This is a genomic window from Shimazuella soli, from assembly GCF_022511585.1.
Classification (GTDB): Bacteria; Bacillota; Bacilli; order Thermoactinomycetales; family Thermoactinomycetaceae; genus Shimazuella; species Shimazuella soli.
On record NZ_JAKWBN010000006.1, the window covers coordinates 1 to 115,343 of the forward strand.

The 115,343-nt window shown below is 40.7% G+C and carries 121 protein-coding genes, 3 tRNA genes and 3 other annotated features (1 of these 127 running past the window's edge); of the genes, 112 read left to right on the plus strand and 12 right to left on the minus strand.

The features are described from left to right. The first annotated feature begins 182 nt into the window (after positions 1-182). Positions 183-587 (plus strand): hypothetical protein, encoded by a 405-nt coding sequence (locus MK805_RS12895; RefSeq protein WP_240876306.1) that lies wholly within the window; start codon positions 183-185, stop codon positions 585-587. 77 nt (positions 588-664) lie between these two features. On the opposite strand, the gene MK805_RS12900 is transcribed toward MK805_RS12895, so the two are convergent. Further along, positions 665-1,552 carry an AraC family transcriptional regulator gene (locus MK805_RS12900; RefSeq protein ID WP_240876307.1) on the minus strand — a complete coding sequence of 296 codons (888 nt, stop codon included), beginning with the start codon at positions 1,550-1,552 and terminating at the stop codon, positions 665-667. A gap of 157 nt (positions 1,553-1,709) precedes the next feature. Here MK805_RS12900 and pnuC point away from each other — a divergent pair, with 157 nt between their 5' ends. The 11 genes from pnuC (at position 1,710) to MK805_RS12950 (ending at position 10,196) form a co-directional block, all read left to right on the plus strand. After that, the gene (pnuC, locus tag MK805_RS12905) at positions 1,710-2,345 is read left to right on the plus strand and encodes a nicotinamide riboside transporter PnuC (protein ID WP_240876308.1); all 636 of its coding nucleotides are present in this window, start codon (positions 1,710-1,712) and stop codon (positions 2,343-2,345) included. Then, a complete protein-coding gene (locus tag MK805_RS12910; RefSeq protein ID WP_240876309.1) occupies positions 2,346-3,374 on the plus strand; it encodes an AAA family ATPase in 1,029 nt (342 codons plus the stop codon). A gap of 315 nt (positions 3,375-3,689) precedes the next feature. Next, entirely contained in the window at positions 3,690-4,469 is a 780-nt protein-coding gene (locus tag MK805_RS12915; protein ID WP_240876310.1) for an SDR family NAD(P)-dependent oxidoreductase, read from the plus strand. A gap of 313 nt (positions 4,470-4,782) precedes the next feature. Continuing rightward, entirely contained in the window at positions 4,783-4,956 is a 174-nt protein-coding gene (locus tag MK805_RS18170) for a sigma factor G inhibitor Gin (RefSeq protein WP_420833078.1), read from the plus strand. A gap of 116 nt (positions 4,957-5,072) precedes the next feature. Then, a complete protein-coding gene (locus MK805_RS12920; RefSeq protein ID WP_240876311.1) occupies positions 5,073-6,494 on the plus strand; it encodes an aminotransferase class I/II-fold pyridoxal phosphate-dependent enzyme in 1,422 nt (473 codons plus the stop codon). Between the two features lie 18 nt (positions 6,495-6,512). Beyond that, positions 6,513-7,133, plus strand: a complete 621-nt coding sequence (gene tmk, locus MK805_RS12925; RefSeq protein ID WP_240876312.1) for a dTMP kinase — start codon at positions 6,513-6,515, stop codon at positions 7,131-7,133. 127 nt (positions 7,134-7,260) lie between these two features. After that, entirely contained in the window at positions 7,261-8,064 is an 804-nt protein-coding gene (locus MK805_RS12930; protein ID WP_240876313.1) for a PSP1 domain-containing protein, read from the plus strand. A gap of 83 nt (positions 8,065-8,147) precedes the next feature. Next, positions 8,148-8,504 carry an initiation-control protein YabA gene (locus MK805_RS12935; protein ID WP_420833081.1) on the plus strand — a complete coding sequence of 119 codons (357 nt, stop codon included), beginning with the start codon at positions 8,148-8,150 and terminating at the stop codon, positions 8,502-8,504. A gap of 43 nt (positions 8,505-8,547) precedes the next feature. After that, complete coding sequence (locus MK805_RS12940) at positions 8,548-8,808, plus strand: GIY-YIG nuclease family protein (protein ID WP_240876315.1); 261 nt, start codon at positions 8,548-8,550, stop codon at positions 8,806-8,808. Beyond that, positions 8,805-9,680 carry a 16S rRNA (cytidine(1402)-2'-O)-methyltransferase gene (gene rsmI, locus MK805_RS12945; protein ID WP_240876316.1) on the plus strand — a complete coding sequence of 292 codons (876 nt, stop codon included), beginning with the start codon at positions 8,805-8,807 and terminating at the stop codon, positions 9,678-9,680. Before MK805_RS12940 ends, rsmI begins: the two co-directional genes overlap by 4 nt. Before the next feature lie 102 nt (positions 9,681-9,782). Further along, a complete protein-coding gene (locus MK805_RS12950; RefSeq protein WP_240876317.1) occupies positions 9,783-10,196 on the plus strand; it encodes a hypothetical protein in 414 nt (137 codons plus the stop codon). 152 nt (positions 10,197-10,348) lie between these two features. On the opposite strand, the gene MK805_RS12955 is transcribed toward MK805_RS12950, so the two are convergent. After that, a complete protein-coding gene (locus MK805_RS12955; RefSeq protein ID WP_240876473.1) occupies positions 10,349-10,621 on the minus strand; it encodes an AbrB/MazE/SpoVT family DNA-binding domain-containing protein in 273 nt (90 codons plus the stop codon). A gap of 190 nt (positions 10,622-10,811) precedes the next feature. Between MK805_RS12955 and MK805_RS12960 the strand changes: the two genes are divergently transcribed. From MK805_RS12960 to spoVG, 18 genes are all read left to right on the plus strand, one after another. Beyond that, the gene (locus MK805_RS12960; RefSeq protein ID WP_240876318.1) at positions 10,812-11,762 is read left to right on the plus strand and encodes a DNA double-strand break repair nuclease NurA; all 951 of its coding nucleotides are present in this window, start codon (positions 10,812-10,814) and stop codon (positions 11,760-11,762) included. Between the two features lie 14 nt (positions 11,763-11,776). Then, positions 11,777-13,615 carry an ATP-binding protein gene (locus tag MK805_RS12965; RefSeq protein WP_240876319.1) on the plus strand — a complete coding sequence of 613 codons (1,839 nt, stop codon included), beginning with the start codon at positions 11,777-11,779 and terminating at the stop codon, positions 13,613-13,615. A 191-nt stretch (positions 13,616-13,806) separates the two neighbouring features. After that, positions 13,807-14,505 (plus strand): hypothetical protein, encoded by a 699-nt coding sequence (locus MK805_RS12970; RefSeq protein ID WP_240876320.1) that lies wholly within the window; start codon positions 13,807-13,809, stop codon positions 14,503-14,505. Between the two features lie 306 nt (positions 14,506-14,811). Beyond that, positions 14,812-15,789, plus strand: a complete 978-nt coding sequence (locus MK805_RS12975; protein ID WP_240876321.1) for a GDP-mannose 4,6-dehydratase — start codon at positions 14,812-14,814, stop codon at positions 15,787-15,789. A gap of 171 nt (positions 15,790-15,960) precedes the next feature. Next, a complete protein-coding gene (locus MK805_RS12980; RefSeq protein WP_240876322.1) occupies positions 15,961-16,266 on the plus strand; it encodes a winged helix-turn-helix transcriptional regulator in 306 nt (101 codons plus the stop codon). A gap of 86 nt (positions 16,267-16,352) precedes the next feature. Then, positions 16,353-16,581: a binding site (T-box leader), on the plus strand. A gap of 39 nt (positions 16,582-16,620) precedes the next feature. Next, on the plus strand, positions 16,621-18,588 hold the full coding sequence (metG, locus tag MK805_RS12985) for a methionine--tRNA ligase (protein ID WP_240876323.1): 1,968 nt from the start codon (positions 16,621-16,623) through the stop codon (positions 18,586-18,588). Between the two features lie 315 nt (positions 18,589-18,903). Further along, positions 18,904-19,428, plus strand: a complete 525-nt coding sequence (lepB, locus tag MK805_RS12990; RefSeq protein ID WP_240876324.1) for a signal peptidase I — start codon at positions 18,904-18,906, stop codon at positions 19,426-19,428. Between the two features lie 27 nt (positions 19,429-19,455). Beyond that, complete coding sequence (locus tag MK805_RS12995; RefSeq protein ID WP_240876325.1) at positions 19,456-20,223, plus strand: TatD family hydrolase; 768 nt, start codon at positions 19,456-19,458, stop codon at positions 20,221-20,223. A gap of 14 nt (positions 20,224-20,237) precedes the next feature. Continuing rightward, entirely contained in the window at positions 20,238-20,789 is a 552-nt protein-coding gene (gene rnmV / locus MK805_RS13000) for a ribonuclease M5 (RefSeq protein WP_240876326.1), read from the plus strand. Next, positions 20,786-21,661 (plus strand): 16S rRNA (adenine(1518)-N(6)/adenine(1519)-N(6))-dimethyltransferase RsmA, encoded by an 876-nt coding sequence (rsmA, locus tag MK805_RS13005; protein WP_240876327.1) that lies wholly within the window; start codon positions 20,786-20,788, stop codon positions 21,659-21,661. Before rnmV ends, rsmA begins: the two co-directional genes overlap by 4 nt. 82 nt (positions 21,662-21,743) lie before the next feature. Beyond that, positions 21,744-22,217 (plus strand): ribonuclease H-like YkuK family protein, encoded by a 474-nt coding sequence (locus MK805_RS13010; protein WP_240876328.1) that lies wholly within the window; start codon positions 21,744-21,746, stop codon positions 22,215-22,217. Between the two features lie 105 nt (positions 22,218-22,322). Beyond that, positions 22,323-22,604 carry a biofilm formation stimulator Veg gene (gene veg / locus MK805_RS13015; RefSeq protein ID WP_240876329.1) on the plus strand — a complete coding sequence of 94 codons (282 nt, stop codon included), beginning with the start codon at positions 22,323-22,325 and terminating at the stop codon, positions 22,602-22,604. A gap of 94 nt (positions 22,605-22,698) precedes the next feature. Then, positions 22,699-23,430: a hypothetical protein gene (locus tag MK805_RS13020; RefSeq protein WP_240876330.1), complete on the plus strand. Its 732-nt coding sequence runs from the start codon at positions 22,699-22,701 to the stop codon at positions 23,428-23,430. Between the two features lie 65 nt (positions 23,431-23,495). Further along, entirely contained in the window at positions 23,496-23,684 is a 189-nt protein-coding gene (locus MK805_RS13025) for a small, acid-soluble spore protein, alpha/beta type (RefSeq protein ID WP_240876331.1), read from the plus strand. Between the two features lie 223 nt (positions 23,685-23,907). Then, positions 23,908-24,801 (plus strand): 4-(cytidine 5'-diphospho)-2-C-methyl-D-erythritol kinase, encoded by an 894-nt coding sequence (gene ispE / locus MK805_RS13030; protein ID WP_240876332.1) that lies wholly within the window; start codon positions 23,908-23,910, stop codon positions 24,799-24,801. Positions 24,802-24,825: 24 nt separating this feature from the next. Beyond that, positions 24,826-25,677, plus strand: a complete 852-nt coding sequence (purR, locus tag MK805_RS13035; RefSeq protein WP_240876333.1) for a pur operon repressor — start codon at positions 24,826-24,828, stop codon at positions 25,675-25,677. Then, positions 25,655-26,029 carry a RidA family protein gene (locus MK805_RS13040; protein WP_240876334.1) on the plus strand — a complete coding sequence of 125 codons (375 nt, stop codon included), beginning with the start codon at positions 25,655-25,657 and terminating at the stop codon, positions 26,027-26,029. The genes purR and MK805_RS13040 overlap by 23 nt, the downstream gene beginning before the upstream one ends. Positions 26,030-26,123: 94 nt before the next feature. Continuing rightward, positions 26,124-26,417 (plus strand): septation regulator SpoVG, encoded by a 294-nt coding sequence (gene spoVG / locus MK805_RS13045; RefSeq protein WP_028777589.1) that lies wholly within the window; start codon positions 26,124-26,126, stop codon positions 26,415-26,417. A gap of 140 nt (positions 26,418-26,557) precedes the next feature. Here spoVG and MK805_RS13050 read toward each other — a convergent pair whose 3' ends face one another. Next, positions 26,558-26,893 carry a VOC family protein gene (locus MK805_RS13050; protein WP_240876335.1) on the minus strand — a complete coding sequence of 112 codons (336 nt, stop codon included), beginning with the start codon at positions 26,891-26,893 and terminating at the stop codon, positions 26,558-26,560. A gap of 271 nt (positions 26,894-27,164) precedes the next feature. On the opposite strand from MK805_RS13050, the gene glmU reads away from it, so the two are divergent. The 10 genes from glmU (at position 27,165) to MK805_RS13100 (ending at position 39,204) form a co-directional block, all read left to right on the plus strand. Continuing rightward, complete coding sequence (glmU, locus tag MK805_RS13055) at positions 27,165-28,559, plus strand: bifunctional UDP-N-acetylglucosamine diphosphorylase/glucosamine-1-phosphate N-acetyltransferase GlmU (RefSeq protein ID WP_338057507.1); 1,395 nt, start codon at positions 27,165-27,167, stop codon at positions 28,557-28,559. Positions 28,560-28,575: 16 nt separating this feature from the next. After that, a complete protein-coding gene (locus MK805_RS13060; RefSeq protein ID WP_240876336.1) occupies positions 28,576-29,523 on the plus strand; it encodes a ribose-phosphate diphosphokinase in 948 nt (315 codons plus the stop codon). A gap of 42 nt (positions 29,524-29,565) precedes the next feature. Beyond that, positions 29,566-30,141 (plus strand): aminoacyl-tRNA hydrolase, encoded by a 576-nt coding sequence (gene pth / locus MK805_RS13065; RefSeq protein ID WP_240876337.1) that lies wholly within the window; start codon positions 29,566-29,568, stop codon positions 30,139-30,141. Between the two features lie 33 nt (positions 30,142-30,174). After that, positions 30,175-30,402 (plus strand): anti-sigma-F factor Fin, encoded by a 228-nt coding sequence (locus MK805_RS13070; RefSeq protein WP_240876338.1) that lies wholly within the window; start codon positions 30,175-30,177, stop codon positions 30,400-30,402. Between the two features lie 76 nt (positions 30,403-30,478). Then, positions 30,479-34,024, plus strand: coding sequence for a transcription-repair coupling factor (mfd, locus tag MK805_RS13075; RefSeq protein ID WP_240876339.1), 3,546 nt, complete (start codon positions 30,479-30,481; stop codon positions 34,022-34,024). After that, on the plus strand, positions 34,008-35,033 hold the full coding sequence (locus tag MK805_RS13080; RefSeq protein ID WP_240876340.1) for a peptidylprolyl isomerase: 1,026 nt from the start codon (positions 34,008-34,010) through the stop codon (positions 35,031-35,033). Before mfd ends, MK805_RS13080 begins: the two co-directional genes overlap by 17 nt. 141 nt (positions 35,034-35,174) lie before the next feature. Next, the gene (gene spoVT, locus MK805_RS13085; RefSeq protein WP_275092336.1) at positions 35,175-35,717 is read left to right on the plus strand and encodes a stage V sporulation protein T; all 543 of its coding nucleotides are present in this window, start codon (positions 35,175-35,177) and stop codon (positions 35,715-35,717) included. Between the two features lie 386 nt (positions 35,718-36,103). Further along, positions 36,104-37,687 carry a putative polysaccharide biosynthesis protein gene (locus MK805_RS13090; protein ID WP_240876342.1) on the plus strand — a complete coding sequence of 528 codons (1,584 nt, stop codon included), beginning with the start codon at positions 36,104-36,106 and terminating at the stop codon, positions 37,685-37,687. Between the two features lie 324 nt (positions 37,688-38,011). Further along, positions 38,012-38,191: a hypothetical protein gene (locus MK805_RS13095; RefSeq protein ID WP_240876343.1), complete on the plus strand. Its 180-nt coding sequence runs from the start codon at positions 38,012-38,014 to the stop codon at positions 38,189-38,191. Positions 38,192-38,946: 755 nt separating this feature from the next. Continuing rightward, positions 38,947-39,204, plus strand: a complete 258-nt coding sequence (locus MK805_RS13100) for a hypothetical protein (protein ID WP_240876344.1) — start codon at positions 38,947-38,949, stop codon at positions 39,202-39,204. A gap of 251 nt (positions 39,205-39,455) precedes the next feature. Here the strand turns inward: MK805_RS13100 and MK805_RS13105 are convergent, their stop codons facing one another. Beyond that, positions 39,456-39,644: a hypothetical protein gene (locus tag MK805_RS13105; RefSeq protein ID WP_240876345.1), complete on the minus strand. Its 189-nt coding sequence runs from the start codon at positions 39,642-39,644 to the stop codon at positions 39,456-39,458. A gap of 133 nt (positions 39,645-39,777) precedes the next feature. Between MK805_RS13105 and yabN the strand changes: the two genes are divergently transcribed. The 28 genes from yabN to MK805_RS13245 all read left to right on the plus strand — a co-directional run bounded on the left by yabN (position 39,778) and on the right by MK805_RS13245 (position 64,622). Further along, complete coding sequence (gene yabN, locus MK805_RS13110) at positions 39,778-41,256, plus strand: bifunctional methyltransferase/pyrophosphohydrolase YabN (protein WP_240876346.1); 1,479 nt, start codon at positions 39,778-39,780, stop codon at positions 41,254-41,256. Then, positions 41,243-41,500, plus strand: coding sequence for an RNA-binding S4 domain-containing protein (locus tag MK805_RS13115; RefSeq protein WP_240876347.1), 258 nt, complete (start codon positions 41,243-41,245; stop codon positions 41,498-41,500). Before yabN ends, MK805_RS13115 begins: the two co-directional genes overlap by 14 nt. A 65-nt stretch (positions 41,501-41,565) precedes the next feature. Further along, entirely contained in the window at positions 41,566-41,853 is a 288-nt protein-coding gene (gene yabP, locus MK805_RS13120) for a sporulation protein YabP (protein WP_420833079.1), read from the plus strand. Next, positions 41,850-42,386 carry a spore cortex biosynthesis protein YabQ gene (gene yabQ, locus MK805_RS13125; protein ID WP_240876349.1) on the plus strand — a complete coding sequence of 179 codons (537 nt, stop codon included), beginning with the start codon at positions 41,850-41,852 and terminating at the stop codon, positions 42,384-42,386. The genes yabP and yabQ overlap by 4 nt, the downstream gene beginning before the upstream one ends. 61 nt (positions 42,387-42,447) lie before the next feature. Further along, on the plus strand, positions 42,448-42,816 hold the full coding sequence (locus MK805_RS13130) for a septum formation initiator family protein (RefSeq protein ID WP_240876350.1): 369 nt from the start codon (positions 42,448-42,450) through the stop codon (positions 42,814-42,816). Between the two features lie 123 nt (positions 42,817-42,939). Then, positions 42,940-43,016: transfer RNA gene (locus tag MK805_RS13135), tRNA-Met, on the plus strand. 6 nt (positions 43,017-43,022) lie between these two features. After that, positions 43,023-43,099: transfer RNA gene (locus tag MK805_RS13140), tRNA-Met, on the plus strand. A 13-nt stretch (positions 43,100-43,112) separates the two neighbouring features. Continuing rightward, positions 43,113-43,189, plus strand: a tRNA-Met gene (locus MK805_RS13145). A gap of 89 nt (positions 43,190-43,278) precedes the next feature. Further along, positions 43,279-43,767, plus strand: coding sequence for a ribonuclease FAU-1 family protein (locus MK805_RS13150; RefSeq protein WP_240876351.1), 489 nt, complete (start codon positions 43,279-43,281; stop codon positions 43,765-43,767). A gap of 265 nt (positions 43,768-44,032) precedes the next feature. After that, entirely contained in the window at positions 44,033-46,474 is a 2,442-nt protein-coding gene (gene spoIIE, locus MK805_RS13155) for a stage II sporulation protein E (protein WP_240876352.1), read from the plus strand. 98 nt (positions 46,475-46,572) lie between these two features. Continuing rightward, on the plus strand, positions 46,573-47,973 hold the full coding sequence (tilS, locus tag MK805_RS13160) for a tRNA lysidine(34) synthetase TilS (RefSeq protein WP_240876353.1): 1,401 nt from the start codon (positions 46,573-46,575) through the stop codon (positions 47,971-47,973). A 68-nt stretch (positions 47,974-48,041) separates the two neighbouring features. Continuing rightward, positions 48,042-48,590: a hypoxanthine phosphoribosyltransferase gene (hpt, locus tag MK805_RS13165; protein ID WP_240876354.1), complete on the plus strand. Its 549-nt coding sequence runs from the start codon at positions 48,042-48,044 to the stop codon at positions 48,588-48,590. A 130-nt stretch (positions 48,591-48,720) separates the two neighbouring features. Then, on the plus strand, positions 48,721-50,646 hold the full coding sequence (gene ftsH, locus MK805_RS13170; RefSeq protein WP_240876355.1) for an ATP-dependent zinc metalloprotease FtsH: 1,926 nt from the start codon (positions 48,721-48,723) through the stop codon (positions 50,644-50,646). A 132-nt stretch (positions 50,647-50,778) separates the two neighbouring features. Continuing rightward, the gene (locus tag MK805_RS13175; RefSeq protein WP_240876356.1) at positions 50,779-51,543 is read left to right on the plus strand and encodes a type III pantothenate kinase; all 765 of its coding nucleotides are present in this window, start codon (positions 50,779-50,781) and stop codon (positions 51,541-51,543) included. A gap of 14 nt (positions 51,544-51,557) precedes the next feature. Then, a complete protein-coding gene (gene hslO, locus MK805_RS13180) occupies positions 51,558-52,427 on the plus strand; it encodes an Hsp33 family molecular chaperone HslO (RefSeq protein WP_240876357.1) in 870 nt (289 codons plus the stop codon). 72 nt (positions 52,428-52,499) lie between these two features. Next, entirely contained in the window at positions 52,500-53,429 is a 930-nt protein-coding gene (gene cysK, locus MK805_RS13185; protein ID WP_240876358.1) for a cysteine synthase A, read from the plus strand. Between the two features lie 306 nt (positions 53,430-53,735). Beyond that, a complete protein-coding gene (locus tag MK805_RS13190) occupies positions 53,736-54,308 on the plus strand; it encodes an anthranilate synthase component II (RefSeq protein WP_240876359.1) in 573 nt (190 codons plus the stop codon). A 62-nt stretch (positions 54,309-54,370) separates the two neighbouring features. Then, entirely contained in the window at positions 54,371-55,141 is a 771-nt protein-coding gene (gene folP, locus MK805_RS13195; protein WP_240876475.1) for a dihydropteroate synthase, read from the plus strand. Continuing rightward, positions 55,134-55,490: a dihydroneopterin aldolase gene (folB, locus tag MK805_RS13200; protein ID WP_240876360.1), complete on the plus strand. Its 357-nt coding sequence runs from the start codon at positions 55,134-55,136 to the stop codon at positions 55,488-55,490. The genes folP and folB overlap by 8 nt, the downstream gene beginning before the upstream one ends. Beyond that, positions 55,487-55,987: a 2-amino-4-hydroxy-6-hydroxymethyldihydropteridine diphosphokinase gene (gene folK / locus MK805_RS13205; RefSeq protein WP_240876361.1), complete on the plus strand. Its 501-nt coding sequence runs from the start codon at positions 55,487-55,489 to the stop codon at positions 55,985-55,987. Before folB ends, folK begins: the two co-directional genes overlap by 4 nt. Positions 55,988-56,036: 49 nt before the next feature. Further along, positions 56,037-57,020, plus strand: coding sequence for a tRNA dihydrouridine synthase DusB (gene dusB / locus MK805_RS13210; protein ID WP_240876476.1), 984 nt, complete (start codon positions 56,037-56,039; stop codon positions 57,018-57,020). A 33-nt stretch (positions 57,021-57,053) separates the two neighbouring features. Beyond that, positions 57,054-58,541, plus strand: coding sequence for a lysine--tRNA ligase (gene lysS / locus MK805_RS13215; protein WP_240876477.1), 1,488 nt, complete (start codon positions 57,054-57,056; stop codon positions 58,539-58,541). Between the two features lie 167 nt (positions 58,542-58,708). Further along, positions 58,709-58,873, plus strand: coding sequence for a hypothetical protein (locus MK805_RS13220; protein WP_240876362.1), 165 nt, complete (start codon positions 58,709-58,711; stop codon positions 58,871-58,873). Positions 58,874-59,539: 666 nt separating this feature from the next. Further along, positions 59,540-60,190, plus strand: a complete 651-nt coding sequence (locus tag MK805_RS13225) for a nucleotide exchange factor GrpE (RefSeq protein ID WP_240876363.1) — start codon at positions 59,540-59,542, stop codon at positions 60,188-60,190. Positions 60,191-60,608: 418 nt separating this feature from the next. Continuing rightward, on the plus strand, positions 60,609-62,132 hold the full coding sequence (locus MK805_RS13230; RefSeq protein WP_240876364.1) for an Hsp70 family protein: 1,524 nt from the start codon (positions 60,609-60,611) through the stop codon (positions 62,130-62,132). 26 nt (positions 62,133-62,158) lie between these two features. Further along, on the plus strand, positions 62,159-63,466 hold the full coding sequence (locus tag MK805_RS13235) for a tetratricopeptide repeat protein (protein ID WP_240876365.1): 1,308 nt from the start codon (positions 62,159-62,161) through the stop codon (positions 63,464-63,466). A 339-nt stretch (positions 63,467-63,805) separates the two neighbouring features. After that, positions 63,806-64,189, plus strand: coding sequence for a hypothetical protein (locus tag MK805_RS13240; RefSeq protein ID WP_240876366.1), 384 nt, complete (start codon positions 63,806-63,808; stop codon positions 64,187-64,189). A 244-nt stretch (positions 64,190-64,433) separates the two neighbouring features. Beyond that, positions 64,434-64,622, plus strand: a complete 189-nt coding sequence (locus MK805_RS13245) for a hypothetical protein (protein ID WP_240876367.1) — start codon at positions 64,434-64,436, stop codon at positions 64,620-64,622. A 31-nt stretch (positions 64,623-64,653) separates the two neighbouring features. Here the strand turns inward: MK805_RS13245 and MK805_RS13250 are convergent, their stop codons facing one another. Next, a complete protein-coding gene (locus MK805_RS13250; protein ID WP_240876368.1) occupies positions 64,654-65,925 on the minus strand; it encodes an MFS transporter in 1,272 nt (423 codons plus the stop codon). Between the two features lie 359 nt (positions 65,926-66,284). Between MK805_RS13250 and MK805_RS13255 the strand changes: the two genes are divergently transcribed. Beyond that, complete coding sequence (locus MK805_RS13255; RefSeq protein WP_240876369.1) at positions 66,285-68,231, plus strand: tetratricopeptide repeat protein; 1,947 nt, start codon at positions 66,285-66,287, stop codon at positions 68,229-68,231. Positions 68,232-68,466: 235 nt separating this feature from the next. Then, positions 68,467-69,375 carry an aspartate carbamoyltransferase gene (gene pyrB, locus MK805_RS13260; protein WP_240876370.1) on the plus strand — a complete coding sequence of 303 codons (909 nt, stop codon included), beginning with the start codon at positions 68,467-68,469 and terminating at the stop codon, positions 69,373-69,375. Positions 69,376-69,398: 23 nt separating this feature from the next. Here the strand turns inward: pyrB and MK805_RS13265 are convergent, their stop codons facing one another. The 4 genes from MK805_RS13265 to MK805_RS13280 form a co-directional block, all read right to left on the minus strand. Beyond that, positions 69,399-70,112, minus strand: a complete 714-nt coding sequence (locus MK805_RS13265; RefSeq protein WP_240876371.1) for a FixH family protein — start codon at positions 70,110-70,112, stop codon at positions 69,399-69,401. Positions 70,113-70,238: 126 nt separating this feature from the next. Further along, the gene (locus MK805_RS13270; RefSeq protein WP_240876372.1) at positions 70,239-70,880 is read right to left on the minus strand and encodes a response regulator; all 642 of its coding nucleotides are present in this window, start codon (positions 70,878-70,880) and stop codon (positions 70,239-70,241) included. 3 nt (positions 70,881-70,883) lie between these two features. Next, complete coding sequence (locus MK805_RS13275) at positions 70,884-71,693, minus strand: sensor histidine kinase (protein WP_240876373.1); 810 nt, start codon at positions 71,691-71,693, stop codon at positions 70,884-70,886. 112 nt (positions 71,694-71,805) lie between these two features. Beyond that, positions 71,806-72,174, minus strand: coding sequence for a hypothetical protein (locus MK805_RS13280; RefSeq protein ID WP_240876374.1), 369 nt, complete (start codon positions 72,172-72,174; stop codon positions 71,806-71,808). Between the two features lie 152 nt (positions 72,175-72,326). On the opposite strand from MK805_RS13280, the gene MK805_RS13285 reads away from it, so the two are divergent. From MK805_RS13285 to MK805_RS13310, 6 genes are all read left to right on the plus strand, one after another. Beyond that, positions 72,327-73,016, plus strand: coding sequence for an MgtC/SapB family protein (locus MK805_RS13285; RefSeq protein ID WP_240876375.1), 690 nt, complete (start codon positions 72,327-72,329; stop codon positions 73,014-73,016). Positions 73,017-73,150: 134 nt separating this feature from the next. Further along, positions 73,151-74,872 (plus strand): hypothetical protein, encoded by a 1,722-nt coding sequence (locus tag MK805_RS13290; protein WP_240876376.1) that lies wholly within the window; start codon positions 73,151-73,153, stop codon positions 74,870-74,872. A gap of 282 nt (positions 74,873-75,154) precedes the next feature. Beyond that, entirely contained in the window at positions 75,155-75,625 is a 471-nt protein-coding gene (locus MK805_RS13295; protein ID WP_240876377.1) for a CtsR family transcriptional regulator, read from the plus strand. A gap of 5 nt (positions 75,626-75,630) precedes the next feature. Continuing rightward, positions 75,631-76,149, plus strand: coding sequence for a protein-arginine kinase activator protein McsA (locus tag MK805_RS13300; RefSeq protein ID WP_240876478.1), 519 nt, complete (start codon positions 75,631-75,633; stop codon positions 76,147-76,149). Positions 76,150-76,162: 13 nt separating this feature from the next. Further along, positions 76,163-77,233: a protein-arginine kinase McsB gene (locus MK805_RS13305; protein WP_240876378.1), complete on the plus strand. Its 1,071-nt coding sequence runs from the start codon at positions 76,163-76,165 to the stop codon at positions 77,231-77,233. A 28-nt stretch (positions 77,234-77,261) separates the two neighbouring features. Then, positions 77,262-79,703: an ATP-dependent Clp protease ATP-binding subunit gene (locus MK805_RS13310; RefSeq protein WP_240876379.1), complete on the plus strand. Its 2,442-nt coding sequence runs from the start codon at positions 77,262-77,264 to the stop codon at positions 79,701-79,703. A 111-nt stretch (positions 79,704-79,814) separates the two neighbouring features. On the opposite strand, the gene MK805_RS13315 is transcribed toward MK805_RS13310, so the two are convergent. Then, positions 79,815-80,102, minus strand: coding sequence for a YciI family protein (locus tag MK805_RS13315; protein WP_240876380.1), 288 nt, complete (start codon positions 80,100-80,102; stop codon positions 79,815-79,817). A 117-nt stretch (positions 80,103-80,219) separates the two neighbouring features. On the opposite strand from MK805_RS13315, the gene radA reads away from it, so the two are divergent. The 29 genes from radA to tuf all read left to right on the plus strand — a co-directional run bounded on the left by radA (position 80,220) and on the right by tuf (position 109,363). Next, positions 80,220-81,593, plus strand: coding sequence for a DNA repair protein RadA (gene radA / locus MK805_RS13320; RefSeq protein WP_240876381.1), 1,374 nt, complete (start codon positions 80,220-80,222; stop codon positions 81,591-81,593). A 5-nt stretch (positions 81,594-81,598) separates the two neighbouring features. Then, positions 81,599-82,672: a DNA integrity scanning diadenylate cyclase DisA gene (gene disA, locus MK805_RS13325; RefSeq protein ID WP_255724646.1), complete on the plus strand. Its 1,074-nt coding sequence runs from the start codon at positions 81,599-81,601 to the stop codon at positions 82,670-82,672. Between the two features lie 401 nt (positions 82,673-83,073). After that, positions 83,074-83,778: a CDP-diacylglycerol--serine O-phosphatidyltransferase gene (pssA, locus tag MK805_RS13330; protein WP_240876382.1), complete on the plus strand. Its 705-nt coding sequence runs from the start codon at positions 83,074-83,076 to the stop codon at positions 83,776-83,778. A 387-nt stretch (positions 83,779-84,165) separates the two neighbouring features. Beyond that, a complete protein-coding gene (locus tag MK805_RS13335) occupies positions 84,166-84,666 on the plus strand; it encodes a CarD family transcriptional regulator (RefSeq protein WP_338057508.1) in 501 nt (166 codons plus the stop codon). A 196-nt stretch (positions 84,667-84,862) separates the two neighbouring features. After that, positions 84,863-85,963 (plus strand): PIN/TRAM domain-containing protein, encoded by a 1,101-nt coding sequence (locus MK805_RS13340; RefSeq protein WP_240876384.1) that lies wholly within the window; start codon positions 84,863-84,865, stop codon positions 85,961-85,963. A gap of 163 nt (positions 85,964-86,126) precedes the next feature. Then, positions 86,127-86,834 (plus strand): 2-C-methyl-D-erythritol 4-phosphate cytidylyltransferase, encoded by a 708-nt coding sequence (gene ispD, locus MK805_RS13345; protein WP_240876385.1) that lies wholly within the window; start codon positions 86,127-86,129, stop codon positions 86,832-86,834. Beyond that, positions 86,831-87,310, plus strand: coding sequence for a 2-C-methyl-D-erythritol 2,4-cyclodiphosphate synthase (gene ispF, locus MK805_RS13350; protein ID WP_240876386.1), 480 nt, complete (start codon positions 86,831-86,833; stop codon positions 87,308-87,310). The genes ispD and ispF overlap by 4 nt, the downstream gene beginning before the upstream one ends. A gap of 33 nt (positions 87,311-87,343) precedes the next feature. Beyond that, positions 87,344-87,553, plus strand: a binding site (T-box leader). A 45-nt stretch (positions 87,554-87,598) separates the two neighbouring features. Further along, positions 87,599-88,312, plus strand: a complete 714-nt coding sequence (cysE, locus tag MK805_RS13355; RefSeq protein WP_240876387.1) for a serine O-acetyltransferase — start codon at positions 87,599-87,601, stop codon at positions 88,310-88,312. Further along, positions 88,281-89,678 (plus strand): cysteine--tRNA ligase, encoded by a 1,398-nt coding sequence (gene cysS, locus MK805_RS13360; RefSeq protein ID WP_240876388.1) that lies wholly within the window; start codon positions 88,281-88,283, stop codon positions 89,676-89,678. The genes cysE and cysS overlap by 32 nt, the downstream gene beginning before the upstream one ends. Continuing rightward, positions 89,675-90,112, plus strand: a complete 438-nt coding sequence (locus MK805_RS13365) for a Mini-ribonuclease 3 (protein WP_338057509.1) — start codon at positions 89,675-89,677, stop codon at positions 90,110-90,112. Before cysS ends, MK805_RS13365 begins: the two co-directional genes overlap by 4 nt. After that, on the plus strand, positions 90,112-90,855 hold the full coding sequence (rlmB, locus tag MK805_RS13370; RefSeq protein ID WP_240876389.1) for a 23S rRNA (guanosine(2251)-2'-O)-methyltransferase RlmB: 744 nt from the start codon (positions 90,112-90,114) through the stop codon (positions 90,853-90,855). Before MK805_RS13365 ends, rlmB begins: the two co-directional genes overlap by 1 nt. 2 nt (positions 90,856-90,857) lie before the next feature. Next, positions 90,858-91,364 (plus strand): NYN domain-containing protein, encoded by a 507-nt coding sequence (locus MK805_RS13375; RefSeq protein ID WP_240876390.1) that lies wholly within the window; start codon positions 90,858-90,860, stop codon positions 91,362-91,364. 81 nt (positions 91,365-91,445) lie between these two features. Then, on the plus strand, positions 91,446-92,108 hold the full coding sequence (sigH, locus tag MK805_RS13380) for an RNA polymerase sporulation sigma factor SigH (protein WP_202404907.1): 663 nt from the start codon (positions 91,446-91,448) through the stop codon (positions 92,106-92,108). 248 nt (positions 92,109-92,356) lie between these two features. After that, positions 92,357-92,506, plus strand: coding sequence for a hypothetical protein (locus tag MK805_RS13385; RefSeq protein ID WP_240876391.1), 150 nt, complete (start codon positions 92,357-92,359; stop codon positions 92,504-92,506). A 433-nt stretch (positions 92,507-92,939) separates the two neighbouring features. Next, the gene (gene rpmG / locus MK805_RS13390) at positions 92,940-93,089 is read left to right on the plus strand and encodes a 50S ribosomal protein L33 (protein ID WP_083964250.1); all 150 of its coding nucleotides are present in this window, start codon (positions 92,940-92,942) and stop codon (positions 93,087-93,089) included. Positions 93,090-93,107: 18 nt separating this feature from the next. After that, entirely contained in the window at positions 93,108-93,335 is a 228-nt protein-coding gene (gene secE, locus MK805_RS13395) for a preprotein translocase subunit SecE (protein WP_240876392.1), read from the plus strand. A gap of 44 nt (positions 93,336-93,379) precedes the next feature. After that, on the plus strand, positions 93,380-93,913 hold the full coding sequence (gene nusG, locus MK805_RS13400; protein WP_240876393.1) for a transcription termination/antitermination protein NusG: 534 nt from the start codon (positions 93,380-93,382) through the stop codon (positions 93,911-93,913). 154 nt (positions 93,914-94,067) lie between these two features. After that, entirely contained in the window at positions 94,068-94,493 is a 426-nt protein-coding gene (gene rplK, locus MK805_RS13405; RefSeq protein ID WP_240876394.1) for a 50S ribosomal protein L11, read from the plus strand. A 69-nt stretch (positions 94,494-94,562) separates the two neighbouring features. Continuing rightward, positions 94,563-95,261, plus strand: a complete 699-nt coding sequence (gene rplA, locus MK805_RS13410) for a 50S ribosomal protein L1 (RefSeq protein ID WP_240876395.1) — start codon at positions 94,563-94,565, stop codon at positions 95,259-95,261. 33 nt (positions 95,262-95,294) lie between these two features. Beyond that, positions 95,295-95,405, plus strand: a sequence feature (ribosomal protein L10 leader region). 46 nt (positions 95,406-95,451) lie between these two features. Further along, positions 95,452-95,964 carry a 50S ribosomal protein L10 gene (gene rplJ / locus MK805_RS13415; RefSeq protein ID WP_240876396.1) on the plus strand — a complete coding sequence of 171 codons (513 nt, stop codon included), beginning with the start codon at positions 95,452-95,454 and terminating at the stop codon, positions 95,962-95,964. Positions 95,965-96,047: 83 nt separating this feature from the next. Further along, positions 96,048-96,413, plus strand: coding sequence for a 50S ribosomal protein L7/L12 (rplL, locus tag MK805_RS13420; RefSeq protein WP_240876397.1), 366 nt, complete (start codon positions 96,048-96,050; stop codon positions 96,411-96,413). 54 nt (positions 96,414-96,467) lie between these two features. Then, complete coding sequence (locus MK805_RS13425; protein ID WP_240876398.1) at positions 96,468-97,070, plus strand: class I SAM-dependent methyltransferase; 603 nt, start codon at positions 96,468-96,470, stop codon at positions 97,068-97,070. A gap of 175 nt (positions 97,071-97,245) precedes the next feature. Beyond that, entirely contained in the window at positions 97,246-100,830 is a 3,585-nt protein-coding gene (gene rpoB, locus MK805_RS13430; RefSeq protein WP_240876399.1) for a DNA-directed RNA polymerase subunit beta, read from the plus strand. 15 nt (positions 100,831-100,845) lie between these two features. Continuing rightward, a complete protein-coding gene (gene rpoC, locus MK805_RS13435) occupies positions 100,846-104,457 on the plus strand; it encodes a DNA-directed RNA polymerase subunit beta' (protein WP_240876400.1) in 3,612 nt (1,203 codons plus the stop codon). Positions 104,458-104,606: 149 nt separating this feature from the next. Beyond that, positions 104,607-104,858: a ribosomal L7Ae/L30e/S12e/Gadd45 family protein gene (locus MK805_RS13440; RefSeq protein WP_240876401.1), complete on the plus strand. Its 252-nt coding sequence runs from the start codon at positions 104,607-104,609 to the stop codon at positions 104,856-104,858. A gap of 142 nt (positions 104,859-105,000) precedes the next feature. Next, positions 105,001-105,417 (plus strand): 30S ribosomal protein S12, encoded by a 417-nt coding sequence (rpsL, locus tag MK805_RS13445; protein WP_240876402.1) that lies wholly within the window; start codon positions 105,001-105,003, stop codon positions 105,415-105,417. A 44-nt stretch (positions 105,418-105,461) separates the two neighbouring features. Continuing rightward, positions 105,462-105,932, plus strand: a complete 471-nt coding sequence (rpsG, locus tag MK805_RS13450; protein ID WP_240876403.1) for a 30S ribosomal protein S7 — start codon at positions 105,462-105,464, stop codon at positions 105,930-105,932. A gap of 66 nt (positions 105,933-105,998) precedes the next feature. Then, on the plus strand, positions 105,999-108,074 hold the full coding sequence (gene fusA, locus MK805_RS13455; protein WP_240876404.1) for an elongation factor G: 2,076 nt from the start codon (positions 105,999-106,001) through the stop codon (positions 108,072-108,074). Between the two features lie 98 nt (positions 108,075-108,172). Continuing rightward, complete coding sequence (gene tuf / locus MK805_RS13460; RefSeq protein WP_240876405.1) at positions 108,173-109,363, plus strand: elongation factor Tu; 1,191 nt, start codon at positions 108,173-108,175, stop codon at positions 109,361-109,363. 195 nt (positions 109,364-109,558) lie between these two features. On the opposite strand, the gene MK805_RS13465 is transcribed toward tuf, so the two are convergent. Further along, on the minus strand, positions 109,559-109,792 hold the full coding sequence (locus tag MK805_RS13465; RefSeq protein ID WP_240876406.1) for a hypothetical protein: 234 nt from the start codon (positions 109,790-109,792) through the stop codon (positions 109,559-109,561). Positions 109,793-109,993: 201 nt separating this feature from the next. On the opposite strand from MK805_RS13465, the gene MK805_RS13470 reads away from it, so the two are divergent. Together MK805_RS13470 and MK805_RS17875 are read left to right on the plus strand one after the other, a co-directional pair. Beyond that, positions 109,994-111,307, plus strand: coding sequence for an RNA-binding domain-containing protein (locus MK805_RS13470; RefSeq protein WP_240876407.1), 1,314 nt, complete (start codon positions 109,994-109,996; stop codon positions 111,305-111,307). After that, positions 111,294-111,428, plus strand: coding sequence for a hypothetical protein (locus MK805_RS17875; RefSeq protein ID WP_255724650.1), 135 nt, complete (start codon positions 111,294-111,296; stop codon positions 111,426-111,428). Before MK805_RS13470 ends, MK805_RS17875 begins: the two co-directional genes overlap by 14 nt. Before the next feature lie 161 nt (positions 111,429-111,589). Here MK805_RS17875 and MK805_RS13475 read toward each other — a convergent pair whose 3' ends face one another. Then, positions 111,590-111,811, minus strand: a complete 222-nt coding sequence (locus tag MK805_RS13475) for a hypothetical protein (protein ID WP_240876408.1) — start codon at positions 111,809-111,811, stop codon at positions 111,590-111,592. Positions 111,812-112,007: 196 nt separating this feature from the next. Between MK805_RS13475 and MK805_RS13480 the strand changes: the two genes are divergently transcribed. The 5 genes from MK805_RS13480 to rplD all read left to right on the plus strand — a co-directional run. Further along, a complete protein-coding gene (locus tag MK805_RS13480; protein ID WP_240876409.1) occupies positions 112,008-112,157 on the plus strand; it encodes a hypothetical protein in 150 nt (49 codons plus the stop codon). A 203-nt stretch (positions 112,158-112,360) separates the two neighbouring features. Further along, positions 112,361-113,608 (plus strand): RNA-guided endonuclease InsQ/TnpB family protein, encoded by a 1,248-nt coding sequence (locus MK805_RS13485; protein ID WP_240876410.1) that lies wholly within the window; start codon positions 112,361-112,363, stop codon positions 113,606-113,608. A gap of 452 nt (positions 113,609-114,060) precedes the next feature. Continuing rightward, a complete protein-coding gene (rpsJ, locus tag MK805_RS13490; protein ID WP_028777698.1) occupies positions 114,061-114,369 on the plus strand; it encodes a 30S ribosomal protein S10 in 309 nt (102 codons plus the stop codon). Between the two features lie 34 nt (positions 114,370-114,403). Then, positions 114,404-115,033 carry a 50S ribosomal protein L3 gene (gene rplC, locus MK805_RS13495; protein WP_255724651.1) on the plus strand — a complete coding sequence of 210 codons (630 nt, stop codon included), beginning with the start codon at positions 114,404-114,406 and terminating at the stop codon, positions 115,031-115,033. Positions 115,034-115,054: 21 nt separating this feature from the next. Then, on the plus strand, positions 115,055-115,343 hold the start of the coding sequence (rplD, locus tag MK805_RS13500) for a 50S ribosomal protein L4 (RefSeq protein ID WP_240876411.1). The gene runs 338 nt beyond the window's last position; only the first 289 of its 627 coding nucleotides appear in the window; the start codon lies at positions 115,055-115,057; its stop codon lies beyond the right edge, outside the window.

The following is a 115,343-nucleotide window of genomic DNA, read 5'->3' on the forward strand; positions in this document are numbered from 1 at the left end:
ACAAGGTATCCCTACCGGAAGGTGGGGATGGATCACCTCCTTTCTATGGAGTACCTTTTGGTACAAATTCGGTTACCAAACAGCAGACGTGTTACTCACTCTTCGGTTTTCAGGGAATAATATTCAACCTCTTGTATAAAAGTACAAGGGGTTTTTTAATTTATTTTTTAGAAGGTGGAGCTATGTTGAATGGGATAAAATTACCAGAAGAGTATGAGTTGATATCTGTATTTTGTGCCTTGCCTACCTATGATTTTGATGATCCGAGTATTGATTCCTTTTACAAAGAAAATATTTATGAGTTTTGTACCCCATATGAAAAAGTGAAAATTTCTTTTTCACCTGTTGCAAATGATTTTTCGTTCTATACCTATGATCTTGAGACAGATGAAGTAATAATAAGTTTGCAATTACAGGATCGTGTTAAGTCTTTGCAAATCTTAAAAGATACAAAAGAACAGGCTATCATACAATTGGATTGTGGATATCCGCTCGAACATGAAAGAGAATATCAGGTTCATAAGATCGCAATATATATAAAACCAAGAGTAAAAATGAGACAAGTGTATTATATTTCCTATGTGTGAAAATGAGAATATATTGTGGGCGGTAGATCAACGATCACCGCCCAAAGGTTCTATTCTAATGAAAAGAGTGTATTTGCTTATTCCTTTACGCCTGTTTTTCTGACAGGAATCCAGATTTCACTGCGAAACGTTTTGGAAGAAAAATCTTTGCTCTCATTCCAGAGAATTTCTGGTCCATTTACGGCTTCATATTGGGTTGAGGGGAACCATTCCGAATAGATGCGTCCCCATACATTTTGCAATGTTTCAGGAAATGGACCAATTGATTCGAATACAGCCCATGTAGCAGTCGGCACTTCAAGCGCTACCCAATTTGGTGGACAGACATGATTGGTTGCTACTCCAATAAAGTGATCTAATTCCCCTTTTTCCTCCATTCTCCCCTCTGAAAAATTGATGGAAGCGCTGATGATTCCTTTTGGATCGATGTTAGATAGTTGCTTTAGTGCTTTTATATCCTTTTGGCTTAAACTAGCTGCCATAGAAGCGATTTCTGGGTTTATCCCTTGGAATACAATCGGTACTCTTTTTTTGATTCCTACAATACGAAAAGCTTCTTTTTCTACAATTTTATAATTCATCTCTACTCCCCCTCGGATTGTTAGTTGGAAGGTCATCCGTGGGTACGCTTTTACGTTTTTTTGTTTCATGCGTACTTCTGATGGAAGAATACCATGAAATTTTTGAAATGCCCGAGTAAACGCATCTGCTGACGAATAGCCATATTTCACGGCAATATCCAGTATTCTTTGGTTCTCCTCGATCATCAAATCAAATGCAGCAAGTGTAAGTCTTCTGTTGCGAATGTATTCGGATAGGGAAACCCCTGCTAAATGAGAAAACATCCGTCTAAAGTGATATTCAGAACATAAGCTCCGCTTAGCTACTTCTTGAAAATCGATCTCCCCTGTCAGATTTTGTTCGATATACTCGATAGCGTGGTTTAACGACTGTAGTACATTCATGGAATGACCCTCCTCATTTATAAGCCTAACAAATGTGATTTTCCCCCATCCGACAATTGGTGCACCAATTATGTATGTTCTTGTTCGGTGTTTTGTCATATATGGTAATCTATTTATTATAGAAATACATATTAGTCGGATTGGATGGGTTTTATTTATGAAAAAAAGCTTAGGTGAAGGCTTGATTTATGTATGTATGTTAGTTTGTGCGTACCTATCCGCTTCTTCATTAGAAATGGTTGCTACTTTAACTGGCTTGTTGTGTGTTTGGTTGACAACAAAAGAAAATATTTGGTGCTGGCCTATTGGACTTATTAATGTAGGTTGTTTTTTCTTTATGTTTTACGAGGCAAAACTGTATGCAGATATGACACTTCAAGTGGTCTTTTTTATCCTGAGCATCCAAGGTTGGATTGTTTGGCTGACGAAGAGACAAAGTGCGGATGTAAGGCCTACAAAAAAATTGACTGCTATGATGATGTTTGTACTATGTATTGTTCTTGTCGTAGTAACAATAGCATGGGGTTATGTACTAACTCATTATACCGATGCGTCCATCCCTTACTTAGATGCTTTTATAGCTACACTCAGCGTGATCGCTCAGTATTTGCTATCGAGCAAAATATTAGAGAATTGGCATGTTTGGATAGCAGTGGATGTTTTATCTGTAGGGATGTACCTATATAAAGGGCTGTATTCGGTTGCTTTTCTATACACGGTATTTTTAGTTATCGCCATATTAGGTTTGATATCATGGCGAAAAACATATTTATTGGCGAAAGGACATCATTAGGTGAAAAATACAGCAAGTAAGAAGGTCGGTCTTACTCTCGGTAAATTTGCTCCCCTTCATCTCGGACACCAATATATGATTCAAACTGCTGTTGAAGAGATGGATGAAGTGCTCGTAGTCATTTATGATAGTCCAGAAGTTACAGATATACCGTTATCTGTGCGTTCTAAGTGGATACGCACGATCTACCCCTCAGTTGAAGTGATAGAAGCATGGGATGGTCCATCAGATACAGGGGATACACCTGGAATCAAACAAAAACAAGAGACATACATCCTAGATTTACTACCGGGGCGAACCATTACCCATTTTTACTCAAGTGAGTTTTATGGCGATCACATGAGCAAAGCATTAGGTGCAGTAGACTGCCGTGTAGATGAGCAAAGGAGCAAGTACCCAATATCAGGTACAGAAGTACGAAAAAATCTTTATTTAAATCGCCATTACCTTCATCCGATTGTTTATGCAGATTGTATTACAAAAGTGGTGTTTCTTGGAGCGCCATCAACTGGGAAAACAACGATAACCGAGCAGTTAGCCAAAGTTTATGATACCGTTTGGATGCCAGAATACGGCAGAGAGTATTGGGAAAAGCATCAAATGAACAGACGGCTGTCCAAAGAACAATTGTTAGAATTAGCACTTGGGCATATCCAGCGTGAAGAGGAGAAAATCTTGGAGGCTAATCAATATTTATTTGTAGACACGAATGCGGTTACTACCTATCTGTTTTCACAAGATTATCATGGAGAGTCTCATCCGAGGTTAGTGGAATTGGCGGATCAAGCTAATAGAAGATATGACCTCGTTTTCCTTTGTGAAGATGATATACCATACGAGGATACGTGTGATCGCTCTGGGGCTGTACACCGTAGGATTTTCCAAAAGCAAATAAAAGCAGATTTGTTGGAGCGGAGAATACCGTTTATTTCATTGAGAGGATCATTAGATGAACGGATGGAGAAAGTGAAACAGGTGCTAGCAAGATACAGGAAATTTGTTAGCTTGGGAAAATTGCTATTCTCATGAAATTGGAATTTCCATTTAAATTAGGGTACGATGAAACGGTAAGAGCTGACTTTAAGGAGGAATCCATGGAGGAAGTCCTGAGGGTGATTTTGATCCAGTTGGTGGGTCTGCCCGGCTGCCAGTTATTCTCATTTTCAATTGGATAATTTACTGAGTTATACTGCAATATATCCGCTTTAAAATAATCCTCATTTTACCCCGCTGTTATTTTTGAAACTTCTTATAAACTATGCCACAATAAAAGCTAGTTGGCAGATGCCTAGGTTTTGAAATCGAACATAATGAATATATATAGTGTCTAAAGGATGGTTTTACATGAAAGAAACAGTACTTATCACAGGGGCTTCTAGTGGGATCGGCTGGGAGTTAGCTTTGTTGTTTGCAGAAGCGGATTACGATGTTCTTGCAGTTGCCAGAAATGAAATAAAATTAAAGGAACTACAGCACACTGTAAAAGAAAAGTATGGAACAGAATTGGATTATATCGCTAAAGATCTGGTTCAACTAGGTGCTGTTGATGAATTGATAAAAGAGTTAGATGCAAGAGCGCTCGAGGTTGATTACTTGGTAAATAACGCAGGATTTGGCCTGTATGGTGCCTTTGCAAAAACAGACGGTCAAGTGGAAATGGATATGATCACCTTAAATATATCTGTATTGACGGATTTAACGAAGCGACTTTTGCCTCGAATGATTGCTAATAAAAAGGGAGGAGTGCTAAATGTTGCTTCTACAGCATCTTTCCAACCTGGTCCTTTGATGGCTGTTTACTATGCGACAAAAGCTTATGTCCTCTCTTTTTCGGAAGCTATTGCAAATGAATTGATTGGGACAGGTGTAACCGTTACTGCTCTATGTCCTGGTCCTACTGCGACTGGTTTTGAAGAACGGGCAAATCTGAAAACATCCAAGCTTTTTCAAACAGGAGTAATGGATGTGAAAACTGTTGCCAAACAAGGATTTAAAGCTTTTTTGCAAGGGAGAGCAGTAGTCATTCCTGGATGGAAAAATCGCATCTTAGCTTTTTCGACACGCTTTGTACCAAGAAAGTTAGTGACAAAAATTGTCCGTAAACTGCAAGAAACACGAGGGTAACATTCGTTTTTAAAATCTGAGGTACTAAACTCTTTTTCGAAAGTGGACAACACAAAAAAAGCAGATACGAGCTAAAATGAGTACTGGAATAAAGTATGCAAATAAAAATGTTATTATAGTTTTTGATGCCATTTTTCTTTCCTCCTTACCTTTACTATTCCATTTTCATTGAAATAATATGTAAAAAACGAGTTCATCTGTTCTATTAGGAAGTTTTCATAAATAGAACTAAATGAAAACAACTTGTATTTTTAATCGGCAGATTGGGAATAATGAAAATAGAAGGAAAGTTGAATAAAGGTGGGCGATAAAGATGGAATCATGTAAAGAGCCCCAGACATGTATTGTCTGCGAAAAAGAACGTAGGGACGTTCTACTCATATTGGAGCAACCCATATGCACGATTTGTGAACAAGATATTGTGGGTGTCAAACCTACGGATCGAACTTATGATTTCTATATAGCCAGACTAAAAGAGATCTGGTAGGCTTGAAACAGGAACAATTTAGCGGCTCTGATGAAGAGTCGCTTCTTGCAGGTTTGGAATCATCTTTGTTTTTTTAACAAGAAATTAAGAGTAATTGCTAGAAGAAAGGGAGCAACATGTTTAATCACACTAGAGCCCCATTATGGGAAGCACTACTACATCACGCATCTATTTCACAAGCAAATTTTCATGTACCTGGACATAAGGCGGGGCAAGTATTTGATCAGGAGGGCTCTCTTCGTTTTTCTTCCCTTTTACCTATTGATCTAACGGAAGTCGGGGATCTAGATGATCTCCATGCACCCACTGGAGTTATTAGGGAAGCACAACAGTTAGCAGCAGATGCCTTTGGGGCTGATCAGACTCGTTTTTTGGTAGGCGGTACAACTGCTGGTATTCTTGCCACTATTCTTGCAATATGCAAACCAGAAGATAAAATATTGGTCGCACGTCATTGTCATCAATCTGTGTTTCATGGGGCTTTCTTGGCAGGTGCAACAGTTGTGCCGATTCCATATACAATTGATCCTGATTCGGGTCTAGAAATGCCTACCTCGCCTGATGCAGTCGAGCATTTACTAGAAATGCATCCAGATGCAAAAGCAGTAATTCTAACCAGTCCAACTTATTATGGCGTGGTACAACAAATCGAAAAGTTAGCTCGAATTGTGCATCAACGGTATATTCCTCTAATCGTAGATGAAGCCCATGGTGCTCATTTTGGATTCCATCCTGATTTACCAGATCGGGCTATTTCTCATGGGGCAGATATTAGCATACAATCTACTCATAAACTTCTGCCATCACTCACCATGTCTTCGATGCTTCATATCAAAAAAGGTTTGATAGATGCAGAATCAATTGATATGTATCTAAGCGTGGTTCAATCTAGCAGCCCTTCTTATCCATTGATGGCTTCACTTGATCTGGCAAGACGATATATGATGATGGAAGGTAAAGGTCGGCTTACTGAAGTGATACATCGGATCCAGTTTTTTCGTCGCAGAATTCGTGAGCTGCCTCAAATAAAAGAAAATACGATTTTGGGAATAATGGAGCCGATGAAACTTTCCCTGACTAGTACTTTCTTTTCTGGTTATGAATTTGCGGAGGCTTTGGAAGCAAAGAAGATATATGTGGAGTTAGCGGATGATCAAAAGGTGTTGATTGTTTTTTCCTTAGGAACAGAACAATCAGAACTTGATTACCTTTATCATTGTCTGGCTCAGTTGCATGAAGAAAATCAAGTGAATCGTCCACAGAAGAATGTGTCTATGCTCACTCCAAGAGAAGGAGAGATTCTTCCTTATGCCGAATGTAGAACAATGGAGCGCTGTTTCATTCCTGTATCACAGGCAATTGGGAAGAGAAGTGCTGTTCATTTGTTACCCTATCCTCCAGGAATTCCTCTTGTGCTTATGGGGGAAACCATCCATCAGGAAGAAATCGATCATTTATTAGGTTTAATCGCAAAAGGAAGAAATGTTCGAGGTTTAAAAAAGCGCAAAGATGAGTACTGGGTTCAAGTATACAACTAAGTTAAATGAGGTCGCATAATGAAAGGCATGTTTATCACATTTGAAGGAATTGAAGGAGTAGGGAAATCTACACAAATAGCAAAGTTATATGAGTATCTATCAGTTGATCATCCTGTCATCCAAGTTCGAGATCCTGGTGGAACGAAAATTGGGACGGAAATTCGTAAAGTTTTGCTGGATCCTTCTATAAAAGAACCTTTTTCCCGGTTTGCAGAGTTGTTTTTGTATGCTGCTTCCAGGGCGCAATTGATGGAGCAAGTAGTCATTCCTGCTTTAAAGGAAGGGAAAATCGTATTATGCGATCGGTTTATTGATTCTACGGTAGCTTATCAAGCTTATGGAGCTGGAATACCACTGGACGATGTCAGGCAAATAAATCGACTAGCTATCAGGGAGTATGTTCCCCATCGTACCTATTTGTTAGACCTTCCTCTTTCCGTATCTCAGAAAAGGATCGGGATGCGCAGTAGCGGGAAGGACAGAATGGAGCAAAAATCGTTAGCATTTCATGGACGTGTTCGAAATGGATATCTAGCAATAGCGGAAGAGAACAAAGAACGAATTATGCTGATTGATGCCACCAAAAGCAAAAAAACTATCTTTGAGGAAATAGTTCGAGATATACATTCGTACTTATAAATATAGTATTGGATTTCTTTTCATTTGCCGAAGCGAATCTACCGATGATAGAATAGATAAGTAGATAGTGTTTGTACATGAACAACGATGGGATATGGATATTCCAGAGTTGGAGGGTTGATCAGCAATGTTAAAAGTAATAGGTGTCCGCTTCAAAGAAGCGGGTAAGATATACTTCTTTAACCCTGATGATCTCAAGATGGAGCGAGATACAGCTGTTATTGTAGAGACAGTAAGAGGGATCGAATTTGGAAAAGTTGTTTGGGGAGTTCGTTTTGTAGAAGAAGATGAAGTAGTTCTTCCCTTAAAGCGTGTCCTTCGTCTTGCGACACCAGAGGATATTTTGAAGCAGAAATCCAATCAAACTGCAGCAGCACAAGCGCTGCAAATTTGTTCAGAAAAGGTAAAAGAACATCAGCTGGAGATGAAATTAGTTGATGCAGAATATACCTTTGATCGCAATAAATTGATATTTTATTTTACCGCAGATGGTCGTGTTGATTTTCGAGAGTTAGTTCGTGATTTGGCAGCAGTATTCCGAACACGAATAGAGCTTAGACAGATTGGAGTTCGAGATGAGGCAAAAATGTTAGGCGGGATTGGTCCGTGTGGTCGAGTCCTTTGTTGTTCTTCGTTCTTGGGAGATTTTGAGCCTGTTTCGATCAAAATGGCTAAAGATCAAAATCTTTCCCTCAATCCAACGAAAATTTCTGGATTATGTGGACGTTTAATGTGTTGCTTAAAATATGAAAATGACAACTACGAACAAACAAAGGAGACATTGCCAGATATTGGTGATGCTGTATTTACTCCAGAAGGCATCGGTCAAGTGATGCTGCTTGATTTGATCGAACGCAAAGTAAAAGTACAACTGGAGGGTACAGGTACGATGGTGGAACACTCGCTAGATGAAGTTACTGTTGAAGCGTGAAGCTTCTATTGCCCCCTACGAGCTAGCTTGTAAGAGAGAAGGGTATGAGTTTTTCATCCTTTGGAAGAAAGTGGGGTGGAGATTTGGACAAACAAGCTATATTTAAACGAGTTGCACAAGTAGAGGAGCAGATTGGTGAATTATACAAAGAGCTGGGCGGTTTGAAATCGGAAATTGTCCATCTCATGGAAGAAAACACTCGTCTCACCCTCGAAAATGATCAACTACGCAAATTACAACAAGAAGTTTCTGGGGAGAATGCTGCTGCTTTTTCAGACGAAGCGGGCCAAACAACTCTACACCAGAGTATCGGAAATCATCATTTGATGAATCTGTATGATGAAGGATTTCATATATGCAATGTACACTATGGTCGAATGCGTACAGACGGCAACTGTTTATTTTGTATTGCATTCCTCGATAAGACGAAAGAAGACTAAAAGCGCCGGTTGCCGGCGTCTTTTTTCATAGTAGGATGGTGTAATGTATACAGTTTACATTTTAGAATGTTGTGATGGAACTTATTATACAGGTATAACCAATAGATTGAGTTACCGATTGAAGCAGCATCAATTGGGTAAAGCTTCTAAATATACACGTGCACGTTTACCTGTGAAATTAGTCTATCAAGAAACTGCTTTAAATAAATCGCTTGCATTAAAGAGGGAATGGGAAGTCAAATCGTGGCCTAGGGAAAAAAAGCAACGACTAGTCCAAACTTATTTAGGAGAACGTTATGAATGAATAGACAAAAAAGTTTTGCAAATGATCAAGAAGGAATCGGCAAGCTGTATGTGGTTGGGACACCGATTGGTAATTTAAATGAAATGAGCCCCCGGGCAATCGATGTCTTAAAAACAGTTGATTTGATTGCAGCTGAAGATACAAGACATACCCGTAAACTTCTCTCCTATTTTGAATTTAGTACACCGCTTATTAGTTTGCATGAACATAATGAAGTCTCCAAAACAGAGGATATCGTACAGCAGTTACTAGCTGGGAAATCTGTTGCAGTAGTAAGTGATGCGGGTATGCCTGCCATATCTGATCCAGGTGAAGTATTGGTAGATGCAGCATTGAAGGCTGGAATCAGTGTGATTCCTGTTTCAGGACCAAATGCAGCCATAAATGCATTAGTAGCTTCTGGAATCGCTGCACAGCCATTTACTTTTATTGGCTTTTTACCGCGACAAAAGAAAGAACGACAGAAAGAGTTACAGCGGTGGTCCAAAATGCCGACTACACTCATCTTCTATGAAGCACCACACCGCGTAAAGCAGATGTTGCATGATTGTGCTGCTATTTTGGGAGATAGAAAGGCGGCAGTTGCCAGAGAACTGACCAAAAAGCATGAAGAGTGGCTGCGAGGTACGATAGCAGAGATTATTAATTATCTAGAAGGTGCAGAAATATTAGGAGAGTATTGTGTGGTAATAGAAGGATCAACAGATAATGAAGATGACACACATAATAACTGGTGGAATGATTTAGAAGTTGTCCAGCATGTGCAACATTACATAGAAGGAGGAATGGATAAAAAATCGGCGATTCGTCAAGTGGCAAATGATCGGGGAGTTCCAAAACGCGAGATATATCAGATTTATCATGAACATTAAGGGAAAATTGGGAAATTTACGGATTACAATTGATGAGGTTTTTGCTAGAATAGGAGGCAGAAACACAACCACCCCACGTCTGCAAAGACGCAGGAGCAAGCCATGAACCAGACAGAGCTCGGTTACTTCCAGACCTCTCAGGGTCTGCGAGAGAAGATCTACCTCGTGTTCGCCATGCTGATGCAGGCGAACTACATCACCAAGGGTGACGATGAGTACCAGGCATCGGTTGATCTCCTGTTCAACAGGATCATTCCCCTGAGCAAAGGCGTCTTCCTCTCCGCCGAGGAATGCCGAGTGCGGGAGGACTTTCTCTCGCGCATGATGGATGATTGCGAGAAGAGGTGGTCGGCTCAGTTCGGTTCGCTCAGCGAATCTGAGAAGAAGGTGTACGTCAAATACGGCAAGGAGCTGGAGAAAAAGAGGCTCGGCCGTCCGTACAGCAGTCTCCAGATCGTCGAGTTCTTCCAGAGGATTCAGAAGATCCAGAAGAAGGGCTTGACCCTGGCTGCCTGAACGTGGGTCCCTCGGATTAGGTGGAGAGTACTCTCCCCAATTCGAGGCCACGAACATATTTCTACTTTTAAATAGAACAAAAACCGAGCCAGACGAGCTCGGTTTTTTGTATGTGTTTCTGTGTTGCAATATGTTATGTTTGATAGGAGAAATTATTCAGCGGTAACTTTATTTCCATGGATGAGTTCGTACATTTCTTCGATACATTTGCGGCTTACTACTTTATTTTTATAACGAACCGTTTCATCCACTTCGCCAGTGAAGATACATGCTGGTTCGTATTTTTTCAATACAATACGCTCACCATCAACGTAAATCTCAAGAGCATCTTTTTCACCAATACCTAAAGTTCGACGCAATTCGATAGGAATCACCACTCGACCCAATTCGTCCACTTTACGTACAATACCAGTAGATTTCAACATACTTGATTCTCCTCTCAATTCTGATCTTTGGTGTTATTTTTTTCTCTTTATAATTGCCGTCAAATTTCGACATCATTTAATTCTTCCTCATCATACCAGCGATTCCCATACCAGTCAATATTACAATAGGGTAATTATAGAAAATTTCTTGAAGAATGTTGGAAACCTGTTAGGAAAAGGAGAGATTCCATTGATACCAGTATCTGTAGAGCTTAAAAATAAGTTAAAAGAAGTAAATGAATCATTAAGGAAACAGTTCCCAAGTCAGTATTATCAGCCTTCTGATATTCGACAAAAATTGCAGAAAGCAGGTAGATTTCATCGTTTTGACAAGTTTCAAAAAAATGAATTAGATAGATTGCTAGGTGACAAGAGTATTGTGGGTGTGGATGGTTCTGTAAATTCTACCAAAGGAACGGAAAAAAGAGTGTTATCTGTCTTCCAAGCTTTGGCAAAGGCGACAAGAGGCGGAGAAAAATGGGCCGCAGATGTATATACACCGTTATTAGAAGAAGAGATAGAAAAAGAACAAGAAGCGGCTTCCCATGCAAGAAAAAGAGGTGCACTCTTATCCAATTTGGAGATGGAAGTAGCTATTCAAGCGATGAGGGAGTGGCACCCAAAAGCGATGTTGATGGATGGTTCTCTTTTGCACTACCATATAGATGACATGGGGAAATGGGAAACAGTACAGCGAGTTGCCCTAGAAGAGAAAGTAAGCGTGATTGGGATTGCAGAAGAAATGGGGACAAGTACCCTAGTTCATGAACTTTTTCCCGAATACAAGGGTTGGACTGATCGTGATTTACTTTACGGCGTGCTTGAAGTAGGAGAAGCTTTTTTACTCGATGAACGCTATTTTGGAGGGAAAATGTGGAGGGCTGTTTTCCGTCCCTCTGACAGTCCAGTACCGATTGGATTGGATGGCATCATGGGACAGCTTGAGGAACAATTCAACTTGATACGATTAGTTTATACCTTAACTCCCCGCCAAGGAAGAGGTATTCCTTACTGGTTGGATATTGTAGATAATCAAGTTCGGGTGACCAATGCTCTTGTACAGACAATGGTAGAAGAATACATTGATGAAGATTTAAGAAGACGTCTCTTAGTGACCAAGCGGGATGAGAGAATTATTTAGTAAGGAGAGAGAAGATGCAAGTAGTTGGAGTTACAACACAACAAGAAGTATATATTGTTTCCAGAGAAAGAAAGTTTTGTATCAATGAGTTTTTAGTGATGGTGGATGATGTACTAGGAGATCCAATTGGAGAAGTAGTCGAAACATTATCCTATAACCGTTTGATCCCGATGGGATTGGACAAGTCTATTGTGGATGCTCAAGTATTACAGACGTTGCAGCAGATTGGCTATGATGTGGAATCTGAAGAAATTAATTTAGCTAAAGTTCGTTTATTAGAAGAAGCGATTCATCCTATAAGGACAGGATCAATGGTGAGATTACCTCATTTTGAAGAAGTACGTCATCTGCTGATCAAAACAACACCTGAAGACGGCATGGTACTGGGAGAGATTAGAGGTACGGATTCATTGATTTCATCCATGACGGATGATTTACATAATCAAGTAGTGATGATGGAACAAAACGAATTGCGTCCTCAGCATGGTGTTCCGTTTTTATTTGATATCCGTACGATGCAGCAGTATCCTCACATGGGGATTTTCGGAGGTTCTGGTTCGGGGAAATCTTTTGGTTTACGAGTGATGCTGGAGGAATTGATGAAGCTTTCGATTCCAACCCTTGTTTTTGATCCGCATTTTGAGATGGATTTTGCTGATTATCTTCCAGAGCTAGAGGAAAAAGCTGCTCCCTTGCAATCTAAATTTATTCGGTTGGCTGTAGGGAAGGAGATTGGTATTTCCTTTGAAGCGTTGACTATCAATGATCTCATCAACCTTTTGCGTACAGTTGGAGATCAGTTTTCGGAGGCAATGACGAATGTGGTGCAGATGTTGCATAAGCCAAAGGATTCATTTACTTCATTCAGCGATCGAATAGCTAATTTAGTAGAAGCATTAGAAGAGGGAAATGCGTTTGATCGTCAAGGAAAAAGGGACAGTATTTCTTATGCAGAGGGACAGCGGGCGATAGATTTGCAGGAGTTAAAACGAAAGTATGGAGATCTGCCACTGGCATCGATCAAAGGTGTTAGGTGGCGCTTGATGCGTTTGGAGAGAGCTGGTCTCTTTCATCAAGATATCCATTCTATTGAGCGCGGTCTTGAGCAAGGGAAACTGGTAGTTGTTCAAGGGCCATCATGGGTGCTGCAAGTATTTGCTAACTATGTGATAGGAAGCTTATACCGCAAACGCCGGGAATACAAAGATGCTCGGATGAATGGGGAAGAAGGACATTTCTTTCCGCCGTTTGTCATCGTGACAGATGAAGCACACAATTTTGCACCCAAAGCTATTGATTCACCTGCGAAAGCAATTATCAAAGAAATTGCCCAAGAAGGACGAAAGTATGGTGTTTTTTTAATACTTGCCACTCAAAGGCCGACTTTACTCGACGAAACGACTACTGCCCAGCTCAACACCAAATTTGTTTTTCGAACTGTCCGAGGAACAGATATTGCTACACTAAAAGAAGAAACCGATCTTACTCAAGAAGAAGGCAAACGGCTTCCATACCTTCGCTCAGGAGATACTTTTGTGTCATCAGCAGCATATGGAAGAACGTTATTTATACGTATTCGTGCGGCATACACGAGAAGCCCACATTTGCTCAATCCATTTGATGAACTTCGCCAGCTTCAATCGAGTAAAACAGAAGAATTAGTTGATTTACTAAAAGCAAAGATGCCATTTTTTGATACAGATCTGATGATGGTTTTAGCAGATGTCAATCGTGAATTGGGTAAAAGTTGGGATGTCGTTCGATTAAAAGAAGAATTAAACTCATTAGGAAGAAGCAATCAGATTAAAATCAAAGAAACACCCTTTGCTACTCAATATGAGAAAGTCAAGTAATGACTTGGCAGAGAAATAAGATGAAAAACCTATATTTCACAAAGCAAAACCTTTTATCCTTGTAATGTGAGGAATAAAGGGTTTTTATTTATTTAGAATAAAAAGGAAGTGAAACTATCGTGAATACTATGAATATAGTAAAATATTAACATGTATCATGAAGATAAATTCGCATATAAGGAATGAAGAAGATGATCAACAAGAATATTACAATAGCTGCAGTGGTTGTTGTTGTATTGACGATTGGTATTTCTATTGGCATAGGAATAAACCCTGACAATAATGCTGATAAGCAGAAGCCTAGTAAACAAGATGAAACACCTACTGTAGATACAAATACATATACCATGCAACGAGATTTATCCCAGTATGAAAAACATGCTATGGAATATTTGTTAGAAGCAACTTTTTCCACTGATGTGAATGTAAAAAAGTTAAATGAATTAGGTGGTTGTGAAGACGATAGATGCCAATTAGTAAATAATTTATATGATAATGGAAATATAACCGGGGAATTTCCATCGTTTATCTCCAAATCTGGTACATACTATGTTGGATCAGATATAGCAAATCAAGCCCCTGATGGTCAGGGACAAGTGCTAGTATATATTTTGGTTCCTCCAAAGAGTATGGAAAGCATGGAATCAAAAGAACCTTCGGGTGCATCTCTTCCGATCTATCCTAAATCGAATTTGGTTGTATTCAATTTGTCCAAAAACGATGATGGAAAAACGGAATTAGAATCGTATGATGCTTACAGTGCGGCGGATTATAAAAAGTACTACGAATACAATGATTTTATAAGCTCAGAGATAGGACAACTCATTACAAAAGAAGCCAACCTAGATTGGCGGCCGGTGAATGTACAGTCCAAAACAAAATTCCAGTAAGTATTTTCTCATAACGGTTCAAATCAATCCTCCTACTGTTTATAAGGTAGGAGCTTTATTTCGGTAACGATATCCAGTTGTTACCAAATAGAAAGTTTTCTATTTTATGTGGTAAGATAATTTCGCTTCCTTATACAAAAATAATTTCCATTGTTTATTATGTTAGTAGTAATTTTTAGACAAAATTTCTATTAATCAAATATACAGTAACTTAATACAAAAGCGTAATTAGGGATAAAAATATGTAGAAAGGACTGTCTAAAGGAGGATTTTTCTAACTAAAAGAGATGGAAGTTTCCATTGAAGATGGGGCGTGAAGATATGAAATTATTGATCACTGGTGGTGCTGGTTTTATTGGAAGTAATCTTGTACAACATTTATCGCTGTTTACTCAATATAAAAAAATAGGTGTGATAGATAATTTTGATCCATTTTACCCTGCCGAAGTGAAGAAAAAGCGGATAAAGAAATGGGAAAAAATACCCAGTATTCAATTGTATAAGGCGGATATTCGAGATGAGTCTCAGATGGAGGAAATTTTTAAAGCAGAAAATTGGGATACCATTATTCATTTAGCCGCAGTTCCATGTGCCCGTTCTTCTATAGAAGACCCTGCACTTTATAGTGATGTGAATGTAACAGGCACAGTACAAATATTGCAATTGGCGGCAGAACATCAGATAAAGCGATTTATATTTATTTCTTCCTCTTCTATATATGGTTCTGTAGATGAGCCTTATCCATTTCATGAAGAGGAGATTGTGTCCATGCCTATCTCCCCATATGCTACTTCGAAATGGGCCGCAGAAAATTACTGTCAGTTGTTTTATCAACTTTATGGTTTTGATATCACCGTTCTAAGGTTGTTTACAACATTTGGACCAGGACAGCGCCCTGATATGGCGATGCACAAGTTTGCAGAGCAAATGGTAGCGGGTATTCCAGTTACTATCTTTGATCCAGCTAGTACGAGAGATTATACATATATTAGTGATGTTGTAGAAGCGATTCGTTTATCTTTGGAGTGGACAAATGGTTACCAAGTATACAATGTAGGGTCGGGAATATCCGTGAACATTATGCAGATGCTGGATGTTTTGTCTAATGCTTTAGGAACAAAACATGAGGTAAAGGTACTCGGAGAACATGATTGTGAAGTAAAGCATACAGTAGCAGATATCCGTAAATTAGAACAGTCTATTGGTTTTCGTCCTAAAGTTACATTTCAGGAAGGAATATTATTATTTGCCAATTGGTTTTTGGAAGAAAAACGTTTAAAATAAAACTACAGCTATTAATGTAATATTCAAATAAAAGATATCAATTAAAGGATGGAAAATCTACATTTTCGTTAAGGGGAATGCTGGCAGTCAATCGTTTCTATCTTACAGTTAGTTTGAAGCACTTATTCCATTCTGTTGTAGAAACTCTAAATCAGATAGGGGTAGGTGACGATGGAAAAAACAAAACAACAACATATAACTGTTATTCGTAAAGCTCTTCAATTAATCTCAAAGAAGTTATCCTTTCCTATCATCTCCCAATTGCATTATGGTCCCATGCGTTTTAACCAATTGAAGCAGAAATTTACTGGGATAAGTGTTACTTCTTTGCGAGACACACTGCTGCATCTAGAGAAACATAACATGATAAAGCGGGAAATATATGCAAAAAGACCAATAAGAATGAAGTATTCTTTAACTAAGGAAGGAATAGAATTTATTCGAGTTCTGCTGAGAATTCGTAAATGGAGTGACTAGAAACAGATGGGTTATATGTAGTTATTGTGGAATAAAGAAGCGCAGCTTGCTTTCTATTTGTTTTATTCGATATAATAACTAGTGAAAAAATGTCTATGATTAGGATGAGTACTTATTGATCCCTATCAACAGAGAGCCGGGTAAGGTGAAAGCCGGTATAGGAGAGAAGAAGGAACATGGCCTAGGAGACGTTTCTTTGAAATCTTTAGTAGAAGAAAACGGTTTACCCTCGTTACTGGGTATAAGAGATGTGGAAAAGGATTTACATTTCCACATGAATTTGGGTGGTACCACGTGAACAATCTCGTCCCTTTTATAGGGGCGAGTTTTTATATATTTTAAAGGAGAATTGCGATGAGTAACCAAAAAACCTTTTATATTACAACTCCCATTTATTATCCAAGTGACAAATTGCATATCGGTCATGCATACACCACAGTAGCAGGAGACACCATGGCACGTTATAAACGGCTTCGTGGCTATGATGTGATGTACTTGACAGGTACAGATGAACATGGACAAAAAATACAGAAAAAAGCGGAAGAAGCCGGTAAAACTCCACAGAAATTTGTCGATGATATTGTAGTAGGGATCAAAGAACTGTGGGAGAAACTGGATATCTCTTACAATGATTTCATTCGAACTACACAAGATCGCCATAAAGTAATTGTGCAAAAAATATTTGCTCAGTTGCTCGAACAAGGGGACATTTATTTAGGAGAATACGAAGGCTGGTATTGTATTCAATGCGAGGCGTTTTTCACGGACCGCCAAGTAAAAGATGGAAAATGCCCAGATTGCGGTCGCCCTGTAGATCGAATCAAAGAAGAGAGTTACTTTTTCCGGATGAGCAAGTATGTAGATCGCTTGTTAAAACATTATGAAGAGAATCCTGATTTTATTGAGCCAGTATCTCGTAAAAATGAAATGATCGAAAACTTTATTAAACCGGGTTTAGAAGATTTGAGTGTTACACGAACCACTTTTGATTGGGGCGTACCTGTTCCTGGTAATCCCAAACATGTTGTGTATGTATGGCTGGATGCACTAGCTAACTACATCACAGCACTTGGGTATGGAACAGAGGATACAGCGAAATTTGATAAATACTGGCCTGCTGATGTACATCTTATCGGGAAAGAAATTGTTCGTTTCCATACTATTTATTGGCCCATTTTCTTAATGGCACTAGGTTTGCCATTACCCAAAAAAGTTTTTGGACATGGATTTTTCTTGGTGAAAGGAGAGAAAATGTCCAAGTCAAAAGGAAATGTCATTGATCCGGTTCCTTTAATTGAGCATTTTGGGCTCGATGCTGTACGGTATTATATGCTTCGCGAAGTTCCATTTGGCAGTGATGGAATATTCACTCCAGAGGCATTTGTAGAGCGTATCAATGCAGATTTGGCCAATGATCTGGGAAATTTACTTCACAGAACTTTAACAATGGTAGAAAAATATTTTGATGGTGTTGTGCCGGAATATGTTCCAAATGCGACTGAATATGATCAGGCATTTGTGAGTTTAGTTGCGGAAACGGTTGAAAAAGTAGAAGATTCAATGGAGAAAATGCAGTTTTCAGTGGCATTGACACAAATTTGGGATTTGGTTCGTGCTGGAAATAAATATATAGAAGCAACTACTCCATGGAACTTAGCGAAAACGGAGGAAACGCGAGAAACACTTGGTTCTGTGCTCTATCACTTGTTGGAAAGTCTAAGAGTAGTTGGTATTTTGATTCAGCCATTTATGACCCAATCACCAAAAGCAATGTTTCATCAATTACAATTAACAGATCAAGAGATTGTTTGGGATTCGATTCATCAGTTTGGGACTACCCAGTCAGGTAAAAAAGTGAATAAAGAAAAACCTATTTTCCCTCGTTTGGAAGTAGAAAAAGAACTTATAGCCATTGCACAGCTCATGGAGCAAGCAGCAAAGCGCCGCGAAGAGCCTGTAAAAGCAAATGAGGAGAAAGCAGTAGAAAAAAAAGAAGATGATTATATCTCTATTGATGACTTTGCTAAAGTAGAACTTACTGTTGCAGAAATTGTCGCTGTTTCCCCAGTAAAAGGAGCTGATCGCTTATTGCAGCTTCAGTTGGATTTAGGAAGTGAACAACGTCAAGTTGTATCAGGTATAGCTGAACATTATACAAGTGAGCAGCTAGTTGGGCAAAAAGTAATTGCAGTTACCAATCTAGCACCAGTAACGCTAAGAGGTGTTCGCTCTGAAGGAATGATTCTCGCTGCCAAAAAAGGAAAGAAACTCGTACTATCCACGGTATCGGATGACATTCCAAATGGTACAAGGGTGAAATAATCACAAGAAATATGCTATGATGGCTACAATCCACTGTTTTTTGTCGTGGCCCCTTTAATTGTATTTCCAGCAATAAATGGGGTATGTCTCTTTTTCTTTAATCAAGGATATGGCGGATTACTTTAAAAGGGACAAGAAATTGATTTTGTCGTTTTTTCAGCATTGAAAGATCGAAACACAGGAGAAATATAGTTTGTTTTAGGGATGGATAGGAGCCTGCTAAGATAACTGGTTTAGGTGACTAGTTCTTGCGGGAATTGCCGCTTTTTAAAGTGTTGGAGTTAAGGAAAGAATTATGTTAAAGGACGTGACCAGATGTCGACTGCAAATGGCTCTGTGAAAAGCTCAATTATCGAATGGGGAGTAGCAGTAATCTCTGCTCTACTAATTGCAGTAGTGATTCGTTATTTTCTATTTGCACCTTATGAAGTAAATGGAACATCCATGTATCCTACTCTCGATGGTAATGAATTATTGATCGTAAATAAATTCATCTATGATGTGAGCAGCCCAAAATATGGGGATATTGTTGTTTTTCATACCAACGAGCAACGTGATTTTATCAAGCGTGTCATCGGTTTACCAGGGGATAAGATCGAAGTAAAAAATGGACATGTCTACCGTAATAACAAGCAATTAAATGAATCCTACATTGCGGAAGAAATGATTGGTGATTTTGCCCAAGTTACTGTTCCAAAAGGTCATTTGTTTGTTTTGGGAGATAATCGGAATAATAGTAAAGACAGCCGTATCATAGGTGCGGTGGATGATAGTGCGGTTGTCGGCCGTGCTGATGTTGTTGTAATGCCGTTTAAAGAGTTCCGTCTATTAAATAAATAGTAAGGTTAGAAGTTAGGGGTTACAAAGATGCTGTTCGAAACACATACCCATTTGAATGACAAGCAATTTGATGAAGATCGCCAGCAGGTGATCAAGCGTGCTACTGATGCTGGTATTTCTTATATCCTAAATATCGGATATAATCGTGAAACTATTCCAAGTTCCATAAAGTTAGCAGAAACATACCCCTTTTTCTATACTTCTGTTGGATGGCATCCTCAAGATGCCATTTCTTGTACAGAAAAAGATTTAGAGTGGCTCTTTTCTCTTACACATCACCAAAAAGTCGTTGCAATTGGGGAAATTGGTTTGGATTATTATTGGGATACTTCCCCAAAGGATGTACAACAGGAAGTATTTCGAAAGCAAATACGACTTGCCAAAGAAGTAAGTCTGCCGATTATCATTCATAATCGAGATGCGGATGACGATGTGATCCGTATTTTAAAAGAAGAAAACGCAGACGAAGTTGGCGGTGTCATGCACTGTTTTTCAGGGGATACTGCATTGATGAAAACTTGTATCTCGCTTAATTTTTCAATTGGTATAGGTGGACCAGTGACTTTTAAAAATAGACCGGTATTGAAAGAAGTAGCTAGTAGTGTACCATTGGATAAGCTATTGCTGGAGACGGATTCTCCATATCTAGCACCACATCCGTACCGTGGAAAAAGAAATGAAACTGCATATGTACGCTTAGTTGCAGAAGAAATTGCAAAACTTCGCCAGATGACTGTCCAGGATTTGGCGCACGCAACAACCGAAAATGCAAAAAAACTGTTTCAAATTATATAGATAGGGAAAAGATTATGCGGAAGGTGAAAGAAATTATTGTAGTAGAGGGAAAAAACGATACTTTAGCTGTCAAGCGTGCGGTTGAAGCGGATACTATCGAGACAAGAGGATCCGCCATTCCCAGCTATGTATTGGACGAGCTACGACGCGCTCAAGCAGTTCGCGGGCTGATTGTATTTACGGACCCCGACTATGCAGGCGAGCGCATTAGACGTATTATTTCCCAAGAAATACCAGAAGTGAAACATGCCTTTATCGAAAAAGAACTTGCCTATGATAGGCAGAAAATTGGAGTAGAACATGCGAATCCTTCTGATATTGTTAAGGCTTTAGAAAATGTCCGTACATTGGAAGAAGAAATCCCTTCATGGCTTTCCTGGAAAGAATATCTTGTTATCGGATTAGCTGGGCACCCGCATTCGAAGCAACTTCGGGAGAAATTAGCAAAAGAGTTATCTATTGGTTATGCCAATGCAAAACAATTTTTCGTGAGGTTGCAAACTTTGCGGATAAGTAGGGAAGAATGTGAACGTGCACTCCTGAACATAAGAGGAGACAGGTTATGAGTTTTGGAATATCAGCAAAAACACGGAAACTGTTAAAGCAGCATAATATAGTACTAAAAAAGAGCTTAGGGCAAAATTTTTTGACCGATGCACATGTACTACAACATATTGTAGATGCGGCTGACTTAGATGAAGAGTCTGGTGTGATCGAAATTGGGCCAGGCTTAGGTGCTTTAACAGAAGGTTTAGCGAAACAGGCTCGAAAAGTAGTGGCAATCGAATTGGACAATCGTCTGATTCCTGTTTTGCAAGACATGTTTGCAGATCAACCTAATGTGGAAATAATACATGCGGACGCTTTGAAATTTGATTTTGCACAGCTTATCACTGAGAAATTTGGAGCTTGTTCACAAGTGCACGTAGTAGCAAATTTACCTTACTATGTGACCTCGCCGATCTTAGTAAAACTACTGGAATCAAGTTTATCACTGACAAATATCGTCGTGATGATTCAAAAAGAAGTTGCTGACCGTATTTTAGCAAAGCCCGGTTCCAAAACATATGGATCACTCAGTGTTTTTGCACAGTATTTCAGTGAACCTAGTAAAGTGGTACAAGTTCCTAGTCATGTGTTTGTTCCTCGCCCACAGGTCGATTCAATGGTGATCAAATTGTCTATTCGAACTGTTGCGCCTGTTCCAGTGGAAAATGAATCTTTTTTCTTTCAAGTAGTTAGGGCTTCGTTTGCTAAAAGAAGAAAGACCTTGCTCAACTCTTTGAGTAGTTCGCTGCCATTTCATATGGAGAAAACACGACTAGAACAGGTAATTCACAGTATAGGGATTGATCCTAATTGTAGAGGTGAGATGCTGTCTATGAATTCTTTTGCTCAATTATCTAACGTTTTGCTTCGAGAACGAGATGGAGGTTAATCAAACATAGATTGGATCAATCAAAATCATAAGTTGGCGTGACTGCTTTTTCACCATGCAAAACAACTTGGAGGGTGATAGAATGGTGTTTTTTCATCCGCGAAAAGGTAAGTATAGTATGGATATGATGATAAGGGAAATCAAGGATTACCTGGAAGCAGATCGCAATAGAGACTATAAGATTATGATTGGAACAGATTCTCAAACAAGAACGAGAGAAACATTGTTTGTTACCGCTATTATTGTACAACGTATTGGCAAAGGTGCGCTGTTTTTTTACACGCGTAAATCCCATCCTGCAATGCATGATTTGAGGTATCGCATATACCGGGAAACAGAATACAGCCTTCATTGTGTCGATCTGCTTAAGGAACAAGGCTTTTTCCGATTGGCTGAGAACATCCCCATGGAAATCCATTTAGATGTGGGACAAAGAGGAGAGACACGAAAGGTGATTCAGGAAGTGGTAGGATGGGTAACAGCTGTAGGCTATGAAGCAAAAATTAAACCTGATTCAGTAGCAGCCAGTGCTGTTGCGGATCGGTTTACAAAATAAAAATAGATTGACAAATCCTTTGTACCATTGCTATAATACTAAATTTGACATTTCATCTCCCATGGTATATAATCTTCTATGAGTGAAGTGAGGTGGTCGTAGACAATGGGCAAAAACGCACTATCAGAAATCAAACTAAAGTTAGATGGCTATATCGGACAGAAAATCCACCTAAAGGCCAACAGCGGACGCCGCAAGACCATTGAACGGACAGGTATCTTAGAAGAGACATACCCTTCTGTCTTTATCGTAAAACTGGATGAGGATCAGCATTCTTTTAAACGTGTTTCCTACAGTTATGCAGATATTTTGACGGAGTCGGTAGAACTCACCGTTTATCAAGCTGATAATGAGCAAGTACAAGTAAAATATATCAAGGCAACATAAACAAGGAGATCCTTAGGGATGTCCTTTTTCTTTTATAATTGAATTAGGAATTCACCTAATATAAAATAAAAGGCAGTCTTTATTGAATTATGTAGTGGGGGATAAGACTATCTACAAAAAAACCGTAACGGAAATAAGAGAACGATTTGGCGATGATTTACATAATTTCAAGACAATTTTTTTGTTTCGCAGTTTGAGTACTATTTTGCTTATTATGTCTAATCTAATAGGATCCTACATATGGAAAAAATATTACTTTGGTTATCACCATACTGCTTTTTTGGTTTCCCTTCTCATTTGGGGACTGATTCAAAAATATGTAGATGTCTACATAATACGTGATAAAAAGCAATATCGAGAGCGTATAAAAGGTACTCTATTCAAGCGAATTGTTTATCCAACGGCTCTTTGTCTCATTATATTGTCATGTATATATCCAACTTATAAAGAAAATAAAAAAATCTCAGATGCCATCCATGATTTTGGGTATTCAGTTGACCAGCCGTATTATTTCCCGTTCACTGTTAAAATTGCAGAAGGATATATGGATTATGATACAGATTCTCTACATTTGGAATATAGTGTGGATTCTTTTCAATTGCCAATTGTAGATGTGATGATCTCAAGGAAAAAAGCAAAATGGGAAAAGGGAGAGAAGATCTTTTTAAAAAATGGCTCATATGCTGTGATTCGATATGAAGAGGACATGAAAGATCCAATATTAGTTTGGTATGCCAAAGGTCTTCGTTATGAGCTGGAATTGTTGCAGGATCCAACTCCTTTTTCCAAGCAGGAAGCAATAAAAGTGGCTAATTCTTTTCGATAGTGATAATAATTGTTTGCATTAACCATACTAAATATACCCTGCATTCCTTTAGGAGGCGATGGTAGATGGCACGTCGTGGTGTTATGTCAGATGCCCTTAAGGTGGAGATAGCCAAAGAGCTTGGGTTTTATGATGTTGTACAGCAAGAAGGTTGGGGCGGGATTACAACTCGTGATGCTGGAAACATGGTAAAAAGGGCTATCCAAATAGCTGAAGAACAGTTAGCAAAGCAACAAAATGCAGGGGGAAAATAGGAAAGAGCCAAGGGATAATCCTTGGCTCTTTCTTTTCGTATAGCATTTTTTATGTTTTTCTGGATAAGGAAACGATGGCAGTGCAGTTTTTTGCTGTTCTAGGGGCTAGTTTTCTGTGTTGGTACGGATAACCTCTCGTGGTACAATAGGAAAATAAAACTGGACGGACATGCACCAGGGGTACCCAAATTTGTTTTTGGGGTGTTACGAGAGGAGTATGATTTTGTTTATTTCAGAGAAAGCGCCAGCAAAAATAAATTTAACTTTAGATGCACTTTATAAACGAGCGGATGGATATCATGAATTGGAAATGGTGATGACTTCGGTTGACTTAGCTGATCGGATTGATTTACTCTCCCTTCCACACTCTGCAATCCTTCTGGAATCAAGTTCAGGCTTAGTGCCGCAAGATGATAAAAACCTCGCTTATATGGCAGCTAGTTTGCTGCGCAAAAAAATGGGAATCAGACGTGGGGTAGCAATAAAAATAGATAAAAAAGTTCCAGTTGCAGCTGGATTAGCTGGCGGCAGCAGCGATGCAGCAGCAACACTTCGCGGATTAAATCGTTTATGGGGCCTTGGTCTTAGCTTACGTGAACTGGCTGAAATTGGTTCAGAGATCGGTTCTGATGTTCCTTATTGTGTTTATGGAAATACAGCATTGGCAAAAGGAAGAGGAGAGAGATTGCAAGTGTTACCGGCTCCTCCCTCCTGCTGGGTAGTGCTAGCCAAACCGTCACAAGGTGTTTCTACTGCTGATGTTTTTGGTGAACTAAAAGTCGATCATGTACAAACTAGACCAAAGACCAAAGAGATGATGGAAGCCTTGTATCGGCAAGATTATCGTGCCATTACTCGGCTGCTTAGTAATGTGCTGGAGCCTATTACGATGAACATGGAGCCTGATGTTCGGAAATTAAAAGAAAAAATGTATCAGTTTGGTGCTGATGGTGTGCTGATGTCAGGTAGTGGTCCTACCGTATTTGCTCTTGTAGATCGGGAATCGAGAGCAAAGAGAATGGTAAATAGCTTAAAAGGTTTTTGTCCCCAAGTTTTTGCCGTAAGAATGCTGGGAAACTTGAATAAAACCAAACAAAATGCTATAGTTCAGGCATGATGTTCGGATTTTGGGGGCTAACTTATGGAAAAATGGAAACGGAGTGCTCGTTTGGTTGATATGGTACATCAGCTTTTAAACGAGCCGTATCGATTGATTCCGCTTACAGCATTTGCAAAACGTTATCATGCAGCAAAATCTTCCATCAGCGAAGATTTGACGATTATTCAAGAAGTGTTACATGCAGAAGAGAGCGGCCAGTTGGAGACCATGGCTGGGGCTTCTGGCGGTGTGCGATATATGCCTAGCATGGGTATGGAAGAAACAAAAACAGTATTGGCACAACTGTGTCACAAGCTTACCAATCCAGAACGTATCTTACCTGGTGGGTTTCTGTTTATGTCTGATCTACTGGGAGATCCTGTACTTTTGCATCATTTAGGACGTATATGGGCCAAAATATTTGGAACAAGTCAGATCGATGCAATTGTAACCATAGAGACAAAAGGGATACCATTAGCATATGCTGTTGCATTTCATCTACGAAAACCAGTAGTAATCGTCCGTTATGATACAACTGTGACGGAAGGCTCTGTCGTGACAGTGAATACAGTTTCTGGTTCTAGTGGGAGAATGAAACAACTTTCTTTGGCTCGTCGAAGTTTGCCTAAAGGATCACGGGTATTGTTGATCGATGATTACATGAAGGCGGGGGGAACAGTTCGAGGTATGATTGATTTGCTCCGTGAGTTTGAAGCTGAAGTAGTAGGTGTTGGGGTAATGGTCGATTCAATAGTACCGGAAAAATTGGTAGATGGATATGTTTCTTTGACAACTGTGACAGAAGTAGATGAAAAAGAAAAACGGATAAATGTAGAATTTGGAAATTTATTTGATCAAGGAGTGTACAATAATGAAAATCATTCAGACCAATAATGCACCACAAGCACTTGGGCCATATTCACAAGCTGTCCAAATAGGGAATTTCCTCTTTGCATCTGGCCAAATCCCACTTACACCAGCAGGGGTTTTGATAACAGGAGATATTAAAGAACAGACTCATCAAGTTTTAAAAAATATTATCGAGGTCTTAAAAGAAGCTGATGCTACCTTGGAAAATGTAGTAAAAGCAACGATTTTCATCAAAAATATGGATGATTTTTCTGCAATAAATGAAGTATATGGCGAGTATTTTGATACACATAAACCAGCTCGTTCCACGGTAGAAGTTGCTCGTCTGCCAAAAGATGCGGGCATCGAAATTGAGGTTATCGCTCATCTGACTTAAATAAATTAATTTTTTTGTCATAATTGGAAGGAATTTCAAGTGTTCCCTCGAATACTAAGATTAAAGTCATCTTGGTAATAGGTGGTGCATTTGGATGGAAATAACAGATGTTAGATTGCGCAAGGTAAATCGTGAAGGACGGATGCGTGCTATTGCATCTATCACGATTGATAGTGAGTTTGTTATTCATGATATTCGTGTAATTGATGGAAATAATGGAATGTTTGTTGCTATGCCTAGTAAGCGTACACCTGATGGGGAATTTCGAGATATCGCTCATCCCATCTCTCCGCTCAGCCGAGAGAAAATCGAATCAGCTGTATTAGAAGAATACCGTCGGGCAGATGATATAGAAGAAGATATCATTCCTACGCCAAAAGCATTATAAAAGAAAAACCTCTCCTTTGAGAGGTTTTCTTTCTATTTGAGGTTATTTGGAAGTTAGTTTTTTATGAAGTGTATTTTGTACATACTTCATGGCATCGATATATTCCTTTTCTTGAGATCGCCTGACTATTTCCTCTTGGCTCAGTACCTCCATCCTTTCTTGAATTCACTAATATTGCCGAATGGATCACATATACGCCCTACTCGATCGCCAAATGCTAGTTCAGTTATCTTTGTAACTACGGATGCACCTGCTTGGAGTGCTTGTTGGAATATTTTTTCGGCGTCTTCTACATATAAAGGGAAAAAACCAGGTGTCTCTAAGTCGCTCTCCACTAAATCAAACATCATTACAATCGAATCCCCTATTTGGACTTCTGCATGTCCGATCGTTCCATCTTCGTTTTTTATCGTCCCTAAACATTTAGCATCAAAGGATTTTTCTACAAATTCAATTAATTTTACCGTATGATCCATGGGGTTACTGTTTGATACCCTGCAGGAATTGGTTTGATTTGATTTTGTTTCATGGTCATCTCCTCTCTTTCAAACTATCTTTACTCTAAGATACAACAGTTCTGTTGACATCTATTGTCAGTAAAGTTTATCATTTTTAGCCGAGTAGCCCCCCCGCTTCAAGCTCGCTAAGCGGGGATAGTTCAATACTAGAATAAAATACAAAAGTTGCATAAACCCCTATTGTTACGATATATTCAGGAGGGTAATTTATAATGATGGGGGCTATATAGTGAAGGAGAACCTAAACGCGGTTATTTTAGCAGCGGGCAAAGGCACTCGGATGAAATCAAAAAAGCATAAAGTTTTACATGAATTATGCGGGAAGCCAATGGTACACTATATCTTGGATACACTTGAAGATATGGGTACAACCCAAAAGTTAATGGTAATTGGTCACCTAGGAGAAACATTAGAAGAAGCGCTTGAAGGTAAAGTTACTTTTGTTAAACAAGAGGAGCAGTTAGGAACTGCTCATGCAGTCATGCAAACAGAAGAGTATCTTCAAGGGAAAGATGGTATTACGCTTGTTCTTAATGGAGATCATCCTTTATTCACAAAAGACACCTTACAGTCATTGATTGAAATTCACAAGCAAAAAGAAGCAGCTGCAACCGTATTGACCGCTGAATTAGCTGATCCTACGGGTTATGGTCGTGTCATTCGCCAAGCTGATGGCAGTGTTTCTCGAATTGTAGAGCACAAAGATGCTTCAGATGAAGAACGTGCTGTTCATGAAATTAATACAGGTACCTATTGTTTTCATAACCAAAAATTGTTTGAAGCACTAAAATTAGTAAACAATAACAATGCACAAGGGGAATATTATCTTCCTGATGTGATTTCTATTTTACAAGAACAAGGGGAAGTTATTGCTGCATCCATGATGGAAGATGAAAAGGAAGCCATGGGTGTCAATGACCGTATCCAGCTAGCTGAAGCAGAATCCTATATGCAAGAGCGTATTATTAGAAAGCACATGCAAGGTGGCGTAACCATTCACCATCCTTCCACTGTTACCATAGAAGCTGATGTAGAGATTGATGCAGACACAGAAGTATTTCCCGGGAGTTCATTGAAAGGGAATACAAAAATTGGAAGTGGCTGTATTATCGGTCCTGAAGCCGATCTGCAAGATGTTGTGGTAGCAGATGAGTCAAAAATCCGTTATAGTGTAATCGAAGATAGTGAAATAGGGAGAAATGTGACTATCGGGCCATACACATATATTCGCCCGAATACATCTTTGGCAGAAAATACAAAAGTAGGAGCTTTTGTAGATTTAAAAAATGCTCAGATAGGAAAAGGATCGAAAGTTTCCCATCTTGCATATGTAGGAGATTCTGAAATAGGGCAGAATGTAAATATTGCCTGTGGTGTAGTTACGGTGAATTATGATGGTTTCACTAAACATAAGACCATTATCCAAGATGGTGCATTTATTGGATGTAATACAAATCTAGTCGCTCCTGTGACAGTTGAAGAGAAAGCTTATATTGCTGCTGGTTCAACGATTACTGAAGATGTACCTGCCGAAGCATTTGCTATTGCTAGACAGCGGCAAGTGACCAAGACGGATTATGTTCCGAAGTTACGTAAAAAAATCAATAGACACAATTCATTATAGGTGGAGATAACGTAAAATGTCCCAAGCAAACTCTCGTATAAAGGTTTTTAGCTGTAATTCCAATCCGCTGTTAGCACAAAAAATTTGTAATCACTTGGGTATTCCTTTGGGAGACGCTAAAGTGAACAAATTCAGTGATGGCGAAATTCATATCCAGTTAAATGAAACAGTTCGCGGTTTGGATGTATATGTTGTACAGTCTACTTGCGATCCAGTAAACCAACACTTGATGGAATTGCTTGTTATGGTGGATGCGTTAAAACGTGCATCTGCTGGTACGATAAATGTTGTTATTCCTTACTATGGATATGCTAGGCAAGATCGGAAAGCCCGTGCAAGAGATCCGATCACAGCAAAATTGGTGGCTAACTTAATTGAGACAGCTGGAGCTGATCGTGTAATCGCAATGGATTTACATGCGACCCAGATTCAAGGATTTTTCAATATTCCAGTGGATCACCTGCTCGGTGTACCTATCTTGGGTAACTATTTTCAAGGTAAAAATTTAACGGATCTTGTTGTCGTGTCTCCTGACCATGGTGGTGTGATTCGTGCAAGACGTTTAGCAGAACGGCTGGAAGCACCACTCGCGATTATTGATAAACGACGTCCAGAGCCGAATGTATCTGAAGTGATGAGTATTATTGGTAAAGTAGCTGGAAAAACAGCGATCATCATCGATGATATTATCGATACTGCTGGGACGATTGCGTTAGCAACAGAAGCGATTTTAGAACGCGGAGCCAAGGAAGTGTATGCTTGTTGTACACACCCTGTTTTATCTGGACCTGCACTGGAGCGTATTCAAAACTCAGGTATTAAACAGCTGATCGCTACTGACACGATTCCATTAAAACCAGAGAAAATGTTAGATAAAATCGAAGTTCTCTCTGTGGCGCCTGTAATTGGAGAAGCAATTTATCGAATCCACCATGAACAATCGGTAAGTAAATTATTTGTATAGGCGATTCTCACCGGTCGCCTTTTCCTTTTTGAGGTGAGAGAGTTGAAAGTGATTGTTGGGCTTGGGAATCCTGGAAAAAAATACGAACTGACTAGACACAATATTGGTTTTTGGGCTGTAGATCAGCTTAGTGAAAAATGGAATATACTTTTTCAAAAAGAAAAATGGCACAGTGCTGTTGCAGAAGGCATTGTAAATGGAGAAAAAGTCTTTTTGTTAAAACCGCTGACTTATATGAATTTATCTGGAGAAGCTGTTGGTGCGGCAATGCGTTTTCTAAAACTTGCCCCTGAAGATTTGCTTGTTATTTTTGATGATATGGATATTCCTTTAGGGCAGTTACGTTTGCGGCAAAAAGGGAGTTCTGGAGGGCACAATGGGATGAAATCGATTATTTCCCATTTAGGAACAGATCAATTTAATCGTATTAAGATAGGTATTGATCGACCACCTGCTGGAATGAAAGTAGTGGACTATGTCCTAGAACCTTTTTCAGAAATAGATCATCTTGTTGCAGCAGATGCAGCAATTGCTGCTGCAAATGCGACAAATGAATGGTTGAAGAATGATTTCCTCATAGCGATGAATAAGTATAATGGAGCAGTACCTAGGCTATAATAAGAATGACTCTTTAGAAAGGGAGGCATTCTCATGGTAGAGTATGTCTGCCGCTTTTGCCACTCATCGCTTGGTAAATTGAATAATTCTGTATATTCAGAAGCGGAACTAGGTCTCGATCAGTTGACCTCAGAAGAACGAGAAGATATAATTATCCATGACACAAATGGTCAGATGCAAGTTCGAGTAGTTTGCGAAAACTGCGAACATATCTTAAACCATTACCCGGAACGTTCCCTTCTACCATCACTGTATCATTAATACAAATTGCATGGAGAAGCATAGCCTTGGCACATATTGCTGAGGCTTCTTTTGTATAGGGGAGAAGGAGGATAACTTGGAACCGCTTACGAATCTATTTGAACAAGATAAAGATGTTCAGTCTATTCTTCATGGACTAGATACTGGACTTCGTGAACAATTAGCTACAGGTTTAACAGGATCTGCGCGCATGATTTTTGTTGCCACTATATACCAGAAAACAGGTCGTTCATGTGTGGTAGTAACACATAATATGAACCAAGCTCAAAAAGCTGCGGATGATTTGAGTGAACTTTTATCAAAAGAAGAAGTATTGTTGTATCCCGCAGACGAGTTGATAACGACAGAAATAGCACTGGCTAGTCCTGAAACACTGGGTAACCGAATTGATGTTATCACTCGTTTAACCTCTGGTTTTTCAGGGGTATTTGTTGTGCCTTTCTCAGGACTTCGTAAAATATTCCCACCTAAATCAATGTGGAAAAAATATGCTATACACCTAAATGTAGGGGACTCCTACCCGATTGAAAACTTATCCAATAAATTAGTGCATATGGGATATGAAAGAGTAGATATGGTGGAGAAGAGCGGGGAATTTTCTGTCCGTGGAGGAATTGTAGATATTTACCCAGTAACTTTTGAACAACCAATCCGTATAGAATGGTTTGATGATGAGGTTGATTCCATTCGTCCATTTTCGGTAGCAGATCAACGCTCGACAGACAAATTACTCTCTGTGACTCTTCCTCCAGCAAAAGAACTGTTTGCTGACAGCGAGCTTTTATATCAAGCAGGAGAGCATGTCCAGAACTTATTGACGGAGAGATTACAAAAGACAAAAGATCCGACATTAAAGGAGAAATTGCAAAGCAGTATCGGTTGGGATATTGAACAGTTGCAATCTGGACTTTATTTTACGGGAATTTACAAATATATATCGCAAATATATCCTCAAGGCGAGAGTATTTTAAACTTTTTGCCAACTGACTCTATTCTTGTCCTCGATGAACCCGCTCGAATTCAAGAGACAGCTAAGCAGTTGGAAAGAGAAGAAGCAGAATGGCAAACTGCATTATTAGAGCAAGGGGAAATGCTGCCTTCCCTCAAGTTGTCGTATACAGTTGAGGAAGTTTCTAGATCAAATCATCAGAAAATATATTTATCTTTATTTATGCGCCAATTAACGCACATGCAAGCACATAATATCGTGCAGTTTATGTGCCGCAGTATGCAGCAGTTTCATAGCCAAATGCATGTGTTAAAAGCGGAGTTAGAAAGATTGATAAAAGCGAGATATACGATTTTATTTACGGCAAGTACAGAGGAACGATTATTACGTTTGATTCGTGTGCTGCAAGACTATGGAATGGAAGTCAGTCGTGCAACTGATAATGCTTATCTGCCAGCTGGGAAACCAGTAGTACGCGTATCTGCCTTATTAAATGGTTTTGAAATGAGCAGTAACAAATTAGCTGTGATTACAGAAGGGGAAGTATTTACCCAAAAGCAACGGAGAATCCGTCGTTCAAATAAACTCGACCATGCAGAAAAAATAAAAGACTATCAAGAACTAAAACCAGGCGACTATGTTGTTCATGTCAATCACGGTATTGGTAAATACCTCGGAATCGAAACGTTAAATGTCGCAGGTTTACACAAAGATTATTTGCATATTCAGTATGCAGGTAACGATAAGTTGTATGTTCCAGTAGAACAAATTGACCAAGTACAAAAATATGTGGGCAGCGAAGAAAAGATCCCTAAAGTTTATAGCTTGGGTGGCAGTGAATGGAGTAAAGTAAAAAACAAAGTTCGTACTGCTGTAGTTGATATTGCTCAAGACCTGATCAAACTCTACGCGAAGCGTCAAGAAGCTAGAGGTTATGCTTTTCATGATGATACGCCTTTTCAGCGAGAGTTTGAAGCTATGTTTCCTTATGAAGAAACGCCTGATCAATTGCGCTCGATAGAGGAAATCAAAAAAGATATGGAAAAAAGCCAGCCAATGGACCGTCTTTTGTGTGGAGATGTAGGTTATGGGAAGACCGAAGTAGCAGTTCGTGCGGCATTTAAGGCGATCATGGACGGAAAACAAGTTGCTGTATTAGTGCCAACAACGATCTTAGCTCAGCAGCACTATGAAACTTTTCGAGAGCGTTTTGCAGATTTCCCAATTGAAGTCCATGTTCTTAACCGTTTCCGCAGCCGCAAGGAGCAAAAAGAAACAATCGAAGGATTAAAAGAGGGATCTGTTGATATCGTGATCGGGACTCACCGTGTCTTATCAAAAGATCTTGGTTTCCGTGATCTAGGGCTGTTGATTATCGATGAAGAACAACGCTTTGGTGTAAAGCACAAAGAACGAATCAAAGAACTAAAAACGAATATTGATGTGTTAACTTTGACAGCTACACCTATTCCTCGTACCCTTCATATGGCTATGATGGGTGTACGTGATTTATCAGTCATTGAAACACCTCCAGAAAATAGATTCCCTGTACAAACTTATGTCATTGAATATTCTGCTGCATTAGTGCGAGAAGCAATTGAACGGGAATTGTCCCGTGGTGGACAGGTATATTTTCTATACAATCAAGTTAACAACATTGACCGTATGGCAGATCAGATTCGTATGTTAGTACCTGAAGCTAAAATTGCTGTAGCTCATGGACAAATGGTCGATACGGAGCTGGAACGTGTTATGCTTGACTTTTTGGATGGTGAATATGACGTCCTAGTTAGTACAACGATTATCGAAACAGGGGTAGATATCCCTAATGTAAACACATTAATTATATATGATGCGGATAAGATGGGACTTTCTCAGTTGTATCAGCTTAGAGGAAGAGTTGGACGATCCAATCGGATTGCTTATGCTTATTTTACTTATCAAAGAGATAAGGTATTGTCAGAAACAGCAGAAAAACGCCTTCAAGCTATCAAGGAGTTTACGGAATTAGGTTCAGGATTTAAAATTGCGATGCGTGACTTATCTATTCGTGGTGCGGGTAATCTGCTTGGAGCAGAGCAACATGGGCATATTGCGACAGTTGGTTTTGAGATGTACAGCCAAATGTTAAAAGAAGCTGTAGTAGAATTGCAGCAAGGAGTAACAGAGACGAAAGAAGTAACAGAACCACAGCTAGACCTCAATGTAGATGCTTATCTGCCCAGCGAGTATATTACAGATGAGAAACAAAAAATTGAGCTGTATAAAAAAATTAGAAGCCTCCAGACTTTGGAGCAAGTTGCTGATTTAGAAGAAGAAATGGAAGATCGTTTTGGTGATCTGCCTGATCCTGTTCAAAACCTGCTTCGGGTCGCAAAACTTCGTGCGTATGCATTGAAGTATGGAATAGAAACAATGGAGGAAAAAGGGTCAGAAATTCATGTCACCATGCGTGTTGAAGAAAATACAAGAATCAATGGGCAAGCACTTTTCAAGTTAGCTCATCAATTTCCTGGTCGAGTACGTTTGGTCTCTGGTAAACATGTTGGTATGATATTCAAGAAGACAGGGCTTACTCCGAAGGCGATATTGGAGATGATGGATAGTTTTTTCAAGCAGTATGAACAAGTATTAAAAGGACAAGGAGCGGTTCAGAGTGCAACGATCGACTAAATGGATAGCAGGCAGTGTCGCCGTGATTTTGGTAATAGGAAGTATCGTTATGGGGACAACTGCCTATTGGCAATCAAACAACAAAACGAATAATGCAAATACGCAGCAACAAGCAACAACCAAACCTTTAGACACTTCCAGCCAGAAAATAGCGGGTGAATATAAAGGTGGAAAAGTGACCGAAGGGGAGTTAAATGCTTATATCAATATTAACTCCTTCTTTGATCCTCAATTGGCAGCCCTTTTCTCGACTACAGATGCATCTGCTGCTGGGCAGCAAAAACAAACTCGTCAAGAGATTGCAAAAGTATACTTAACCAAAAAATACATAGCTGGCTTGCAAAAAGTAACACCCGCTGAGCAAAAGACGATTGATCAACAAGGAAAAGAACTAGAGAAGCAAGTAATCGAGTACAGCAAAATGATGGGGCAGAATACCAAAATTGCGAACATCCAACAAGCTATTGCTGGAAAGGGTTTTACCCAAAATCAATTGATACAGGTAGCAGAGCAAGACGCTAAAGTGGATTTGTATTTAGGAAAGCAAATTGAAAACAGTACGTATGAGCGAGTAAAACTGCGGCATGTGCTTATTTCTTTTACTCAACCAGGAACGCAGGCTGGGCAAGGACAAACCAATCGCACAGAAGAAGAAGCAAAAAAACGTGCTTTAGAAGTAAAGCAAAAACTCGAAGCTGGCGGTGATTTTGACAAACTGGCGAAAGAGTACTCGGATGACCCAGGTTCCAAAGATAAAGGTGGATTGTATGATTCTGATGTAAGTGGATTTGTACCAGCGTTTGCTAATGCTGCTAAGACACTTCCTATTGGCAAAATCAGTGATCCAATTAAAACGGAGTACGGGTTCCATGTGATGAAGGTAGAAGCAAGAACACAAGAAAAAGTAAAAGATGCACCGAAAGATCAACTAGAACAAATCCAAAACTCAAAGAAACAAGAAGTATTTAGCAACATTGAAAAAGAAATAGGAGTAAAATTATACATATAAGGGGGGATTTTATCCTCTCTTTTTTTTGTCTTCTCCAAATGAAATTATTTTATTCCCCGCATAAGATGTTCCCAGCAGATTCATACTATGGTTTATAAGACCAAAAGAACCAAGGAGTAAAGAACGGAGGAAATCATGACAATGAAAGCAACTGGCATCGTCCGTCGTATCGATGACCTTGGACGTGTAGTTATCCCAAAGGAGATTCGGCGGACACTTCGCATTCGTGAAGGAGATCCTTTAGAAATATTTGTAGATAGAGATGGTGAAGTCATTTTAAAGAAATATTCTCCTATTGGCGAACTAAGTGACTTTGCTCAAGAATATGCAGAAGCACTATATGAAAATATACAACAGACTGTTATCGTCTGTGACCGTGATAGTGTTATAGCTATAGCAGGGGGCTCCAAAAAAGAATATATGGAAAAATCCATTAGCAGTATGATAGAGACTTCTATGGAGTCCCGTCGCCCTCAGCACGAGTACAATGGTGGAATTGCGGAGATCATTAAAGGCAGTCCTGAGGAATATGCATCTTATATCGTTGTTCCGATTAATGCCGGCGGCGACCCGATCGGTGCAGTCGTTATTATATCTAAAAAAGATGGTTCCAAATTAGGTGAGTTAGAAAGTAAATTAGCAAGTACTGCTGCCACATTTCTGGGAAAACAGATGGAAAACTAAGACAAGTACGTTTTTGTCTACATATGTGCTCTGGTTTCGTTCTTATTATCTATTTTGTGTCGTCACAAAAATCAACGGCGGTGTTCCTTAAGGAACATCGCCGTTCTGCTGTTACTCTTTGGTATAGAACCGGCTGAAGGATAAATGAAAAATGACTTGAAGTGTCAGGTCATCCATGTATTTCGATCATCAGGAAGGACTACCAATCTTACCCGTAAATTTAGAGAGTTTACCTTGAATCACAGGATGACACACTAGAGTAAAGTATAACTATTGGGAACAATTAGTCTATACATGCAGAAAGGTTGGAATTCTGATATATTAGTATGGTTCTTTCTTCATTTATCAAATTTTAGCTGTACCATGTAGAAGCAGGTGTTTGGATATTGGAAAAAATACAGCGTTCTTTTTTAACCGGTGCTTTCATTCTCAGTATTGCAACCATGATTTGCCGATTTTTAGGAGCAGTCTATCGCATCCCATACCAAAACATCACAGGTAACGAGGGGATGTATGTTTATAGTCAAGTATATCCGCTTTACAGCGTCTTATTGCTTTTAGCAACAGCTGGTTTCCCCTTAGCTATATCGAAATTAGTATCAGAGCGAATTGCCAAAGAAGATTGGGTTGGAGTGAAACAGATTCATCGCGTTTCGATGGCAGTTTTGTTTGTGCTAGGGAGTATTGCTTTTCTCATTTTATATTTTGGTGCGCCATGGATAGCAACTTGGATGGGAAGCAGACAGCTTCTTACTTTACCTATTCAATCTGTTTCCTTTGCACTGCTGATCATCCCATTTACTGCATCTTTGCGAGGAGTATACCAAGGACAACAAGAAATGATTCCTTCGGCTGTTTCCCAAGTTTCGGAGCAGTTGGTTCGAGTTATTACCATATTGGCTTGTGCTTGGTATGCAATGAGTTCAGGATTAGGCGTTGTATATGCAGGTGCAGGCGCAATTTTTGGTGCGACAACTGGAGCCTTTATAGCTGTCCTGGTATTAGTTTTGTTTCGCAGGAAAAGCAGAGGCTTTGAGACTATGAATACAAGCGGTTCTAGTTATTCCGTTTCTCATACAGATGTTATTCGAGCCTTATTTGCAATCTCTTTGCCGATCTGTATTAATTCCCTTCTCTATCCTTTATTTGGACTTGTAGATTCATTTACAATTGCTAATTTTTTAGCGGATGCGCATTGGAGTGTTACCTTGGCTATTAATGAAAAAGGGATTTATGATCGAGGCGGGCCTTTATTGCAATTTGCCGCTTTTTTTGCCACAGGTATTGCCCTTTCCATTGTTCCTGCAATGACCATTGCTAAACAACGGGGACAGACAGAAGAAGTGGAAAAACGAGCAAATATAGCAGTGCGTTTGACATGGATGTTGGGATTGCCGTCTTCTATAGGTCTAGCAATTGTAGCAATGCCAACCAATGTTATGCTGTTTAAAGATGCGGCCGGATCAGATGCGTTATTAATTTTATCGTTTTCGACTATCTTTGTAACACTTTCCGTGACGTCTGCCGGTATCTTGCAAGGTCTAGGTCGTGTCATCCTACCCGCTGTTACCATTGTGATTGCAGTTATCGTTAAATGGGTATGCAACTTCCTCCTCATCCCAATCTGGGATATAAATGGAGCTGCACTTGCTACTGTCCTTGCCTATGCGATCAGTGCGGGTTTGAACCTTTGGGTGTTAAAAAGATCTATTCCATCGATTCGTACACCATGGATGAAACTACTGCTAGCAAATGGTCTTTTGGCATGTGCTGCTTTGGTGATGAAAACAGGCTTACTCTGGGTTACTTCAGGTCTAGACAGTGAGCGTCTCGCTATGAGCCTCACATGCCTAGGTTCTGTCCTAGCAGGAGTGATCGTATATCTTTGGGCGATCCTTCGTTTTAAGTTGCTTGCGGAAGAGGAGTTAGCTATGGTTCCAAAGTTGGGGAAATGGTTAGGGAAGAAATAAGATAGGTTGTATTACTACAAGAATTCTCTTTGGAATTAGGGAAATAAAGAGAGGATGCAGGAGCCAAAATTTCAAGAATTTAGTATATAATAGTAGAGAAGATATCCTCTTGCAGGATGTCTTTTTTATAACAATTCTTGGTAGCAGACTACTCTCGCTGGCTCCATATGGTTAACACGTTGCTTGTTAGCTGTATGCAGCCAGTGAGGGTGGTCTAGTAAATCTGATATAGATTAGGGATTGGTTGAGACGATAAAACGACTCCCAGTTACCTGATCACCATGCTAGGACGCTTTCCTCCCGCTGGCACAGGAGTGAAACACGATGACTTGGAAGGAACGCAGTTACGGAAACAAGGTGAAGCGAGAAACTCTTCGAAAACTGATTCTGGAAGGTCAGAAGCTGGAGCAAGACAATCGTTTTGTCACAGCAAAGGAGAGGCGTAAGGCTGTGAGAGAAAAGAGAAGAGAAGCACAGGAACTTCGCAAGCAAGATTGTCCGTAGATTGAAGTGGCAGGGAGAATGTCACAACAACTACTGAAACGAAGTACCGCGATTCGCTGAATTCTCTACTATGTCTCAAGGCAGCTTATGGTTTTCCATCTCCGTTCAAACTGAGTAGAAGAAAAAGGGAATCTCACCTTGTGTGTAGCTTTCGTTGTAGTTTTACAGCTAGTGCTTGTGGTGAGTCGAGAGAAGTCTAGGCAGGAAGCAGATCTATCAGGTTGTTAGGATTGAGATAGATAGCCTTTTGGGTTGTCTATCTTGCTGGGTGATCAATTATCTGAATATACAAATAAATATAAGCCGTAATGGAGATGAACATGAGATAAAAGATGTCAATTTTCCTATAGTTTTATATAATATAAATTAGATATCCTTTAAGGATGTCTTTTTTTTTGCAACAAATCGATAGGGATGACTACTCTCACTGGCTACCTATGGTTAGCACAGTTGACTGCTAACTGTATGTAGCCAGTGAGGTAGTCCAAGTAAGGGATTTTGGTCGAGACGATAAAACGACTCCCATTTTCTCTAATACCATGCTTTGGACGCTTTCCACCCACTGGCTAGAGGAGTGGAATACTATGGCTAAAAAGTCAAAGAAGGAAAAGTACGAGGAAATGACCCATAAGGCTGACCTCAAACTAAAGCGTCAAGACCTCAAAAGATCAAAGCAGGGTATGCACTTTGATTAAGAGAGTAACGGACGTAGCAGGAAAGCCGAGGAGCGCGCAGAGGCGAAAGAACTCCGGGAGTTGGAGGATCAGCAATTTAAGCGACAGGAAGAATGCCGCAAACAGTCTGCTGATTCGCGTGAGGAAATCATGCTGTTAGTGAAAATACTCACTGCTGCTTCAGGATTCGGAGTCGCTGCAATTAGCTACAAACTGGTATCCAGCCTGGTTGCCAGTATCATTACCTGGACTTTGCTTTCTTTGTTTGCCGGGATAATTGTGTTTGCCATTTCTCGCCTAGTGGTGAAATTGGTAAAGCGTCTCAAAGGCAAGAGATAAAACCCCTATCAATTGTTGTGAAGTCGCTGAGCAGGGACACTGTTCAGCGAGCGTATACATATAATGGTCGTAATATTCTGTCGATAATAAAAAAACCTTGCCCAGTTTTTAAAAGGCAAGTAGTAATACCCCTATCACTTTTACCTGTTGTGAAATCGCTGAGCGATTGTACTGGGCAAGGTAAACTAATTATATCTTTGCTAATTCTTTCTTACAAGTGGTTGTTGTTTCAGCGGAGTAGGCTTCATTTCTCAATGTGAGGCTCTATAAAGCAACCACAGAAATACAAGAGCAAGGATTAGACCAATAACAAAAAGAATGAGAGCAAATTTGTATTCCTTATTTGCTTTTTGTCTTTCACGAAAAGCTTGATACAAAGTTCCTATAAAGAAACTACCAATCATAGCAAAGACAATACCAGCAAAGTTAATGTGTTGCATATATCCCCCTTACAGAATTTGTTTACCTACACTATATCATTTTTGCCCTCCACACAGAACCATTCGTCCCCTATAACCCTTACATGATATGATATATTTTAAGAAATAAAGAGGCTTTGAAAGGAAGGTAGCGGTGAAGTGCATAACAATTGTCGGCTTGGGATTTGGGAATGAAGATAGTTTGTCCATTGGTGCATGGAAGCTTTTACAGTCTGGTGATCCTATTTTCTTGCGGACCATCGATCATCCGATTACTCCGTGGATGCAAAAACAAGGAATTCCTTTCAAGACTTTCGACCATATTTACGAAAAACACGATCAGTTTGAACCTGTATATCGAGAAATAGCCGATGAACTTTTTCGATTAGCGGATGAACATGACCATATTATCTACGCTGTACCAGGGCATCCGATGGTTGCGGAGCGGACTGTACAACTTCTTATACAAGAAGGGCCAGCCTCTTCTACTGATATTCATGTCCTAGGCGGGGGAAGTTTTCTTGATATTGCCTTTGCAAGATTAGAAATTGATCCAGTAGAAGGATTTCAACTGTTAGATGGAACAAATTTGACTGAGAGTCATGTATGGAATCCAAGCCAGCACATATTAATAGGACAAGTCTATAGTTCATTTATAGCCTCTGATGTAAAGTTAACCTTGATGCAGACATATCCAGATGATTATGAAGTGATCATTGCGGACGCACTTGGTGTATCAGGGAAAGAGAAAATCACCAAAGTTCCATTGTATGAACTCGATCGCCAGCATGGATTTTCTAACTTGACCAGTGTATATGTTCCTCCTGCTAAGGACGATTCCATTTTTTATAAACAGTTTTCTTACTTGGTACAAATCATGCGGCAATTGCGCAGTCCTGAAGGCTGTCCTTGGGATCGGGAACAAACCCATGAGTCCCTTCGCCCTTATTTAATAGAAGAAGCTTATGAATTTATTGATGCCATCAATCAACAGGATGACCAGGCAATGGTAGAAGAACTGGGAGATGTCTTGTTACAAGTGATTTTTCATGCAGTTATTGCAGAAGAACGCTATGGGTTTAGTCTTAGTGAAGTAATTGAAAATTTGAATGAAAAGTTGATCCGTAGACATCCCCACGTATTCGGGACAGCACATGCGGATACACCAGACAAAGTGGTGCAAACATGGGATGCGGTAAAGGAGACTGAAGGAAAAGGAAAGAAAGACTCTATTTTGGATGATATTCCAAAATCGTTCCCAGCTGTTTTAATGGCATATGAACAACAGAAAAAAGCTGCAAAAGTTGGCTTTGATTGGGATGATGTAACAGGTGTCTTAGATAAGATGAAAGAAGAACTGATGGAGTTAGCAAATGCACCAAATTCGATGGAAAGAGAAAAAGAATTAGGAGATGTGTTGTTCACTGTCATCAACATCGCCCGTTTTTATAAAATTGACCCGGAAGTGGCCTTATTTCAGACTACTCGTAAATTTGACCGGAGATTCCGTCATGTCGAAAAGCGAGCAAAAGAAAACGGTCGGCCGATGGAGGATTATGGCATCGATCAATTAGAAGCTTGGTGGCAAGAAGCAAAGATAATGGAAAAGGATGAGATCAATGAGATTGGATAAGTTTTTAAAAGTATCAAGAATGATTAAACGCCGTACCTTAGCGAAGGAAGTTTGTGACGGCGGCCGGGTATCCATCAATGAGAAGGTTGCAAAGGCTGGATCAGAAGTAAAGGCAGGAGATATTTTAACGATTCGCTTTGGTCAAAAACTAGTGACTGCAAAAGTCGAACGTATCGCGGAAAATGTGCCAAAAGATATGGCAGATACACTATACACCATCGTCAAAGAAGAAGCTGTTCATTAATTTCCGTTCTAATCCTCAGGTTGTCCCCATAAGTTATACCAGAAGATTTTTTGGAAGGGGACATATTGATGGTACAAGATACAAATAACCACCATGAGTTAATTTTGACGAACCGCAATGAATTAGAGATAAGTGGTGTAACAGGTATAGAGAGTTTTGACAGTGAAGAGTTTTTGTTATCTACGGAGTATGGGTATGTAGGTATTCGTGGGCAGGAATTGCATCTAAAAAATCTTGATCTGGAACAAGGTATCATTTCTATACGCGGCCAGTTTTTAGATATCAGTTATTTGGATGTGAATCATCCGAGATCAGATAAAACCAAAAGTGTATTAGGACGGTTATTTCGTTGACGTTAGAAACGCAATGGATCACACTGTCGTTGATGTTTGCTTCTGGTGCATTATTAGGAGTTTTTTTAGATGTGTATCGTGTCTTAGCTAGAAGATTTACCCTTCGGGGCTGGCCGATTTCCATGATTGATTTACTCTTCTGGGTATCCTCAGCATGTTTTGTGTTTGGGATACTCCTGTGGAGTAACTGGGGTGAGATGCGGTTTTATATTATGATTGCAATTATTGCTGGAATATTATTTTATCTTCGGCTTCTAACGAAACCAATAACCAATATATTGACTAAACTGTTATATTTTGTTGAATGGCTCATTAAAAGAGTCATTCGTTTGATCGAGATTTTATTCTATCGACCCATTGTCCGACTTATTAGTCTCCTTTGGCGTATGTTTCGAGCGATTCTTCTTTTCATTTGGAAAATAATAACAAAACCGTTATTATGGTTACTAGGTCCTGTGATTCGTTATTGCAGACCATATACCACTAAGTTGAAAACTTGGTGGGCAAGCCGAAAGAAGAATGATGAGCAATAATGAAGTTTGCTTATTTCATTGTTCTTTCTCTAAACCATTTTCCGAGGAGGTGAAGGAATGAATGAACCTAAAAAATAACGTTTTGCGGTTTCGATCACCTGAACCTCAGGTAGAAATTGGAACGACCTCCAAGCCCTTACCTCCAAAATTGCATCCGAAAGTAAAACGTCGTCGTTTAATTTGGTTAGTTTTGATGGTATTGTTTTTTGGATGGTGTATTGTCCAATTGGTAATACAAGAGATAAGAATTGCCCACAAAGAGGAAGTCTTACATAAGCGCCAACAAGAGCTGGCAACAGTAGAAGCTACAGCTAAAAAGTTAACAGAGGATGTAAAACGTTACCAGGACAAAGATTATTTAATGGAGCAAGCACATAAACATGGTTATGGAAAACCTGGAGAAAAAAATGTTCCGATTGAAAATGACTAGGACTGAAGGATGTGTCATCCGGCACATCCTTTTTCTAATGTGTAATCAAGGTCGGCCGGAGGACAAATTTTTTCTTGACTTTTCTTTACGAAGTATACTACAATAAAGTCTGTTCGCTGATGCCGCGGGGTGGAGCAGCTCGGTAGCTCGTTGGGCTCATAACCCAAAGGTCGCAGGTTCAAATCCTGCCCCCGCAACCATATTATCGCAGGGTGGAGCAGCTCGGTAGCTCGTTGGGCTCATAACCCAAAGGTCGCAGGTTCGAATCCTGCCCCTGTAACCAATAATATATGTTTGGCGGCGTAGCTCAGCTGGCTAGAGCGTACGGTTCATACCCGTGAGGTCGGGGGTTCGAGCCCCTCCGCCGCTACCAAAAGAAGAGAGGAGAAGGCGGAATCACAACCTTGATCAAGGTTGCGTATAACGCCTTCTTTTCTTGTATGGAAGAGTGGGAAATATCTGGTGAATGTGGTAATCAAAAAGGTAAAATTTACTACCATAAATAAAACCTATACCGAAAAAGTTCGTGATTGGCGCGGCCGGTCCTGCTTTTCCACTCAATATGCAAATCCGGATGGCAAACGGATTTTCCACACTTATTATTTTGTGAAAAAGGGTTATACCATCTCGAAGGTCTTTCATAAAAACGGTGAATTTATGTATTACTACTGTGATGTGATGGAAATGAAAGAAGTCGCCCCGATGCGCTATGTGATGGTGGACCTCTTGCTAGACCTGATTGTATATCCGGACGGCCGGTATCATCTGATTGATGTCGATGAATTTGCAGATTCTATTGATAAAGGGCATCTTCGCAAACGGCAGCAAGTACATGCTCTTCGTACATTGGATACAATGTTACAATTGCAGACCAAACGTAGATTGATTCCACGATTTGTGCAAGATACAGAAATGATTCCAATTGTTACGAAACCAATTGCCCGAAAGTGAATTTTTCGACACAAAAAAGGTTGTTATTGAGAAGTTTTGTCGGAGTCTAAGTTTATAACTTTCATATCGACATGAAAAGACGAAAAAAGAGACGAAGGTTTCCCATGTTTATGGGACTTTGTCTCTTTTTTATTTCTCTTTGGCTTTGTTTATCTAATCTAAGCCCTTTGTCGGAAACTTTTTTTTGATTTCCAGCCATTTTGACAAACATTTTTAGAATCGCCACCTATAATGGGGAGCACAAATACGCAAACGGAGGTATATTATGTCATTTATAAAAAATATCATTTATCGTCCGGCTTTATTGGAAAAAGGATGGGTGAAAAGATTTTCTCATCGAATCATGAGTATGTGGAATTTTCCTGTGCTGACTATGGGTTTTTTGTTAGGTCGTGCAACGATATTGGAAGCACTCTCCCCATTTTCATTAGCATACCTTGCGGTGCTCTTCCATCTCGGTAGGCGAGAATGGCCGTTAGTGATGCTTTCTCTCTTGCTAGGTGCTGCTACATTAGGACCAATGGCGGCGGTGAAGATGACGGGTTTTTTTATGGTGCTGTTCATTGTCAACAAGCTATTCCAATGGTTTGGTCGAGGCAGTCTTTCTTCTACCCCGTTTGTTGTTCTCATCAGCAGCACCGTGGGCCACCTGTTAGAATTTAGTCTGCAATCGAACGCCAATTACTCGTACTTATTTGCGGCAATTGATATATTGCTTAGTTTTATTCTTACGTTTATCTTTGTACAATCATTACCCTTATTTACCGTTAAAAAAAATCGGTTAGGTTTAAAGCACGAAGAGATGGTTTGTTTGGTAATTTTGATGGGTTCTGTTTTAACTGGAATGATTGGATGGCAAGTTGGTGATATATCTATTGTTCATATTGCCTCCCGTTATATGATTTTGATATTGGCTTTAGTAGGAGGTGGAATGCTCGGTGCTTCCATGGGCGTGGTTACAGGACTTATCTTGAATTTATCGGATACCAAAGCCATTATGGAGATTTCTTTGTTAGCATTCTCTGGATTATTAGCAGGATTGTTTCAAGAGGGCAGGAGGATTGGAGTAGCTGTTGGGTTTTTACTCGGTTCCACTATTTTATCATTGTATCAAGCGAATAATGCTAATTTTTGGTTGTCTTTAGAGGAATCGATGATCGCTATTTTATTCTTTTTCTTGACGAAGGAATCCGTGTTTTTAAAACTCTCGAGATTAGTGCCGGGAACGTTTGAAAATCAAATGGCACATCAAGAATATATTCGCAGGCTTCGGGATGCTACTGCAGGGAAAGTAGAACGTTTTACTGAATTATTTTATGAACTGGCAGGCAGCTTTCGAGAAGATGTTTCAAAAAAACGCCATGATGATGAAGAGCAAGTGAACCAGTTTATTGGCAATATCATGTCAGAGGCATGCATGGGGTGTCGGAGGTTTACAGATTGTTGGGAGAAAAAAGTGGTAAAAACGTATCAAGGGATGACGAATTTATTAACCTTGGTGGAGGCGAACGGTGAAGGGCCTATTCCAGTTCCTCCCTTTTGGGCAGAGCATTGCATTCGCCCGGACAAAGTTTTGGAATCATGCCAAGCCCAATATATCTATCATCATGAACGAATGTATTGGAAAGAAAAAATAGATGAATCGAAAAAGGTAGTATCGGATCAACTTAGTGGAATGGCAGAAGTAATGGAAAAACTGACACGAGAGATTCGGCATGAGGCACAGGTGTTGACCGTGCAAGAAGATCAAATTCACTCCGCTCTAGAAACGTTAGGAGTTGACATACAGCGAGTAGACGTTTTAAATCTAGCAGAAGGTAAAGTAGAAATAGAAGTGGTTATGCCACATGTAGATGCATTGGACGAGTGTAAGAAGCTTATTGCTCCTTTGTTAACCGAAATAATCGGTGAGCCGATCAATGTACATCGTAAGATGGTACAAGATGGTGTATCTGGAGCTATTATCACGCTTGGTTCTGCTCAAAAATTTGAATTGAAAACTGGTTCAGCAAACGCAGCAAAAGGTGGAGCTGTTGTTTCAGGTGATAGTTTTTGTTCTCTCCAATTAGGAACGGGCAAAGCTGCGATTGCAATAAGTGATGGAATGGGTAACGGACAGCGAGCTCAAGAAGAATCAAGTGCGGCGTTAAAACTATTACGGCGATTGTTACAGGCAGGGATGCATGAAGAACGTGCAGTGGATTCGGTTAATTCCATCTTATCCCTTCGGACGATGGATGAGATGTTTGCTACGATCGATTTAGCATTAGTTGATTTAAACTCTGGGAGAGGGAGATTTATGAAAATTGGTTCCACTCCTGGATTCATCAAACGAGGCAAGAAAATTATCAAGTTAGCTGCTTCTAGCCCTCCAATCGGTATATTAAAAGAAATTGACATCAAACCGATCGAAATGCAGCTAGAACCTGGCGATATAATGATCATGATGAGTGATGGTGTCTACGATGCTTCAAGACATGCGATGAATAAAGAAGCATTTATGAATCGAATTCTTCATGAAATAGATACGAAAGACCCGCAGGATTTCGCTGACTCTTTGCTAGAGAAGGTGATCCAGCACCAAGGGGCTATTCATGATGATATGACGGTTGTTGTCTCTAGAGTCGAGCGATATGCTCCCGAGTGGACATCTATTCGTATCCCAGGATTGCGAAGGGTAGATCGTACAGCAGTTGTTGGCAGCTAAAAATACCTTAGTTGGAATCTACTCTATAAATTGCTAAAATAAGAACAACATTTCTTATCCCGGTTAACTGCCGGGATTTCTTAATATGAGGTGGCAAGTTGTTTTTAACAAAATTAGAATCCCTTATTCAAACGCAAACCTTATTTGACCCAGGTGAAAAACTACTTGTTGGTGTTTCTGGGGGATGTGATTCCATCGCATTGTTGGAAGCACTTTTCGAGCTTTCTCCAAAATATGGTTGGCGTATTTTTGTTGTCCATGTCAACCATCATCTTCGAGGAGACGCCAGTGATGGAGATGCTAGATATGTATCCGAATTTTGCCAGCAGCGTCAGATATCTTATCAAATTAAAGATGTAGACGTTCGAGCAAAAAAAGAAACTGCAGGTGGTAATAAACAAGCAATTGCTAGAGAGTTACGTTATCAAGCTTTTCGCAAAGCTGCAGAAGAGTGGAATATCAAAAAAATTGTATTGGCACATCATGCAGATGATCAAGTAGAGACCATTTTGATGCGAATAATTCGAGGGACTGGACCAAGTGGAATAGCTGGAATGCATGCAAAAAGAGAATGGGGAAACTTGCAGATCGTCCGTCCGCTTTTAGGAATATACAGGAAAGAATTGGAAAACTATTTGAGTGAAAAACAAATTGTACCAAGAGAAGATGCCAGCAATCAATCAACAGATTATACAAGGAATCGTTTGCGACTGGAATTAATTCCTAATTTACTTTCGTATAATCCTCAAGCAAAGCAAGCGATATTGCAATTGGGCAGTCTTATAAAGGAAGAGGAAAAAGTCTGGGAAAATTGGACGATTGAAGGTGTAAACGCTTGCTCACAAAAAATAAGTGAGGAAGAATACCAAATTGATCTTCCAGCCTTTCTTTCTTATCCTGTTGCTTTACAAAGAAGGATGGTTAAACTAATATTAAGTTGTCTAACTGATGAAAATCTACCTTACTATTCGATTGAACAGGTGTTACAATTAGGGGTACACCAATCTCCTTCGGTATGGATTTTCCTTCCCGGTGGAATAAAAGGAGTAAGATCATATGAAATACTCCGTCTGACCAAAGATTACATAAATCAAGGGGAAGATGAATGGTATTATCCTCTTCCTATCCCTAGCACAACCTATTTACCATATGGTGTGATAGAAGCTACGCTTTCCACCACACCTACGCACTTAAGCTTTCGTGAATCTCATCACAAAGCAGTATTTGATGCTGATGAATTAGAGTTGCAACAGCTGGCTGTTCGCAATCGGCGAGCAGGGGACTATATTCATCCCTACGGTTTCAAAGGTCGAAAGCGAGTAAAAGCTTTGTTGATGGAACATAAGATTCCTCAAGCAGAAAGAGGCAAAGTGCCAATGGTCGTCTCCAGTCAGGAAATTATCTGGATTCCTGGCATACGACGTTCTTCCATTGCGCCGGTGACCTCAAAAACTACCCATTATCTGACATTGCATTGGATGATGGAACAAAATAGTTAAGATGGGTAGATAAAGCGATACATATTGGAAGCAAGGAACAGTGATAGTCGTTTGGAGGGAAAAGGAAGTTGCATCAAGATGTAAAAGAGATTTTAGTTTCAACAGATCAGATCCAAGAAAAAATCAAGGAACTTGGAAAACAAATTACAAATGATTACCAAGAGCAAGACCTTTTGTGTGTGTGCATATTAAAGGGAGCAGCTCCATTTATGTCGGATTTGATTCGTGAAATCAATTTGCCTATTGAGATTGATTTTATGGCATGTTCCAGCTATGGTGCATCAACCAAATCTTCTGGACAAGTTAGAATTCTGAAGGATTTGGATTCATCTGTACAAAACCGTGATATTCTGCTTGTGGAGGATATCATTGATACAGGACTTACATTGAGTTATTTAGTAGACTTGTTCAAAGGGCGGGATGCACGTTCTGTTAAAACAGTTACACTACTTGACAAGCCATCCAGACGGCAGGCAAATTTAGTTCCTGATTATTATGGATTCCAAGTTCCAGATAAGTTTGTTATTGGCTTTGGTCTCGATTACGATGAGAAGTATAGAAATTTGCCTTACATAGGGGTTTTAAAAGAAGAGGTGTACAATACTAAAAACACCTGAATTTGGATGGAATCAGAAAGGGAGTGTAGTCGGCCATTTTAACTTGTGCTAGAATGAACAAGTGCTCGTTTCGGAAGTACACAATTTTTTTATATAAATGGACTGATAAAGACTGGAGAGGAGGCCAAGGATGAAAAACTACTTCCTCAGAAATGGATTATTGTATGTTACCCTCATCCTTGTAATCGTTGGAGTGTTTAATCTCGTAGCTAATACAAGTTCTGCTACGAAACAGTTAACGTACAGTGAATACCATAATCTGTTGACAACGAATCAGATCGATAGTGTTACGATTCAACCCGAAGGTGATACATATCACATTACAGGTAAGTATAAGAACAATAAATCAAAATCATTTGTAACCCAAGGACCTTTAGGATATGGATCTACGGTTACTCAAGATTTGCAGAAATACAATGTAAAGTTTTCAGTGGAGAAAACTAAGAGTGATTCGATTTGGATTTCTATCTTCACCTCCATTATTCCGATTGTTGGTGTGATTATTTTATTCCTCTTCCTCATGAATCAGGCGCAGGGCGGCGGCAGCCGAGTGATGAATTTTGGGAAGAGCAAGGCAAGATTATACAACGAAGAGAAAAAACGAGTTACCTTTAACGATGTTGCAGGTGCAGATGAAGAGAAAACGGAATTGATCGAGATCGTTGATTTTCTAAAAGATAATCGTCGTTTTGCACAGATGGGTGCTCGCATTCCAAAAGGTGTTTTACTTGTAGGGCCTCCTGGTACTGGTAAAACTTTATTGGCACGTGCAGTAGCTGGTGAAGCAAAGGTGCCATTCTTTTCGATCAGTGGTTCTGACTTTGTTGAAATGTTTGTAGGGGTAGGAGCTTCTCGTGTAAGAGATTTGTTTGAGCAAGCTAAGAAAAATGCACCTTGTATTATCTTTATCGATGAGATTGATGCAGTAGGTCGTCAACGTGGAGCAGGTTTAGGCGGAGGCCACGATGAACGTGAACAAACCTTGAACCAACTGCTTGTTGAAATGGACGGATTTGATGCAAATGCTGGTATCATCATCATGGCAGCGACCAACCGTCCTGATATTTTAGATCCTGCCTTGCTGCGTCCTGGACGTTTTGATCGTCAAATCTTAGTAAATCGCCCGGACGTTCGTGGAAGAGAAGAAATTTTAAAAGTGCATGCACGCAATAAACCAATAGATGAAAGTGTAAAACTGTCCGTTGTAGCGCAACGTACAACTGGCTTTTCTGGCGCTGATTTAGAAAACTTGTTGAATGAGGCAGCACTGTTAGCAGCTCGTGAAAACAAGCGTAAAATAACCATGTTAGAGATTGATGAAGCAGTGGATCGTGTTATCGCAGGTCCTCAGAAGAAAAGCAGAGTCGTCAGTGAGAAAGAAAGGCGAATTGTCGCTTTTCATGAGGCTGGGCACGTTATTGTGGGATACTATGTGAAAAATGCGGACACTGTTCATAAAGTAACCATTGTCCCACGAGGTCAAGCGGGTGGATATGCGATGATGCTTCCAAAAGAAGATCGTTATATCGCTACTAAGGGAGAATTACTCGACCGGGTCACAGGATTACTTGGTGGACGTGTAGCGGAAGAAGTTGTCTTTGGAGAAGTTAGTACAGGTGCTAGTAATGACTTTGAACGGGCTACAGCTATTGTTCGCTCTATGATTACCGAGTATGGAATGAGTGAAAAGTTTGCCACTATGCAGTTCGGTAAGTCCCAAGGGCAAGTGTTCCTTGGAAGAGATTTAGGTCATGAACAAAATTATTCTGATCAGATCGCTTATGAAATTGACACTGAAATGCAAGAGTTAATTCGCAGCTGTTACGATCAAGCTAAACAAATGTTGACAGAACGCCGCGATCAACTTAATTTGCTAGCTGAAACTCTTCTAACTCGTGAAACCTTAGATGAAGAGCAGATTAAACAGTTGCTAGAAACTGGGAAAATCGATGATTCTGTCGTTGTAACGATCCAAGGAAAAGACAATGAACCTGTAAAAGAAGAGCCGAAGATTGAAGAAATAAATGAGGAAGAACCACCTAAAAAAGATCTTTAATGACAAAAACCTAGTACTCAAACTGGATGGGAGAAAGGATTACGAAAGCTAGAGAGGATGACTTTCTCTACTTTGTTCCTTTCTTCTTGATTGAGTACAGGTTTTTTTCTTGGTTACGGAAGGAGCAAAGACATGTTACTCGTAATGGATGTTGGAAATACCAATATTGTTTTTGGGATTTATGAACAAGAGCAATTATTACATCATTGGAGAATGCAGACAGACCGAAATGCAACAGAAGATGAATATGCTATGACATTTAAACAATTGCTTTCTCATGCAGGATTGCAGTTGTCCCAGATCGATGGAGCCGTTATTTCTTCTGTTGTCCCTCCCATCACTTATGTCTTGCGCAAACTAAGTGAGAAATACTTGATGATTGATCCGCTAATCTTAGGACCAGGGGTAAAAACAGGTTTGCATATCCAAACAGATGATCCGAGAGAAGTAGGTGCTGACCGCATTGCAAATGCAGTGGCAGCGGTAGAATTGTATGGTGCCCCAGCTATCATTGTCGATTTTGGCACAGCTACTACTTTTTGTTACGTTGATGAGCATGCAAGGTACTTTGGAGGTGCGATAGCTCCTGGGGTTCAGATATCTGCCGAAGCTTTGTATCAGCGGGCCGCAAAACTAACTCGGGTCGAAATTGTTCAGCCTACAGAGGTTATTGGGCGTAACACCGTTCATGCTGTTCAATCCGGGATTTACTATGGATATGTTGGTTTGGTGGATGGCATCGTTAATCGGATGAAAAGTCAAAGTCCTGTAAAACCTACCGTTATTGCTACAGGAGGTTTGGCAAACTTAATCTGTCATAGTACAGATACGATTGATAAAATAGACCCTCTCCTTACTCTAGAAGGGTTGAAAATAATCTATAAAAGAAATCAATAATTGGAGGATGTGCGATGGATTACACAATTCGAGCTATATCAGCTGATGGATACGTTAGAGGTTTTGCAGCGTTAACGACAGACCTTGTACAAGAGTTACAACATCGACACCTTACTTTTCCAGTTGCGAGTGCAGCTCTGGGGAGAACTGCGACAATGGCATCTCTCTTAAGTTTAACCATCAAAGGAAAAAAGGAGCGTATTACCTTGCAGGTAGATGGGGATGGACCAGTAGGTCGGATTGTAGCGGAAACAGACGGCGAAAGTAAGATACGAGGATACGTCGATCATCCAGATGTTCTACTTCCATTGAACGATAAAGGGAAGTTAGACGTAGCAAGAGCAGTTGGGAAAGGTTCACTGTATGTAACTCGTGACTTAGGTCTAGGAAACCCATATCAAGGAACATCTCCTATTGTATCTGGGGAATTAGCAGACGATTTTACTTATTATTTTACTTCTTCTGAGCAAACTCCTAGTTCTGTTGGGCTTGGGGTTTTGGTGAATCGTGACAAAATTTTAGTCGCTGGAGGTTATATGATTCAACTATTACCCAATGCTCCAGAAGAGATTATTGATCAGTTAGAAGAAAAAATAGGCAAAATCACCTCGATCACTAATTTATTAGCCAAAGGTATTTCTCCTGAGCAACTGTTGCAGCAAATAATGGGTGACGATACACGTTTCTTAGATAAAAAAGATACAAAATTTGGATGTACTTGTTCCCATGAGAAAGTAAAAGATATGCTGATCAGTCTTGGGGTGGAAGAATTAAAATCGATTGTAAAAGAAGTTGGGGAAGCAGAAGTTGTTTGTCATTTTTGTAATGAGAAATACCAATTTGATAAAAAAGAACTACTGGAAATCATAGGTTCCCTAGATTGACAAATTATTCATGTAATTGATAAGATAAACTCATATATTCCTGCTTTATCACTCGGAATTAGGGGGATTAATATGCGAGTTGCGAATAACATACTTGAATTGATAGGACAGACACCTTTAGTGAAGTTGAATCACATTGTTGGTAAGGCAGATGCCGATGTTTACCTTAAATTGGAGTTTTTTAACCCTGGAGGAAGTGTAAAGGATCGCATTGGACTCAGCATGATTGAGGGTGCAGAAGAGCGAGGCGAATTAAAACCAGGAGACACTATTATTGAGCCGACTAGTGGTAACACCGGTATTGGTTTGGCGATGGTAGCAGCAGCAAAAGGCTATCGTGCTATCCTAGTTATGCCTGATACGATGAGTGTGGAGCGTCGCAACTTGCTGCGGGCATATGGTGCAGAACTCGTTTTAACACCAGGGGCAGAAGGAATGAAAGGTGCAATTGCCAAAGCAGAAGAGTTAAAAGAAGCCCATCCAGAGTATTTTATGCCACAGCAATTTAATAATGAGGATAATGTGAAAATCCATCGTGAAACAACAGCAAAAGAACTCATCAGTCAAGTGGATGGTCAGATCGATGCATTTGTTGCTGGAATTGGTACAGGTGGCACGATTACAGGGGCGGGTGAAGTATTAAAAGAGACTTTCCCCAATCTTCATGTAGTAGCAGTAGAACCACAAGATTCGCCTGTATTGTCTGGTGGGAAGCCGGGACCACATAAAATACAAGGGATTGGTGCAGGATTTGTACCATCTATTCTAAATACAGAAATATATGATGAAATTATCAAAGTGGAAAATGAAGAAGCATTCAAATGGGCACGTAAATTAGGACGTGAAGAAGGCATACTTGTGGGGATTTCCTCAGGAGCGGCAGTTTCTGCTGCACTAAAAGTAGCACGCCGTTTAGGAGCTGGAAAAAAAGTAATCGCTGTAATTCCAAGTAATGGAGAGCGTTATCTCACAACACCTTTGTATCAGTTTGAAGAAAAATAAAGTTAGGAAATAATAGGACAGACGTGTTAAGCTACACGTAATGTCCTTTTTTTTATAGAGTCTGTTGCATTATTCAACGTAAAAGCGCAGATGTGGGTGGGTGAAGCGTCCTTTGTGTTTTTCAACAACAGACGCGGAGAACACACACATCAAGCGACCTTATCAAGTGTTCAATTTTATTTATGCAACAACCTCTATATAGTAAGGTAGAGGTAAAAGATGATTTTCTTTTGGATTTTCCTCCATTTGTGTTAAAATGGAGCATTATTGAGTATAGCGGAGAAAGCATAGAGGAGTGGAGTAGAGATGATAGTAATGATTGATAACTATGATTCATTTACGTACAATTTGGTGCAGTATTTTGGTGAACTAGGGGAAGAGTTAAAAGTGTTTCGCAATGATGAAAAAACGGTAGCTGAAATTCAGGCTCTTTCCCCAAAAATGATCGTTATTTCTCCTGGTCCGGGGACACCAAATGACGCTGGAATTACCCTTGATCTGATTGACCAGCTTGCAGGTGTTATTCCTATCTTTGGAGTTTGCTTAGGCCATCAATCCATTGGACAGGCGTTTGGAGGAAAGGTTATACGCGCAGCTGAGTTAATGCATGGGAAAACTTCCGAAATTCACCATGATGGCAAAGGAATATTTGTTGACATTCCATCTCCGTTCACTGCTACTAGGTACCATTCATTAATCATAGATCCTGCATCTTTACCCGATTCACTTGAGATAAGTGCCCAAACGGAAAATGGCGAGATAATGGCGGTTCGCCATCGAACACTGCCGATTGAAGGAGTTCAATTTCATCCTGAGTCTCTTTTAAGTCAATATGGTAAACAACTTTTGACCAACTTCATTCGCACTTACGCATCCTAGGAGGTAATCCGTTGCTAGTAGCTGGTTCACACATCCTTCCTGTGGGAAAACGTACCCTTGTCATGGGAATATTAAATATAACACCAGATTCTTTTTCGGATGGTGGTATGTTTGATTCCCTAGACCGGGCATTGAAGCATGCCGAAAAATTGAAGAGAGATGGCGCTGATATTTTGGACATCGGCGGTGAATCTACAAGACCAGGTTTTCGAGCTGTTTCTGTAGAGGAAGAGCTAGAACGAGTGATTCCCATCATTGAAAAAGTGTCCACTCGAATTGATCTTCCAATATCCATCGATACGTATAAGGCTCAGGTAGCTAAAGAGGCCATCCAAGCTGGAGCGCACATTATTAATGACGTTTGGGGAGCAAAAAAAGATGCAGATATGCCCCGAGTCATGGGGGAGTTACAAGTTCCAGTCATCTTGATGCATAATCGTGTTGATGCTGCTTACCAAAATCTTATAAATGAGGTAATAGAGGATATGGAGTCCTCTATTACTCTAGTCAAAGATGCTGGTGTATCCGGGAAAAATATCATTCTTGATCCCGGCATTGGATTTGCCAAAACAGTGGAAGAAAATATTTACGTGATGCAGCATTTAGATGAATTGGTTGCGCTCGGTTACCCAGTTCTCCTAGGTACTTCAAGAAAATCTTTTATTGGATATACTCTCCAATTGGATGTTGACCAGAGATTAGAAGGAACCCTAGCAACAGTAGGTTGGGGTATAACAAAAGGATGTCATATCATACGTGTTCATGATGTACAGCAAACGGTTCGATTTTGTCAGATGATGGATGTGTTAAAAGGAGCCGTAGAAAATGGATAAAATCATTCTCAAACAGATGAGCTTCTATGCCTATCATGGGGCTTTTCCTGAGGAGAATAAGCTTGGACAACGTTTTATGGTTGACTTAGAGTTACGTTTGAATTTACAACCTGCCGGTCAAACAGACCAACTGAAATACTCCATTGATTATGGACAAGTTTTTCAAGTTGTTCAAAAAATAGTGGAAGGGCAGCAGTTTCGCTTAATTGAAGCATTAGCAGAAAGCATAGCAAATACACTGCTTACCAAATTTTCGGTGCCAGAAGTATTGGTAAGAGTAACCAAACCTGATCCCCCAATTCCTGGTCATTATGAATCAGTTGGGGTAGAAGTGGTTCGTTCAAAATGAGCAAGCGAATCATGGCTTATTTAGGCCTTGGTGCTAATTTAGGTGATCCAATTAACCAATTACAACAGGCATTGGCACTTTTACATCATTCAGGAGGAGTTTCGGTAAGAAGAATATCGTCCTTGTATGAGACATCACCTGTTGGTTATTTGGATCAACCTAACTTTTTTAATTTAGTCGCAGAGATCGATACGGTATTGCCGCCAACAGAGCTTTTGCAAGCTGCACAGAAAGTAGAACAGTGTTTGCATCGGGTGCGTCTTGAGCGGTTTGGTCCTAGGACAATGGATGTAGATATTTTGTTATATGACCATCGAATCATAGATACAGTGGAATTGACTATCCCTCATCCTAGGCTGTTAGAACGAGCATTTGCTTTAATTCCACTCCACGAGTTAACGGGAGAAATTATTCTTCCAACTGGTCAAAGCTTGGATGAAGCAATGAGAGCATTACCAAAAGATCAATGGATAAAAAAACGGGATTTCTCGTGGTAAAACTTAATTTAGACATACTGGTAATTCCTTTTCGAGAGGAGGAAAAATGTTGTTAAAGATCGGACCGATTACGATGAAGAATCGTGTAGTACTGGCTCCAATGGCTGGAGTATGTAATCCAGCATTCCGCTTGATCGCGAAAGAATTTGGTACAGGTCTTGTTTGTGCTGAAATGGTAAGTGACAAGGCTATTTTGCATGGGAATAAAAGGACACGAGAAATGTTATTTGTTGACGAGCGAGAAAAGCCGCTTAGTTTGCAAATTGTTGGTGGAGACCGCCATACTCTCGTGGAAGCTGCAAAAGTGGTAGACGAAGAAACCAATGCAGATATTATTGATATTAATATGGGTTGCCCTGTTCCTAAAGTAGTTAAATGTGACGCAGGTGCTCGTTGGTTACTAGATCCGAATAAAATATATGAAATGGTTTCTGCTGTTGTTGATGCAGTGAGCAAACCAGTTACCGTAAAAATGCGGATTGGTTGGGATGATGAACATATTTTTGCGATTGAAAATGCACAAGCAGTAGAACGTGCAGGTGGTTCCGCAGTTTCTGTACATGGTCGGACAAGAGTTCAGATGTACAAAGGAAAAGCAAACTGGGATATCATCCGCCAAGTTAAGGAATCCGTAGATATTCCTGTGATAGGCAATGGTGATGTCTTCACTCCTGAAGATGCAAGTGACATGCTTGAGAAAACAGGTTGCGATGGTGTAATGATTGGCCGGGCTGCTCTGGGAAATCCATGGATGCTGTACCGTACCATAAATTACTTAGAAGATGGAGTTTTAACTCCAGAACCAAGTGCCAAAGAAAAGATGGAAATTGCTATTCTTCATATGGATCGATTGATTGCTCTTCGGGGAGAAGAGGTTGCTGTAAGAGAAATGAGAAAACATGCTGCCTGGTATTTAAAAGGACTGCGTGATAGTGCAAAGTTGAAAGATTTGGTTAACCGTGCCACTACACGTGATGAAATGGCTGATTACTTGTTGACTTTTGCACAAGAATTAGAAGAGACCGTGGCGTAAGCCCTGAAGATAGAGGAGTTGGAAAGAAAAATGATCGATCAAGCTGAACAGAGTGAACAAATGCAAGTTAGAAGAGAAAAAGTAGATCTACTTAGAAAACGCGGTGTTGATCCTTTTGGTGAAAAATTTGTCCGCACCCATGTCGCAAAAGATTTGGAAGCTCTGTATGATGGACTAACGAAAGAGGAACTCGCAGAGAAAGAGGTTTCGGTTTCTATTGCTGGACGATTGATGACAAAACGGGTACAAGGGAAAGCATCTTTTGCTCATATTCAAGATATGAGTGGCCGAATCCAGATTTATGTGCGTTTGGACCAAGTCGGCGAAGAACAGTATGAAGTGTTTTCCCAAAGTGACATGGGGGATTATTTGGGTGTCACGGGAACTGTCTTTAAGACAAATCGGGGCGAGTTAAGTGTTCGCGCTAAAGAACTATCTTTTCTTTCCAAAGCACTTCGACCACTGCCAGAGAAGTACCATGGTCTAAAAGACGTAGAACAACGTTATCGCAAGCGGTATTTGGATTTAATCATGAATCCAGAAGTAAAACAAACTTTTATAACAAGAAGTCAAATTCTCACAGCGATGCGCCGTTATTTAACGGATTTAGGATATTTGGAGGTGGAGACTCCTACTCTGCATGTACTTGCAGGTGGAGCTTCTGCTCGTCCCTTTGTGACACATCATAATGCTTTGGACATGCCTCTTTATATGCGAGTTGCCTTAGAGCTTCACTTAAAACGATTGATGATTGGTGGAGTCGAGAAAGTATTTGAGATTGGTAGATGTTATCGAAATGAAGGAATTTCTACTCGGCATAACCCCGAATTTACGATGATGGAACTCTATGAGGCTTATGCTGATTTTGAGGACATTATGGATTTGACGGAAAATTTGATTGCTTCGATTACGAAGCAGGTTCGCGGAACATCTCTTATCACATACCAAGGACAAGAGATCGACCTTTCCCCAGGTTGGGCTCGCCGTTCGATGACAGATCTTATTAAAGAACATGTGGGAATTGATTTTACAGAACATATGTCTGATGAAAAAGCGCATCAATTAGCTAAGGAACATGGGGTAGAAGTGACACCTAACATGACTTTCGGACATATTGTAAATGAATTTTTTGAGCAAAAAATCGAGCACTTGCTCATTCAACCAACTTTCGTATATGGACATCCTGTGGCAATTTCTCCGCTGGCTAAACAAAATGCTAAAGACGACCGTTTTACAGATCGATTTGAACTATTTATTTATGGCAGAGAGCATGCAAATGCCTTTACAGAATTAAATGATCCAATCGAACAACGCAAACGTTTTGAAGCGCAAATGGCCGAAAAAGCAGCTGGAAATGATGAAGCACAGCCACTTGACGAAGATTTTCTGGAAGCGATGGAGCATGGAATGCCTCCAGCTGGTGGTCTTGGTATCGGAATTGACAGACTCGTTATGCTGCTTACAGACAGCCCTTCTATTCGTGATGTGCTGTTATTTCCTCATATGCGTGAACAACAATAGGAAAAATAGCTTCTATCTTGACAAGGTAGAGGCTATTTTCCTATATTGTCTTTAAAACTAATCTGATTTTTTGTATACTTATTTAGGATACAAATCAAAGTGTGGTTAAGGAGGTTTATACTTGCATATTGTTCTTTAAGGGAATAGAGCACCATATTAAATATCCCTTGAGAAACACAGTGCAAAAATATAGTGTTTTTGCAGTAATCGTTCAGAGATTAGGAGAATATTCATCCTGTTTAGAGCGTGTTTCTCTTTTGAGCGGTCTTGTAAGAGAAACGGTCGAAATTCTCGAAAATGGTATCACTTCGGCTCGAAGTGATAGTAGATGAAAACAATAAAATTGGAAAAAACTGAAACTATATACAAATATTGCCGATAGAATAACTGAGTAGTGCTAGTATCTAAAGTAGCTGTTATAATAAAAAATAGTCAATAGATAAGAGTTCTTTATTGCTTGTCTAAACATTACAAAGATACTATAATTGCCCTGTATCCTAGAACGGATAATAAAAGATATTGGGTTATCAGAAAATGTTAGGAAACTCTATCTAAATTCTATCTCGAAAGCTAACTTTTTATGCTAGTTTTACGGATTAGAAAATATCGCCTAATCTATTATCATGTTATTCTAATAGGACTTGTATTACCCTCATATGTCGATCCTCTTTAGTGGACTACATTGGTACAGGTCTTGTGACACTAATTGACTATTATCTACAGGGAAATAGGATGATTAGTGGAGGCGATAAAAAAATACTTTCTAAATTAAAAATTTCTCTAGAATTCCTGCCAATCTATTTACTATTCCTGTCAGAAAATCTATCTGCAAGTTTTTTCTATTGAAATGGAAGGTATTTCATAGTAAAAAAGTGAATTAAGATACTACCTTACCTTTTGCTCCTTTCATCTTGTTGGGACTGATCGTGACCAAAATTGCGGTTTTTATAGGGCTAGTATCATCACAAATGTAAACTCATGAATAGGGAGGAACATCTATGGGTCCCAAAAAAGAGAGCCAGAGATTTTTCGGTAAAGCTCCGCAGCTTCCGCAAAAAAGTCAGCAAGCGTCTCGGATGAGCTTTCTATCCAGAGATCGTGCTGCAACTTCAAAGGAAGTGAAGGAGGTAAAATCACCCGATCGTCAACAGCAACAGGTACTCTCTTTTTTGTCTGGTCTACAATCTAATTTCACATCACTTGTTCGATTAGTTGAGAAACGGTTGAGCTATGACAAAACCAAAGAAGTAGCTTTTGAACGCTTGTACCAAGAAATGGATGATCTGAAACAAGATCAAGAACTTGCACACTTGCGTCCACTATATATTGATTTGATTTTATTTCATGATCGTATGGAGAGTATCTATAAAGATGCAATTGATTCTGGGGTGCTGTCCCCTGAATTGGCAGATTTGCTGAAGTCTCTAAATGGTGAGCTGATGGAAATTCTGTACCGTCGTGGAGTAGAACCAATAATCCTCACATCTTATACCTTCGATCCAAAGTATCAAGAAGTAGTGAAGATAGAACCTACATTTCATCCAAGTGAAGACAATCAAATTGTTGACATTGTTCGTAATGGCTTTAAATACAAAGATGTTATTTTAAGACCAACCAAAGTAGTTATAAAGAAATATCAACCAAAATAAGGCCGTTGCTCTCTATCGTTTATGGAGATAAGAGGGAAGAGGAGTAAGTACAGAAAAATTTGTTTGGGAAAATTATTTTTGTGCCAGAGCACATCCATGAATTGATTCATGTGATAATCTCCAAAGATTTCTTTTCCTGCAAAGTAACATTGTGGCTTTCACAGGCATATATGCTAGAGGCGAAGTGGACACGCACGTACGAACGAGGGTAGTATCAATCTTCGTAGACAAGCTCATGACTTGAAGTCATGAGAGGTTCATATGGTAAGGACATAAAACCTGCCTAAAAACGAAGAAACCCTCTAACCTCTTTGTTTTTTCTCCCAATAGATGGGCAACCATCTTTTCATTTTCTTCTGAAAAAACTAGCGAGCTTGGCGTTCATCTGACATTATGCGGTAAGAAGGAGTGAAAAAAGATGGCGCGAGTAGTAGGAATCGATTTAGGTACAACATACTCTGCGATCTCAATCGTTAACCAATATGGAAAACCTGAAGTATTGACAAACCGTGAGGGAGAGAGAATTACCCCTTCCGTTGTTTTGTTTGATGGAGATGATCCGATTGTAGGAAGCATCGCAAAACGATCTGCGGTGGCTAATCCTTTTAATGTTATTCAGTTTGTAAAAAGACAAATCGGTGACAAAGGCTGGAAATTTCGCACAGAAAATTCCGAAGTATACACCCCAGAAGAAATCTCTGCTATGATTCTTCGTCGATTGAAAGAAGATGCAGAGACATTACTAGGGGAAAAAATTGAAGATGCTGTTGTTACTGTCCCAGCTTATTTTGATGATGCACAGCGTAAGGCTACACAAGATGCTGGACGGATCGCAGGAATCAATGTGTTGCGTATTATTAATGAGCCAACTGCAGCTGCTCTTGCTTATGGATTAAACAAAATGGACGAAACCCAGACCATTCTTGTTTACGATCTTGGTGGGGGTACCTTTGACGTTACCATCATGCACTTGAGCCCAGAAGGCCTAAAAGTATTGGCTACGGGCGGAGCGAAAAGTCTAGGTGGTTTTGATTGGGACAATGCAGTTATGGAGTATCTCAATGATCAATTCATCAAAGCTGGAGGAGTAGATTTATTAGAAGATCCAATGCTGGAACAAGATCTTCGAGATAAAGCAGAAATTGCCAAGAAAACGCTATCTTCCAGAGAACGCACGAATGTATTCCTATCTGCTAACGGTGTGAACGTGACAATTCCACTCACCCGCCAAAATTTTGAAGAAGTAACCCACCATCTCCTAAAACAAACTCAGAAAATAATGGAATTTGTATTAGAAGATGCTGGTTTGGATTGGAATGATATCAATCGTGTTCTTTTAGTAGGTGGATCAACTCGAATGCGTGCTGTTCCTGAATTGATTGAACGGGTCACTGGATTAAAGCCTTCACTGGATGTCAATCCTGATGAAGTTGTTGCCCAAGGTGCTGCTATTCAGGGAATGATCTTGATGATGAAGGAAGGACGTCATGATTTTGTTGACAACCATGCTTTCCCAATGGTGGAAGTACAAGATGTTAACTCTCACAGCATGGGTGTTGTCGCACTAGATGAAAGTGGTAATGAAGTAAACTCTATTGTATTGAAGAAGGATACTGCAATTCCTACCCGAGTAAGCAATCATTATACCACTACAGTGGATCAACAAACCCAATTACATATTCAAGTAACAGAAGGTGAAGATGTAGACCTCGATTATGTGAAAATAGTTGGGGAAGGTATGATTGATCTTCCTGAATACCCAAAGGGTGCTCCAATCGAAGTTATTTTTGAATATGATAGTGATGGGATTATTCATATTTCTGTCATTGATTCTACTGCTGGTACATTACTTGGCGAGTTAGATATTGAACGTACTTCCAACTTGACAGAGGACGAAGTACTAGAGAAACAAAAACGTGTTGCCAAATTGGCAATAAGCTAACTGCCTAAAAAAAGGATATTTTCAACATGGAGAACTACTATCGTTTTTTAGAGCTCTCCCCAGATGCATCTTCGGAGGAGATTCAAAAACTCATCCATCATCAAGTCAGATTGTGGAGTGCTCGCACAAATGCTGCTCAGATCAATCGTCGACAAGAAGCAGAACAGATGTTAAGCAAATTAGAGACGATTGAAGCAATTCTACTTGATACTGAACAAAGAGAAATATATGATAGACAGCTTCAAAATCATCCTATTGGTTGGCCGGAAAAAAAAATAAGCGAAGCACTTGATGAAGGGTTTCGGTTATTGAAGGCAAATCAACCGGAAGATGCGTTGTTTATTGCAATTAAAATGACAGAGCATATACAAGACAGGGCAGAAGCTTGGGTGTTGCTTGGACAAGCTAGATTTGCTGTAGGTGAAAAACAGGAAGCTATAACAAATATGATTCAAGCTTGTGAATTAGCACCAAATAATGCGGAATACTCTTTTTTGTTAGGTCAGCTGTATCAATCTTGCAACCGATTATCACGAGCAGAAGAAGCATTTGAACATGCTATCTCATTAGAACCTACTGAAATGAAGTATCAATACCAATTGGGGTCTCTCTATATACAACATGGTAACTTCAAACATGGTTTACAATTGCTTGAGAAAAGTGTGGAGCAAGAGCCTAAAAATAATACATACAAAGAAGAATTAGTACGCGCATACTTAGACATTGCATTTAGCACTTGGAAAGAAGTGGGGGAAGGGCATGATCAGTTAGAGCCTGGCTATTACCCAACCTCTCAAGCAGATGTAACGATGGCTTATATTTATGTAAAGCGTGCTTCTGCATTAGGTATCAAAGACAAAGATTTAATTGCCCAAATCAAAAAATCTCGATCATTGATACGAAAGCGCGAAGGGAGACAATTTACGGGGAGTTGGTTGTTTGCGCTTGTGAGTGCTGCTGAATTAGTTCTTATTCAACAATACAATCCTAGCATAATAAACGTTTCATTGATCGGTCTCCTACCGCTCTTATACATTTTTGCTACTTTTACACCGCGCTATCGGATTTATCAATGGGCAGTTATGGGTAAGAGCACACGAACAGATTTTGGTTATTTGCTAGAGGTTGTTCGTTTAAGGTTAAAAGGGTTTGGAATTATTATTATTCTACCATTTGCCATCCTGCCTTTTATCTATATGGTCAATCCTAACTACTTTGTTACAGATAATCCAATTTTCAGGAATATAAATTTTTATTTCTATCTTGTAAACTATGTATTACCGATTGTATTAATCATTAACTTGTATCGTAACTATATTCGAAAGCCAACATGAGCTAGAGGGAAAACCTCTAGCTTTTTTTGATTTGGAAATTTTCAAATGGAAATGGCGAGGTGAAAATAGTTTAATGGATTTCTGAGGCTAAATTTAACTATTACGGGGAATCGGAATGGGGCTCTCACCATATAGAAACAGGAGAATGAAACTGTCTGCATATATTAAAATTGGGTTCAAGAAGGTGAGTATGTTATTCTTATTGATGTGGGAGCTGAGTGGCTTAAAACTGCTTACGGTCATGGTCAGCCCAAAAAAATGATATCTGGTAATTTTCGCAATCCTTCTTTCACAAACATTATTGCAAAATTAGTACCAGAAATTTAGGGAGTTTTACGCATGAACCAAGCTCGTATTTTGCAAGCAGTAGGAATTACATTTGTCAGTTTGTTACTAGGCAGTTTGGTAGTAGGTTTGGTTATGTCCTATAAAGGATTATCACCACTACATCTTACAAATGAACAAATCATCGCGTATTTTTTGCCGATCCAAGTGTTTGGTCAATTTGTGATGGGATTTTGGTTAGGACGAAAAGTAGGAGGACGTGCAAGTCATCTGTTTTCTCATGTTTATTTAGCAAATATCGTATTGTTTATACTGCTTGTACTGTTCGGTTTCTTAGTCGGCCAAAATGCTTTTTGGTTTACTGCATTTGCACCTCTGGTAGCCTTGATTCTCTGTATTCCATCATTTCCTTTGGCGCTATTGGTGCGTCGTAAATAAAGGATTTTTTATACTGTAAAAAGGAAGTGCGGCCATTATTTCTGGTAATACTTCCTTTTTTCTTAAATTGTATAGATATCTTTTTTATTTAAATTCTTTTGGTATGCTGAAATGGAATATTATTTTATTATTTTCTAAATGGAGAAGAGGCGATGAAATTAAATCGGTTGCGTATTTTGCAAGCTAGTGGTTTAGGATTAATCATTATGTTCTCATTGGAGTATCTAGCTGGATTGGAAAATATGTGGATACACAGTTGTTTCTTCATGTTTTTCTTGCGAATATGCTGATCGTCATTGTAAATTTTGCAGTTAACTATATCGCCTATGGTGTTTTTCAAAATAGTCTAGGTGCTGCCATTATTGTTACTGTTCTTTTGGCTTGGCCTACTGCGATAATGGTAAGGAAGAAGCGGCTAAGTAGATTTAGATAAGGAAAAGGTCCCATCAGGACCTTTTTCAAGATTACTTTTTACTTATATTCGAGATTGCCTCTTGCCGGCCCTTTTCTAGATTAAGTTTCCACAATAGTAAAATTCCGATGACAAAAAAGATGGCAAGTGAGAGAATACCAAATCGACTAGATCCTGTTAATTGTCCAGCCAAACCAAAGACAAATGGTCCAAAGATTGCGGAAAATTTGCCTGACAGACCATAAAAACCAAAAAATTCAGCATTTCGGTTCGCTGGGACCAGTTGGCTATAGATGGAACGCGATAGAGCTTGACTGCCTCCCTGTACCACCCCGACTAGAACAGCGAGAACATAAAAGTGAAAAGAGGTGGTCATACCATAACCGAGAATGACAATGAACAAATAGATAATAATCGTGGTGATCAAGGTGCGCTTGCTGCCAAACCATCCAGCAAATTTTCCAAATAATAATGTGAATGGCAGTCCAACAAATTGGGTTATGAGCAGAGCTAAAATGAGATCACTTGTACCGATTCCAATTTCTCTTCCATAAATAGTGGCCATTTTTATAATGGTGTTGATTCCATCGTTAAAAAACCAAAAGGCAATTAAAAAACGCAGGAGTTCTGGGTATTTTGGCAGTTGCCCAATTGTTCGGATTACTTGTTGGGTACTATTTTTACACAATTGGAAGAAGCTTTCTGCTGATTTATTTTCTTTGTCTTTTACATGTTTGAATATGGGAAGGGAAAAGAAAAACCACCATACTCCAACAGAAGCAAAAGCAATCTGAGTTGCAGATACTGTAGTTAATCCAAACCAATCGGGTTTCTGAATAAAGACAAGTTGAAGTGCCAATAATACACCACCACCAATATATCCAAGGGCATATCCGCGACTAGACACCATATCACGGTCTTTTTCCTCAGCTATTTCAGGGAGGAGAGCATCATAAAAAATATTACTGCAAGCAAATGCTAAAGATCCTATAATCACAAGTACTACAGCCCATCTCCATTCACCTTCATCAATAGTAGCCATAAGTAGAGATGAGCCGATTCCTAGGTAAGTGAAAGAGCGGAGAAATTGCTTTTTTCGCCCTGCTCGATCAGCGATGGAGCCGAGGATAGGTGATAAGAGAACGAGTAAGACTAGAGAGATGGATTCTGTGTATCCCCAGTAAGCAGTAGCAGTTGTTTTCGCTAAAGTTTTAGCAGCTACATCTGAAAAAAAGATAGGCATCACAGCTGCAATCATGGTAGTGGCAAAGGCAGAGTTAGCCCAGTCATACCAAATCCAAGCGCGTACAACTTTTTTGTCCATTATATTCCCCCTAAAGTTCTAACGTAAAAGCTGTTTCCTAACTCAAATTTGAAGTGAATGAAAAATAGGATTGATATTATCACAAAAGATTCACTTACCACTATTATAAGAATTTTTCAGGTGGTTACGATATAGCAAGCAAAGAAAACTATAAATTATGTTGTTTAAACAGAAAATAATAGTTAAAATGTTATATTTATACATTATTGTATGATTGATTTCGCATAACTGTCCTGCCATATATTTGTAAGAGTTGTGATAGCCTGATATATAACGAAAATGACATTCATCCTTGGTGTTACTTCATGTTACAATAAGGGATATGAAAAAATGTCCGCTTGATAGAGTGAGGGGAAGTTATGCAGATAAAACAACAAGGAGAGCGAATAAAAAGAAGTTACCAAGTAATCAGTGCATTTCCATTTGTTGATGGTGTTCTGTATTATACAACTTACGATACGTTTGACCCTGAAGAGGTGCCCACACGTTTTATCCATGCAATACAATTGCAATCTGAACCAGACGAAGATACGATTGCTAAATTACCATTGAGAAATGAACGTATTTTTGTACCACTGCAAGAAGTCTTTGTAGAAGATGGAGTGCTATATCAAGTATTTGAGAAAATGGAAGGCAACCTGTTAGGGATTTACCTTTATCAAAATGCTCCACTTGCATTAGGGGAAGTTTCTCAGATCACTAAGACAATCGCTGATCATTTAATGGAATGCGAGTCCCAAGGGGAATTTGCTCTTATTGATCCCCAAAACATGGTTATCGATGAAGATGGTACCATTCGTTTCTTGTATGGTGGACCTACCTCTGTATTACCTTCAGAAAAGGGAAATGCATATAGTGAAGCGGAGTTGGCAAATCAACTTGGTGATTTGTTGTTTTTGATGTTGACAGGAGAAAATATAGAACAACACAAAAACAAGATGAGGCCTCTTCGGTCACTTCGACCTGATGTTCCGGTTGAATTAGAGTCTTGGATAATGAAGAGTGTTTCACCAGATCCAATGATGCGACCACCTTTACACGAATTGTGGAAGTGGGCTCATGAATTTGGTGGTAAGAAGCCCAAAGGGATCGATGCTTTAAAAGATGAGCAGAAAAAAGCCAGCAATTCACTTGTAGACAAGTTTTTTACCGGACGTTCAAAGCTAGCTTCTTTTGGTGTCAATAAACCGAAAAATGAAACGGAAAACGGTTTAAAACCAAAGAAAAAGTTACCAGGATGGCTGATGTGGGTTGCTATTGGGATTGTTGCTCTTTTGTTTTTGGCACGCTTGATTGCTACGCCAGGACCAGATGTTACCTCTCTAGTAGAAGGGAAAATTATACAGGAAGTCGAACAAAATCCAGACAGAGCAGTTAGTCTATATAATCAATCCGTAAAGGCATATGAGAAAGGCGATATTGATAAAGCATTGACATTTGCAAAGCAAGCTTTAGCAATGGATACAGAGAGCAAACAATATTATGTGCATCTCGCTAATCTCTATGGCTTAAAGAAAGATTATAAGTCAGGTGTCATTGTTATGAATTCAGCAACTGCATATTTTACTGATGATGCGAAGTTGTTTGATCAGCTTGCTGTTTTTAATTATTATGTACGTGATTATCAAAGTGCACAAACGGCAATTGACAAAGCTTTAGAGTTAGACGATAAAACTGCTAGTATTTACTACCATCGGGGGAAAATCTACAATATCTTAAAAGATAGTAACACAGCCGTAGAGAGTATGAAAAAAGCAGTTGCATTAGCTCCAAAAAATGCAGTGTATTTTCATGAATTTGCTATTATTCAATTACAAGCTAATAATATAGAAGCTGCAGTAGAAAATGAGAAAAAAGCGGTTAAGTTGAGTGATAAGAGTATAGAGTATCATATCTCTCTTGGACTTTTATATTTAAAACAACGGGATGAATTACTTCGAAATCAAAGTCTGAGAACCGAAGTTAAGCAAAAGCAGCTTAAGGATTTACTCAATCTAGCTTGGGATGCATTTTATGAAGTAAATAACATCGATCCAAATAATGCAGAAGGTTATTATTACAAGGCACGGACTTATTACATTAATGGAAAAAGTAACCCTAAGAGCTATGGTTCTGCGATTACAGCTTCTCTAAAAGCAGTGGATCGTGATCCTAAAAATGGGAAATATTCTTACCAGCTAGGGGTCTGCTATATGGCAGTGAAGAACAAACCTGCAGCGGTTGCAGCTTTTCAACAAGCTCTTCAATTAGAACCAAGTAACCGCCTCTACCAAAATGGACTATCAAGTGCTCAGGCAATGAAATAGTTTGCCAGAAAGGAAGGTAAAGTGCGTCTGAAGCTATTATGCTTAGCTCTTTGTTCTTTATTTCTATTTTCACACCCTGTGGTGTATGCTGCTACAACTATTGTAAAGGTTAAAACTCCTTTTTTAGAAATGCAGCCTGATTCCATAGATTTATCCCTGATGGAACCTAAGGTTGGACCAGGAGGAGAAGGAGAAATAACGATCAATATAATAGATAAGTAAAAGGTGGATCTCCATGCGACATGTAATTTCTAGTACACAATTTACCAAAGAAGATCTAACATCTCTGTTTGTTCTTACATCTGATATCAAAAAAGATCCCAGTCGCTATTATGATTCACTGCGTGGTAAAGTAGTGGCTACCTTATTTTATGAACCGAGTACCCGTACTCGGCTTTCTTTTGAATCTGCGATTCAGCGACTAGGGGCAAGTTTAATCAGTACCGAAAATGCGAGGGAAGTTTCCTCCTCTGTAAAAGGAGAAAGTCTTCAAGATACCGTTCGGATTGTGGAAGGATATGCAGAGGCAATAGTCATGCGTCACTATGAAAATGATGCAGCAGCAGAAGCGAGCAGAGTAGCTTCTGTCCCCATTATTAATGCAGGAGGGGGATCAGGTGAACATCCGACCCAATCATTACTTGATGGTTACACCATATTTGAACAGCGATCATCGCTAGATCATTTATCTGTTGCGGTGATTGGTGATTTGAGATACGGCCGTACCGTTCATTCTTTGGTAAAAATGCTATCTTTGTTTGAGGATTTAACGATTTATGGTGTTGGTTTACCAGGCTTAGAACTAAGTGATGATTATATTCAATACATAGAGGATAATGGAGGGCATTTTATCGCATGCTCTTCTCTAAGTGATGTACCAAGTGATGTAGATGTACTTTATCAAACGAGAACGCAAAGAGAGAGAATGTCAGCTAGTCAGGGAAGTGTGCAGGAAATAATCATTGATAGACATGTGTTGAATCGCTTTGGTTCTCATACGATGGTGCTTCACCCGCTTCCTCGAAACCAAGAAATCGCCTCTGATGTTGATGGGGACCCTCGTGCCCTGTATTTCCAGCAGGCAAAAAATGGTATGTGGATTCGAATGGCTTTGCTATACTCATTATTGACAGAAAACCGCTAACGAAAAAGAGTTAGCGGTTTTTACTATTTCACGATTAACAATTGCTCCGTATGGTCATGTATTTTCCCTTTTTCTACATGTAACTTGATATGATAGGTTCCAGGTGTTTTAAAGTGATACGTACTATAGTATTCACCAGGTTTTGTTTCGGCGACATCCGTAAAGTCGTGGTTGCTTTCGCCTTCTTTCCAGATTTCAAACTCTACATTTGCACCTGTTAAAGCTTGATTGTTTTGGGCGATATGCCCGAAAAGTTTGGTGCTCTGTCCGCTCTTGGCGTTAGATGGGAGCTGAATATGCATCATTAATCCGTTATCTCCACTATGATGGCTTTGTTCTTTATTTGATGTTTCACCAATAGTAAAAGTCTTGGAAAGCATTTGATGAACTTGTGGGGTAGTGGCATGGACAATGACATTATAAGTGCCTGCGATAGGATAAGTATTCGTGATGGTGTAGGTTCCTTCAGCCGTTTGTTTCGTCTTTAGCATGGAGTGACTTTTTGCTTCTTTGTTCCAAATCTCAAATTCTACATTCGCATCATTCACTGGCTTATTGTTTCCAGTTACCTTTGCAGACAGTGTAACAGGCTGGTTTGGGATTGGTTTTGTTGGCTGTACTTCAAACTGAAGCGAGATCGAGGTAGGTGCACTTGGACGTGTGGAAGTGGTGGATGGTGAAGTACATCCACTGACCAATAACAATCCCAATGACAGCATCCATCCTATTTTCTTCAACGTTAGAACCCCTTTGTTTCTTTTTGTAATGTTAGTATAAACGTTCTGATTCCAATTTTTACATTAAGCGTCCTTATGATTGTAAAAAAATAGAACAACAAAAGACATCCCTCATAAGAGCTATTTTTATGTATTACCTCCCATAAACCCTTGTTCATAGGCATAGCGGGTCAGTTGTACCCGATTGTTCAGGTGTAATTTTTGCATAATATTTTTGAGATGATTTTTAACGGTATGTTCAGAGATGATCAGTTCATTGGCGATTTCTCGATTGCTAAGTCCTTGGGCGACCCTCGTCAATATTTCTTGCTCCCTTGGAGTCAACAAATGGTCATTTGCTGATTTCACGCCGGTAAATTCGGCTAGGATTCGATTGGCGATTTCTTGAGGCATAGTGGCTGTATCTGTTGCCAATGCATGCAAATAGGACAGCCAAATAGTCGGATTGAGGTTTTTCACGAGGTATCCTTGGGCACCGTTTTTTATCGCTTCAAACAAATTGGTAACATCATCGGAGACTGTAACCATGACGATTTTGACATAAGGAAACTGCTCCTTTACTTGGCGTGTTGCTTCCAGACCATTTAAGCCTGGCATATGGATATCCATTAAAATCATATCTGGCATGAGTTGCTCTGTCAGAGGTAAGATCTCATCTCCGCGTTTTGCTTCTCCTACAATGGTAAAGCGGTCATCTTCCGAGAGAATCATTCGCATGGCCTTACGGGCATGTTCATGATCGTCTGCAATTAAAATTCGATAGTTCATCTTTTAAAGCTCCTTTTTCCTAACGTGAACGATGGTTTTGTTTTTTTGCCGCGAGAAAGAAAATTCCGCGCTGCACTCTTCCGCACGTTCCTTCATGATGCGAAGGCCAAAGTTATTTGCTGATGGTAACTTATGCTCTTCAAAACCTACACCGTTGTCTTCTATCTTCAAATTCCAACTATCACAGGTGGAAGTTAGTTCTATCCATACTGCTGTAGCAAATGCATGTTTTCGAATGTTAGTCAGTGCTTCATTGATGATGGCTATTATTTCCCAACCTTCTTTTTGGGAGAAGTGGTTATCTTGAAACTGGGCAATATAGTGAACATCTATTCCTGTATCCAAACGGAATTGCTCGATACTCGTTTGAAGTTGCGCCGATAAGGCTAATTGGGTTTCTGTTTTGAGAGTGTGGATCGACCTCCGCACATACTCTTGGATATGGTGCAAACTATGTTGCAGTTCTCTCCACTGTTCATGGGGAGCGATTGCTTTTAATTTTTCTACTTGCACAGAGGACAGAAACAAAGTTTGAGCGATCCCATCGTGGAGTTCACGGGCTATCCGCTCTCTTTCGGCCATGAGCTGCGTGCTTTCCCGTTCTTGTTTCAGCTGCTTTGATAAATGTTCATAGGCTTGAAAGAGCGGATTGAGGAAGGCGATGGTAATCAGGAAAATAATGATAGGAGAGAGCCAATTTCCAAGTTCCATCGAAACGTGAGGCAGTAAGATCGTGTGGCGGAGATATTCCCATATTCCAATCGTCAGGGTGGGGATGGAAAGGATAAGCCATTTAATTTGTTTGGTAGACATGTCACTCAGCCCTTTAGAATAATTCCTTTCTATCATAACGGACTTGTTTCTCTTTATCTACTTTAAAAGCCGACGGCCGGGTATCTGAGTTAGATACCCGGCCGGTACTTCATCACGCATCGAGAAGCTGTGGATATGCTTGTTCGAACAGCTCCTTAATAAGCGGGATGAGTGCTTGGAACGAGGAGAGATCTTGCTTGTAGAGTCTCTCTGCCCTTTCGAGCTCTTCTTGAGTAGAAGACTTCATTCGGTGCAGTTCCTCTTGTGCTTTTTTGAGCTTCCTTTTTGTCTGCTCGGAGAGCCATTTCAATTCTTCGACAGCCTCAACGAAAAACTTTTCGGAAGGGGCCTTATCCTCTCGCAGTTTCTCACTCAGAAGAGCAAATTTCGGGAACCGACTACGAGGCAGTCCACTACTTACCAGCAGTTTGTGGTGAAGATCAATGAGTTCTTGTGTAGAGAGCTTTTTCGAAGGAAACATACTAACCTCTATTCTCTTCAGATGCCCCACTGATTTTATTATACGCAATACCTACTACCACGAATAGGGAAAAATCTCTCCGTATTTAATGCATTTTTTGTATAAAAATATACTAAAAAAGGGTATTGGTATGGAGGAAGGAGTGTGGGGATATGTACGATGTTTTATACCCTAACTATTGGATTTTGACCGAGCGATTGTTTATGGCTGCATTGATGGGCGGGTTTATCGGCTGGGAAAGAGAGATAAACCATTCTCCAGCAGGTTTTCGTACCCATATATTGGTCTCCGTAGGATCAGCTTTGATCATGCTTATTTCGATCTATGGATTTTCTGACTTTGTTCATCTCCCTCATTTTACGTTTGATCCTTCCCGGATCAGCGCACAGGTGGTCAGCGGGATTGGCTTCTTAGGTGCAGGGACCATTTTGCGCCAAGGGGTTACAGTCAGCGGGTTGACTACAGCAGCTTCGCTCTGGGTAGTAGCAGCTGTTGGCCTGTCTACTGGTGCAGGCTTCTACTTTCCAGCAGCTATCACGACATTGATCGTATTTATTGGACTCATTATCCGCAGATGGCTGGACCGGATGTTTTGGAACAAAAAGACGAGGGCTGTATTAGAAGTGTGGACAGATAATGACGTTACGCGTTTGAGTGAGATGGTCAAGATCATCGGAAAAAGCAAAAGCGTTTCTATAAAAAAGCTTCGAATTGAAGAAGATGGTGATGATACTTCAAAGATCACTTTTACGATAAAAATAAAAGGAACGAAACTGGATGCCCAGTTGTTAGAGGAGTTGCAGCATATGGAAGGGATCACTCGTGTGGAGCAGGTTTATTGATGTCGAGAAGTGTTGTATGGAGCGGAGTTACAGTATTATTCTTTATTGACCAGTAAATTGTGAATAATGTAAGATGGTTGTAGGATTTACCGACCGTGTGCATCAAGATGCACCCAAACACGAGGAGTATCCTCATGACTCACATCTCTGCTCTGGAAGAGCTGCTGACCGCTGCTTTGCAGGAAAGGAATCAGCTCAATGCGTACATCGCAAACCTCAAGGACACCATCGAGGCACGCAGGAGGATGGAAACCACCGGAGCCGAAATCATCGGCATGCAGGTGGCTGTTCCGGCCGTTCCCACCGCCGAGGACACCGAGGCGGTGTCCGGAGCCAAGGTCACGCAGCGAAAGGAAGACAAGATCGCGCGTATTCAGAGGCTGAAGAAGGCTCTGAAGAACCCGAGGGTGTCGACGGCCGAATTCTCCGACGACGACATCAGCTTCATCAAGAACGGTCCGCTCCTGAGGATCTGGAACAAGAAGAAGAGGGACGAAGCCAAGGCCGAGCAGCCCGAAGCCACCGAGGAGCCCAGGGCCGAGCAGCCCGAAGCCACCGAGGAGCCCAGGGCCGAGCAGCCCGAAGCCATCGAGGAGCCCAAGGCCGACGAGTCCGAAGCCACCGAGGAGCCCAGGGCCGAGCAGCCCGAAGCCACCGAGGAGCCCAGGGCCGAGCAGCCCGAAGCCACCGAGGAGCCCAGGGCCGACGAGTCCGAAGCCACCGAGGAGCCCAGGGCCGAGCAGCCCGAAGCCACCGAGGAGCCCAGGGCCGACAAGCCCGAAGCTACCGAGGAGCCCAGGGCCGACGAGTCCGAGGTCACCGAGAAGCCGAAGGTCAGCCCGGCATGTATGCCTCAGAAGCCGACTCTCCACGTGCAGCGTCGTTCGGAGGCCACGGTGGAGGAGTCCGGTACTCAGTCCACCAAGGTCAAGGTCATCGACGAGTCCGAGCTGCCTGAGGAGGTAGTGGACCTTCGTCAGAAGGTCAGGTCGGGCAGGTACAACCTGTACTCGGATTGGGTGGAGATTCTCACCCGCATGGAACTCTTCTCGGATCTCCTCACAACCCGGCAGTTGGAGGAGCTCTTCAACAACCTCCCGCCGAACAAGCAGGAGGAAGTGAAGGCGATCTTGAATGGTCAGCCGGTTTCCGAGTCAGAATCGGAGTTCACTCCGAAGATCATGGATCGCGGTGCGTCGAACGATTCTTCGTCTTCGATCCCCAAGGGTGTGGACCTGGGCGAACTTCAGAAGGAGATCGCTGGGCGCCACTCTGAGCGGGAAGGCGGTTACAAGCCCAAGGCGAAGGTGGAGATCAAGCAGAGGCCCACTCCGGAGGTGGGTAATAGCAAGTCCGGCTCTAACAAGGGTGGCAATCCCCGTGCAAAGTCTGGGGACAGCTCCCTGATCTTCGAAAGGAGTAAGGCTCAGCTTGAGAAGAAGCTCAAGGACAACATCCTCAAGGGTGTGGTCTGTGAGTTGAAGGATGAAGAGGAAGAGGTCATCCAAATGGATCTTCTCCTGCGAATCATGAAGAAGATCATGCTGAGGCATGATTTCCTGTTCACTGACAGTGAGCGGAGGTACATCGGTACCCATGAGCTCTTGATGCAGCTGCTGAAGGAGCGCCCTTCGGAGGAGAATCTGTCCACTTCCAAGCCCGAACCCAAGGCCAAGCCTGTCTCCGACCAGATGACTGAGCTGAGGAGGCGCTACGACACCCGCGATGAGGAGGGGCATAAGCCTCTTTCTCGACGGGAGATCAGCCAGCTGAAGAAGGCTGACCCGGCAAACCGGATCTCGGGGAAGGAAGCAGCGGAGTACAACAAGAAGTACAACTCCAAGGCTGCCGCCTAGGGTCACGACTCCTTGCGCATCGCACGCACACGGTCAAACCCCTCCGGCTACCGCCGGAGGGGGGGCGCTGATCGCTTTCGAGCAATCTGCTGCCCCCGTGCGAATAATAATGAACTTTTATATAGATGCTAGAAAAACAAGTTAACCCGAGCGGGTTAGCTTTTTTTGTATATTTGTCAAAAAATAGACCCAAAATAAGAAAAAGCATTGCCATTTTGGATAGTTGATGTATAATAATAACGTAAGGTCAAAGTTAGTCAAAGTCAGCAAGGGGGTGTCCGTGTGGGGAATATTTCGGACATCATCGAAAAATATCTACAACAGATGCTAGCAGCAAGTGACAGCGGGATGGTAGAGATCAAGCGAAGTGAATTAGCCGATGAGTTTCAATGCGTTCCTTCGCAAATCAATTATGTGATCAGTACCAGATTTACCGTCGAAAAAGGATATTTGGTGGAGAGCAAACGAGGTGGAGGCGGATTTATTCGCATTCGCCGCGTGAGACTTCAATCCCAAAAGGAGTATTTTGCAGATCTATTGCTTCATATCGGAGAGACGATCCCTCAATTGACTGCAGAGCATGTTCTCAGTCGTTTAGTGGGAGATAAGTTGTTGACCGAGCGTGAAGCAGTTCTGATCAAAAGCATTATTTCCCGGGAAACACTCCAACTGCCACTTCCTATTCGCGATGAGGTAAGGGCCCGTATGTTACGATCGATGATCTCCATTCTGTTTGGAAAGTTAGGAGGTTGATGAACTTGCTTTGTCCTGAGTGTGGAAAACGTCCAGCGACCCTTCATTATACGAAGATCGTAAATGGAGAGAAGACAGAAGCTCACTTATGTGAGGTTTGTGCACAGGAAAAAGGCGAGTATATGCCTGGATTTGACAGTGGCTTCTCGTTTCATAACCTGTTATCTGGATTGTTAAACTTTGATATGGTTTCAAGTGAATCTCCCAATATCGCACAGCAGACTGTCCCAAGATGTGCGACATGCGGGTTAACGTATAATCAATTTAGTAAAATAGGGCGGTTTGGCTGTAGCGATTGCTTTGAAACATTTCGTGATCGTTTAGACCCGCTTCTTCGTCGCATTCATGGGTCTACCACTCACCACGGTAAGATTCCAGAGCGTACAAAAGGCGAACTAAAAATCAAAAAAGATCTAGAAAAACTTCGTGAACAACTCGCTCGATCGGTGGAGTTGGAGGAGTTTGAAAAGGCAGCACAACTTCGAGATCAAATTCGTTCTCTACAGGAACGGCTTTCGGAGTAAGGAGGCGGTAGAAATGTCATTAAATCAATTTCTTGAAAATGCTGTGAGTGAATGGATGAAGGTAAAAGGTGCTGAGTCTGATGTGATCTTCTCCAGCAGGGTCCGCATAGCTCGAAACTTAGCACATATGCCATTTCCTATGCTCAGTACCGCCTCCCAGTTGGAAGAAGTGACCCATCTTATTAAGGAAGCATTGACCAAAGATGATATTCCAGAGATTTTGGAGAATGCGGAACTGATCGAAATGGCAGACTTGACCGAACTCCAAAAGCGAGTTTTGGTAGAAAAACACCTGATTAGTCCTCACTTGGCAGAGGAATCTACATCTGGAGCAGTACTTTTTAGTCAAGATGAGTCTGTCAGCATTATGGTGAATGAAGAAGATCATATACGAATTCAATGCTTATTTCCAGGTTTTCAATTAGAGAAGGCTTGGAAGTTGGCATCTCAAATAGATGATTGGTTAGAAAAGCATGTGACATTTGCTTTTGATGAACAGTGTGGATATTTAACCAGCTGTCCTACGAATGTAGGTACTGGTATTCGAGCTTCCGTGATGATCCACTTGCCAGCTTTAGCGATGACTGGGCAATTAAATCGATTTATTCCTGCGATTACCCAAGTGGGCTTAGCAGTACGGGGGATTTATGGGGAAGGAAGCGAAGCGTTAGGCAACTTGTACCAAGTATCCAACCAAGTGACACTTGGTCAGTCAGAAGAAGAGATCATCGATAAATTGCAAGGCGTAGTACGCCAAATGATCGATCATGAAAAACAGGCTCGTGAAAGATTGCTCGGTATGTCTTCGATCCAATTGGAAGATAGAGTGAACCGTTCTTTAGGTATACTGGCTCATGCCCGAATTATTGACTCCAAAGAGGCAATGAGACGTCTGTCTGATGTTCGATTGGGGATCGATTTGGGGTTGTTGACAGGAGTTCCGTCATCAGTGATGAATGAGTTAATGGTATTGATCCAACCAGGTTTTTTACAGCAATATGCAGGTGAAAAATTAGGTGCGGAAGAACGGGATGTTCGTCGAGCTGAGTTAATTCGGGAAAGAATTGGAATGGAAAGAGAGTAAAAAAGATAAATAGAAGAGGTGAAGCGATATGATGTTTGGACGATTTACCGAACGAGCACAAAAAGTTCTTTCTTTAGCACAAGAAGAAGCAGTTCGTCTTGGTCATACCAATATCGGTACGGAACATATTCTTTTGGGTCTAATCCGTGAAGGCGACGGCATTGCAGCTAAAGCATTGGTTGCACTAGGGCTTGGCATGGAAAAAATTCAAAAAGAAGTGGAAACCCTAATCGGACGTGGAAGCGGTCAACCTACGAGTATTGCTTACACACCAAGAGCGAAAAAAGTAATCGAGTTGTCTATGGATGAAGCTCGTAAACTCGGTCATACGTATGTCGGAACCGAACATATTCTCCTCGGCTTGATCCGAGAAGGAGAGGGAGTTGCTGCAAGAGTACTTAACAACCTTGGTGTTAGTTTGAACAAAGCACGTGGTCAAGTTTTACAATTACTTGGGAGTTCAGAGACCGTTTCATCTCATCAAGGAGGGACACAAATGAGCGCCAATACACCTACATTGGACAGTTTGGCTCGTGATTTGACCCAATCCGCTAGAGAGAGCAACCTAGACCCAGTAATCGGCAGAAGCAAAGAGATTGAGCGTGTGATCCAAGTGCTGTCTCGTCGAACCAAGAACAATCCTGTACTCATCGGGGAGCCTGGAGTGGGGAAAACAGCTGTTGCAGAAGGCTTGGCTCAGCGCATCGTTGAAGGAGATATCCCTGAAACACTCCGTGGCAAACGGGTGATGACACTTGATATGGGTACAGTAGTAGCAGGAACGAAATATCGCGGGGAATTTGAGGATCGTCTCAAAAAAATCATGGATGAAATTCGTCAGGCAGGCAATATTATACTCTTTATCGACGAACTGCACACTCTGATTGGAGCTGGTGGAGCAGAAGGGGCAATTGATGCATCCAATATCTTAAAACCAGCATTGGCACGTGGAGAACTTCAATGTGTAGGTGCAACTACACTTGATGAATACCGTAAATATATTGAAAAAGATGCTGCATTAGAGCGCCGTTTCCAACCCATCACCGTTGATGAGCCTTCTAAAGAAGAAGCCATCCTTATTCTCCAAGGACTTCGTGATCGTTATGAAGCTCACCACCGTGTGAAAATCACCGATGAAGCGATTAAACAAGCTGTTAAACTTTCGGATCGCTATATTACGGACCGTTATCTGCCAGATAAAGCAATTGATCTGATTGACGAAGCAGCTTCTAAAGTCAGACTTTCTTCCTATACCGTTCCCCCAGAGTTAAAAGAATTGGAACAACGGATGGAAGAAGTGAAGAAAGAAAAAGATGCTGCAGTTCAGAGTCAGGAGTTTGAAAAAGCAGCTTCCCTTCGGGATAAAGAACAAAAACTTCGTGAAGAATTAGAGACAACTCGAAATCGTTGGAGACAAGATCAAGGAAAAACAGATTCAGCTGTAACAGCAGAAGATGTTGCAGATGTTGTGGCAAACTGGACTGGTATACCAGTAGTAAAACTGGCAGAAGAAGAGACAGAAAGATTACTCAAAATGGAAGACATCCTGCACAATCGAGTAATCGGTCAAGAAGAAGCAGTAGTTTCCGTAGCGCGTGCTATTCGTCGTGCTCGTGCAGGCTTAAAAGACCCTAAACGTCCAATTGGTTCTTTTATCTTCCTAGGACCTACAGGAGTAGGGAAGACCGAGCTTGCTCGCGCACTGGCAGAATCGATGTTCGGTGACGAAGATGCTATGATTCGGATTGATATGTCCGAGTATATGGAGAAACATTCGACTAGCCGTCTCGTTGGATCTCCTCCAGGGTATGTAGGTTATGATGAAGGTGGACAGTTGACAGAGAAAGTTCGCCGTAAACCATATTCTGTAGTACTCTTTGATGAAATTGAAAAAGCGCATCCAGAAGTATTCAATGTGTTACTTCAAGTTCTAGAAGATGGTCGTTTAACCGACAGCAAAGGTCGTACTGTCGACTTCCGCAATACCATTATCATTATGACATCAAATGTTGGTGCATCCACAATCGGAAAAAATACAAAACTCGGTTTTACCATTGGAGACAATAGTAAAGATGAGTATGAACGAATGAAACAAAATGTGATGGAAGAATTGAAAAAAAGCTTCCGTCCTGAGTTTTTAAACAGGATCGATGATGTGATTGTATTTCATTCCTTGAAAGAAGAACATCTAAGTGAGATTGTAAGCTTGATGTCTGAAGAACTAAGAAAACGTCTTGCAGAGCAAAATATTCATGTAGAGATGACTCCTGAAGCAACAAAGCATTTAGCAAAAGAAGGTTTTGATCCTGCATATGGAGCACGTCCACTACGTCGTGCTATCCAAAAGCATGTGGAAGATAGACTTTCAGAGGAATTGTTAAAAGGGAACATTGTTCGTGGAGATAAAGTAACGATCGATCTGAAAGATGGAGAATTAGTCGTAGAAAAAGCAAATGTTAGTACAACGTAAAAAAAGCGGCGAAAAGCCGCTTTTTTCTTTAGAAGAGAGATTGCTGAAAATCAACGGTAGATATGGTAGATTTAAAAGAGAATCATACTTTTAATAATGATAGTATTTTTATTATAAATATATATCTGCAAATTTAGGATCATATTTCGCTGGATCAAATTCTATTAATTCATATGTAGCCAAGTCGAGGGAATGGAATGGATCCTTTGCAATAATAGCTTCTACTTCGGATCGATCAGAGGTAGCAAATACAATTACTCCACCAGTTTGATCTGCTTTTCGTCCTGAAACGATTAATTTGCCAGTCGCATATAGCGTGTCTAAATAATCGCGGTGGGCTTGAACATGACTATTTATCACATCGATTGGTCTTTGGTAGTGTAAATGTGCAATAAACATTTTTCATTCCTCCTTTGGTCTATATTTATAGTTTATCTCACTCCTCGTAATTTTTAAAAGCATCATGTGTTTGGTGTTATAATGATTAACAAAAGCTGGGACAAGGAATGAATAAATGTGGCTAAAAGCAAGAGTGTATTTGTGTGCGGGGAATGTGGTTATGAATTACCAAAGTGGATGGGGCGTTGTCCGGGTTGTGGTGTATGGAATAGTCTCGTTGAGGAAAAAGTGATAACAGGTGGAAACAAGCAAACGAAGAGTAGAGAGAGCCGAAAGGCAAAAGAAAAGGCTGTTCCCATTACGAAAGTAGAGAAGTTAGAAACACCTCGTTATGATACTCGCATGAGAGAGTTAAATAGGGTATTAGGAGGTGGATTGGTTCCAGGGTCAATGGTGCTGGTGGGAGGCGACCCAGGCATTGGGAAGTCTACTCTGTTGTTACAGTCTACGCATCTTTTAGCCGATGGCGGCATGCCAGTTTTGTATGTTTCTGGTGAGGAATCGATGGAACAGATTCGACTTCGAGCTGAAAGATTGGAAGCATTGTCAGATCAATTACTCATAGCTGCGGAAACAGATCTACTTGCTATTGAAGCACTGGTAGATGAGAATTCCCCAAAATTGGTTGTGATTGATTCCATTCAAACGATGTATCATCCAGAAATCACTTCTGCACCTGGAAGTGTTTCGCAAGTGAGAGAATGTACAAGCCAGTTGATGCGGCTAGCGAAAGAAAAGCGAGTTACTATTATTATTGTTGGGCATGTGACCAAAGCAGGGGCGCTTGCTGGACCGAGAATGTTGGAACATATGGTAGATTCTGTTCTCTATTTTGAAGGAGAGAGACATCATACATACCGGGTGCTGCGAGCTGTAAAAAACCGTTTTGGATCTACTAATGAGATTGGTGTTTTTGAGATGAAAGAGACAGGACTGGTGGAAGTAGGAAATCCTTCAGAATTATTTTTAGCAGGACGTCCTGTAGGGGTACCTGGTACGGCAGTGGCAGCAAGTATTGAAGGGACAAGGCCAGTGTTAGTAGAACTACAGGCACTAGTTACACCTACGAGCAATGCAATTCCAAAAAGGATGGCAACAGGTGTTGATCATCATCGCGTAAGCATGATGTTGGCAGTGCTCGAAAAAAGATTAGGTTTCTCGCTTCATCAGCAAGATGTATTTTTAAATGTTGTCGGCGGGGTGAAACTGGATGAACCTGCGATTGATTTAGCGATTGCTTTAAGTCTTGCTTCTAGTTTTCGTGATCGCCCAATAGGGGTTGATTATTTATTTATTGGGGAGATTGGCTTGACAGGGGAAGTACGAGGCGTCAGTCGAATTGAACAACGAGTTGCCGAGGCATGGCAAATGGGCTTTTCAAATGTTATTATTCCAGAAAAAAACATGCGTGGATGGAATCCACCAGAAGGAATTGTACGAATTGGAGTCAAAACATTGAAAGAAGCATTGGAAGTCGCATTGGGAGGGTAAATAAGTTGCGAGAGGAAAAAACAGCACATATTGATGATATGTTAACGCTAATAGCACCAGGTACTGCTTTTCGTGAAGGTTTGGATAATATATTAGGTGCGAAAACTGGTGCTCTCATTGTGATGGGTTATGATAATGCAGTTGCAGATATTGTAGATGGTGGTTTTCATATTGATTGTCCATTTTCATCTGCATTTTTATATGAATTAGCAAAGATGGATGGTGCGATTATTTTATCCAATGATGGAAAACGTATTTTGTATGCGAACGCGCAACTCGTCCCCAGTGCTACACTCCCCTCTACCGAAACGGGAATTCGTCACCGAACAGCACAACGAACTGCCAGACAAACTGGTAAGTTGGTCGTGTCCATTTCTCAACGTCGTAATACCATCACATTGTATAGAGGAACCGTACGCTATTCATTAAAAGATATTCGCGTCATTCTAACAAAAGCAAATCAAGCTGTACAGACATTAGAAAAATATAAATCTGTTTTAGATCAAGCCACAACCAATTTAAGCGCTCTGGAGTTTGAAGAATTAGTTACATTAGATGAAGTGACTAATGTCCTGCAACGGATGGAGATGGTTCTTCGGGTAAAGCGTGAAATTGATAGTTATATCCATGAATTAGGAATAGAAGGCAGACTCATTCGCATGCAATTAGATGAACTGATGGGAAATATGGAACAGGAAGCGTATTTACTTGTAAAAGACTATGCCATTGATCAAGAACAGTATCACCCGAAAAATGTTTTTGGCTCTCTCAAACAATTAACAGCAGATGAGTTATTAGATCACCAAGTAGTCGCTAAACTGCTCGGTTATACAGGTCCACTCAATTTGCAAGAAGAATCTGTATCTGCTAAAGGGTATCGGATATTGGGCAAAATCCCTCGCATTCCTAATACGGTAATACAAAAATTAGTAGAGCGATTTGAAGTGTTGCCGCAAATTATATTGGCAACAATGGAAGAGTTAGACGAGGTAGAAGGAATTGGGGCTGTCCGAGCAAAAGCTGTACAAGACGGTTTAAAGCGAATCCGCAGTCAGGTGTTTATTGATCGTCACCTATGAGTCATATAGGTTTGTATTTAAAATTGAATATTTTGGTGAATGACAATTTTAGTTGTGATAAAATGTCTTTATGTATGAGAGAAAGGGACAAGATGTTTTGCCAATCCTCATACATGAGATATATTTTAGAGACCAAAGTTATTGGTATAAGCTTGTTTCATCTCATTTATCTATATACTTTAATCAAATGCTCTATTGAATTAAGTTTACTATTACTAGTAGAAATAGCAGTTATAAAAAAGCTCGAGTAGTGGGAAGCATAAATTCCCAACTCCAAATTTAAGAAAAGGAGGTGAAATCCTGCTACTTTAGGAAGATGTCTTTTTCTCTAAGGAATGAACTTTTTGATTTGGTGTTTATTTTGAAAAGACATTTTTCTTTGTTTTATAGTAGCAGGCGTTATGTTTGCAAGAGTTTTACCCAGTCTATTTACAGTGGGGAATTTATTTTTAGGAATCATGGCTATTTTATTAGCGATGAATACTCACTGGGAATATGCAGCTATCATGGTTATTATCGGTATGTTGCTAGATGGTTTAGATGGTAAAGTAGCTCGTATGTTAAACACACAGAGTGAATTTGGTAGAGAACTGGACTCATTATCTGATGTTATAACTTTCGGGGTTGCCCCAGCAATTATTATGTATGTTTCTGTTTTAAATGGTTTTGGAGCCCAAGGATGGTTTATAACTGCGATATTCCCTATTTGTGGAGCGCTTAGACTTGCGCGTTTTAATGTTCAGACGGGACCGAAAGGGTATTTTATCGGTTTGCCAATTACTGCAGCAGGTGGAATACTGGCTACCATGGCGCTGTATGATAAGTATGTAGGGAATCACTATATTATGGTGATCGGGATGTTATTTTTATCTTACTTGATGGTGAGTCAAATCAAGTATCCAGCATTTAAGAAAATGAAAACGCCAAAAGCTTTTCTATGGATTTCTGCTATTTTTGTTGTTGCGATTGCAATCGCTGCGATTTTTTATCCAGCAGAATTACCACTCGTTATCTTTGTACCACTTGCCTTTTATGCTCTTTATGGATTGAAAAAATCAATCACGAAGAAACGGGAAAACAAAAATGAAGAGCCTATCGAAGATTAGGTTATTAGCTTGTCGACCTCTATGTCGACAAGCTTTTCTATTTGTAAACTAACTTTCATAGTGGTCTCCATAATATCTCCATGATTGTCTGCTAAAATAAACGGGACTCTTAGTATTTGAGCTCTCCTGTTTGGGGAAATTACTTTAGAATAGAGGTTGAACTGAAGTCTATATGTTTACAAATGACTTACAGATTAGAATGCAAATCGTTTTTGGTATCTAATTTAGTGTTTTTTATGGAGTTATAGGAAAGGTCCCTTTTCCTTGTAAAGAAATCATAAAAAAGTCGTTGACGCATTCTAATTAGTGTGCTAATATGTTTTATTTGTTTCGATTTGACATAAGACCCGCTTTGTGATATCTTGGAAATAGACATTGTCTTTGGAGGTGGCCCAATTGTTCAACATAGGTGACAAGGTGGTTTACCCAATGCATGGAGCCGGAGTTATTGAGTCAATCGAAGAGAGAGAAATTTTGGGTGAACGTCAACAATATTATATTATGCGTATGCCGATTGGGGATATGAAGGTGATGGTACCACTTAAAAATGTGGATTCCATCGGTTTGCGTGAAGTAATTGATGATAACACCGTAGAGCTCGTCCTGCAACGTATGAGACAGTTTGAAGATGATGACACAACAAACTGGAACAGAAGGTTCCGCGCAAATTTAGATAAAATGAAGACAGGAGACATCTATGATGTTGCTGAAGTTGTCCGTTCTCTTATGAAAAGAGATGGCGAAAAAGGTTTGTCTACTGGCGAACGAAAAATGCTGGACAATGCAAAGCAAATATTGATCAGTGAGTTTGTTCTTGCAAAAGATCTAGAAGAAGAACAGGCCTTTGAACTAATAGATGGAGCGATGACCAGTCAAGAGCAGCAATAAAAATTTTTCGTGTCTTTTTCTGAAAAGTATAGACTTCGAGTGCTTTTTTCTTTAATGTTAGTCTTCAGGTTCAGACTGTGTCTGAAGAATGAGGAAAGTGTATTTTCAAAAATATTTTTCCTTGGATTGATTATTCTGATTACGATTTGTTTATAATGATAACAACTAGAGTTGATAAGAGAGGGGGTGAAGCCCCATGATGAAACGTTTCGTACAACTCGCCTTCGCACTTGCTGGAGCATCTGCTGGATATTACTTAGGACCAAAGTTGTTCGGGGTGCTTCTCAGGTCTCCTCTTAATTTTGGCGAAGTTCCTGTACCACATTTGATTGGAGCTATTCTTGGGGCAATCATTCTTTTTGTGGCAGCCATCTGGTTGGCTGACCCTATTGTATCATGGATTAAATGGGTTGAGGAAAGACTAGTAAAGATTCCTGCGGCAGATGGACTTTTTGGTGCGCTTGGTCTCATCTTTGGACTTATTATTGCTTTCTTAATTCAGCAGCCATTGTCTTCTCTGCCTATTCCCGGGGTGTCACGAGTATTACCTTTTGTATTATCCGGTTTTCTCGGATATATCGGTTTTCGTGTAGGTTATAAAAAGCGTGATGAACTAATTACTGTTTTTACTTTAGGAAGACAATCTAGAGAAAAAGCAAAACAAAGAGAAAAACAAGCAGCAGCTATACAAGAACACAAAATTTTAGATACGAGTGTTATCATTGATGGAAGAATTGCAGATATTTGCCGAACTGGATTTTTAGAAGGCACACTCGTAATACCTGGTTTTGTATTGGAAGAGTTACAACATATAGCTGATTCTTCGGACTTGTTGAAACGAAATCGGGGCCGCCGCGGTTTGGATATCTTGAATAAGATTCAAAAGGAACTGGACGTAAAAGTGATGATTTACGAAGGGGATTTTGAAGATATTCAAGAGGTAGACAGCAAACTAGTGAAGTTGGCGAAAGTACTTGGTGGTAAAGTAGTGACCAATGACTTTAACCTCAATAAAGTTTGTGAACTTCAGGGTGTGAAAGTATTAAATATCAATGATTTGGCAAATGCAGTGAAACCTGTTGTCTTACCTGGTGAAGAGATTCATGTACAAGTCATCAAAGATGGGAAAGAACATGGTCAAGGGGTTGCTTACCTAGATGATGGTACGATGATTGTAATTGAAGGTGGACGTGAGTTTATTGGAGACGAGATTGATGTCTTAGTTACCAGTGTGCTTCAGACTTCAGCGGGTCGTATGATTTTTGCTAAACCGAAGTTATTAGAACGTGCTTTGTAGCCCAGTTAGTATACTGGGCTTGTTTTATGTTTTCCAAAAGTATGGTATCCTCATTTGAGTTACCGTTTTTAATGAATACTTAGCATGTTAAAATAGATGTGAACACCAACTTATAGGTGGAAGTCCTCTTATGCAAATTAGTTAGATACAAAAAGGAGTAGGTATGGTGGCGATTGGTGTAGTGATTTTAGCAGCAGGTATTGGCAAACGAATGAACAGCACTACTCCTAAACAGTTTTTGGAGTTACTTAAAAAGCCGATTTTGATCCATTCATTGGAGGTATTTGAACAGCATCCCTTGATTTCACAGATCAGTGTTGTAACCAATGAAGCTAGCTATAATCATGTCGAGCATCTTATCCAAAAATACCATTTAAAAAAAGTAAAACGAATTGTGATGGGTGGCAAAGAAAGGCAAAATAGTGTTTATGCTGGAGTTACAGCAACACCTACAGAATGGGTGCTGGTGCATGATGCGGTGCGCGCTTTTGTGACAGCAGATGAGATAACAACTCTTATTCAAGCAGTGAACGAAAACCAGCCAGCGGCAACGCTTGCAGTTCCTGTAAAGGATACAATTAAAAGAGTAAACGAATTTGGGATAGTGGAAGAGACGTTAAACCGCAAAGAATTGTGGATTATACAAACCCCTCAAATGTTCGATAGAGAATTGCTGCTAGGGGCACATCAGCGGGCAGAGTCGCAAGATGTATTAGCTACTGATGATGCAATGCTTGTGGAAATGCTCGGGGACTCAGTAAAAGTGGTTCGAGGAGAATATACAAATATAAAAATAACTACCCCAGATGATATTTTTTTGGGTGAGGCAATATTGGCCAAGAGAAGGAAAGGTAGCGTACAGACAACATGATTCGATTTGGACAAGGATTTGATGTACATCAACTTGGTGGCGAAGGTCCTTTGATTATAGGAGGTATTTCCATTCCTTATGAAAAAGGGTTGATTGGTCACTCTGATGCAGATGTCTTATTACATACGATAACAGATGCAATATTGGGTTCCCTTGCACTTGGGGATATTGGCAGGCATTTTCCAGACACAGATATGGCTTACAAAGGTGCAGATAGTGCTGTTTTGCTTCGCAATGTATGGTTGATGGTGAAGGAAAAAGGTTATGTTTTAAATAATTTAGATGCTACGATCATTGCACAAAAACCTAAAATGGCTCCTTATATTCCACAAATGATCGAGCGCATCGCCGGGTTGCTGGAAGCTAAAAAGGATCAAGTAAATATAAAAGCCACTACTACGGAGCAGTTAGGGTTTACAGGAAGAGAAGAAGGAATTGCATCCATGGCTGTGGTGTCATTAGTGTCAAAATCTTGACAAACATATTTAGCTACAACAGAATAGAATGTAATAAAAACGATGATTAGGAAAAGTACAGTAGCTCGACATTCTAGAAAGAAGCTGGTTGATGCAAAGCTTTATGTCGACTACTTGAAATGCACCTATGAGTGATTATCTGAAAAGACAAGTAGGATAATCCGGTAACTGCCGTTATCAGTCAAAAGTGGGACTATGTTTTTTCCAAGCAGAGTGGGACCGCGGATTTTTTCCGTCTCTGTAGCATTGCTACAGGGGCGGTTATTTTGTTAGAAAGGACTGGTTATTTTGTCCATTCTCAGTAAGTGGAGAGATTGTAAACGAAATATCCAAGCTGATATTCAAGCAGTGTTTGATCGAGATCCAGCTGCGAGGACGACAATGGAAGTAATCCTTACTTACTCGGGTATTCACGCACTTTGGTCTCATCGCATCGCTCATTTTCTTTATCGTCACAAAGCATTTCTTTTGGCCAGAATTATTTCTCAAGTAAGTCGTTTTTTTACTGGAATTGAGATTCATCCTGGTGCATCTATCGGTAAAGGCGTTTTTATTGACCATGGGATGGGAGTTGTAATTGGCGAAACATGTGAAATTGGCGATTATGTGACGATTTTTCAAGGAGTGACATTGGGAGGTACAGGTAAAGAAAAAGGGAAAAGGCATCCTACACTAGAGGATCATGTGATGGTTTCTTCTGGGGCGAAAATTCTTGGCTCCATTCGAGTGGGACGATGTGCCAAAATAGGTGCAGGTTCGGTAATTTTACGAGATGTTCCGGCAAATTCTACTGTTGTAGGAGTACCAGGGCGCGTTGTTGTCCAAGATGGAGTTAGAGTGCAAGCAGATATGGATCATGTAAACATACCTGATCCAGTAGCTGAGATGTTTCGTGCTATTCAAGAAGAGATCGATGAATTGCGGAAAGAAGTAGAAGGCTTAAAGAGACACACAGGGGGCAAAACAACAGATGGCAGTCAAAGTTTACAACACATTGAGTAAAGAGAAAGAGACTTTTGAATCAAAGAATAAGAGCATTTCTATGTATGTTTGCGGTCCAACCGTTTACAATTTCATTCATATTGGGAATGCTCGTGTATTTGTTTTTTTTGATGTGGTCAGGCGATATCTTTCGCATCTTGGATATAAAGTTACCTATGTGCAAAATTTCACCGATGTAGATGATAAGTTGATTAAAGCATCTATTGAAACAGGGAAAAGTGTAGCTCAAATCGCACAGCAGTATACGGATGCTTATTTTGAAGACATGGATGCACTAGGTGTCCATCGGGCAGATGTGCATCCAAAAGCAACAGAGCATATTACCCAGATGATCGATGCGATTCAAACATTGATCGAAAAAGGGAAAGCATACGAAGTGGATGGAGATGTATATTTCCGTACCCTTCGCCAAGATGGTTATGGAAAACTATCTCATCAATCGCTGGAAGATCTGCAATCAGGGGCACGAGTCGAAGTAAATGAAAGGAAAGAACATCCTTTTGATTTTGCTCTGTGGAAACGTGCCAAAGAAGGGGAAATTAGTTGGGATACACCTTGGGGAGCAGGTCGTCCAGGATGGCATATTGAGTGCTCTGTTATGGCTAAGGAATATTTAGGAGAAACCTTAGATATTCATGCAGGAGGTATCGATCTTTGCTTTCCGCACCATGAAAATGAGATAGCACAGAGTGAAGCATTAAATGATAAACCTTTTGTTCGTTACTGGTTACACAATGGTTTTATCAATATGGAAAACGAAAAAATGTCCAAATCCCTTGGGAATGTGATGCGTGTCGTGGATATGCGAAAAATGTATTCTCCAAAAGCAATTCGCTATTTTCTTCTTTCTGCTCACTATCGCAACCCAATTAATTTTACATCTGAAGTGATGAAACAAGCAGAACAAAGTACAGAGCGGTTGCAGACAGCAGTAGATAACTTGCGGCACCGTCGGCAGATTTCGCTTTCTGGGCCTGTTCCTGAGTCATTGAGCACACAATTGAATCAATTATCCAAACAATTTACTGAAGAAATGAACGACGACTTTAATGCAGCAAACGGCATCACTGTTCTTTTTGAAGCAGTTCGAGTGGCAAATGAATGGTTAGCACAGCCGGTTTTAAGCAAAGAATCAATCGATGCTTTACTAAGTTGGTTTGCTACTTATGGGGAAGACGTACTAGGCTTAGTGGAGACACGTGCAGAAGATGTGTTAGAGTCGGATATCGAAAGTTTGATTGAGGAACGACAAGATGCACGTAAATCTAGGGATTTCCAGCGGGCAGATGATATACGAGATAAATTATTAGCTGCTGGTATCATTTTAGAAGATACACCTCAAGGTGTTAGGTGGAAGAAAAAATGATGGAACAAACTCTGTTAGGTACTTTAGGAGCTCTCAAGCGTAAGCCTGATGAGCTCCCGCCACTAACTCTTGCGTATATTGGGGATGCAGTTCAGGAGCTATATGTTAGGCATCATTTAGTTGCTTCTGGAGAAGTAAAACCTCAAAGGTTACAACAAATCGCCATTCGATATGTTTCTGCTGCCGCACAAGCACATGCGATCCAAATGATAATGGATCAATTGACAGAAGATGAAATTGCGGTATACAAGCGCGGTCGAAATGCCAAAACTACAAGTATTTCCAGACGAGCCGATGTAGGAAAATACCGCCAAGGTACAGGTCTAGAGACACTACTTGGTTATTTATATTTGATGGGACAAGCAGATAGATTGCAAGAAATTATGCAGATGTTGATTGACCTTGGACCATTAGAGAGGGAGATGAGCAAATAATGGCGGATTGGATTTTTGGCAAACATGCTGTTTTGGAAGCAACCGCAGCGGGTAGAGATATGGAAAAGGTATGGTTAGCAGAGGGACTAAAGAAAAAGAGTGTAGAAGATTTAGTTCGGCAATTGGAAGCACAGAAGATTCCTTATCACTGGGTTCCCCGTTCGAAAGTCGATCAGGTAGCAGAAAATCAAAGTCATCAGGGTATAGCAGCGCAAGTGAGCAGTTACCAATATGCTTCGTTAGAGCAAATCCTGTCCACTGCTAAGAAAAAAGGAGAGACGCCGTTTTTGTTGTTGCTGGATGGAATCGTAGACCCTCATAATTTGGGGACAGTATTGCGAACAGCAGATGCGACAGGGGTGCATGGCGTCATCATTCCAAAAAGACGTGCTGTAGGACTCACCGCAACAGTAGCAAAAACATCGGCTGGTGCGATCGAATATGTTCCTGTGGCGAAGGTGACCAATATCAATCGAACAGCGGAATATCTAAAAGAGCAAGGAATTTGGTTAGTTGGAACAGATGGAGAAGCTAAGCAATCTTTTGACAGCGTTGACTATAATATGCCTGTAGCTTTAGTTATTGGCAATGAAGGACAAGGAATCAGCCAGCAACTAAAGAAAAAGTGTGACTTTCTGGTTCATCTTCCTATGAAAGGGAAAGTATCTTCGCTGAATGCTTCTGTTGCCACAGGTGTAATGCTGTATCAAGTACTCCAAAGCCGTAATATCCAGGGTACGTAAGGATGGAAGAATGGCTGGTAGTCGATGGATACAACATTATCCGTGCTAATCCCAAATATAGTGAGGATATAGAAGTTGCACGTGAAGAATTGATTCATGATTTGATGGAGTATCAAGCGGTTTCCGGAATGAAGACATTTGTCGTATTTGACGCATACCGGATAAAGGGCCTGCGAACGAAAGACCCAGAAAAAAGAATCAAGATTGTGTTTACCAATAAAGAAGAAACAGCAGATGAATGGATTGAACATTTTGTTAGCAAATATAAGGATGACAAGCGTCATATTTATGTGGCTACTTCCGATTTTTTGGAACAGCGCATGGTGTTAGGCCTTGGTGCCTATCGTATTTCTGCTCGAGAGTTTATCGAGCAGCTCGCTAAGTCAAAGATTGGAATAGCAAATCAGCTCCAATCCAAACATACACCAAAAGCAGCAAAAAATCCTTTATGGGAAAGTATTCCTGAAGCACTTAGGTATAAATTGGAGAAATTGCGCAGAAAAAAATAGATGAAAAATTGACGTTTTTGTTTCAATTCAATATAATAAGAACTGCCATTTTGAAATGCGACTTGGTCAGGGGGAAATATTTTGAGCATTGACCTACTATCTAGCAGTCCTAGAGATTTGGATAGGAGAGTTCTCTACCATCAGTTGGGCGATGAGGAACTAGTTAGAGATATACGTGTAGGAGACCAGGAAGCTCTAGAGTATCTTATTCATAAGTACAAAAACTTCGTTAGAGCAAAAGCCCGGTCGTACTTTTTAATTGGTGCGGACCACGAGGATATTGTGCAAGAAGGTATGATAGGCTTATACAAAGCCATTCGCGATTTTCGGGGGGACAAGTTAGCTTCTTTTAAAGCGTTTGCAGAACTGTGTATCACAAGACAAATCATTACCGCTATCAAAACGGCAACGAGACAGAAGCATATTCCGCTTAATTCGTATGTATCATTGGACAAGCCAAGTCACGATGACTCCGATCGGACGCTCTATGATACCTTGACTGGTGGGCGTACCAATCCAGAGGAAATATATATAAATCGAGAAGAGCATAGCGACATTGAAGATAAGATTTCCCAAATTTTAAGCGATCTAGAGCGTAAGGTTCTTATGCTATACTTAGATGGTCGATCCTATCAAGAAATCGCAGTCGATTTGAATCGACATGTCAAATCGATCGATAATGCTTTGCAACGAGTGAAGCGAAAGTTAGAGAAGTATTTAGATATTGAGGAAATCTCACTTTAAGCTATTAGTGTCAATGTTGTACACATTCGACAAAAAAGGACAAACTCCTTTCTTTGTAGTAAGAAAAGTATTCAATTTATAGATTCGCGAGTGAGAAAACCCAAGGTTTGAATCGTGGGATGATAACGAGCGTTGGTCTAGAGAGGATTTATCCCTCTCAAAAGTCCAATACTTTTTTGAGAAAATTCTTTACGAACATATATCCGCATGGTAAACTATTTCCAATTACATGTAATGGATGGTCTGAAATGCGAAAACCAAGCAGTAGTCTATTCCATGTTGTAATAAAATATCCTGTTCAACCGTGGGGCTCACGGGGTTGGCTTGGTAATGAAGTAGTCACAAGACTACCGTCCCAAGAATCCAATGGCTTTAGCCGTGTGGAGTTGTCAAAATAAATAATTCAAACCTCAGTAGCAGTAATAAATCAAAAGGTTTTAGAGCGGAGACGGGGGTAGAACGCCAGTCTCCTTATTTTTTTATTGTGAATATGTGGATGACGTGTAATAGGTTGCTATTGACATTTGACCTGAGAACGCTATTATGTTAACCTAATTTGGGTATTTTCTATCTAATTGTACAGAGATTCCCCATTAATAATTAGCCTAGATACATTTTTATGTGATTCATTTTGGCTAAGGGAGTAAAAGTAGTCTCAAAGGCTAGACCAATGGGATAGAGGGGCCCTTCGGTAATCAGTCCATCAACGTGTCAACTCCACTAACGTTATCGTCCAGATGGTTGATTCGTTAGAAACCTATACCTTTCTAGGTATTGGGAGTATTCATCGATATCGCGCTATTAAAACACGAATGAAGAGGAGGTGCTAATATGCGAGTAAATGTTACGCTTGCATGTACGGATTGCCGTGAACGCAACTATGCGCTAACCAAAAACAAACGGAAACATCCAGACCGGATGGAACTCCGCAAGTATTGCCCCCGTTGCAACTCACATACGCTACATCGGGAAACGAAGTAAATTGGGGTGGGAAGATAGATGGCTGTACTCACAAATATTGGACGCGGAATAAAGAAGAGTGTCAGTGGAACAACTGGCTTCTTTCGCTCTAGTTACCAAGAGTTTAAGAAAGTAAAATGGCCTACTCGCAAAGAGATGGTCAAGTATACGACTGTTGTGATTGCTGCTGTTGTAGTCCTCACCATCTTTTTCTTCCTCGTAGATATGGGAATCGCACAGCTAATCCAATTGATAACTAAGAAGTAAGATGGACGTCATAAGGGGGGACAGGGGTTTTTTTCCCTAGTTGTATGGAAAAGAATTGGTATGTGGTGCACACATATTCCGGCTATGAAAACAAAGTAAAAACCAACTTGGAGAAACGATTAGACTCCATGGGTATGCAGGACAAAATCTTTCGTGTAATGGTGCCGATGGAGGAAGAGATCGAGCATAAAGATGGAAAGAAAAAGACTGTCATGCGTAAAGTTTTCCCAGGTTATGTACTTGTGGAGATGGTAATGACTGATGACTCGTGGTATGTTGTTCGTAATACTCCAGGTGTGACTGGCTTTGTCGGTTCTGCTGGTGCAGGCTCCAAACCAACTCCTCTCTTGCCTGATGAAGTCCAAACCATTCTTAAGCAAATGGGAGTCGAAGAAGCTCAAACAGTCGTCGATTTTGCACTTGGCGAAAGTGTGAAAGTGATCGAAGGGCCATTTGAAAACTTAGTTGGTGAGATTGAAGGCATAGATGCAGATCGAGAAAAGCTAAAAGTTTTAGTGGATATGTTTGGCAGGGATACGCCTGTGGAGCTCGATTTTGGACAGGTGGAAAAACTTTAGCAAACAAAAAAACTTTTCTTTTGAGTTATATTATGTTATTTTAATAGATGTTTGCCTGATCGGTTTTTTGTTACCGTGGGAGGGTGAAACCCGCGACCCTATATCCCCATAATTGCTATGGGAAGGGCTACCACATTTGAAGGAGGTAAGAAGCATGGCCAAAAAAGTGATTAAAGTGGTCAAGCTACAAATCCCAGCTGGAAAAGCAAATCCAGCACCACCTGTTGGACCTGCTCTAGGTCAAGCTGGTGTAAACATCATGGGTTTTTGTAAAGAGTTTAACGCACGTACTTCAGAACAAGCTGGTCTAATTATTCCAGTAGTAATTACTGTTTATGAAGATCGTTCTTTCACATTTGTGACCAAAACCCCGCCAGCTGCAGTGCTTTTGAAAAAAGCAGCAGGGATTGAGTCAGGTTCCGGCGAGCCAAACCGAAACAAAGTGGCTACACTTTCACGTGATAAAGTTCGTGAGATCGCTGAAACGAAAATGCCAGATCTTAATGCAGCTGATGTTGAAGCAGCTATGCGCATGGTTGAAGGTACGGCACGTAGCATGGGTATTGTTATCAAAGACTGATGATCCAGCCGCGTATCATCAGTCTGGTGGGAGGATTTTCCGCTATCACCACATGAGGAGGTTATGAAAGTGGCAAAACATGGGAAAAAGTATCAAGAAGCGATCCAAAAAGTAGATCGTGAAAAAGTTTATGAACCAGTAGAAGCATTGGAACTGGTAAAATCTATTTCTACTGCTAAGTTTGACGAAACAGTAGAAGCTGCATTCCGCCTTGGGATTGACACGAAAAAAGCGGATCAGCAAGTAAGAGGGGCAGTGGTTTTACCTCACGGAACAGGGAAAACCAAACGCGTACTTGTATTTGCAAAAGGGGAAAAAGCAAAAGAAGCAGAAGCTGCTGGCGCTGATTTCGTTGGAGACGAAGAGCTAGTTAACAAAGTCCAACAAGGATGGCTTGAGTTTGATGTAGTAGTAGCTACTCCTGATATGATGGGACAAGTTGGCCGACTTGGACGAATCCTTGGACCAAAAGGTCTCATGCCTAACCCAAAAACAGGTACCGTGACATTTGAAGTAGAAAAAGCAGTTAATGAGATCAAAGCTGGTAAAATTGAATACCGTGCAGATAAAGCTGGAAATATTCATGCAGCGATCGGCAAAGTATCTTTCTCCACTGAGCAGCTTACCGAAAACTTGCAAGCTTTGTCTGATGCACTTACAAAAGCAAAACCAGCTGCTGCAAAAGGAACCTATATGAAGAACATCAGCGTTTCTTCCACTATGGGCCCTGGTGTTCAAGTAAGTTCTTCTGCATTAACCGCTCGTTAATTTACAAATGAACTGTTCCAACTAAATAAGAAGATGATTCTATCTTTCTTACCGTAGACAGTAGGTGCGCAATAGCGCTTAATTTCCTACCGAGGTGAAAGCCACTGGCCTTCGTCCGTCTACGAAGGCTATTTCTTTTGCCTGAAAGTCTGCGTTTACGTATTTTACTCCACCCAAGGAGGTGTCTTGAATGTCTAAAGTACTTGAGAAAAAACAGCAAGTAGTAGCTGAGGTAAAAGAAAAATTGAGCGCTAGTGTGAGTACAGTGGTAACTGACTATCGTGGTCTTTCTGTTGCAGAGGTAACAGAACTACGCAAACAGTTGCGTGAAGCTGGTGTAGAATATCAAGTATTGAAAAATACGTTGGTACGTCGTGCAACAGCTGATTCTGGGCTTACTGAAATGGATCAATTTCTTACTGGGCCTACCGCTATCGCGTTTAGTAAAGAAGATGTAGTTGCTCCTGCAAAAGTTCTCCATAACTTTGCAAAAGAGCACAAAAATCTTGAAATCAAAGGCGGTATTGTAGAAGGTGCAGTAGTTGGACCTGACAAAGTAAAAGAGATCGCTTCGCTGCCATCTCGCGAAGGTCTACTTTCTATGCTTCTTTCCGTACTGCAAGCTCCAATGCGCAACTTTGCTTATGTTGTAAAGGCAGTTGCAGAACAACAGGAGCAGCCAGAAGCTGCTTCTGCAGAGTAGTAGCATAAATGCTAGTTTTTAGCTGGCAAAATGATTGAGTTAATTACAAATCAAATCTGATAAATATTTTGGGAGGTTCTACCATGTCTAACGAACAAATCTTAGAAGCGGTAAAGAACATGACCGTTCTAGAATTAAACGAATTGGTAAAAGCAATTGAAGAAGAATTTGGAGTAACTGCAGCAGCACCTGTTGTACAAGGTGGCGGCGGCGGTGGAGCTGAAGGCGCAGCTGAGAAAACAGAATTTGATGTAATCCTAGCAAGCGCTGGTTCCTCCAAAGTTGGAGTTATCAAAGCAGTACGTGGAATTACTGGTCTTGGTTTGAAAGAAGCAAAAGCTCTTGTAGATGGTGCTCCATCCCCAGTTAAAGAGGGAGTATCCAAAGAAGAAGCTGACAAAATCAAAGAAGAACTCGAAGCTGCTGGTGCTAGCGTAGAAGTGAAGTAAGATAATGGACTCGCCGAATACTGGCGAGTCTATTTTTCTATAAGGAGGGTTCACGTGTCTAATCATTACTATTCTTCGAAACCAGAATCAAAGCATGAAATCAGGGAGATTAAAGCGCAATTACGTGGAAATGAACTGTCTTTCCAATCAGATGCTGGCGTTTTCTCTAAAAAAGGAATAGATTTTGGTAGTAGATTATTGATCGAATCCGCCCAGTTAACAGGACATGAGCATATTTTGGATTTAGGATGTGGTTATGGTCCGGTTGGCATCGCACTTGCAAAAGCCTATCCTTCTGTCAAAGTCCAGATGGTTGATATAAATGAACGGGCAACTGTTTTGGCGAAAGAAAATGCTCGGGCTAATCAAGTTTCAAACCAAATTACTGTAAAAGTAAGTGACGGATTCGAACAATTAAAAGGTCAAAAATTTGATGCGATTTTATGTAATCCTCCAATTCGAGTGGGAAAAACTTTTGTCTATCAATTATTTCAACAAGCTCGGCAGCACCTATCAGATAGCGGTGCTCTATGGATCGTAATTCGAAAACAACAAGGTGCAGCTTCTGCAAAAGAAGAATTAACTCGATTATATGATCATGTTGAGCAAGTAGCGCAGAAAAAAGGTTATTGTATTTTTCTTTCAAAAAACAATTGACACGTATAATTGCTTGTGCTAGTGTTATAACTTGCAGAAATCCTTTTGGAATGTTAAACAGTTTTGTGTTGGTTTATTTTTCCTATTTCTTGGCTATGATAGGTTAATAGGTTTTTATTTTGTTATCATCTGTGGTATTTTTTACCCATTTCTTTTGGTTCTCTTGGATAGGCTTATGAGGGGGGAGCTCGTTTTGCTAGGTAAACTTGTGCAGTACGGTCGACGTAAACGAAGAAGTTACGCTCGAATTAATGAAATACTAGAGTTGCCAAATCTGATAGAAATCCAACAACAATCATACGAGTGGTTTCTAGAAGAGGGGCTGCGTGAGATGTTTCAGGACATTTCTCCAATTGAGGATTTTACGGGGAATTTGGTTCTTGAATTCATTGACTACAAATTAGGCGAGCCAAAGTACAACTTGGAGGAGGCAAAGGACCACCAAGTTACTTATGCTGCTCCATTACGTGTAAAAGTGCGTCTCATCAATAAAGAGACAGGCGAAGTAAAAGAACAAGAAGTATTTATGGGTGACTTTCCTTTGATGACAGAGACAGGCACCTTTATTTACAATGGGGCGGAACGTGTTATCGTCAGCCAGCTTGTTCGTTCACCTAGTGTGTATTATAGCACGAAATTAGACAAGAATGGGAAACCAACTTATACTGCCACAGTAATTCCAAATCGTGGCGCATGGCTGGAACTGGAGACAGATGCGAAGGATATTATTTATGTTCGGATAGACCGTACCAGAAAGATACCTGTAACGGTTCTTTTGCGCGCTCTAGGCTATAGTTCAGATGCAGAAATTATTGATCTTCTTGGAGAAGATGAATACATTCGCAATACACTTGATAAAGACAATACAGGAAATACGGAAAAGGCACTCATTGAGATTTACGAACGTCTTCGTCCTGGAGAACCTCCAACAGCTGAGAATGCTCGTGACCTGTTATATTCTCGTTTCTTTGATCCAAAACGCTACGACCTGGCTAATGTTGGACGCTATAAAATGAATAAAAAGCTACATATCAAAAATCGGCTTCTCAATCAAAAATTAGCAGAGCATATTGTAGATAGTGAGACAGGTGAAGTACTGGCAGAAGCAGGTCAAGTATTAGAAAGACGTTTATTAGATAAAGTAATCCCTTATCTAGTAGGTGAAACACCATTTGGACTACAAGAGTATACCGTTCGCGGTGGAGTTCAGATGGAGCCAAAAGCAACAGAAGGTTTGGTTCGCCTGCAATCTGTAAATATTCACTCTGCTACAAATGATGATCAAATAATTAAAGTTATTTCCAATGCAGAAGTAGATCAAGAGATCAAACATATTACACCAGCAGACATTATTGCATCTATTAACTACTTTATCAATCTCCTACATGGGGTTGGTTTGACTGATGATATCGATCATCTTGGTAATCGTCGTATTCGTTCCGTTGGAGAGCTCTTGCAAAACCAATTCCGTATCGGTTTATCTCGGATGGAGCGTGTAGTGAAAGAGAGAATGTCCATCCAGGATGCAAACGCAATTACGCCACAGGCATTAATCAACATCCGCCCAGTGATTGCTTCGATTAAAGAGTTTTTTGGGAGCAGTCAGTTATCTCAATTTATGGACCAAACAAACCCATTAGCAGAGTTGACTCACAAACGTAAGCTATCTGCTTTAGGGCCTGGTGGACTTACACGGGAACGTGCAGGGATGGAAGTTCGTGACGTTCACCATTCTCACTATGGCAGAATGTGTCCGATTGAAACACCTGAGGGACCTAACATTGGTTTGATTAACTGCTTGTCTACTTATGCACGAATTAATAAATTTGGTTTTATTGAAACTCCATACCGCCGTGTAGATGCAGAAACAGGTCAAGTAACGAATCAGATTGATTACTTAACTGCGGATGAAGAAGATAACTACTACGTTGCTCAGGCAAATGCACAGATCGATGAAGAAGGTAACTTTCTACAAGATTCTGTGACTGTTCGTTATCGAGATGAAACGATCGCAGTACCAAAAGATCGTGTTGACTACATGGATGTTTCTCCTAAACAGGTAGTCTCCGTTGCTACGGCATGTATTCCATTCTTGGAAAACGACGACTCTAACCGAGCTCTGATGGGATCAAACATGCAACGTCAGGCTGTACCGCTCCTAAAACCAGAAGCTCCATTTATCGGAACTGGTATGGAGTATAAATCTGCAGTGGATTCAGGTGTTATGATTCTAGCTCGTCGTGCTGGTGTGGTTGAGCGAGTTACAGCAGATGAAATCTTGGTTCGCCACGAAGCAGAAGTCGACGGCCGGATGGTAAAAGGTGACTTGGATCGTTATCGTTTGAGCAAGTTTATTCGTTCTAACCAAGGCACTTCTGTCAACCAGCGCCCAGTAGTTAAAGTAGGAGAACGCGTTAAGGTTGGAGATACACTTGCTGATGGTCCTTCTACAGAACAAGGAGAAATGGCACTAGGACGAAATGTAGTTGTTGCATTCATGACTTGGGAAGGTTACAACTACGAGGATGCGATTCTCTTAAGTGAAAAACTAGTAAAAGAAGATGTTTATACTTCTATTCATATTGAAAAACATGAATCAGAAGCAAGAGACACGAAACTTGGACCAGAAGAAATCACCAGAGATATTCCTAATGTTGGGGAAGAAGCGTTGAAAAACCTCGATGAACGCGGAATTATTCGTGTTGGTGCAGAGATCAAAGCTGGTGACATCTTAGTTGGGAAAGTAACTCCTAAAGGGGTAACCGAACTGACTGCGGAAGAACGTCTATTGCATGCGATCTTTGGCGAGAAAGCACGGGAAGTTCGGGATACTTCCTTGCGTGTGCCTCACGGTCAAGATGGAATCATAGTGGATGTCAAAGTATTTACCCGGGAAAATGGAGACGAACTGCCACCTGGTGTAAATCAACTTGTGCGTGTGTATATCGCTCAGAAGAGGAAGATCTCCGAAGGAGATAAAATGGCTGGTCGTCACGGAAATAAAGGGGTTATCGCCCGGATTATGCCAGAAGAAGATATGCCATTCTTGCCCGATGGTACACCAGTTGAGGTCGTACTTAATCCACTAGGGGTTCCGTCACGGATGAACATCGGACAGGTTTTGGAAGTGCATCTTGGAATGGCTGCAAAAACGTTAGGCTTGCATATTGCGACTCCTGTATTTGATGGCGCTCATGAGAGTGATGTATTTGAAACTCTCGTGGAAGCAGGTCTGGACGCAGATGGAAAATTTGTTCTTTATGACGGTCGTACTGGTGAGCCGATGGAAAACCGTGTTACTGTCGGTGTGATGTACATGATCAAACTGGCACACATGGTAGACGATAAAATCCATGCTCGTTCCACTGGACCATACTCTCTTGTAACGCAGCAGCCACTTGGTGGTAAAGCCCAATTTGGTGGACAACGTTTTGGGGAGATGGAGGTATGGGCACTCGAGGCATATGGAGCTGCGTATACCTTGCAAGAAATTTTGACGGTGAAGTCGGATGATGTGGTAGGTCGTGTCAAAACATATGAATCTATCGTCAAAGGCGAAAATGTTCCAGAACCAGGTGTTCCAGAGTCCTTTAAAGTATTGATCAAGGAACTTCAGAGCCTTGGAATGGATGTCAAGATTTTGGCTGAAAACGAAGAAGAGATCGAAATGCGTGAGTTAGATGATGAAGATGAACCATCTAGCGATCGACTTGGTTTTGAACTGGATGAGCAGGAAACTCGCTCTACCATGGAATCCTAAGGGAGGAATGGCCCAATGCTCGATGTTAACAACTTCGAATATATGAAAATAGGTTTAGCCTCTCCTGAAAAGATCCGGTCTTGGTCTCGTGGGGAGGTCAAAAAACCAGAAACAATTAACTACAGAACATTAAAACCTGAAAAAGAAGGGTTATTCTGTGAGAAAATTTTTGGCCCACAAAAAGACTGGGAGTGTCATTGCGGAAAGTACAAACGTGTTCGGTACAAAGGTGTTGTCTGTGACCGATGCGGTGTAGAAGTTACTCGTGCAAAAGTACGTCGTGAACGTATGGGACATATCGAGCTGGCTGCTCCTGTTTCACACATTTGGTATTTCAAAGGCATTCCAAGCCGTATGGGATTGGTATTGGATATGTCACCACGGTCTTTGGAGGAAGTTATCTACTTCGCTTCTTATGTAGTCGTAGATGCAGGTGCTACTCCTCTCGAAAAGAAACAACTTTTGTCAGAAAAAGAATTTCGCAGTTACCGTGAAAAATATGGCAATGGTTTTGTAGCCATGATGGGTGCGGAGGCGATCAAACGCCTTCTTGCTTCGATCGATCTCGATAAAGAAGTCGAGCAGCTAAAAGAAGAATTGGAAACAGCACAAGGACAACGTCGCAATCGTGCGGTAAAACGTTTAGAAGTGTTGGAAGCATTTCGTTCATCCGGCAACAGTCCAGATTGGATGATTATGGATGTACTTCCTGTTATACCACCAGAAATTCGTCCTATGGTTCAGCTTGATGGTGGTCGTTTCGCTACATCAGACTTGAACGATTTGTACCGTCGAGTTATCAACCGGAACAATCGATTGAAGCGCCTTTTAGACCTCGGTGCACCAGATATTATTGTGCAAAACGAAAAGCGTATGTTGCAAGAAGCAGTAGATGCTTTAATCGACAATGGTCGTCGCGGGCGTCCAGTTACAGGTCCAGGAAACAGACCATTGAAGTCTCTATCTCATATGCTCAAAGGGAAACAGGGGCGTTTCCGTCAAAACCTATTAGGTAAACGGGTTGACTATTCCGGACGTTCCGTTATCGTAGTAGGTCCTAATCTCAAAATGTACCAGTGTGGTCTACCGAAAGAGATGGCTTTGGAGTTATTTAAGCCATTTGTGATGAAAGAGTTAGTTGCAAAAGGACTAGCTCATAACATCAAGAGTGCGAAACGAAAAGTAGAGAGAATTCATCCAGAAGTTTGGGATGTTTTAGAAGAAGTCATCAAAGAACATCCTGTACTCCTAAATCGTGCTCCAACCCTTCACCGTTTAGGGATTCAAGCGTTTGAACCAATTTTGGTCGAAGGTAGAGCGATTCGCTTACATCCGCTCGTCTGTACAGCTTATAATGCTGACTTTGACGGTGACCAAATGGCTGTACACGTACCATTGTCAGCAGAAGCTCAAGCAGAAGCTCGACTTTTGATGTTAGCAGCACAAAATATCTTGAATCCAAAAGACGGAAAACCTGTTGTTACTCCTTCACAGGATATGGTATTAGGATGTTACTATCTAACCATACAGAAAACAGGTGAAAAAGGTGAAGGTACTGTATTCTACTCAACTGCTGAAGCAATCAGTGCATATCACCATGGGTATGTCACCTTGCATTCTCGAATTGCTATTCCAGTAAAATCACTTAACAAAACGACTTTTACGGAGAGACAACAATCAGCTTTGCTTGTAACGACACCAGGTAAATTAATTTTCAATGAAATCTTGCCAGAAGATTTTCCATTCATTAATGAACCTGGTAAGAAAAACTTTACTGCGACTCCTGAAAAATATTTCATCTATGATAAAGGGGTAAACATCCCTGAGTTTATTCAAAAATTGGATGAACCTGGTGCATTGACGAAAAAGGATCTAGGTGCCATTATCGCTGAATGTTTCCGTCGTTTTGGTACGATGATGACATCTGTCATTTTGGACCGTGTAAAAGCACTTGGATATTCTTATTCGACCAAAGCAGGGATTACCATGTCTGTATCAGACGTTATGGTTCCAGAAGCGAAGAAAGATATTTTGGCAGAAGCGGAAGAACAAGTGAAAACAGTCATGAAGCAATATCGCCGCGGTTTGATCACAGACGATGAACGTTATGAGCGTGTTATCTCCATCTGGAGTAAAGCAAAAGATCGTATCACAGAAGTATTGATGGGCAACATGGGTAAATACAACCCAATTTATATGATGGCTCACTCCGGTGCGCGAGGTAATGTTTCTCAGATTACCCAGCTTGCAGGGATGCGTGGCTTGATGGCTAACCCAGCTGGTAAAATTATTGAACAACCTATTCGAACCAACTTCCGTGAAGGTTTGACTGTATTGGAATATTTCATTTCTACCCACGGTGCAAGGAAAGGTCTAGCGGATACTGCCTTACGTACTGCTGACTCTGGTTATTTGACAAGACGTTTGGTTGACGTTGCTCAAGATGTTATCGTACGGGAAGATGACTGTGGTACGGATAAAGGATTGCTCGTGAAACGAATCCATGATGGCAATGAAATTATCGAAGATCTATATGATCGTATTGTCGGACGTGTTAGTTTCCAAACCGTTCGCCATCCTGAAACAGATCATGTCATCATCAACCGCAATGAATTGATCGATGAAGAAACAGCAACTCAAATCATGGAAGCTGGTATTGAAACAGTAGTGATTCGTTCCGTGCTTTCTTGCCGGACCAAACACGGAGTATGCAAAAAATGTTATGGTCGAAATCTAGCCCTTGGAACACCAGTGGAGATCGGAGAAGCTGTTGGTATTATTGCAGCTCAATCCATTGGGGAACCAGGAACCCAGTTGACCATGCGTACCTTCCATACTGGAGGGGTTGCAGGGGATGATATTACCCAAGGTCTGCCTCGTATTCAAGAACTTTTTGAAGCCCGAAATCCAAAAGGTCAAGCTATTGTTGCGGAAATCGACGGAAAAATAATCGAAATTCGTGAGGTAAAAGATCGCCGCGAGGTGGAGATCGAAGGAGAAGTGGAAAACAAAACACACACCATTCCATATGGGTCTCGTCTGAAAGTGATGGAAGGCGACGAAGTGTCTGCTGGAGATGTTCTCACAGAAGGTTCAATCGATCCAAAAGAATTGCTGCGGATCAAGGGTGTGCAAGGTGTTCAGGCATATATCTTACAAGAAGTACAGAAAGTATACCGCCTCCAAGGGGTAGAAATTAACGATAAGCACGTAGAAGTAATGATCAGACAAATGATGCGGAAAGTTCGTATCACGGATGCTGGAACAACTGACTTACTGCCAGGATCTGTAACAGATATCCATGACTACGAAGCATCGAACAGAAAAACTCTACTGGCTGGTGGTGAACCAGCAGTAGCAAGACCTGTTCTCTTAGGTATTACCAAAGCATCCCTAGAAACAGAGTCCTTCTTATCTGCTGCTTCTTTCCAAGAAACTACCCGTGTTCTTACTGATGCAGCGATTAAAGGAAAGGTAGACCGACTTCTAGGTTTGAAAGAGAATGTCATCATCGGAAAACTTGTACCAGCAGGTACAGGTATGAACCGCTATCGTACATTAGATGTGCAATTGGCTAATGAAGTAGCGGAAACGACTGATGAGAAAGAAACTGTGTTGATTGACTAATCGTAAGTAAGACACAGAGGTCTGAATCGGGCCTCTGTTCTCTTTTTTAGCTTTAATAATTTTGTTTTATTCCAGTATTGACTTTTGTGTGTCATGATGGTAAGATTTCTCCTGTGCTTGTATGAGAATCACTTTGGAGGGCTGTATCTATGTCTTATGATAAAGTGAAACAAGCAAAAAGGCTCGTTACTGGTGTTAAACAGACGAGAAAAGCGATTGACCGACAACTGGTATCGTTTGTCGTATTGGCCGAAGATGCAGATTTGATTCTTACTCATCCTATCCAGTCGCTCTGCGAGCAAAAGGAAATAGCTTATACATATGTAGCTTCCATGAGGGAGCTTGGTAAAGCTAGTGGGATTCAAGTAGGTACAGCTGCGGTAGCCATTTTGAAAGACTAGAAGATGACTTTAGAGCTTGTATCGTGTAGATGTCGACTATATGCGATATTTGCTTCTAATGGTTCCTCTATTTTTTTCGCAAATTACGATCCACCTGGATCTGTTGTTTTAAATAATATTTAAATTGAGGGGGTGGAAAGAGATGCCAACAATTAATCAGTTAGTACGCAAAGGACGTAAAAATAAAATCGTGAAGTCCAAATCTCCTGCATTGCAAGTGAGCTTTAACAGTTTCCGCAAGGAGAGCACTCCACAAAGTTCACCTCAAAAACGTGGAGTTTGTACCCGTGTAGGAACGATGACACCTAAAAAACCTAACTCTGCGTTGCGTAAATATGCCCGTGTTCGTTTGAGTAACGGTATTGAGGTAACTGCTTATATTCCTGGAATTGGTCACAACCTACAAGAACACTCTGTGGTACTAGTTCGTGGCGGACGTGTAAAAGACCTACCTGGTGTACGTTATCATATCGTTCGTGGAGCACTCGATACCGCAGGTGTACAAAACCGGGGACAAGGTCGTTCCAAATATGGTACAAAACGTGCAAAGAAAAAATAATGCGCTAAAAATTTAACATCCATAGAGAAAAGGAGGGGAATCCAATGCCACGTAAAGGTCCTGTAGAACGTCGTGATGCATTACCAGATCCAATTTACAACAGCAAACTCGTAACCCGTCTAATCAATCGTCTTATGTACGATGGAGAAAAGGGAAAGGCACAACGTATCCTGTATGATGCGTTTGAGTTGATCAAAGATCGTTCCGGAAATGACCCAATGGAAGTTTTCGAGCAAGCTTTGAAAAACGTAATGCCTGTATTGGAAGTTAAGGCACGTCGTGTTGGTGGTGCTAACTACCAAGTACCAATCGAAGTAAAACCTGAGCGTCGTACAAGCCTCGGACTTCGTTGGTTAGTATCTTATGCTCGTCTTCGCAATGAGAAGAGTATGCAAGAACGTCTTGCTAACGAAATTCTCGATGCTGCTAATAACGGCGGTTCAGCTGTGAAGAAGAAAGAAGACACACACCGGATGGCAGAAGCAAACCGTGCGTTTGCTCACTATCGCTGGTAATTTCCTTTCCAAGCTATGTGCTAGGAAAGATCAACTACTGAGGTTATATGAAGGGAGAAGTTTCTCATGGCACGTGAATTCTCCTTGAAAAATACACGAAATATCGGCATCATGGCTCACATCGATGCGGGTAAAACAACCACTACCGAGCGTGTATTGTTTTATACTGGTCGTGTTCATAAGATTGGTGAGGTGCACGAAGGTGCAGCTACCATGGACTGGATGAAACAAGAACAAGAACGTGGAATCACGATTACTTCCGCTGCGACAACTGCACAGTGGAAAGGACATCGGATTAACATTATTGACACTCCGGGGCACGTTGATTTTACTGTAGAGGTAGAGCGTTCCCTTCGTGTATTAGATGGAGCAGTTGGGGTTTTTGACGCAAAAGGCGGAGTAGAACCTCAATCAGAAACAGTTTGGCGTCAAGCGGACCGCTATAATGTACCGCGTATCGCATATATTAACAAAATGGACATCATTGGTGCAGACTTCCTTGGTTCTGTAGAACAGATGAAGGATCGTCTATCTGCTAATGCTGTACCTATTCAACTACCTATCGGAGCAGAAGATACTTTCCAGGGCATGATCGATTTGATCACAATGAAAGCTATCATCTACACCGATGACCTGGGAACAACTTCTGAAGCAAGAGAAATCCCAGAAGAGTACAGAGAACAAGCAGAAGAGTATCGTACCAACTTGCTCGACGCTGTTGCTGAACTCGATGATGATTTGATGGAAAAATATCTAGAAGGCGAAGAACTAACGGAAGAAGAGATAAATGCTGCTCTTCGTAAGGGTACTTGTGAAGTGAAAATCACTCCAGTACTTTGTGGTTCTTCTTACAAAAACAAAGGGGTACAACCACTTCTTGATGCAGTAGTAGCTTATCTACCATCTCCACTTGATGTTCCAGCGATCCAAGGGGAACTTCCAGATGGTACAGAGGCAGTACGTCACTCTAGTGATGAAGAGCCTTTCTCAGCACTTGCATTCAAAATCATGACAGACCCATTTGTTGGTAAATTGACTTTCTTCCGCGTTTATTCCGGTTCTCTTGATTCTGGTTCTTATGTGCAAAACACAACCAAAGGTAAAAGAGAACGTGTTGGACGTATCTTGCAGATGCACGCAAATTCTCGTGAAGAGATCAGCACCGTATATGCTGGAGATATTGCAGCTGCGGTTGGCCTGAAAGCTACTACTACTGGGGATACCCTGTCTGATGAAAAGAATGAAATCATTCTTGAGTCCATGACATTCCCAGAGCCAGTTATCGAAGTTGCGATTGAACCAAAAACAAAAGCAGACCAAGATAAAATGGGTGTAGCTCTTGCTAAATTGGCTGAAGAAGATCCTACCTTCCGCACACACACAGATGAGGATACAGGTCAGACGATTATCGCTGGTATGGGTGAGCTACACCTAGAGATCATCGTAGACCGTTTGAAAGAAGAGTTCCGAGTAGAAGCGAATGTGGGTGCACCACAAGTAGCATTCAAAGAAACCTTCCGTTCATCTGCTAAAGTCGAAGGTAAATTTGTTCGTCAGTCTGGTGGTAAAGGTCAATATGGTCACGTTTGGATCGAGTATGAGCCACTACCAGAAGGTTCTGGTTTCGAATTCGTGAACAAAATTGTCGGTGGGGTTGTTCCAAAAGAATACATCCCAGCAGTACAAAAAGGTATTGAAGAATCTATGCTCAACGGTGTTCTTGCCGGATACCAATTGGTAGACGTGCGTGCTACACTAGTTGATGGTTCTTACCATGATGTAGACTCATCTGAAATGGCATTTAAGATTGCAGGTTCCATGTCGTTAAAAGCAGCGAAGAGCAAATGTAACCCAGTAATCTTAGAGCCAATCATGAGAGTAGAAGTAACCGTACCTGAAGAGTACATGGGTGATGTGATGGGTGATGCTAGCTCCCGTCGCGGACGTGTAGAAGGTATGGAAGCCCGCGGTGGAGCTCAAGTTGTTCGTGCAATGGTTCCACTTGCAGAAATGTTTGGGTATGCAACTAACCTACGTTCCCGTACTCAAGGTCGCGGAGTATTCTCCATGCAGTTCGACCACTTTGAAGAAGTTCCAAAAAGTGTAGCTGAAGAGATTATCAAAAAAGCTACAACTGTATAAGTTCAAGAGAATCTAGTAGAGCACACTCTTCTAGCTTCCTATAAATCTATGTATCAAAAATAAAAATTACTCTTCTTACTTTGAAGGAGGATTCTAAAATGGCAAAAGCCAAGTTCGAACGTACAAAACCACACGTTAACGTTGGTACAATCGGTCACGTTGACCATGGTAAAACTACTCTTACCGCTGCAATCACAACTGTTCTAGCTCAAAAAGGTGGCGCTACTGCTACTGCTTATGATCAAATTGATAAAGCTCCAGAAGAAAAAGAGCGTGGTATTACCATCTCTACTGCACACGTAGAGTATGAAACAGACAACCGCCACTATGCACACGTTGACTGCCCAGGACACGCTGACTATGTTAAAAACATGATCACTGGTGCTGCGCAAATGGACGGAGCTATCTTGGTAGTATCTGCTGCTGACGGTCCTATGCCTCAAACTCGTGAGCACATCTTGCTATCTCGCCAAGTTGGTGTTTCTCACATCGTTGTTTTCTTGAACAAAGTAGACATGGTTGACGACGAAGAGCTATTGGAATTGGTAGAAATGGAAGTTCGTGAACTTCTTGATGAATACGAATTCCCTGGTGATGATATCCCAGTAATCGCAGGTTCTGCTTTGAAAGCTCTTGAAAACCCAGCTGGTGGAGAATGGGCTGACAAAATTCTTGAATTGATGGCAGCTGTTGATGCTTACGTTCCAGAACCAGTTCGTGACACTGACAAACCTTTCTTGATGCCAGTTGAGGATGTATTCACCATTACTGGTCGTGGTACTGTTGCTACCGGTCGTGTAGAAAGCGGTGCTGTAAAAGTTGGGGAAGAAGTTGAAATCATCGGTATCACCGATACTCGTAAAACTGTTGTAACTGGTGTAGAAATGTTCCGTCGTCTTCTTGACTCCGCTCAAGCTGGTGACAACATCGGAGCTCTACTTCGTGGGGTAGAACGTAAAGATATCCAACGTGGTCAAGTTCTTGCTAAACCAGGTAGTGTGAAACCTCACACCAAATTTAAAGCTCAAGTTTATGTTCTTTCCAAAGAAGAAGGTGGACGTCATACTCCTTTCTTCTCTAGCTACCGTCCTCAGTTCTACTTCCGTACAACGGACGTAACTGGTGTTATCCAACTTCCAGAAGGTACCGAAATGTGTATGCCTGGAGATAACGTAGAGATGGAAGTGGAATTGATCGCTCCTATCGCTATCGAAGACGGAACTCGTTTCACCATCCGTGAAGGTGGACGTACCGTTGGTGCTGGTGCAGTTACTGTAATTAGCGAGTAGTATATAATATAAAAAAGCTGTTCTCCTATCAGGGTGGGAGAACAGCTTTTTTTATAGAAATATCCGAGATTCAATATATGTAAGGTTAAATGTATGAAAGCAAGTCCCTGCTAGTTAGCTTGGATTTTGTTTTTTTTAAAGGTAGGGCGGGTGTTAGGTCGGTGCTTGACCGTCCTACACCCGTGCCTTGGCTGATCAGTGGGAAATGACCATTTGCTTCTTAAGCTTTGTCAGTGACCTCTGTGTGGAGTCGAAGATGTCCTTGTACTTCGGCCGACAGGTTCGCCAGTTCTGGATGCTGTCGAGGGCTCCGAGATGCGTCAGGCCACCCTTGGAGTACTCGACAAGGAGCTGAGTTGCTTTATCCTTGGAGATCTCACCAGTCTTGCTTAGCTGTCCGAGCCGCTCGATTTCATCGATCAGTGCCATTTCGCTACCTCTTCTGTCAAGGGCAATATATTTAACTAAAATATTATTATTATTATTTGCTGTCAAATCTCGATTTTCGCTGGTCAGATGGACACAAAATTAGAGGGTTGAATTATCTATATTTTATTTACATATACTGCACAAAATGATTAGATTGTATTAGATTAGTATTAGATTAGTAGTAGAATAGAGGTGATGGTTTTGCATCTGACTGAGGATTTTTTTGTAGAGTTAAAACAACAGTATTCCGATGAGATCAAAAAAAGCGTCATAGCTTTTGCGAATACGAAAGGTGGCACCATTTATATTGGCATCAGTGATAGCGGGAATATTATTGGTGTAGAAAATATAGATGAAACGATTTTGAAGGTCTCCAATACGATTAGGGATGCCATCAAGCCAGATATTACACTTTTTGTGGACTATCTGATTGAACAAATCGAGGGAAAAGATATTGTCAAAGTGGTAGTACAAAAAGGAACAGCAAGCCCGTATTATCTTTCTGGAAAGGGAATTCGCCCAGAGGGGGTCTTTGTTCGGCAAGGAGCTGCCTCTGTTCCCGCATCGGAAACAGCTATTTTAAAAATGATCAAAGATACGGATGGGGAAAAGTATGAAAATCTTCGTTCCATCAATCAAGATCTGACTTTTGAAGTAGCAGAAAAAAGCTTTGCGGAAAGAGGGGTTTCCTTTGGTGCCAGTCAAAAGAAAACATTAAAGCTGATGAACGAAGATGGTATCTATACTAATTTAGGATTATTGCTGTCTGACCAGTGTATTCATACCGTGAAACTAGCTGTTTTTGAAGGAGCTACAAAAGCTATTTTCAAAGATCGCTGTGAGTTTTCCGGATCACTTTTGAAACAATTAAATGAGACGTATGCGTTTATTGACCGTTATAACCGCACTCGAGCGGAATTTGAGGGGCTGTATCGGATTGACCGGAGGGATTATCCGATCGATGCTTTGCGTGAGGCGCTGTTGAACTCGCTTGTACATCGTGACTATTCCTTTAGCAGTAGCACGCTGATCAGCATTTTTGACGATCGAATTGAGTTTGTTTCCATCGGTGGTCTGGTGAAAGGTATTTCCTTTGACGACATTATGTTAGGTGTTTCCATTACGCGAAATGAGGGACTGGCAGACGTATTTTATCGGTTGAAATTAATTGAAGCCTATGGCACGGGTATGCCGAAAATTATGGATAGTTTCAAAAGCTATGGGATAGAGCCTCGGGTTGAGGTGACAGATCATGCGTTCAAAATCACATTACCTAATGTGAATCAGAAGATCGCTCAGGAAAATAAGCACCATCACTTGTCAAGACATGAGCAGATTGTGTTGAAGTTATTGCAAGAAAAGGAGTCTATCGTTCGGAAAGATGTGGAAAAAGTTCTCTCCCTATCACAGGCGATGGCGGTGAAAATTTTAAAAGGGCTTGTGGAGAAAGGTGCTATTCGTTCGATTGGTAAAGGGAGGAATACAACATATATTGCTGTTGATGGAAGATCTTGAAGCGAGGTTAATGAAAGAATTATCTCGTAAATTGGTAGCTGTAAGTGACATGGTGTCTTCTGCATTTGGTGCCCTTAATGTTAAGATTCATGGGGACGAGTCTCGATTATGTCCTAGGTAAGTTTGACCCCGTATAAAAATGGAACGGACAACTCTGAATGTAGGATAAAGACCCCAGAGTTCAGATCTGTTTCCACTCTTTTTCATGTGGTGATTTTCCTATGCTAGAAAAAGAGGCATGATGATGTGATTAATCAATGCCCCATTATCCCTATTATATTTTTAGTCGTTGATAACCTGTACCAAAACAGGTTCCTCATCAGTTGGATATAATTTAAAATCTGATTTCACACAGTGTACATAGAGGCGTCCCGATGTAGCTTTATAGACGTTCTCCACTTGTTCTTCGAAAACACCACCATTGTCGAGAATAACATATAAGGCATTTGTGTCTTGGTCTTTATACGTAACCACACATTCATTTAGTCTCTTTTCGGCTGGCATAGGTGCTCCTTTATGATACTTTATTTTGCTAAAGTTAGAATATACTTTTCAAGCAAATTCGTCAAATAAGTCAGATAATGCCATAGTGGATGTAGAATCAGAAATTACTAGGGATTTGGAGTTCTATGGAAATAATACCTGCAGAAGGTATTTAGAAAATAAAAAATGCTACCTATGCATTTTTGTTAAGAAGTTGTTGTCAAACCAGCAAAATCGGTTTGCCCGGATTTATGGGTGTTTGGCAGAAGAACTAGTAATGGAGAGGCATAATGAATATCTAGATTGTGCATCAGAAATCATTCTATCAGGGTTAGAGAAAACAGAGAAAGTCGCAGCAGTTTTTTAATGTTGAGGAAGGTAAACTAAGCTATTCGGTAAGAACTAGAACAATGATATGTAAATCACTGTTCTTATTTATTTTTGTGGCGAGAACACCCGTGAATTCATTCGTGGGATGAATCGTTACGGTTTTTGGTTTTCTTTTTTGACAAAGCCATCCATATTTTGTATATTGGGATTCATCCTTACTAGAAAAGAGGTGAGAAATTCATGTATTTCACTGTAAAACAACAACTCAAACATCTTTCGAAAGAAGAATATCTGATTTTAAAAGACTTGTGTCATACTGCCAAAAATTTGTACAACCAAGGCTTATACCAAGTTCGCCAGCATTACTTTCAGGAAAAGAAATATCTGAATTACCAGGAAAATAATCAGCTTTTGAAAGGAAGCGAACATTACAAGCGGTTGAATAGCAACATGGCACAACAAATTTTAAAAGAAGTCGATGGGGTATGGAAGTCTTTTTTTGCGCTGATCCGACAAGCCAAGCAAGGAAAATACGACTTTCGAGCCATTCAGATGCCTCGATACCTACCGAAAGATGGATGTTATCCGTTAATAGTCGGCTTCATTCGTTTAAATGGAAATCTGTTTGTGTTGCCCTATTCTCGTTCTTATCAGAAGGAACATCCCCCACTGATGGTTCGCATTCCTCCCTTGTTGGCGGACAAGAAAATCAAAGAGATTCGTATTCTTCCCAAATATCGAGCAAGGTTCTTTGAAGTGCATTACACGTATGAAGAGCAGGCAGTTCAAAGGGATACCGATAAAAACCATGTACTTGCAATCGATTTGGGAATTAGCAATCTCGCGGCTTGTGTCACCTCCAAAGGGAAAAGTTTTCTGATCGATGGAAAAAGACTAAAATCAATCAACCAATGGTATAACAAACGCAATGCCCATTTGCAGCGAATCAAAGATAAACAAAAGCAGAAAGGGTATACGCATCAACAAGTTGCTTTGGTGGCAAAACGAAATCGTTTGGTGAACGATTACCTGAACAAGACCTGTCGTAAGATAATCCATTATTGTTTGAAATATCGCATTGGGACACTGGTTATCGGATATAACGAAAATCTGCAAAAAGGAAGTAATCTAGGCAAACGCAACAACCAAAATTTCGTGAATATCCCCATTGGGATGATCAAAGAGAAGTTGGAATATAGGTGTGAGCGATATGGGATGACGTTGGTGCAACAAGAAGAAAGCTACACATCCAAAGCGAGTTTTTGGGATCAAGATGAACTGCCCACCTATGATCCATCCAACTCGAAAACGTATACCTTTAGAGGTGCACGGGTGAAACGTGGCTTATATCGTACGTCTTCGGGAATGTTGATGAACGCAGATATCCATGGCGCATTAAACATCTTGCGAAAAAGTAACGTTGTAGCCCTTACGGGCTTATACACTAGAGGCGAAGTGGACACGCCTGTACGAATAAGGATAGCCTAGCTATCAACCTTCGTAGACGAAGCTTACGACTTTAGTCGTGAGAGGTTCACTTGTATACAATGCATGTAGCTGTTTATGACAAGCATGGCAAAGGTTGATTGTCGATAGAAAGGTAGTACCTCTCTTTTTTTTTGAGGTGAGATGATGCACGGTTGTGGAAATGGTATTTCATCCGCATATTTACATCTATTCAAATCCATTACCATACTCCTTAAAACTACACTTTGGAATGGAACAAGGTAAGATGGTTTCTTCTAGCAGATTTTATCCAATAGTAGGAAACCTATTTTTTTTCTTGCATCCCAATTGCTTTTTCTATATAATAGCGGGTGTTGTACTGTGAACAGCGATGATGCGGAAGGTTGCCGACACACCCGGCCCCTTTGCCATGGTCGGGCGGAAAATTTTCGCGGAGAAGTTCATTTATCAAAATGAGCGAAGGAGGGTTAAAGATGGCAAAACAAAAGATTCGCATTCGGTTGAAGGCGTATGACCACCGTGTTTTGGATCAATCGGCAGTGAAGATTGTCGACACTGCAAAACGTACGGGAGCAAGTGTATCAGGTCCGATTCCACTACCTACGGAAAAAGCAGTTTATACCATTTTACGGGCGGTTCATAAATATAAAGATTCACGCGAACAGTTTGAAATGCGTACGCATAAGCGTTTGATTGATATTGTGAATCCTACTCAACAAACAGTTGATGCGCTAATGAGACTCGACCTGCCATCCGGCGTCGACATTGAAATCAAACTATAATTCATCCATTTCAAAATGGCAGGAGGTGTAACAATTGAAAGGAATTCTAGGAAAAAAGATTGGGATGACCCAATTGTTTCGTGAAGATGGAACAGCAGTAACAGTAACAGTTGTTGAAGCTGGACCATGTGTTGTTCTTCAAAAGAAAGATGAAACAACCGACGGATACGAAGCGATCCAACTAGGGTTTAAAGAGAAAAAGGAACACCGTTCCAACAAGCCTGAACTTGGACATGCAAAGAAAGCAAATGCGAAAGCACAGAGCTTTATCAAAGAAATCCGTGGAATGAACCCAGAAGAATACGATCTAGGTAGTGTGGTCAAAGCGGATCTCTTTGCTGAAGGAGAACTTGTTGATGTGACAGGTACTTCCAAAGGTAAAGGTTTTGCAGGGGCGATCAAGCGTCACAACCAAAGCCGCGGACCTATGAGTCACGGTTCTCACTATCACCGTGGACCCGGTTCTTTAGGTGCTATTGCTCCGAACCGTGTTTTCAAAGGACAAACCTTGCCAGGTCGTATGGGGTCAGAGCGTATTACAACGCAAAACCTACAAGTGGTTCGTGTGGATTCTGAAAAGAATTTACTTCTTATTAAAGGAAACGTACCTGGACCTCGGAACAGTTATTTAGTAATTCGTTCTGCAGCAAAAGGCGTTAAATAACATCAGAAAGGAGGATCAATCATGCCAAAAGTAACAGTTGTTGATGTAACGGGTTCTGAGGTCGGCGAATTAGAATTGGCTGACGCAGTATTTGGGATTACACCAAACAAAGCTGTACTTCATGATGCAGTAGTGATGCAGCAAGCATCCTTGCGCAGTGGAACTCACGATGTAAAGAATCGTTCCGAAGTTCGCGGCGGTGGTAAAAAGCCATGGAAGCAAAAAGGAACAGGACGTGCTCGTGCAGGTAGCTCACGTTCCCCTATTTGGGTCGGTGGTGGTACTGTTTTCGGTCCTACACCTCGTAGCT

What these genes read in the sequence shown, in the direction of transcription:
- MK805_RS12895 (WP_240876306.1), top strand. Translation starts at nt 183, where the DNA reads ATGTTGAATGGGATAAAATTACCAGAAGAGTATGAGTTGATATCTGTA.
- MK805_RS12900 (WP_240876307.1), bottom strand. Translation starts at nt 1,552, where the DNA reads ATGAATGTACTACAGTCGTTAAACCACGCTATCGAGTATATCGAACAA.
- pnuC (WP_240876308.1), top strand. Translation starts at nt 1,710, where the DNA reads ATGAAAAAAAGCTTAGGTGAAGGCTTGATTTATGTATGTATGTTAGTT.
- MK805_RS12915 (WP_240876310.1), top strand. Translation starts at nt 3,690, where the DNA reads ATGAAAGAAACAGTACTTATCACAGGGGCTTCTAGTGGGATCGGCTGG.
- MK805_RS18170 (WP_420833078.1), top strand. Translation starts at nt 4,783, where the DNA reads ATGGAATCATGTAAAGAGCCCCAGACATGTATTGTCTGCGAAAAAGAA.
- MK805_RS12920 (WP_240876311.1), top strand. Translation starts at nt 5,073, where the DNA reads ATGTTTAATCACACTAGAGCCCCATTATGGGAAGCACTACTACATCAC.
- tmk (WP_240876312.1), top strand. Translation starts at nt 6,513, where the DNA reads ATGAAAGGCATGTTTATCACATTTGAAGGAATTGAAGGAGTAGGGAAA.
- MK805_RS12930 (WP_240876313.1), top strand. Translation starts at nt 7,261, where the DNA reads ATGTTAAAAGTAATAGGTGTCCGCTTCAAAGAAGCGGGTAAGATATAC.
- MK805_RS12940 (WP_240876315.1), top strand. Translation starts at nt 8,548, where the DNA reads ATGTATACAGTTTACATTTTAGAATGTTGTGATGGAACTTATTATACA.
- rsmI (WP_240876316.1), top strand. Translation starts at nt 8,805, where the DNA reads ATGAATAGACAAAAAAGTTTTGCAAATGATCAAGAAGGAATCGGCAAG.
- MK805_RS12950 (WP_240876317.1), top strand. Translation starts at nt 9,783, where the DNA reads ATGAACCAGACAGAGCTCGGTTACTTCCAGACCTCTCAGGGTCTGCGA.
- MK805_RS12955 (WP_240876473.1), bottom strand. Translation starts at nt 10,621, where the DNA reads ATGTTGAAATCTACTGGTATTGTACGTAAAGTGGACGAATTGGGTCGA.
- MK805_RS12965 (WP_240876319.1), top strand. Translation starts at nt 11,777, where the DNA reads ATGCAAGTAGTTGGAGTTACAACACAACAAGAAGTATATATTGTTTCC.
- MK805_RS12970 (WP_240876320.1), top strand. Translation starts at nt 13,807, where the DNA reads ATGATCAACAAGAATATTACAATAGCTGCAGTGGTTGTTGTTGTATTG.
- MK805_RS12975 (WP_240876321.1), top strand. Translation starts at nt 14,812, where the DNA reads ATGGGGCGTGAAGATATGAAATTATTGATCACTGGTGGTGCTGGTTTT.
- MK805_RS12980 (WP_240876322.1), top strand. Translation starts at nt 15,961, where the DNA reads ATGGAAAAAACAAAACAACAACATATAACTGTTATTCGTAAAGCTCTT.
- metG (WP_240876323.1), top strand. Translation starts at nt 16,621, where the DNA reads ATGAGTAACCAAAAAACCTTTTATATTACAACTCCCATTTATTATCCA.
- lepB (WP_240876324.1), top strand. Translation starts at nt 18,904, where the DNA reads ATGTCGACTGCAAATGGCTCTGTGAAAAGCTCAATTATCGAATGGGGA.
- MK805_RS12995 (WP_240876325.1), top strand. Translation starts at nt 19,456, where the DNA reads ATGCTGTTCGAAACACATACCCATTTGAATGACAAGCAATTTGATGAA.
- rnmV (WP_240876326.1), top strand. Translation starts at nt 20,238, where the DNA reads ATGCGGAAGGTGAAAGAAATTATTGTAGTAGAGGGAAAAAACGATACT.
- rsmA (WP_240876327.1), top strand. Translation starts at nt 20,786, where the DNA reads ATGAGTTTTGGAATATCAGCAAAAACACGGAAACTGTTAAAGCAGCAT.
- MK805_RS13010 (WP_240876328.1), top strand. Translation starts at nt 21,744, where the DNA reads ATGGTGTTTTTTCATCCGCGAAAAGGTAAGTATAGTATGGATATGATG.
- veg (WP_240876329.1), top strand. Translation starts at nt 22,323, where the DNA reads ATGGGCAAAAACGCACTATCAGAAATCAAACTAAAGTTAGATGGCTAT.
- MK805_RS13025 (WP_240876331.1), top strand. Translation starts at nt 23,496, where the DNA reads ATGGCACGTCGTGGTGTTATGTCAGATGCCCTTAAGGTGGAGATAGCC.
- purR (WP_240876333.1), top strand. Translation starts at nt 24,826, where the DNA reads ATGGAAAAATGGAAACGGAGTGCTCGTTTGGTTGATATGGTACATCAG.
- MK805_RS13040 (WP_240876334.1), top strand. Translation starts at nt 25,655, where the DNA reads ATGAAAATCATTCAGACCAATAATGCACCACAAGCACTTGGGCCATAT.
- spoVG (WP_028777589.1), top strand. Translation starts at nt 26,124, where the DNA reads ATGGAAATAACAGATGTTAGATTGCGCAAGGTAAATCGTGAAGGACGG.
- MK805_RS13050 (WP_240876335.1), bottom strand. Translation starts at nt 26,893, where the DNA reads ATGGATCATACGGTAAAATTAATTGAATTTGTAGAAAAATCCTTTGAT.
- MK805_RS13060 (WP_240876336.1), top strand. Translation starts at nt 28,576, where the DNA reads ATGTCCCAAGCAAACTCTCGTATAAAGGTTTTTAGCTGTAATTCCAAT.
- MK805_RS13070 (WP_240876338.1), top strand. Translation starts at nt 30,175, where the DNA reads ATGGTAGAGTATGTCTGCCGCTTTTGCCACTCATCGCTTGGTAAATTG.
- spoVT (WP_275092336.1), top strand. Translation starts at nt 35,175, where the DNA reads ATGAAAGCAACTGGCATCGTCCGTCGTATCGATGACCTTGGACGTGTA.
- MK805_RS13095 (WP_240876343.1), top strand. Translation starts at nt 38,012, where the DNA reads ATGACTTGGAAGGAACGCAGTTACGGAAACAAGGTGAAGCGAGAAACT.
- MK805_RS13105 (WP_240876345.1), bottom strand. Translation starts at nt 39,644, where the DNA reads ATGCAACACATTAACTTTGCTGGTATTGTCTTTGCTATGATTGGTAGT.
- MK805_RS13115 (WP_240876347.1), top strand. Translation starts at nt 41,243, where the DNA reads ATGAGATTGGATAAGTTTTTAAAAGTATCAAGAATGATTAAACGCCGT.
- MK805_RS13130 (WP_240876350.1), top strand. Translation starts at nt 42,448, where the DNA reads ATGAACCTAAAAAATAACGTTTTGCGGTTTCGATCACCTGAACCTCAG.
- spoIIE (WP_240876352.1), top strand. Translation starts at nt 44,033, where the DNA reads ATGTCATTTATAAAAAATATCATTTATCGTCCGGCTTTATTGGAAAAA.
- ftsH (WP_240876355.1), top strand. Translation starts at nt 48,721, where the DNA reads ATGAAAAACTACTTCCTCAGAAATGGATTATTGTATGTTACCCTCATC.
- MK805_RS13175 (WP_240876356.1), top strand. Translation starts at nt 50,779, where the DNA reads ATGTTACTCGTAATGGATGTTGGAAATACCAATATTGTTTTTGGGATT.
- hslO (WP_240876357.1), top strand. Translation starts at nt 51,558, where the DNA reads ATGGATTACACAATTCGAGCTATATCAGCTGATGGATACGTTAGAGGT.
- cysK (WP_240876358.1), top strand. Translation starts at nt 52,500, where the DNA reads ATGCGAGTTGCGAATAACATACTTGAATTGATAGGACAGACACCTTTA.
- MK805_RS13190 (WP_240876359.1), top strand. Translation starts at nt 53,736, where the DNA reads ATGATAGTAATGATTGATAACTATGATTCATTTACGTACAATTTGGTG.
- folP (WP_240876475.1), top strand. Translation starts at nt 54,371, where the DNA reads ATGGGAATATTAAATATAACACCAGATTCTTTTTCGGATGGTGGTATG.
- folB (WP_240876360.1), top strand. Translation starts at nt 55,134, where the DNA reads ATGGATAAAATCATTCTCAAACAGATGAGCTTCTATGCCTATCATGGG.
- folK (WP_240876361.1), top strand. Translation starts at nt 55,487, where the DNA reads ATGAGCAAGCGAATCATGGCTTATTTAGGCCTTGGTGCTAATTTAGGT.
- MK805_RS13225 (WP_240876363.1), top strand. Translation starts at nt 59,540, where the DNA reads ATGGGTCCCAAAAAAGAGAGCCAGAGATTTTTCGGTAAAGCTCCGCAG.
- MK805_RS13230 (WP_240876364.1), top strand. Translation starts at nt 60,609, where the DNA reads ATGGCGCGAGTAGTAGGAATCGATTTAGGTACAACATACTCTGCGATC.
- MK805_RS13235 (WP_240876365.1), top strand. Translation starts at nt 62,159, where the DNA reads ATGGAGAACTACTATCGTTTTTTAGAGCTCTCCCCAGATGCATCTTCG.
- MK805_RS13240 (WP_240876366.1), top strand. Translation starts at nt 63,806, where the DNA reads ATGAACCAAGCTCGTATTTTGCAAGCAGTAGGAATTACATTTGTCAGT.
- MK805_RS13250 (WP_240876368.1), bottom strand. Translation starts at nt 65,925, where the DNA reads ATGGACAAAAAAGTTGTACGCGCTTGGATTTGGTATGACTGGGCTAAC.
- MK805_RS13255 (WP_240876369.1), top strand. Translation starts at nt 66,285, where the DNA reads ATGCAGATAAAACAACAAGGAGAGCGAATAAAAAGAAGTTACCAAGTA.
- pyrB (WP_240876370.1), top strand. Translation starts at nt 68,467, where the DNA reads ATGCGACATGTAATTTCTAGTACACAATTTACCAAAGAAGATCTAACA.
- MK805_RS13270 (WP_240876372.1), bottom strand. Translation starts at nt 70,880, where the DNA reads ATGAACTATCGAATTTTAATTGCAGACGATCATGAACATGCCCGTAAG.
- MK805_RS13275 (WP_240876373.1), bottom strand. Translation starts at nt 71,693, where the DNA reads ATGTCTACCAAACAAATTAAATGGCTTATCCTTTCCATCCCCACCCTG.
- MK805_RS13280 (WP_240876374.1), bottom strand. Translation starts at nt 72,174, where the DNA reads ATGTTTCCTTCGAAAAAGCTCTCTACACAAGAACTCATTGATCTTCAC.
- MK805_RS13285 (WP_240876375.1), top strand. Translation starts at nt 72,327, where the DNA reads ATGTACGATGTTTTATACCCTAACTATTGGATTTTGACCGAGCGATTG.
- MK805_RS13290 (WP_240876376.1), top strand. Translation starts at nt 73,151, where the DNA reads ATGACTCACATCTCTGCTCTGGAAGAGCTGCTGACCGCTGCTTTGCAG.
- MK805_RS13305 (WP_240876378.1), top strand. Translation starts at nt 76,163, where the DNA reads ATGTCATTAAATCAATTTCTTGAAAATGCTGTGAGTGAATGGATGAAG.
- MK805_RS13310 (WP_240876379.1), top strand. Translation starts at nt 77,262, where the DNA reads ATGATGTTTGGACGATTTACCGAACGAGCACAAAAAGTTCTTTCTTTA.
- MK805_RS13315 (WP_240876380.1), bottom strand. Translation starts at nt 80,102, where the DNA reads ATGTTTATTGCACATTTACACTACCAAAGACCAATCGATGTGATAAAT.
- pssA (WP_240876382.1), top strand. Translation starts at nt 83,074, where the DNA reads ATGTTTGCAAGAGTTTTACCCAGTCTATTTACAGTGGGGAATTTATTT.
- MK805_RS13340 (WP_240876384.1), top strand. Translation starts at nt 84,863, where the DNA reads ATGATGAAACGTTTCGTACAACTCGCCTTCGCACTTGCTGGAGCATCT.
- ispD (WP_240876385.1), top strand. Translation starts at nt 86,127, where the DNA reads ATGGTGGCGATTGGTGTAGTGATTTTAGCAGCAGGTATTGGCAAACGA.
- ispF (WP_240876386.1), top strand. Translation starts at nt 86,831, where the DNA reads ATGATTCGATTTGGACAAGGATTTGATGTACATCAACTTGGTGGCGAA.
- cysS (WP_240876388.1), top strand. Translation starts at nt 88,281, where the DNA reads ATGGCAGTCAAAGTTTACAACACATTGAGTAAAGAGAAAGAGACTTTT.
- MK805_RS13365 (WP_338057509.1), top strand. Translation starts at nt 89,675, where the DNA reads ATGATGGAACAAACTCTGTTAGGTACTTTAGGAGCTCTCAAGCGTAAG.
- rlmB (WP_240876389.1), top strand. Translation starts at nt 90,112, where the DNA reads ATGGCGGATTGGATTTTTGGCAAACATGCTGTTTTGGAAGCAACCGCA.
- MK805_RS13375 (WP_240876390.1), top strand. Translation starts at nt 90,858, where the DNA reads ATGGAAGAATGGCTGGTAGTCGATGGATACAACATTATCCGTGCTAAT.
- MK805_RS13385 (WP_240876391.1), top strand. Translation starts at nt 92,357, where the DNA reads ATGCGAAAACCAAGCAGTAGTCTATTCCATGTTGTAATAAAATATCCT.
- rpmG (WP_083964250.1), top strand. Translation starts at nt 92,940, where the DNA reads ATGCGAGTAAATGTTACGCTTGCATGTACGGATTGCCGTGAACGCAAC.
- secE (WP_240876392.1), top strand. Translation starts at nt 93,108, where the DNA reads ATGGCTGTACTCACAAATATTGGACGCGGAATAAAGAAGAGTGTCAGT.
- nusG (WP_240876393.1), top strand. Translation starts at nt 93,380, where the DNA reads ATGGAAAAGAATTGGTATGTGGTGCACACATATTCCGGCTATGAAAAC.
- rplK (WP_240876394.1), top strand. Translation starts at nt 94,068, where the DNA reads ATGGCCAAAAAAGTGATTAAAGTGGTCAAGCTACAAATCCCAGCTGGA.
- rplJ (WP_240876396.1), top strand. Translation starts at nt 95,452, where the DNA reads ATGTCTAAAGTACTTGAGAAAAAACAGCAAGTAGTAGCTGAGGTAAAA.
- rplL (WP_240876397.1), top strand. Translation starts at nt 96,048, where the DNA reads ATGTCTAACGAACAAATCTTAGAAGCGGTAAAGAACATGACCGTTCTA.
- rpoB (WP_240876399.1), top strand. Translation starts at nt 97,246, where the DNA reads ATGAGGGGGGAGCTCGTTTTGCTAGGTAAACTTGTGCAGTACGGTCGA.
- rpoC (WP_240876400.1), top strand. Translation starts at nt 100,846, where the DNA reads ATGCTCGATGTTAACAACTTCGAATATATGAAAATAGGTTTAGCCTCT.
- MK805_RS13440 (WP_240876401.1), top strand. Translation starts at nt 104,607, where the DNA reads ATGTCTTATGATAAAGTGAAACAAGCAAAAAGGCTCGTTACTGGTGTT.
- rpsL (WP_240876402.1), top strand. Translation starts at nt 105,001, where the DNA reads ATGCCAACAATTAATCAGTTAGTACGCAAAGGACGTAAAAATAAAATC.
- rpsG (WP_240876403.1), top strand. Translation starts at nt 105,462, where the DNA reads ATGCCACGTAAAGGTCCTGTAGAACGTCGTGATGCATTACCAGATCCA.
- fusA (WP_240876404.1), top strand. Translation starts at nt 105,999, where the DNA reads ATGGCACGTGAATTCTCCTTGAAAAATACACGAAATATCGGCATCATG.
- tuf (WP_240876405.1), top strand. Translation starts at nt 108,173, where the DNA reads ATGGCAAAAGCCAAGTTCGAACGTACAAAACCACACGTTAACGTTGGT.
- MK805_RS13465 (WP_240876406.1), bottom strand. Translation starts at nt 109,792, where the DNA reads ATGGCACTGATCGATGAAATCGAGCGGCTCGGACAGCTAAGCAAGACT.
- MK805_RS17875 (WP_255724650.1), top strand. Translation starts at nt 111,294, where the DNA reads ATGGAAGATCTTGAAGCGAGGTTAATGAAAGAATTATCTCGTAAATTG.
- MK805_RS13475 (WP_240876408.1), bottom strand. Translation starts at nt 111,811, where the DNA reads ATGCCAGCCGAAAAGAGACTAAATGAATGTGTGGTTACGTATAAAGAC.
- MK805_RS13485 (WP_240876410.1), top strand. Translation starts at nt 112,361, where the DNA reads ATGTATTTCACTGTAAAACAACAACTCAAACATCTTTCGAAAGAAGAA.
- rpsJ (WP_028777698.1), top strand. Translation starts at nt 114,061, where the DNA reads ATGGCAAAACAAAAGATTCGCATTCGGTTGAAGGCGTATGACCACCGT.